This is a genomic window from Vagococcus fluvialis (assembly GCF_003337315.1).
GTDB classification, from domain to species: Bacteria; Bacillota; Bacilli; order Lactobacillales; family Vagococcaceae; genus Vagococcus; species Vagococcus fluvialis.
Genome location: NZ_QPJV01000003.1, coordinates 1 through 112,878, shown reverse-complemented (window position 1 = coordinate 112,878; position 112,878 = coordinate 1). Strand labels below are relative to the sequence as shown.

The 112,878-nt window shown below is 33.2% G+C and carries 135 protein-coding genes, 1 tRNA gene and 2 pseudogenes (1 of these 138 only partly in view); 29 read left to right on the top strand and 109 right to left on the bottom strand.

The genetic code is table 11. The annotated features are described in order from the left end of the window. Positions 1-95, bottom strand: the 5' end (the start) of a protein-coding gene (locus DFR54_RS04250; RefSeq protein WP_114289054.1) for a GNAT family N-acetyltransferase. 409 nt of this gene lie to the left of the window's left edge; the window shows 95 of its 504 coding nt (coding positions 1-95); it begins with the start codon at positions 93-95; its stop codon lies beyond the left edge, outside the window. 147 nt (positions 96-242) lie between these two features. Here DFR54_RS04250 and DFR54_RS04245 point away from each other — a divergent pair, with 147 nt between their 5' ends. Further along, positions 243-461 (top strand): hypothetical protein, encoded by a 219-nt coding sequence (locus DFR54_RS04245; RefSeq protein WP_114289053.1) that lies wholly within the window; start codon positions 243-245, stop codon positions 459-461. A gap of 5 nt (positions 462-466) precedes the next feature. Here DFR54_RS04245 and DFR54_RS04240 read toward each other — a convergent pair whose 3' ends face one another. From DFR54_RS04240 to DFR54_RS04215, 6 genes are all read right to left on the bottom strand, one after another. After that, on the bottom strand, positions 467-1,594 hold the full coding sequence (locus DFR54_RS04240; RefSeq protein WP_114289052.1) for a VanZ family protein: 1,128 nt from the start codon (positions 1,592-1,594) through the stop codon (positions 467-469). A 134-nt stretch (positions 1,595-1,728) separates the two neighbouring features. Next, the gene (locus tag DFR54_RS04235; protein WP_126809013.1) at positions 1,729-1,917 is read right to left on the bottom strand and encodes a hypothetical protein; all 189 of its coding nucleotides are present in this window, start codon (positions 1,915-1,917) and stop codon (positions 1,729-1,731) included. Positions 1,918-2,054: 137 nt separating this feature from the next. Beyond that, positions 2,055-2,777 carry a LytR/AlgR family response regulator transcription factor gene (locus DFR54_RS04230; protein WP_114289050.1) on the bottom strand — a complete coding sequence of 241 codons (723 nt, stop codon included), beginning with the start codon at positions 2,775-2,777 and terminating at the stop codon, positions 2,055-2,057. Further along, a complete protein-coding gene (locus tag DFR54_RS04225; RefSeq protein WP_114289049.1) occupies positions 2,774-4,030 on the bottom strand; it encodes a GHKL domain-containing protein in 1,257 nt (418 codons plus the stop codon). The genes DFR54_RS04230 and DFR54_RS04225 overlap by 4 nt, the downstream gene beginning before the upstream one ends. Positions 4,031-4,169: 139 nt before the next feature. Further along, on the bottom strand, positions 4,170-5,816 hold the full coding sequence (locus DFR54_RS04220; RefSeq protein WP_227258997.1) for a peptide ABC transporter substrate-binding protein: 1,647 nt from the start codon (positions 5,814-5,816) through the stop codon (positions 4,170-4,172). Positions 5,817-6,060: 244 nt separating this feature from the next. Further along, the gene (locus DFR54_RS04215) at positions 6,061-6,597 is read right to left on the bottom strand and encodes a shikimate kinase (RefSeq protein WP_114289048.1); all 537 of its coding nucleotides are present in this window, start codon (positions 6,595-6,597) and stop codon (positions 6,061-6,063) included. 83 nt (positions 6,598-6,680) lie between these two features. Between DFR54_RS04215 and DFR54_RS04210 the strand changes: the two genes are divergently transcribed. Next, complete coding sequence (locus tag DFR54_RS04210) at positions 6,681-7,184, top strand: GNAT family N-acetyltransferase (protein ID WP_114289047.1); 504 nt, start codon at positions 6,681-6,683, stop codon at positions 7,182-7,184. A gap of 110 nt (positions 7,185-7,294) precedes the next feature. Beyond that, positions 7,295-8,107, top strand: a complete 813-nt coding sequence (locus DFR54_RS04205; RefSeq protein WP_114289046.1) for a TraX family protein — start codon at positions 7,295-7,297, stop codon at positions 8,105-8,107. Positions 8,108-8,154: 47 nt separating this feature from the next. On the opposite strand, the gene DFR54_RS04200 is transcribed toward DFR54_RS04205, so the two are convergent. The 6 genes from DFR54_RS04200 to DFR54_RS04175 all read right to left on the bottom strand — a co-directional run bounded on the left by DFR54_RS04200 (position 8,155) and on the right by DFR54_RS04175 (position 14,175). Next, positions 8,155-8,775, bottom strand: a complete 621-nt coding sequence (locus tag DFR54_RS04200; RefSeq protein ID WP_114289045.1) for a sugar O-acetyltransferase — start codon at positions 8,773-8,775, stop codon at positions 8,155-8,157. A gap of 3 nt (positions 8,776-8,778) precedes the next feature. Next, positions 8,779-9,798, bottom strand: a complete 1,020-nt coding sequence (locus DFR54_RS04195; protein ID WP_114289044.1) for an ROK family transcriptional regulator — start codon at positions 9,796-9,798, stop codon at positions 8,779-8,781. Between the two features lie 178 nt (positions 9,799-9,976). Beyond that, positions 9,977-11,269, bottom strand: coding sequence for an acetyl-CoA hydrolase/transferase family protein (locus tag DFR54_RS04190; protein WP_114289043.1), 1,293 nt, complete (start codon positions 11,267-11,269; stop codon positions 9,977-9,979). Positions 11,270-11,293: 24 nt separating this feature from the next. Further along, complete coding sequence (locus DFR54_RS04185) at positions 11,294-12,079, bottom strand: enoyl-CoA hydratase-related protein (protein WP_114289042.1); 786 nt, start codon at positions 12,077-12,079, stop codon at positions 11,294-11,296. 22 nt (positions 12,080-12,101) lie between these two features. Then, the gene (locus DFR54_RS04180; RefSeq protein WP_114289041.1) at positions 12,102-12,953 is read right to left on the bottom strand and encodes a 3-hydroxybutyryl-CoA dehydrogenase; all 852 of its coding nucleotides are present in this window, start codon (positions 12,951-12,953) and stop codon (positions 12,102-12,104) included. 37 nt (positions 12,954-12,990) lie between these two features. Next, the gene (locus DFR54_RS04175) at positions 12,991-14,175 is read right to left on the bottom strand and encodes an acetyl-CoA C-acetyltransferase (RefSeq protein WP_114289040.1); all 1,185 of its coding nucleotides are present in this window, start codon (positions 14,173-14,175) and stop codon (positions 12,991-12,993) included. Positions 14,176-14,276: 101 nt separating this feature from the next. Between DFR54_RS04175 and DFR54_RS04170 the strand changes: the two genes are divergently transcribed. Further along, entirely contained in the window at positions 14,277-15,206 is a 930-nt protein-coding gene (locus tag DFR54_RS04170) for a LysR family transcriptional regulator (RefSeq protein ID WP_086340908.1), read from the top strand. A gap of 124 nt (positions 15,207-15,330) precedes the next feature. Here the strand turns inward: DFR54_RS04170 and DFR54_RS04165 are convergent, their stop codons facing one another. Next, positions 15,331-16,530: an acyl-CoA dehydrogenase family protein gene (locus tag DFR54_RS04165; protein WP_086340907.1), complete on the bottom strand. Its 1,200-nt coding sequence runs from the start codon at positions 16,528-16,530 to the stop codon at positions 15,331-15,333. Positions 16,531-16,899: 369 nt separating this feature from the next. Between DFR54_RS04165 and DFR54_RS04160 the strand changes: the two genes are divergently transcribed. Continuing rightward, positions 16,900-17,829, top strand: a complete 930-nt coding sequence (locus DFR54_RS04160; RefSeq protein ID WP_114289039.1) for a nitronate monooxygenase — start codon at positions 16,900-16,902, stop codon at positions 17,827-17,829. A 48-nt stretch (positions 17,830-17,877) separates the two neighbouring features. Here DFR54_RS04160 and DFR54_RS04155 read toward each other — a convergent pair whose 3' ends face one another. The 3 genes from DFR54_RS04155 to mtnN form a co-directional block, all read right to left on the bottom strand. Continuing rightward, positions 17,878-18,261: a YccF domain-containing protein gene (locus DFR54_RS04155; RefSeq protein WP_114289038.1), complete on the bottom strand. Its 384-nt coding sequence runs from the start codon at positions 18,259-18,261 to the stop codon at positions 17,878-17,880. Positions 18,262-18,348: 87 nt separating this feature from the next. Then, positions 18,349-19,365, bottom strand: coding sequence for an adenosine deaminase (gene add, locus DFR54_RS04150; protein WP_114289037.1), 1,017 nt, complete (start codon positions 19,363-19,365; stop codon positions 18,349-18,351). A gap of 96 nt (positions 19,366-19,461) precedes the next feature. After that, the gene (gene mtnN / locus DFR54_RS04145; protein ID WP_126809016.1) at positions 19,462-20,136 is read right to left on the bottom strand and encodes a 5'-methylthioadenosine/S-adenosylhomocysteine nucleosidase; all 675 of its coding nucleotides are present in this window, start codon (positions 20,134-20,136) and stop codon (positions 19,462-19,464) included. A 120-nt stretch (positions 20,137-20,256) separates the two neighbouring features. Here mtnN and DFR54_RS04140 point away from each other — a divergent pair, with 120 nt between their 5' ends. Continuing rightward, the gene (locus tag DFR54_RS04140) at positions 20,257-20,697 is read left to right on the top strand and encodes a MepB family protein (RefSeq protein WP_211315043.1); all 441 of its coding nucleotides are present in this window, start codon (positions 20,257-20,259) and stop codon (positions 20,695-20,697) included. On the opposite strand, the gene DFR54_RS04135 is transcribed toward DFR54_RS04140, so the two are convergent. The 3 genes from DFR54_RS04135 to DFR54_RS04125 form a co-directional block, all read right to left on the bottom strand. After that, positions 20,688-21,317, bottom strand: coding sequence for a DUF421 domain-containing protein (locus tag DFR54_RS04135; RefSeq protein ID WP_114289034.1), 630 nt, complete (start codon positions 21,315-21,317; stop codon positions 20,688-20,690). The genes DFR54_RS04140 and DFR54_RS04135 overlap by 10 nt on opposite strands. Positions 21,318-21,321: 4 nt before the next feature. Continuing rightward, positions 21,322-21,771, bottom strand: coding sequence for a DUF3290 domain-containing protein (locus DFR54_RS04130; RefSeq protein WP_114289033.1), 450 nt, complete (start codon positions 21,769-21,771; stop codon positions 21,322-21,324). A gap of 98 nt (positions 21,772-21,869) precedes the next feature. After that, on the bottom strand, positions 21,870-23,303 hold the full coding sequence (locus DFR54_RS04125) for a glycoside hydrolase family 1 protein (protein WP_114289032.1): 1,434 nt from the start codon (positions 23,301-23,303) through the stop codon (positions 21,870-21,872). 81 nt (positions 23,304-23,384) lie between these two features. On the opposite strand from DFR54_RS04125, the gene DFR54_RS04120 reads away from it, so the two are divergent. Next, positions 23,385-24,170 carry a MurR/RpiR family transcriptional regulator gene (locus DFR54_RS04120; RefSeq protein ID WP_170126915.1) on the top strand — a complete coding sequence of 262 codons (786 nt, stop codon included), beginning with the start codon at positions 23,385-23,387 and terminating at the stop codon, positions 24,168-24,170. A 287-nt stretch (positions 24,171-24,457) separates the two neighbouring features. Further along, the gene (locus DFR54_RS04115; protein WP_114289030.1) at positions 24,458-25,273 is read left to right on the top strand and encodes a hypothetical protein; all 816 of its coding nucleotides are present in this window, start codon (positions 24,458-24,460) and stop codon (positions 25,271-25,273) included. A 215-nt stretch (positions 25,274-25,488) separates the two neighbouring features. Here DFR54_RS04115 and DFR54_RS04110 read toward each other — a convergent pair whose 3' ends face one another. After that, on the bottom strand, positions 25,489-25,893 hold the full coding sequence (locus DFR54_RS04110; protein ID WP_114289029.1) for a DUF4809 family protein: 405 nt from the start codon (positions 25,891-25,893) through the stop codon (positions 25,489-25,491). Between the two features lie 117 nt (positions 25,894-26,010). Here DFR54_RS04110 and DFR54_RS04105 point away from each other — a divergent pair, with 117 nt between their 5' ends. Continuing rightward, complete coding sequence (locus tag DFR54_RS04105) at positions 26,011-26,469, top strand: ASCH domain-containing protein (protein ID WP_206172091.1); 459 nt, start codon at positions 26,011-26,013, stop codon at positions 26,467-26,469. Between the two features lie 151 nt (positions 26,470-26,620). Here DFR54_RS04105 and DFR54_RS04100 read toward each other — a convergent pair whose 3' ends face one another. The 10 genes and pseudogenes from DFR54_RS04100 to DFR54_RS04055 all read right to left on the bottom strand — a co-directional run bounded on the left by DFR54_RS04100 (position 26,621) and on the right by DFR54_RS04055 (position 34,981). Continuing rightward, positions 26,621-27,211 (bottom strand): alpha/beta hydrolase, encoded by a 591-nt coding sequence (locus DFR54_RS04100; protein WP_114289027.1) that lies wholly within the window; start codon positions 27,209-27,211, stop codon positions 26,621-26,623. Positions 27,212-27,224: 13 nt separating this feature from the next. Beyond that, complete coding sequence (locus DFR54_RS04095) at positions 27,225-27,833, bottom strand: flavin reductase family protein (RefSeq protein ID WP_114289026.1); 609 nt, start codon at positions 27,831-27,833, stop codon at positions 27,225-27,227. A gap of 11 nt (positions 27,834-27,844) precedes the next feature. Next, positions 27,845-28,735: pseudogene (locus DFR54_RS04090) on the bottom strand (VOC family protein). A 34-nt stretch (positions 28,736-28,769) separates the two neighbouring features. Then, on the bottom strand, positions 28,770-29,738 hold the full coding sequence (locus tag DFR54_RS04085; protein WP_211315042.1) for a ring-cleaving dioxygenase: 969 nt from the start codon (positions 29,736-29,738) through the stop codon (positions 28,770-28,772). Positions 29,739-29,755: 17 nt separating this feature from the next. Beyond that, entirely contained in the window at positions 29,756-30,193 is a 438-nt protein-coding gene (locus DFR54_RS04080; protein WP_114289025.1) for a MarR family winged helix-turn-helix transcriptional regulator, read from the bottom strand. A 157-nt stretch (positions 30,194-30,350) separates the two neighbouring features. Further along, positions 30,351-31,017, bottom strand: a pseudogene (locus DFR54_RS04075) (ankyrin repeat domain-containing protein). An 88-nt stretch (positions 31,018-31,105) separates the two neighbouring features. Next, the gene (locus tag DFR54_RS04070; protein ID WP_114289024.1) at positions 31,106-31,627 is read right to left on the bottom strand and encodes an NADPH-dependent FMN reductase; all 522 of its coding nucleotides are present in this window, start codon (positions 31,625-31,627) and stop codon (positions 31,106-31,108) included. A 210-nt stretch (positions 31,628-31,837) separates the two neighbouring features. Beyond that, positions 31,838-33,052, bottom strand: a complete 1,215-nt coding sequence (locus DFR54_RS04065; protein ID WP_114289023.1) for a hypothetical protein — start codon at positions 33,050-33,052, stop codon at positions 31,838-31,840. Between the two features lie 275 nt (positions 33,053-33,327). Then, complete coding sequence (locus tag DFR54_RS04060; protein WP_114289022.1) at positions 33,328-34,254, bottom strand: nitronate monooxygenase; 927 nt, start codon at positions 34,252-34,254, stop codon at positions 33,328-33,330. Positions 34,255-34,399: 145 nt separating this feature from the next. After that, positions 34,400-34,981 (bottom strand): alpha/beta hydrolase, encoded by a 582-nt coding sequence (locus tag DFR54_RS04055; RefSeq protein ID WP_114289021.1) that lies wholly within the window; start codon positions 34,979-34,981, stop codon positions 34,400-34,402. A gap of 42 nt (positions 34,982-35,023) precedes the next feature. On the opposite strand from DFR54_RS04055, the gene DFR54_RS04050 reads away from it, so the two are divergent. Continuing rightward, on the top strand, positions 35,024-35,938 hold the full coding sequence (locus tag DFR54_RS04050; RefSeq protein ID WP_114289020.1) for a VOC family protein: 915 nt from the start codon (positions 35,024-35,026) through the stop codon (positions 35,936-35,938). Between the two features lie 128 nt (positions 35,939-36,066). Here DFR54_RS04050 and DFR54_RS04045 read toward each other — a convergent pair whose 3' ends face one another. From DFR54_RS04045 to DFR54_RS04005, 9 genes are all read right to left on the bottom strand, one after another. Beyond that, positions 36,067-36,558, bottom strand: a complete 492-nt coding sequence (locus DFR54_RS04045; RefSeq protein WP_114289019.1) for a PTS sugar transporter subunit IIA — start codon at positions 36,556-36,558, stop codon at positions 36,067-36,069. Between the two features lie 15 nt (positions 36,559-36,573). Beyond that, a complete protein-coding gene (locus DFR54_RS04040) occupies positions 36,574-37,989 on the bottom strand; it encodes a gluconokinase (RefSeq protein WP_114289018.1) in 1,416 nt (471 codons plus the stop codon). Then, positions 37,989-38,900, bottom strand: a complete 912-nt coding sequence (gene gnd, locus DFR54_RS04035; protein ID WP_114289017.1) for a phosphogluconate dehydrogenase (NAD(+)-dependent, decarboxylating) — start codon at positions 38,898-38,900, stop codon at positions 37,989-37,991. The genes DFR54_RS04040 and gnd overlap by 1 nt, the downstream gene beginning before the upstream one ends. A gap of 69 nt (positions 38,901-38,969) precedes the next feature. Further along, on the bottom strand, positions 38,970-40,295 hold the full coding sequence (locus DFR54_RS04030; protein WP_114289016.1) for a 6-phospho-alpha-glucosidase: 1,326 nt from the start codon (positions 40,293-40,295) through the stop codon (positions 38,970-38,972). Positions 40,296-40,305: 10 nt separating this feature from the next. Further along, a complete protein-coding gene (locus DFR54_RS04025; RefSeq protein ID WP_114289015.1) occupies positions 40,306-41,868 on the bottom strand; it encodes a PTS transporter subunit EIIC in 1,563 nt (520 codons plus the stop codon). Positions 41,869-42,068: 200 nt separating this feature from the next. Next, positions 42,069-42,803, bottom strand: a complete 735-nt coding sequence (locus tag DFR54_RS04020; protein WP_114289014.1) for a MurR/RpiR family transcriptional regulator — start codon at positions 42,801-42,803, stop codon at positions 42,069-42,071. Positions 42,804-43,022: 219 nt separating this feature from the next. After that, positions 43,023-43,283 (bottom strand): hypothetical protein, encoded by a 261-nt coding sequence (locus tag DFR54_RS04015; RefSeq protein ID WP_114289013.1) that lies wholly within the window; start codon positions 43,281-43,283, stop codon positions 43,023-43,025. 118 nt (positions 43,284-43,401) lie between these two features. Next, positions 43,402-44,373, bottom strand: a complete 972-nt coding sequence (locus DFR54_RS04010; RefSeq protein WP_114289012.1) for a tRNA dihydrouridine synthase — start codon at positions 44,371-44,373, stop codon at positions 43,402-43,404. Positions 44,374-44,464: 91 nt separating this feature from the next. Continuing rightward, the gene (locus tag DFR54_RS04005; protein ID WP_114289011.1) at positions 44,465-45,478 is read right to left on the bottom strand and encodes a DUF6933 domain-containing protein; all 1,014 of its coding nucleotides are present in this window, start codon (positions 45,476-45,478) and stop codon (positions 44,465-44,467) included. Between the two features lie 234 nt (positions 45,479-45,712). On the opposite strand from DFR54_RS04005, the gene DFR54_RS04000 reads away from it, so the two are divergent. Next, on the top strand, positions 45,713-47,257 hold the full coding sequence (locus DFR54_RS04000; protein WP_114289010.1) for a ClC family H(+)/Cl(-) exchange transporter: 1,545 nt from the start codon (positions 45,713-45,715) through the stop codon (positions 47,255-47,257). A 46-nt stretch (positions 47,258-47,303) separates the two neighbouring features. On the opposite strand, the gene DFR54_RS03995 is transcribed toward DFR54_RS04000, so the two are convergent. The 3 genes from DFR54_RS03995 to DFR54_RS03985 are packed head-to-tail and all read right to left on the bottom strand — an operon-like array spanning position 47,304 to position 49,558. Then, the gene (locus DFR54_RS03995; RefSeq protein WP_114289009.1) at positions 47,304-48,413 is read right to left on the bottom strand and encodes a lactate oxidase; all 1,110 of its coding nucleotides are present in this window, start codon (positions 48,411-48,413) and stop codon (positions 47,304-47,306) included. A 28-nt stretch (positions 48,414-48,441) separates the two neighbouring features. Beyond that, the gene (locus tag DFR54_RS03990) at positions 48,442-49,149 is read right to left on the bottom strand and encodes an LrgB family protein (protein WP_086340861.1); all 708 of its coding nucleotides are present in this window, start codon (positions 49,147-49,149) and stop codon (positions 48,442-48,444) included. Then, a complete protein-coding gene (locus DFR54_RS03985) occupies positions 49,139-49,558 on the bottom strand; it encodes a CidA/LrgA family protein (RefSeq protein ID WP_114289008.1) in 420 nt (139 codons plus the stop codon). The genes DFR54_RS03990 and DFR54_RS03985 overlap by 11 nt, the downstream gene beginning before the upstream one ends. Positions 49,559-49,728: 170 nt before the next feature. On the opposite strand from DFR54_RS03985, the gene DFR54_RS03980 reads away from it, so the two are divergent. After that, positions 49,729-50,613, top strand: coding sequence for a LysR family transcriptional regulator (locus DFR54_RS03980; RefSeq protein ID WP_114289007.1), 885 nt, complete (start codon positions 49,729-49,731; stop codon positions 50,611-50,613). Positions 50,614-50,663: 50 nt separating this feature from the next. On the opposite strand, the gene DFR54_RS03975 is transcribed toward DFR54_RS03980, so the two are convergent. The 3 genes from DFR54_RS03975 to DFR54_RS03965 form a co-directional block, all read right to left on the bottom strand. Further along, positions 50,664-51,194 (bottom strand): ferredoxin reductase domain-containing protein, encoded by a 531-nt coding sequence (locus tag DFR54_RS03975; protein ID WP_240913521.1) that lies wholly within the window; start codon positions 51,192-51,194, stop codon positions 50,664-50,666. Between the two features lie 350 nt (positions 51,195-51,544). After that, positions 51,545-51,841 (bottom strand): rhodanese-like domain-containing protein, encoded by a 297-nt coding sequence (locus tag DFR54_RS03970; RefSeq protein ID WP_086340856.1) that lies wholly within the window; start codon positions 51,839-51,841, stop codon positions 51,545-51,547. A 16-nt stretch (positions 51,842-51,857) separates the two neighbouring features. After that, positions 51,858-52,169, bottom strand: coding sequence for a rhodanese-like domain-containing protein (locus tag DFR54_RS03965; RefSeq protein WP_086340855.1), 312 nt, complete (start codon positions 52,167-52,169; stop codon positions 51,858-51,860). A 104-nt stretch (positions 52,170-52,273) separates the two neighbouring features. Between DFR54_RS03965 and DFR54_RS03960 the strand changes: the two genes are divergently transcribed. Next, positions 52,274-54,724: a DsrE/DsrF/DrsH-like family protein gene (locus DFR54_RS03960; RefSeq protein WP_114289006.1), complete on the top strand. Its 2,451-nt coding sequence runs from the start codon at positions 52,274-52,276 to the stop codon at positions 54,722-54,724. Positions 54,725-54,798: 74 nt separating this feature from the next. Next, on the top strand, positions 54,799-55,761 hold the full coding sequence (locus DFR54_RS03955) for an NADPH:quinone reductase (protein WP_114289005.1): 963 nt from the start codon (positions 54,799-54,801) through the stop codon (positions 55,759-55,761). 25 nt (positions 55,762-55,786) lie between these two features. Here the strand turns inward: DFR54_RS03955 and DFR54_RS13450 are convergent, their stop codons facing one another. Beyond that, on the bottom strand, positions 55,787-55,915 hold the full coding sequence (locus tag DFR54_RS13450) for a hypothetical protein (protein ID WP_282957094.1): 129 nt from the start codon (positions 55,913-55,915) through the stop codon (positions 55,787-55,789). A gap of 406 nt (positions 55,916-56,321) precedes the next feature. Here DFR54_RS13450 and DFR54_RS03950 point away from each other — a divergent pair, with 406 nt between their 5' ends. The 7 genes from DFR54_RS03950 to DFR54_RS03920 all read left to right on the top strand — a co-directional run bounded on the left by DFR54_RS03950 (position 56,322) and on the right by DFR54_RS03920 (position 63,531). Next, the gene (locus DFR54_RS03950) at positions 56,322-57,146 is read left to right on the top strand and encodes an aldo/keto reductase (protein ID WP_114289004.1); all 825 of its coding nucleotides are present in this window, start codon (positions 56,322-56,324) and stop codon (positions 57,144-57,146) included. 198 nt (positions 57,147-57,344) lie between these two features. Next, complete coding sequence (locus tag DFR54_RS03945; RefSeq protein ID WP_114289003.1) at positions 57,345-57,953, top strand: GNAT family N-acetyltransferase; 609 nt, start codon at positions 57,345-57,347, stop codon at positions 57,951-57,953. 144 nt (positions 57,954-58,097) lie between these two features. Next, the gene (locus DFR54_RS03940) at positions 58,098-58,304 is read left to right on the top strand and encodes a helix-turn-helix domain-containing protein (RefSeq protein WP_114289002.1); all 207 of its coding nucleotides are present in this window, start codon (positions 58,098-58,100) and stop codon (positions 58,302-58,304) included. A 1-nt stretch (position 58,305) separates the two neighbouring features. Beyond that, entirely contained in the window at positions 58,306-59,367 is a 1,062-nt protein-coding gene (locus tag DFR54_RS03935) for a DNA cytosine methyltransferase (RefSeq protein WP_114289001.1), read from the top strand. A 27-nt stretch (positions 59,368-59,394) separates the two neighbouring features. Next, positions 59,395-60,438, top strand: a complete 1,044-nt coding sequence (locus DFR54_RS03930; protein ID WP_114289000.1) for a DNA cytosine methyltransferase — start codon at positions 59,395-59,397, stop codon at positions 60,436-60,438. Between the two features lie 94 nt (positions 60,439-60,532). Further along, entirely contained in the window at positions 60,533-62,068 is a 1,536-nt protein-coding gene (locus DFR54_RS03925; protein WP_114288999.1) for an AAA family ATPase, read from the top strand. Between the two features lie 11 nt (positions 62,069-62,079). After that, positions 62,080-63,531, top strand: coding sequence for an LlaJI family restriction endonuclease (locus DFR54_RS03920; protein ID WP_114288998.1), 1,452 nt, complete (start codon positions 62,080-62,082; stop codon positions 63,529-63,531). Between the two features lie 210 nt (positions 63,532-63,741). Here the strand turns inward: DFR54_RS03920 and DFR54_RS13205 are convergent, their stop codons facing one another. Beyond that, entirely contained in the window at positions 63,742-63,912 is a 171-nt protein-coding gene (locus tag DFR54_RS13205; protein WP_170126914.1) for a hypothetical protein, read from the bottom strand. 267 nt (positions 63,913-64,179) lie between these two features. Between DFR54_RS13205 and DFR54_RS03915 the strand changes: the two genes are divergently transcribed. From DFR54_RS03915 to DFR54_RS03905, 3 genes are all read left to right on the top strand, one after another. Next, complete coding sequence (locus DFR54_RS03915) at positions 64,180-65,262, top strand: DUF4172 domain-containing protein (protein ID WP_114288997.1); 1,083 nt, start codon at positions 64,180-64,182, stop codon at positions 65,260-65,262. A 30-nt stretch (positions 65,263-65,292) separates the two neighbouring features. Then, positions 65,293-66,444 carry a cation:proton antiporter gene (locus tag DFR54_RS03910; protein ID WP_114288996.1) on the top strand — a complete coding sequence of 384 codons (1,152 nt, stop codon included), beginning with the start codon at positions 65,293-65,295 and terminating at the stop codon, positions 66,442-66,444. Positions 66,445-66,649: 205 nt separating this feature from the next. Beyond that, positions 66,650-67,159 carry an SDR family NAD(P)-dependent oxidoreductase gene (locus DFR54_RS03905; protein WP_170126913.1) on the top strand — a complete coding sequence of 170 codons (510 nt, stop codon included), beginning with the start codon at positions 66,650-66,652 and terminating at the stop codon, positions 67,157-67,159. A 282-nt stretch (positions 67,160-67,441) separates the two neighbouring features. Here DFR54_RS03905 and DFR54_RS03900 read toward each other — a convergent pair whose 3' ends face one another. The 11 genes from DFR54_RS03900 to DFR54_RS03860 all read right to left on the bottom strand — a co-directional run bounded on the left by DFR54_RS03900 (position 67,442) and on the right by DFR54_RS03860 (position 74,251). Beyond that, positions 67,442-68,068, bottom strand: a complete 627-nt coding sequence (locus tag DFR54_RS03900; protein ID WP_114288994.1) for a hypothetical protein — start codon at positions 68,066-68,068, stop codon at positions 67,442-67,444. A 78-nt stretch (positions 68,069-68,146) separates the two neighbouring features. Continuing rightward, on the bottom strand, positions 68,147-68,413 hold the full coding sequence (locus DFR54_RS03895) for a hypothetical protein (RefSeq protein ID WP_114288993.1): 267 nt from the start codon (positions 68,411-68,413) through the stop codon (positions 68,147-68,149). A 22-nt stretch (positions 68,414-68,435) separates the two neighbouring features. Then, positions 68,436-68,597, bottom strand: coding sequence for a hypothetical protein (locus DFR54_RS13200; RefSeq protein ID WP_167800465.1), 162 nt, complete (start codon positions 68,595-68,597; stop codon positions 68,436-68,438). Between the two features lie 19 nt (positions 68,598-68,616). Beyond that, a complete protein-coding gene (locus tag DFR54_RS03890) occupies positions 68,617-68,877 on the bottom strand; it encodes a GlsB/YeaQ/YmgE family stress response membrane protein (RefSeq protein ID WP_086340838.1) in 261 nt (86 codons plus the stop codon). 424 nt (positions 68,878-69,301) lie between these two features. Continuing rightward, positions 69,302-69,667, bottom strand: a complete 366-nt coding sequence (locus DFR54_RS03885) for a DUF1304 domain-containing protein (RefSeq protein ID WP_114288992.1) — start codon at positions 69,665-69,667, stop codon at positions 69,302-69,304. A 16-nt stretch (positions 69,668-69,683) separates the two neighbouring features. Beyond that, complete coding sequence (locus DFR54_RS03880; RefSeq protein ID WP_114288991.1) at positions 69,684-70,322, bottom strand: nitroreductase family protein; 639 nt, start codon at positions 70,320-70,322, stop codon at positions 69,684-69,686. Positions 70,323-70,335: 13 nt separating this feature from the next. Then, a complete protein-coding gene (locus DFR54_RS03875) occupies positions 70,336-70,740 on the bottom strand; it encodes a MarR family winged helix-turn-helix transcriptional regulator (RefSeq protein WP_114288990.1) in 405 nt (134 codons plus the stop codon). A 102-nt stretch (positions 70,741-70,842) separates the two neighbouring features. Beyond that, a complete protein-coding gene (locus tag DFR54_RS03870; protein ID WP_114288989.1) occupies positions 70,843-71,361 on the bottom strand; it encodes a dihydrofolate reductase family protein in 519 nt (172 codons plus the stop codon). 27 nt (positions 71,362-71,388) lie between these two features. After that, on the bottom strand, positions 71,389-71,517 hold the full coding sequence (locus DFR54_RS13445) for a hypothetical protein (RefSeq protein ID WP_264477929.1): 129 nt from the start codon (positions 71,515-71,517) through the stop codon (positions 71,389-71,391). A gap of 74 nt (positions 71,518-71,591) precedes the next feature. Further along, positions 71,592-73,172 (bottom strand): amidohydrolase, encoded by a 1,581-nt coding sequence (locus DFR54_RS03865; protein WP_114288988.1) that lies wholly within the window; start codon positions 73,170-73,172, stop codon positions 71,592-71,594. Beyond that, a complete protein-coding gene (locus tag DFR54_RS03860) occupies positions 73,172-74,251 on the bottom strand; it encodes an ABC transporter substrate-binding protein (protein ID WP_114288987.1) in 1,080 nt (359 codons plus the stop codon). The genes DFR54_RS03865 and DFR54_RS03860 overlap by 1 nt, the downstream gene beginning before the upstream one ends. A 159-nt stretch (positions 74,252-74,410) precedes the next feature. Between DFR54_RS03860 and DFR54_RS03855 the strand changes: the two genes are divergently transcribed. Further along, positions 74,411-74,845, top strand: a complete 435-nt coding sequence (locus tag DFR54_RS03855) for a GNAT family N-acetyltransferase (protein ID WP_114288986.1) — start codon at positions 74,411-74,413, stop codon at positions 74,843-74,845. A gap of 63 nt (positions 74,846-74,908) precedes the next feature. On the opposite strand, the gene DFR54_RS03850 is transcribed toward DFR54_RS03855, so the two are convergent. Continuing rightward, positions 74,909-75,931: an NAD(P)H-dependent amine dehydrogenase family protein gene (locus DFR54_RS03850; protein WP_114288985.1), complete on the bottom strand. Its 1,023-nt coding sequence runs from the start codon at positions 75,929-75,931 to the stop codon at positions 74,909-74,911. Between the two features lie 102 nt (positions 75,932-76,033). On the opposite strand from DFR54_RS03850, the gene DFR54_RS03845 reads away from it, so the two are divergent. Next, the gene (locus tag DFR54_RS03845; protein WP_114288984.1) at positions 76,034-76,903 is read left to right on the top strand and encodes a MerR family transcriptional regulator; all 870 of its coding nucleotides are present in this window, start codon (positions 76,034-76,036) and stop codon (positions 76,901-76,903) included. 21 nt (positions 76,904-76,924) lie between these two features. On the opposite strand, the gene DFR54_RS03840 is transcribed toward DFR54_RS03845, so the two are convergent. The 3 genes from DFR54_RS03840 to DFR54_RS03830 form a co-directional block, all read right to left on the bottom strand. Then, entirely contained in the window at positions 76,925-77,461 is a 537-nt protein-coding gene (locus tag DFR54_RS03840; RefSeq protein WP_114288983.1) for a GNAT family N-acetyltransferase, read from the bottom strand. Between the two features lie 11 nt (positions 77,462-77,472). After that, positions 77,473-78,069, bottom strand: a complete 597-nt coding sequence (locus tag DFR54_RS03835; protein ID WP_114288982.1) for a TetR/AcrR family transcriptional regulator — start codon at positions 78,067-78,069, stop codon at positions 77,473-77,475. Between the two features lie 123 nt (positions 78,070-78,192). Then, a complete protein-coding gene (locus DFR54_RS03830; protein WP_114288981.1) occupies positions 78,193-78,531 on the bottom strand; it encodes a RidA family protein in 339 nt (112 codons plus the stop codon). Between the two features lie 64 nt (positions 78,532-78,595). On the opposite strand from DFR54_RS03830, the gene fosX reads away from it, so the two are divergent. After that, positions 78,596-79,003, top strand: coding sequence for a FosX/FosE/FosI family fosfomycin resistance hydrolase (fosX, locus tag DFR54_RS03825; protein ID WP_114288980.1), 408 nt, complete (start codon positions 78,596-78,598; stop codon positions 79,001-79,003). A 344-nt stretch (positions 79,004-79,347) separates the two neighbouring features. On the opposite strand, the gene DFR54_RS03820 is transcribed toward fosX, so the two are convergent. From DFR54_RS03820 to rpsL, 44 genes are all read right to left on the bottom strand, one after another. Beyond that, positions 79,348-83,895: an NACHT domain-containing protein gene (locus tag DFR54_RS03820; protein WP_114288979.1), complete on the bottom strand. Its 4,548-nt coding sequence runs from the start codon at positions 83,893-83,895 to the stop codon at positions 79,348-79,350. A gap of 170 nt (positions 83,896-84,065) precedes the next feature. Next, positions 84,066-84,290 carry a hypothetical protein gene (locus DFR54_RS03815; RefSeq protein WP_114288978.1) on the bottom strand — a complete coding sequence of 75 codons (225 nt, stop codon included), beginning with the start codon at positions 84,288-84,290 and terminating at the stop codon, positions 84,066-84,068. A gap of 71 nt (positions 84,291-84,361) precedes the next feature. Then, a complete protein-coding gene (locus DFR54_RS03810; RefSeq protein ID WP_114288977.1) occupies positions 84,362-84,562 on the bottom strand; it encodes a hypothetical protein in 201 nt (66 codons plus the stop codon). A gap of 291 nt (positions 84,563-84,853) precedes the next feature. After that, complete coding sequence (locus tag DFR54_RS03805; RefSeq protein ID WP_114288976.1) at positions 84,854-85,597, bottom strand: hypothetical protein; 744 nt, start codon at positions 85,595-85,597, stop codon at positions 84,854-84,856. Between the two features lie 131 nt (positions 85,598-85,728). Then, positions 85,729-86,121: a 30S ribosomal protein S9 gene (rpsI, locus tag DFR54_RS03800; protein ID WP_086340814.1), complete on the bottom strand. Its 393-nt coding sequence runs from the start codon at positions 86,119-86,121 to the stop codon at positions 85,729-85,731. A 13-nt stretch (positions 86,122-86,134) separates the two neighbouring features. Next, on the bottom strand, positions 86,135-86,578 hold the full coding sequence (gene rplM / locus DFR54_RS03795; protein WP_086340813.1) for a 50S ribosomal protein L13: 444 nt from the start codon (positions 86,576-86,578) through the stop codon (positions 86,135-86,137). Positions 86,579-86,729: 151 nt separating this feature from the next. Then, positions 86,730-87,476 carry a tRNA pseudouridine(38-40) synthase TruA gene (gene truA / locus DFR54_RS03790; RefSeq protein WP_114288975.1) on the bottom strand — a complete coding sequence of 249 codons (747 nt, stop codon included), beginning with the start codon at positions 87,474-87,476 and terminating at the stop codon, positions 86,730-86,732. Positions 87,477-87,540: 64 nt separating this feature from the next. Further along, positions 87,541-88,338: an energy-coupling factor transporter transmembrane component T family protein gene (locus DFR54_RS03785; protein WP_086340811.1), complete on the bottom strand. Its 798-nt coding sequence runs from the start codon at positions 88,336-88,338 to the stop codon at positions 87,541-87,543. After that, positions 88,328-89,200 (bottom strand): energy-coupling factor ABC transporter ATP-binding protein, encoded by an 873-nt coding sequence (locus DFR54_RS03780; RefSeq protein WP_170126912.1) that lies wholly within the window; start codon positions 89,198-89,200, stop codon positions 88,328-88,330. The genes DFR54_RS03785 and DFR54_RS03780 overlap by 11 nt, the downstream gene beginning before the upstream one ends. Next, positions 89,176-90,018 (bottom strand): energy-coupling factor ABC transporter ATP-binding protein, encoded by an 843-nt coding sequence (locus tag DFR54_RS03775; RefSeq protein WP_114288973.1) that lies wholly within the window; start codon positions 90,016-90,018, stop codon positions 89,176-89,178. Before DFR54_RS03775 ends, DFR54_RS03780 begins: the two co-directional genes overlap by 25 nt. Positions 90,019-90,331: 313 nt before the next feature. After that, positions 90,332-90,718, bottom strand: coding sequence for a 50S ribosomal protein L17 (rplQ, locus tag DFR54_RS03770; protein WP_086340808.1), 387 nt, complete (start codon positions 90,716-90,718; stop codon positions 90,332-90,334). A gap of 29 nt (positions 90,719-90,747) precedes the next feature. After that, entirely contained in the window at positions 90,748-91,686 is a 939-nt protein-coding gene (locus DFR54_RS03765) for a DNA-directed RNA polymerase subunit alpha (RefSeq protein ID WP_086340807.1), read from the bottom strand. Between the two features lie 81 nt (positions 91,687-91,767). Next, positions 91,768-92,157: a 30S ribosomal protein S11 gene (gene rpsK / locus DFR54_RS03760; protein ID WP_086340806.1), complete on the bottom strand. Its 390-nt coding sequence runs from the start codon at positions 92,155-92,157 to the stop codon at positions 91,768-91,770. A gap of 30 nt (positions 92,158-92,187) precedes the next feature. Continuing rightward, positions 92,188-92,553, bottom strand: coding sequence for a 30S ribosomal protein S13 (gene rpsM / locus DFR54_RS03755; RefSeq protein ID WP_086340805.1), 366 nt, complete (start codon positions 92,551-92,553; stop codon positions 92,188-92,190). Positions 92,554-92,570: 17 nt separating this feature from the next. Beyond that, positions 92,571-92,684, bottom strand: a complete 114-nt coding sequence (gene rpmJ / locus DFR54_RS03750; RefSeq protein WP_071457744.1) for a 50S ribosomal protein L36 — start codon at positions 92,682-92,684, stop codon at positions 92,571-92,573. A gap of 32 nt (positions 92,685-92,716) precedes the next feature. Beyond that, positions 92,717-92,935, bottom strand: coding sequence for a translation initiation factor IF-1 (gene infA / locus DFR54_RS03745; RefSeq protein ID WP_071457745.1), 219 nt, complete (start codon positions 92,933-92,935; stop codon positions 92,717-92,719). A gap of 205 nt (positions 92,936-93,140) precedes the next feature. Next, positions 93,141-93,794, bottom strand: a complete 654-nt coding sequence (locus DFR54_RS03740; RefSeq protein ID WP_086340804.1) for an adenylate kinase — start codon at positions 93,792-93,794, stop codon at positions 93,141-93,143. Positions 93,795-93,853: 59 nt separating this feature from the next. Continuing rightward, entirely contained in the window at positions 93,854-95,152 is a 1,299-nt protein-coding gene (secY, locus tag DFR54_RS03735; RefSeq protein WP_114288972.1) for a preprotein translocase subunit SecY, read from the bottom strand. Continuing rightward, entirely contained in the window at positions 95,152-95,592 is a 441-nt protein-coding gene (gene rplO / locus DFR54_RS03730) for a 50S ribosomal protein L15 (protein WP_086340802.1), read from the bottom strand. Before rplO ends, secY begins: the two co-directional genes overlap by 1 nt. 41 nt (positions 95,593-95,633) lie before the next feature. Beyond that, positions 95,634-95,813 (bottom strand): 50S ribosomal protein L30, encoded by a 180-nt coding sequence (gene rpmD / locus DFR54_RS03725; RefSeq protein ID WP_086340801.1) that lies wholly within the window; start codon positions 95,811-95,813, stop codon positions 95,634-95,636. A gap of 11 nt (positions 95,814-95,824) precedes the next feature. After that, positions 95,825-96,325, bottom strand: coding sequence for a 30S ribosomal protein S5 (gene rpsE, locus DFR54_RS03720; protein ID WP_086340800.1), 501 nt, complete (start codon positions 96,323-96,325; stop codon positions 95,825-95,827). 20 nt (positions 96,326-96,345) lie between these two features. After that, positions 96,346-96,702: a 50S ribosomal protein L18 gene (gene rplR / locus DFR54_RS03715; protein WP_086340799.1), complete on the bottom strand. Its 357-nt coding sequence runs from the start codon at positions 96,700-96,702 to the stop codon at positions 96,346-96,348. A gap of 25 nt (positions 96,703-96,727) precedes the next feature. Continuing rightward, the gene (gene rplF / locus DFR54_RS03710) at positions 96,728-97,264 is read right to left on the bottom strand and encodes a 50S ribosomal protein L6 (RefSeq protein WP_086340798.1); all 537 of its coding nucleotides are present in this window, start codon (positions 97,262-97,264) and stop codon (positions 96,728-96,730) included. Positions 97,265-97,295: 31 nt separating this feature from the next. Continuing rightward, on the bottom strand, positions 97,296-97,694 hold the full coding sequence (gene rpsH / locus DFR54_RS03705) for a 30S ribosomal protein S8 (protein ID WP_086340797.1): 399 nt from the start codon (positions 97,692-97,694) through the stop codon (positions 97,296-97,298). Positions 97,695-97,727: 33 nt separating this feature from the next. Continuing rightward, positions 97,728-97,913 carry a type Z 30S ribosomal protein S14 gene (locus DFR54_RS03700; RefSeq protein WP_077275924.1) on the bottom strand — a complete coding sequence of 62 codons (186 nt, stop codon included), beginning with the start codon at positions 97,911-97,913 and terminating at the stop codon, positions 97,728-97,730. Positions 97,914-97,931: 18 nt separating this feature from the next. Beyond that, positions 97,932-98,471, bottom strand: coding sequence for a 50S ribosomal protein L5 (gene rplE / locus DFR54_RS03695; protein ID WP_086340796.1), 540 nt, complete (start codon positions 98,469-98,471; stop codon positions 97,932-97,934). A gap of 26 nt (positions 98,472-98,497) precedes the next feature. Beyond that, a complete protein-coding gene (gene rplX, locus DFR54_RS03690; protein ID WP_086340795.1) occupies positions 98,498-98,809 on the bottom strand; it encodes a 50S ribosomal protein L24 in 312 nt (103 codons plus the stop codon). A 34-nt stretch (positions 98,810-98,843) separates the two neighbouring features. After that, positions 98,844-99,212: a 50S ribosomal protein L14 gene (rplN, locus tag DFR54_RS03685; protein ID WP_086340794.1), complete on the bottom strand. Its 369-nt coding sequence runs from the start codon at positions 99,210-99,212 to the stop codon at positions 98,844-98,846. Positions 99,213-99,260: 48 nt separating this feature from the next. Further along, the gene (gene rpsQ / locus DFR54_RS03680; protein ID WP_086340793.1) at positions 99,261-99,527 is read right to left on the bottom strand and encodes a 30S ribosomal protein S17; all 267 of its coding nucleotides are present in this window, start codon (positions 99,525-99,527) and stop codon (positions 99,261-99,263) included. Between the two features lie 23 nt (positions 99,528-99,550). Continuing rightward, the gene (rpmC, locus tag DFR54_RS03675) at positions 99,551-99,742 is read right to left on the bottom strand and encodes a 50S ribosomal protein L29 (RefSeq protein ID WP_086340792.1); all 192 of its coding nucleotides are present in this window, start codon (positions 99,740-99,742) and stop codon (positions 99,551-99,553) included. After that, positions 99,732-100,166: a 50S ribosomal protein L16 gene (gene rplP / locus DFR54_RS03670; RefSeq protein ID WP_086340791.1), complete on the bottom strand. Its 435-nt coding sequence runs from the start codon at positions 100,164-100,166 to the stop codon at positions 99,732-99,734. Before rplP ends, rpmC begins: the two co-directional genes overlap by 11 nt. 2 nt (positions 100,167-100,168) lie before the next feature. Beyond that, positions 100,169-100,825: a 30S ribosomal protein S3 gene (gene rpsC, locus DFR54_RS03665; RefSeq protein WP_086340790.1), complete on the bottom strand. Its 657-nt coding sequence runs from the start codon at positions 100,823-100,825 to the stop codon at positions 100,169-100,171. A 13-nt stretch (positions 100,826-100,838) separates the two neighbouring features. Continuing rightward, positions 100,839-101,186 carry a 50S ribosomal protein L22 gene (gene rplV, locus DFR54_RS03660; protein ID WP_086340789.1) on the bottom strand — a complete coding sequence of 116 codons (348 nt, stop codon included), beginning with the start codon at positions 101,184-101,186 and terminating at the stop codon, positions 100,839-100,841. A gap of 18 nt (positions 101,187-101,204) precedes the next feature. After that, complete coding sequence (rpsS, locus tag DFR54_RS03655) at positions 101,205-101,483, bottom strand: 30S ribosomal protein S19 (protein WP_086340788.1); 279 nt, start codon at positions 101,481-101,483, stop codon at positions 101,205-101,207. 48 nt (positions 101,484-101,531) lie between these two features. After that, complete coding sequence (rplB, locus tag DFR54_RS03650) at positions 101,532-102,365, bottom strand: 50S ribosomal protein L2 (protein ID WP_086340787.1); 834 nt, start codon at positions 102,363-102,365, stop codon at positions 101,532-101,534. A gap of 32 nt (positions 102,366-102,397) precedes the next feature. Beyond that, positions 102,398-102,685 carry a 50S ribosomal protein L23 gene (gene rplW, locus DFR54_RS03645; RefSeq protein ID WP_114288971.1) on the bottom strand — a complete coding sequence of 96 codons (288 nt, stop codon included), beginning with the start codon at positions 102,683-102,685 and terminating at the stop codon, positions 102,398-102,400. Then, the gene (rplD, locus tag DFR54_RS03640) at positions 102,685-103,308 is read right to left on the bottom strand and encodes a 50S ribosomal protein L4 (RefSeq protein WP_086340785.1); all 624 of its coding nucleotides are present in this window, start codon (positions 103,306-103,308) and stop codon (positions 102,685-102,687) included. Before rplD ends, rplW begins: the two co-directional genes overlap by 1 nt. Before the next feature lie 24 nt (positions 103,309-103,332). Next, a complete protein-coding gene (rplC, locus tag DFR54_RS03635) occupies positions 103,333-103,968 on the bottom strand; it encodes a 50S ribosomal protein L3 (protein ID WP_086340784.1) in 636 nt (211 codons plus the stop codon). Positions 103,969-103,989: 21 nt separating this feature from the next. Continuing rightward, positions 103,990-104,298, bottom strand: a complete 309-nt coding sequence (gene rpsJ / locus DFR54_RS03630) for a 30S ribosomal protein S10 (RefSeq protein WP_071457767.1) — start codon at positions 104,296-104,298, stop codon at positions 103,990-103,992. 216 nt (positions 104,299-104,514) lie between these two features. Continuing rightward, positions 104,515-104,967, bottom strand: coding sequence for a hypothetical protein (locus tag DFR54_RS03625; protein ID WP_114288970.1), 453 nt, complete (start codon positions 104,965-104,967; stop codon positions 104,515-104,517). A 142-nt stretch (positions 104,968-105,109) separates the two neighbouring features. Then, positions 105,110-106,297: an elongation factor Tu gene (gene tuf, locus DFR54_RS03620; protein WP_114288969.1), complete on the bottom strand. Its 1,188-nt coding sequence runs from the start codon at positions 106,295-106,297 to the stop codon at positions 105,110-105,112. A gap of 129 nt (positions 106,298-106,426) precedes the next feature. Then, positions 106,427-108,514 carry an elongation factor G gene (gene fusA, locus DFR54_RS03615; RefSeq protein ID WP_114288968.1) on the bottom strand — a complete coding sequence of 696 codons (2,088 nt, stop codon included), beginning with the start codon at positions 108,512-108,514 and terminating at the stop codon, positions 106,427-106,429. 89 nt (positions 108,515-108,603) lie between these two features. Then, on the bottom strand, positions 108,604-109,074 hold the full coding sequence (gene rpsG, locus DFR54_RS03610) for a 30S ribosomal protein S7 (protein ID WP_086340779.1): 471 nt from the start codon (positions 109,072-109,074) through the stop codon (positions 108,604-108,606). A gap of 43 nt (positions 109,075-109,117) precedes the next feature. Further along, the gene (gene rpsL, locus DFR54_RS03605; protein WP_086340778.1) at positions 109,118-109,531 is read right to left on the bottom strand and encodes a 30S ribosomal protein S12; all 414 of its coding nucleotides are present in this window, start codon (positions 109,529-109,531) and stop codon (positions 109,118-109,120) included. 275 nt (positions 109,532-109,806) lie between these two features. Here rpsL and rpiA point away from each other — a divergent pair, with 275 nt between their 5' ends. Continuing rightward, the gene (gene rpiA / locus DFR54_RS03600) at positions 109,807-110,484 is read left to right on the top strand and encodes a ribose-5-phosphate isomerase RpiA (protein ID WP_114288967.1); all 678 of its coding nucleotides are present in this window, start codon (positions 109,807-109,809) and stop codon (positions 110,482-110,484) included. A gap of 19 nt (positions 110,485-110,503) precedes the next feature. After that, positions 110,504-111,190, top strand: coding sequence for a 2,3-diphosphoglycerate-dependent phosphoglycerate mutase (gene gpmA, locus DFR54_RS03595; RefSeq protein WP_114288966.1), 687 nt, complete (start codon positions 110,504-110,506; stop codon positions 111,188-111,190). 186 nt (positions 111,191-111,376) lie between these two features. On the opposite strand, the gene brnQ is transcribed toward gpmA, so the two are convergent. Together brnQ and DFR54_RS03585 are read right to left on the bottom strand one after the other, a co-directional pair. Then, positions 111,377-112,720, bottom strand: coding sequence for a branched-chain amino acid transport system II carrier protein (gene brnQ / locus DFR54_RS03590; RefSeq protein WP_114288965.1), 1,344 nt, complete (start codon positions 112,718-112,720; stop codon positions 111,377-111,379). 66 nt (positions 112,721-112,786) lie between these two features. Continuing rightward, positions 112,787-112,858: transfer RNA gene (locus DFR54_RS03585), tRNA-Glu, on the bottom strand. Between the last annotated feature and the right edge of the window lie 20 nt (positions 112,859-112,878).

The window sequence follows — 112,878 nt, the reverse complement described above, 5'->3', positions numbered from 1 at the left end:
GCCATTGTTTTTTTATTTAATAAAAACTCTGCTGCATCATCCATATCTTTTGTTTCATAGTTTCTAATTAATAAACGACTTGTTTCAATCTTCATTTTTTGTCCTCTTCTTTTTCATTATTACTTCCCTAGTTTAACATAGTTTTAAAGACAATATTCTGATAAATGTTGTGGTAGATGGGATTATCTACCTATGATAAAATAAAGATGATGAATCTTGAAATAATGAATAGAGGTGACTTTATGGAACAGTTAAAAAAATATACATTAGAAGTATCCTTAGTAACTTTAGGCCTAGCCTTATTTGTCATTGGTTTATTCTTTGGCGCTCAAGTAATCGTATTTAATTTAGACGGTTTTTACTTCTTTATTGCTGGACTGCTCTTAATGATTTACGGTGTTGGGACTATCATCTCTAAAGTAAGAGAAGAAAAAAAGACAAACAAAAAGGAGTCTGACTAAATGAGTCAGGCTCCTTTTTTGTAACGTATCATATCAGCTGAAATCATACGATTAAAGAATGGTTCATTTTTTTTCTTAGCCCAGTCCCTAATAAGAACAAACCAGAATCCACACCAGATTACACTCATTAATAAAAAGAACATAATTTGACTAGATAACAGATAAACATTTTCTGATGACATTTCATTTAACTTTTGAGTGATATAGGAAATAACAGAAGGTAAGTTAATCAAGGTAAATCGATAGATTAATGGCCACAGGAGGGTTTTTTCTCCTGTAGCAAATTTTATTTTCACAACCTTACCACCAATTGTTTTACCTTTAAACATAACTGGGAAAATGACTATAAAAATGAAAATCCATAGTAAATTACTCATAAATAAATAGTGACTTTTTAAAAAAATCATCGAAAAAATAGAACCTACGAAACGGGCAATCATTAAACTAACAAAAACCTCTATCAATTGCGCACCGTAAGAAGCTTGATGATCCACATCATATTGTCGATCCTTTTCCTTTAAGTCATCTCGAGTTGGAATTAAGTGTAATAAAATTGGCGCAATAAAGAAACCAATCATACCACCTAATGTGTTAGTAATTAAATCATCCACATCAAATAAACGATAAGGATTAGCATAATACCCAAAAAGGGCCGTTCTTTGAGAAACTTCAAAAAATAAAGTTGTTGAAAATACTAAGAGTAACGCAATCCACCATTTTTTTGAACTTTTAAGAAAATATCTCAAATAAACACCAAGTGGTAATAATAACGCAATATTAAAAAAGACTTCTAAAAAAGTAAATGATTTAAATAAAGTTGGATAAGTTCTTAAATGACTCGGCACAAATCCTTTTACCTCTTTAAAATTATGAAACATATTAAAGGGTTTTAGTTGCATTAAAACATCTGGACTATACACAGCTGGATTGTTTCTTTCTGCTGGAAGTGGCAAACTGACTAAGAAAAAAGCTGTTAAACAATAATAAATAAAACTAAAAATAATGACATTTCGCCAAAAACTAAAGTAGCCGTGTTTTCGGTACTGATAAACTGTCCATGGTACTGTTCCTAAAAAGGCAATCACCGCAAATACAAAAAAGGCTGACATTAATGGAATAGCATATAAAGACATGAAGACACTCCCTTTCTATTCCATTATATGACAAAAAAAGCAGATTAAAAAATAAATTTCCTAACACTTTTGTCACATAAAAATAAAGAGAGACTGACATTTAAGCCAATCTCTCCCTTGATTCTTATCATTTTTTAGATGTACATACCAACATAAGAACCATCGTCTAATTTTTGAGCGTATCGTAAAGTAAGTCCTTTGTAAGTCTTAGGTGGATATTTATCAAACCTATATTTGAAGTACATAGCTGCTCTTGGTGCGATAGTTTCTTCATTATCTAATTCAACTACCTCATCATTTGCTGAAACCACATTTGTTGCCATAAAACATCCAAAAACTAATAGTAAAGATAACATACGTTTATAATTCGTATTGAGTCCCCCTTTTAAGAAGGAGTATAGCCAATAATTATTTCAGTTAGGAGAAAACATCCTAGAATGCCCAAATGAGGTCATAAGTGTTAAATAATCTTCTTTATTCCTCTAACTGACAGAATACATGACTCACCATTCGTCATAACTGCTACTTTATTTTTCTTATCAATATAATCAATATTATTTTTATTCACAATAACTGAATTGTGAACTCTCACAAAAAATGGAGATAGTTTTTCAATTTCGGATAAGGTTTCATACAATTCAAAAGACCCATTTTTCAAATGGATATTTAATTTATGAGGTGTTCCAGTTGTTTCAATAAACATAATATCATCAAGAGAAAGTAACTTAACTGTATTTCCGATTTTAAATTTCACTTTATCCATATCCTCATTTTTATCAGACGTATAATATGAATAAGCATTTTCTAAGCAATCAAAAATTTTCTGCTGAATAAGAGTCACATTATCTTTCATAATATAGTCTAGAGCTTCCACTTTGTACTCAAAAGTTAATTGTAATAGCTCGCTATGTGTTGTAATAAAGATTATTTTGGCATTTATATCCTTTTTTCTTATGTAACTAGCTAACTGAATCCCATTAATGTCTGTATTAAAATCAATATCTAAAAAATAGACTCCACCAATAGAATCTCTACTATCAATGTATTTTTTTAGCTCATAAGGGTCTGCAGTTGATAGCTCGATTTTCATATCGTATTCTTCAATCAGAATTTTTTTATAAATGATAGACTCTATTACACTTTTTTGTAATGAGTCATCCTCACAAATAAATATAGGAATCATATCTTTTCTCCTTCTTTTAATAATAACTCTTGAATAAAAAAGTCAGAAGTAATATTAGTTGATAACATCATTTCTGCCTCATTACTGACTAACTCACTAAGATTACTTAGTCCTAGGCCTCGATTTTCACCTTTTGTAGAGAAGCCTTCTCCCTTTAATATATGCAGAGGTTCTATTCCTTCTCTAATGGAATTTCTAACAACGATATGTAAAAACTCTTCATCTGAAAATATAGCAATCTGAACTTCTCCCTGCTCTAATGATGCAATTTCTTCTATGGCATTGTCTATAATGATACCTAAAATTCTGATTAATACAGTGTCTTTAATTTGTGTTAATTGAGGAATATCATCCACTAGTTCCACACTAACAGGCACATTATATTTTTTAGCTTTAACGAGCTTCATTGTCAAAATACTTTTTAAGCTTTCCCATTTTATTTTATCTAAGGAATCGATTTTTAAATAATCAATTTGTAGGTTGCTTTTAGTTGGCTGCACATTTTCAAGGTAGAAGGTTTCTATTTTTTCTACATCTTTCTGAGCAATGAAATATTCTAAAGATGACAAAATATTGATATAGTCATGTTTAAATTTTTTAATATTTTTAGATTCTTCATTAACATAATCAATATAATTTTTTAAGTACTCTTCTTCCATTTTCTTTTTCTCTAACTCAAAAGCTAAAGATTTTTCATTACTATAGCTTTTAAATACAAAAAACAAAGAGCTAATAATTATTAAAAATAAGAAGATTAAACCTATTTTTTGTCCACTTTTATGAGAAAAAGCTGTAATTAAATAGAACTGATAAGATAGTAATATAAGTGAGCTGATAATGGAAATAGGTAAGGTAAGATCATATTTTTTAATAACTGGGATAACATATTTGGCCGATAAAAAACTAATTAATATAATAAAAACATACATAATGATTTCAAAGACTAAAAAATCAGGCTTTCCAATTGTGGTCTTCATTTCAATTGGTTTCAAAAAAGCGCCTAGTAAAATATTAATCCAAATAGCAAAATTTATTTCTAATACTGACATCACTAAATTACTCTTTTTATAAATAGATGATAAGATTAATAACGCAAATAAAAGCAAATAACTAACAATCGAATAATTAATTGAAACAAAACTAACGATAATAAATGAAATCAGAAACAGATAATTTTTTTTATCTGAAGCAATACAGAAAAAAGATAAAATAATTTTAAGAATACTGGAAATATTTAAATAAATGAATATCATAAAAAGAGCTCCTAACACACTAATTTAAAAACTACGTTACTATAATAGCACAGTTTCTCCCTCTTTATTGAAGTAATATAACTAAAGTGTTTAATAAAAAAGAGGCCGTGACATAAGTACGTCACAACCTCCTCATATTTTAATCTAATGACACATTTTTGTAGTAAGGACTTCCTAATGAACGGTAAACTAAGCCCTTAACTTTTGGCTTCACTAAGAAACTCTCACTTGATTGATAAACTGGTGTATATGGTAATTCTTCCATCATACGTTTGTGAGCAGCAATTAAAGTTTCCCAACGTTTTTCACTATCATTAGCATAAGTAGTAGATGATTCTTGTAGTAAATCACTAAATTCTTTATCTTCCCACTTACCATAGTTTTGAACTGTTCCAATATTAGCTAATTGCAAGAAATCATATGGATCAGCAAATGTTGCTGCCCAACCGGCTAATACAATATCAAAGTCACCTTTAGACATTTTATCTAAACGGTTTGCAAATGGAACTGTTGAAACATTAACTTTAAGACCAGGTAAAGCTTCTTCTAATGTTCCTTGAATATACTCTGCTAATTTCTTAGCTGAATCAGTGTCTGATGCTAGTAATGTAAATTCTAATTTGTCACTACCTAATTCTTTTTTAGCTTTTTCCCATGACGCTTTTGATTTTTCAGCACTTGTAATCTTCAAGTTCCCTGAATCTTTTGCAAAGTCGCCTCCTGTTTTGGGATTAACAATTCCTGTAGGGACAAATCCATTAATTTCTTTAGAACCATCACCTAAAATTGTATCGACAATTTGTTTTGAATCAATAGCAAAAGTAATCGCTTCTCTAAAGCTCTTATTAGCTGCTAATTTATTGTCAAAGTTATATTGCATATAGTAACTTGATGGGTATTCACGAATGACTAAATCTTCGTTGCCAGCTTGTTGCTGAGCAAACTCACCTTTTACTTGAATCACATCAACCTCATCAGCTTGGAACATGTTTAAACTTGTTCCATTTTCTTTAACTACCTCAATTTTAACTTCATCAATATTGACGTTTTTAGCATCACGGAAGTTTTCATTTTTCTCATATTTCCAAGAAATATTTGTTCCATCCCAATCAGCTAATTTGAAAGCACCGTTATAAACTAAGTTGTCACTATTAGTTGCATAACTGTCCCCTTTTTCTTCAACTGTTTTTTGATGTTGCGGATAGAATGTTGGTTTAGCAAGTAATGAGTCTAGATATGGAATTGGATAATCTAATTCAATTTCTAAAGTATAATCCCCAACTGCTTTAACACCTAATTCAGTAGCAGGTTTTGCCCCTGTTTTAATTTCTTCATAGTTTTTAAATCCTTCAAATAAATGAGAGTACTCTGAAGCCGTTTTTGGATCTGCTGAACGTTGCCATGAATACACAAAATCATGAGCCGTCACAGGATCTCCGTTACTCCATTTACCATCTTCTTTTAATTCAATTGTATATTTTTTCCCATCATCTGTTGGGACAGCCACTTCTTTAGCTAAAGCTGGTTGACTTGTACTATCATCTGCAAACTCATATAACCCTTCCATTACCTGACTAATTGCAGAAAAACTTACTACGTCTGTTGCTTTTGAAATATCCATTGTTGGTAATTCAGATGATTCCACAACAGTTAAGACTTTCTTTTCAGTTTTTGTCTCTTTTTTAGCATCAGCTTTTCCCTTTTCGCTGTTGTTATTATTCCCGCAAGCCACTAACAAGGTTAATGATGCGACCATCATCCCCTGAACAATTCGTTTCATTTTCATACTCACAACTCCCTCTTCGTTAAACATTAAAATTAAATTAAAAAGATTAAAATTTAATAACAATAGTATAGTTAATTTTACCTAAAGTCAAGAGAATAATTTAAACATCTTATAAATTCATACTTACTACTAAGCTTAAAAATATTAATTATTTCATTGGCAATAGCTAGTTAACTAAGTGTATTTAACAATTCGGAAAAAGTAAAAAAAATAAGGAACTGTGTCTTAATTTTGTCCTAGTTCCTTATTTTTTATTATAATGACATCTTTTTTCTGGATAATTTTTAGTTCTCTCAATAAATGTGTGATAGCCTGTTTTTTCAAAAGAATAATTCCACTTAAACATATTAAAATACATTTTAAGAGATGGCTTGTAGTTAGCTTCTTCTATATGCAGTAACTGCTTTAAAAATCTTTTACTAAACCGGAAAATCCTCACTAAATAAGGTATATCTAGAAAAATAATAATCTGACTATTGTTAAAAATAGGCTGCACAATATCTCTTAAACAAGTTCCTTCAATAAGCCAAGTATCTTCTTCTAGAATATGTCCTACTAAATTATTAACTTCCTCATCACTTCTTTTTCTATCACCTGATGGCAGTCGCTCAAAAATAATATTATCCATTTCATAGAAATTTAGACTAAGTTTAGTAGCTAACACTTTTCCTAAAGTTGTTTTCCCACTACCTACTGATCCAACTAAATAAATCTTTTTTATTTTTTTTGATTGGAGTACTTCTATTAACGCGTCTTCACTTTGTTTGTTAGTTAAATACATTTTATCTCCTTTCAATCAAAACAATTGCTAAACAAAATCACTTATTGGTATAATACCAAAAATATGAAGACGAGGTGTTATTTTTGGAACCACTATTTAGATTTGCAAAATTTGAAGATTTACCACGAATCGTTGAAATTTATAATGATACTATTCCAAGTTATATGGTGACAGCTGATTTAACAGCTGTTTCTGTTGAGTCTAGACATGAATGGTTTAATCAGCATACACCAGAGAAATATCCACTTTGGGTCATTGAAATAAATGAGGAAATAGCTGGTTGGATTTCTTTAAGCCCATTTAAAGAGCGTCCTGCTTATAGTAAATCAGCAGAAATTAGTATTTATATTGATAAAAAATTCAGAGGACAAGGATTGGGACATAAATCACTTTCCTTTGTAGAAGAACAAATAACTAACTACCCATTTGAAACAATCGTTGCTCTTGTTTTTGGACATAACTTGGCTAGCCAAAGTTTATTTACTCGAAATGGTTTTGTTTTGTGGGGACATTTACCAAATGTGGCGATTTTAGATGATACTCATCGTGATTTGCTATTTTTAGGTAAACGATATAAAAAAATATAACTGACTAGATAATGTTACAACCGAAGTCTTATATAAATTGATTTTTTTCTTTGTTACACTTGCTAAGGCTAAATGATACAAGCTTAGGAGTTAAAAGGAGAGATTTATTTATGACACAATCAGAACACAAAGTTGGTTTATCTAGTTTTACGTTAAAAATCATTGCTATCATTTTTATGGTCATTGATCACGTGAATTCTTATTTAGGAGAATTTTTACATTTGCCTGCATGGACATCCCTTTTAGGACGTTTTGTAGCACCTTTATTTGTATTCTTCTTAATTGAAGGTTATTTTTACACTAAAAATAAAACAAAATATTTCAGTCGGTTATTGGTTGGTGGAATACTTATGTACGCCATTAATATTGGCCATAACATACTCACAAAAGACACTTTCAATCACCCAATCACAGGTGAATTTGACGTCTTTCAATTAATTCAAGGGCAAAATATTTTTATGACACTAGCCTTTATTATGCTATTTATTTGGTTAATTGACTCAATGAGAGTGAAACAATTAGACTTAAAACAAAAATTATTTTGCTCAATAGCTATTGTTTTGTTAATTCCCTTTATTCTCATGAGTGAAGGTGGGATGTACGAAATAGTTGTCGCTTTAATCTTCTATTTCTTTAGAGGTAATTTCAAAAAGATTGCTATTAGTATGTCTATTTTCTGTGGTTTGTTACTAGGAAAAACCTTATTTACTTATTTTACAGTCACAGGAATTGGTACACTTTATCAGCTGCTAACTTTCAGTAACGAATTTATGATGATTAGTGTGCTACCTTTTATTTATCTTTACAATGGCCAAAGAGGTGGCTCAAATAAAGTATGGCAAAAAGAGTTGTTCTACTATTTTTATCCAGTGCATTTAATTATTATTTACTTACTGAGAGACTATTTATCAGGAGTGTTTTAAATAGAAAAACCGTTCTTTCTTAGAACGGTTTTTCTATTATCTATTGTTTAATTGGCGTTAACTTCTATCCAATATTTTTGCTGTTCTTCTTCCCAATAAATTTTATCCTCTTTTGTAATCTCACGAATAATTTTACATGGATTTCCAGCTGCAATCACATTATCTGGAATATCTTTTGTCACCACTGAACCAGAACCAATAATCGTGTTATTTCCGATTGTCACACCTGGATTCACAACGGCATTTCCACCAATCCACACATTATCTCCAATTGTAATTTTTTTACCGAACTCTAAACCAGAATTTCTAATCACCGCATCAATTGGATGACCTGGCGTTAGTAAATTAACTTTTGGTCCGAACATGACATTCTCACCAATAACGATTGGCGCGACATCCAAGAAAACACAGTCAAAGTTAGCATAAAAATTATTGCCAATTTTTGTGTTCGTTCCATAATCGCATCTAAATGGTGGTTCAATATAAATATTTTCTCCTGTTGCTTTAAACATCTCTTTTAATAAAGTTTTACGATATGCTTGCTGTTCTTCAGTTGTTTCATTGAATAAACGTGTTAATTGACGGCTTTTTCTAGCATCCTCTCTTAATTCTGGGCTTGACGCTCGATATAAATCTTCTGCTAACATTTTTTCTTTTTCAGTTCTCATTCATTACTCTCCTATTTCAATTTCATTTTTTAATACTTGATTTAAGGCTTCCAAACCTAATGACTCTAATCCTAAAAAGTAATCGTGATTAAACTCTTCACTAATGACGATTTTAGGTAGTTTTAACAGTGGAAATGCTACTTCTAACGCTTGGTTAATGTCTGCAAGCTGTTGTTTAGTTAGTCTTGATTTTGATAGATATACAACAATTTGATGTGGATCATACAAACTAATAAAGGTTTTCGCAATATCTAAGAAATGATTTTTTAAATCCACATGAGGGATATTTTTTTCAGACCAATCTACATTTAAAGGTAGCATTGCCACCTCACCTACAAAATTGTTACATCCCTTTAATAATTTTTGTCCAAGCGACACGCCTCCACCAGGTGGGAAACCAACTGGATAATAAATTCCCGCTATAATTAGATGAGCTTCTTCTTTTTTTGAGAAACCAAGAATTGCTGCATTAACATCATTTTCAACTAACACTGTGCAATCAAAACGTTCTTCTAATTCATCTTTGATATTTTTTCCTTGTAGAACTGGATAATCAGCTAACGTAATCACACCTGATGTTTCTACACCAGGAATCCCTAAAACTATTGCTTTTATTTTAGGATACTCTTTTTTAAAACTTTCAATGAAACTTAAAATATCTAACCATTCTAAATTTTCACCTGAAATTTCTTTTTCTTCGATAATTTCGCCTAATAAATCACACACATAGAAATAAAAAAACATTTCCTTTTCTTTTTCCACCATTTTAATAATCAAAGAATGACATTTATTTTGATTAAATGTATAAGTAATAGCGTACCTACCACCTGTGACAACATCTGTTGAATAAGGTTCTATTAGTTCTTTACTTAATAATTCAGGAATTAATTTATTAATAGTTACAACACTCAAACCACTTTTTTCTGATAATTCCCTTTTAGATAAGGGCCCGTATTCTCGAATCAAAGACATTAGAAAAAATAAATTATCTTTCCTAACTCTTTGAGGATTACTAGCTTTCATGACATCGCCTCTTTTTAAACTATCTTAATTAAGTTCATTAAGTATAATATGAAGAATACTTTTTTTCAATTGTATTTAACTAAACAAAAAGAGATCTAAGCCTAAGCTTAAATCTCTTTTTTTACGATTTAGGAAATAAGTTTCCTTATGTTGTGAACAAAATCGTATTGGTTTTTATTTATTTTGCAATATAGTTCATTTTTTTAGCTTCTTCTCTTAACTCATCTCTGAATTTAGGATGAGCAATTGCGATTAAAGCTTCAACACGTTCGTTGATTGTTTTACCTTTAAGACGAGCTGCCCCGTATTCAGTTACAACGTAGTCTACATCGTTTTTAGATGTTGTTACAGCTGCACCTGTATAAAGTGAAGGCACGATTGTAGAAATCGCATCATCTTTACCAGCAGTTGAGTTAAGTGCAATAATTCCCACACCATGTTCAGTCATACGAACTCCTTTACCAAAGTCAGACTGTCCACCAGTTGATGAATAGTATTTAGTTGGTAATTTTTCAGAGTTACATTGACCTAATAAGTCAACTTGGATTGTTGCGTTAATTGTATATAAGTTGTTTTCTTTAGCAATTTCTTTTACAGAGTTTGATTTATCTACTGGTAAGAAGTAGATGTCTTCGTTTTTATCTAACCATTTGTATAATTCAGTTGTTCCCATAGCAAATGTTGTAACTGTTTTACCAACGTAAGTTTCTTTTTTCGTATTATCTAAAGAACCAGAGTTGTATAATTCCATTGCTTTATCAGGTAACATTTCAGTATGGAAACCTAGGTTTTTCTTAGTTGTTAAGTTGTTCATTACAGCTGATGGAACAGCACCGTAACCAATTTGTAAAGTAGCACCATCTGGAACTAACTCAGCAATTAATTTACCAATTGCAGCTGATTTTTCATCAATAACTGGAGCTGGAATAGTTGGTAGTGGTTCACTACTTTCTACTAAAGCTGTTACGTCATCAATATGAACATGATGGTTTTCACCATATGTATATGGTGCGTTTTCGTTTACTTCAATAATGATTTTAGATGCAACATCTAAAAGACCACCAACATAAGCATTAGCTAAACTTAATGAGAAGTATCCTTTTTCATCCATTGGTGAAGCATTAAACATTAAAACAATTTCTTCTTCACGCATTTTAATTAAATCAACAGTATCACCAAAGTGGTTTGGTAATAATTCAACAACACCATCATTCATTAATTGACGATCGCCACCTAAGAAGATTGATACTTGTTTTAATTTATCTTTTGGTAAATCATATGTTTTAACGTTAGTTAACGTACGGTATAATTTATTATTTTCTAGTCCTTCGTAATTACAAAGAGCTTCATGAAGTAGAGCAGGCTCACCTGGTGCGATTGGATAAACAACAGCGTCCCCTGGTGCTAAAAATTTAATTGCTTCTTCTGGACTCATTTTCTTGTCATTATATTTAGTCTGTAAGTCTTTCATTATGCTTCCTCCAGTAACCATTTATTATTGATTTTTAAATTCTGCTGAACGTTTTTCGACAAAGGCAGTCATACCTTCTGTTTGATCTTCTGTTGAGAACACTAAACCAAATAATTCTGATTCTAGACCAAGTGCTTTATCAAGTGGCATTTCATAACCAACTTTAACTGCTTGTTTAGCAAAGTTAATCGCGATTGGTCCTTTTGTCGTAATTTTTTTAGCGTATTTCATTGTTTCTTCCATTAAAGCTTCTGGTTCAAATACTTGGTTAAATAAACCAATTCTTAAACCTTCTTCTGCTTTAACGTTAACTGCTGCGTATAAAAGTTCTAAAGCTTTTGATACACCAACAATACGTGATAGGCGCTGTGTTCCACCAAACCCAGGAATAACGCCTAAGTTTACTTCTGGTAATCCAGCAACAGCACTAGTTGATGCAAAACGAATGTCACATGCCATAGCAAGTTCTAATCCGCCACCTAATGCGTAACCGTTAATTGCTGCAATAACTGGAATTTCTAATTCATCTACTGCTTTGAAAGCACGGTTCCCAATAATTGAGAACTCGCGTGCTTCTAAAGCATTTTTAGATTGCATTTCTTTAATGTCAGCACCAGCCACAAAAGCTTTTTCCCCAGCTCCTGTAATGACTAATACTCTAATATCTTTATTGCCTTTAATGTCATAAACAGCTGCTTCAATTTCTTCTAGCGTTTTTTGGTTTAAGGCATTTAGATTTTTAGGACGATTGATTGTTAGTGTTGCAATTCCTTCTTCAATAGAAAGTAATACATTTTCATAATTAGACATGAGTAAATCTCCTTAAAAATGATTAGTCGTATTTGTAGAATCCGCGACCTGATTTTTTACCTAAGTAGCCAGCTGCCACATATTTTTTAAGTAATGGACATGGACGGTATTTAGGATCGTTGAATCCTTCATATAATACTTGCATGATTGATAAACAAGTATCTAATCCGATAAAGTCAGCTAATTTTAAAGGTCCCATTGGGTGGTTCATACCTAATTCCATTACTTGGTCAATTGCTTCTGGTGTTGCAACTGATTGGTATAAAGTAAATGCTGCTTCGTTAATCATTGGCATTAACACACGGTTTGATACAAATCCGTAAGAGTCGTTAACTTCAACTGGTACTTTGTTCATTTCTAATGTTAAGTCATGGATTGCTTGGTAAGTTTCATCATTCGTTTGTACCCCGCGGATAATTTCTACTAATTTCATTACTGGAACTGGGTTCATGAAATGCATTCCGATGAAACGTTCTGGTTTAGATACAACTGCTGCTAAGTCAGTGATTGGTAAAGAAGATGTGTTAGTTGAAAGAATAACGTCTTCACCAACGATTTCATCTAATTCTTTAAAGATAGCTTTTTTAATTTCAAAGTTTTCTACAGCTGCTTCAATAACTAATTGAGTGTTAACAGCATCTTTTTTGTCAGTTGATAATGTAATACGGTCTAAAACAGCTTGTTTTTCTTCTTCTGTTTTACGTCCTTTTTCAACGTCACGAGTTAAATTTTTAACGATATTGGCTAAACCTTTTTCAGCAAATTCTTGTTTCATATCGTTTAAATAAACGTCATATCCTGCTTGTGCACAAACTTGTGCAATTCCGTTACCCATTTGTCCTGAACCGATTACCATAATTTTTTCTAATTTCATAATTGACTTCCCCTTAAAGTTTTATAGTTTTTTATTATTAATAGTCACAACGAATTAAAATAGCATCACCTTGGGCTGCTCCACTACAGATAGCCGCAATACCATATTTAGCTTTACGTCTTCTCATTTCATGAACAAGTGTTGCAATAATACGTCCACCTGTTGCACCAATTGGATGACCAAAGGCAATTGCTCCACCATTTACATTGATTTTTTCTGATGGAATATCTAACATTTTTTGAGTGACTAATGTAACAGCAGCAAAAGCTTCGTTAATTTCAAATAAATCAATATCATCTACTGTTAAATCATTTTCTTTTAATACTTTTTCAATAGCATGTCCTGGTGCACTTGCAATTAAACGAGTTTCAACGCCACATTCAGCATGACCTAAGATAGTTGCTAATGGTTTGATGCCTAATTCTTTAGCTTTTTCTTCAGAAGCTACCATAACAGCAGATGCGCCGTCGTTTGTTCCAGGTGCGTTACCTGCAGTTACTGTGTTACCTTCTACAAATAAACCTTTCAAACGTTGTAAGTCTTCAATTGTTGTATTTGGACGAGGTGCTTCATCTTTAGAAATGACTAAAGCGTCACCGCGACGTTGTGGTACTTCGATTGATACGATTTCTTCTTCAAGAACGCCACTTTCAATTGCTTTAGCAGCTAATTGTTGGCTACGTAATGCCCACTCGTCTTGTGCTTGTCGGCTAATTTCAAACTTATCAGCACCGTATCCGCCGTTAACAGCCATATGTTGGTCATAATAAGCATCCCATAAACCATCATTTACCATTAAGTCGATCATTTGAGTATTAAACATTCTGTTACCCCAACGCATATCTTTTGAAGCAAAAGGAGCGTTAGACATAGATTCCATACCGCCGGCTAAAACAATATCCTTGTCTCCTGAGCGAACCATTTGATCAGCTAAAGTTACAGCTCTTAAACTTGATGCACATACTTTGTTAATTGTTTCAGAACAGATTGACCAATCCAGTCCTGCTTTAATAGATGCTTGACGTGAAGGGATTTGACCTGCACCAGCTTGTAAGACTTGACCCATTACAACGTAGTCAATATCTTCTTTTGAAACGCCACTTTTTTCTACAGCTGCTTTCATTACTTCTGCACCTAAATCTACTGCTGGGATTGTTTTGAATGCCCCTCCAAATTTACCAAATGGCGTACGTACCGCACTTAAAATTACACTTTTTGTCATTTTTATTCCTACTTTCTTGATAACGCTTAATTGGTATTTCCATTCAAACCTGTTATGATATAATCACTAACTAAGTTAGTTTCTAACCTAGTACCGAAAGGATGAGCTTGTTGTACTGGAAAAATATCAATTTTCAACATCTTAATTATTTTCTAATTGCCGCCCGTCACTTAAACTTCACCGAAGCAGCGGATGAGTTATATATAAGTTATTCTACTTTGAGTAAAGCGATGACACGATTAGAGTCACAACTTAACGTGAAGTTATTTGAAAAAAGTGGTCGTAATCTAAAACTAACCAAATATGGAAAAATTTTAGCTGGTCATGTTAACTTAGCCATGACTGACCTGAAAAACGGTATGGATGAAATCGAATTACTCTCTCATCAAGAACAAGGTGAGATAAATCTTTCCAGTGTTTTCACTGTTTCATCGTCATACTTACCACAACGCCTGAACCGCTTTAAGGCTGAGTATCCAGATATGGAAATTTACTTAACACAAACGTCTACTCAAACTATTCTGCAAGATATCATCAACGGAGATATTGATGTTGGCTTTTGTGGTGAATTTAATTTTATTGATTACAAAGACGATATTAATAGAGAATTTATTTACGATGACGAAATTGTCCTCATTGTTCCTAAAAGTCATCCTCTAGCTAGTAAGAAAAATGTTTCTTTCCTAGATATTAAAGATGAAGTTTTTATTGGTTACAACGAGTCAGCTGGTATGAGTCATTCGATTCGAACCGCTCTTGACCGTGTTGCTGGTGAAAATTTCAATCTCAATACACTATTTGCAATGAATGAAGAGTCAGGAGTTATCGGCATGGTGAGAGCAAATCATGGTATCGCATTTGTCTCTGTCCGTAATGCCTTAAACTATGACGACATTAAAATAATTGATGTGACTGACTTATCAATTATTTATAATATCTACATGGTTTGGCAACGTTCTGAGTACCTTCCAAGTAGTGTTAATGATTTTAAAAATTTCATCATTGCTGACAACCGTAAATTCGGGGTTTAGTTTTCAATTATAAAATTAGAACAAAAGAGGTTGTGACATAGGTATGTCACAGTCTCTTTTTGTTTTAATTTTTCAGTTGAGTAATGCAAGATATGTTTGACTTTAACATCTGCATGATTGTTTTTTAAACGAATGCACCCATACCTGTTAATGCTCTTGAAAGGATTAATGCGTTAATGTCATGTGATCCTTCGTAAGTGTAAACAGCTTCAGCATCTGCGAAGAATTTACCTACACCGTAATCAACGTTAATTCCGTTACCACCACAGATTTCACGTCCTAAAGCTACAGCTTCACGTAAGTTCATTGCATTATGCATTTTGTGTAATGACGCATTAACTGTATCAAAGTCTCCTCTTTCTTGGTTCTCAGAAAGAATAACTGATAAAGCAATGTTTGCCGCTACTTTTGTTTCCATACGAGCAATTTTTTCTTGTACTAATTGGAATTTAGCAATTGGACGACCAAACTGTTGACGTTCAGTTGCATATTTAAGTGTTGCTGTTAAAGAACCAGCTGCTGTACCTGTTGCAATATGTCCAACGTCTACACGAGAACCTTGGAATACTCGAGTTACATCGTTAAATCCTTTAATTTTTGGTAAGTATTGAGACTCATCAATTGTTGCGTCATTCATCATGATCTTACAGTTTTGAACTGGTCGAAGTGCCATTTTATGTTTGATAACTTCAAATTCAAGACCAGGAGTGTCATGGTGTAAGATGAAACATTTGATTTCGCCATCAGCTTCGTCACGAGCGAAAACTGGAATAACGTCAGCAGTGTTTGCAGCTCCAATCCAATATTTTTCTCCATTTAAGATCCATTTACCGTTTTCTTTACGAGCACTTGTTTTAAGGCCTTTAGCAATATCTGATCCGTTTAATGGTTCAGTTAAAGCGAAACATCCTGTGTATTCAAAGTTTTCTAATTTTGGTAAGTAGTGAGCTTTTTGTTCCTCAGTACCACCTTGTAAGATAACTGTATGTGCCATACGGTGAATTGTGTATGCTGTTGCAATTGATGTATCAGTACGTGCTAATTCGTGGAAAAGGAAAGCATTGTATACTTCACTGTAAGTTTCTTTTCCTTCACGGCCTACAAATAATTTTTCGTCGTTCATGATTTTTGCGTTTCTATATAAATCATAAACGTGAACTGGAAATTCTGCTTTGTCCCAATACTCAGCGATTACTGGTTGGATTTCTTTTTCTAGAGCTTGACGTAATGTGTATAAAACGTCGACTTCCCCTTCAGTTAATTTATTTGAAAGTCCCAATAAGTCTTCTGGATATAATTCCTGAAGTTTCTCTAATTTATTCATGTGCTAATTCCTCCAATTAGTATTTTAAGTTACTAAGCGCTTACAAATATTATCTTAACAAATAAATTTAAACACCGTAGGGAAAGTAATTCTCCTATTCCTCCAGATAATTCACAGTTAGTAAGTCACATGAGTTGTTTTATTTATCTGATTGAAAGCGCATACATTATAGTGATTATCATTCACAGTAGTGTTCTTTTATAAATATATTACCTTTATCATCTCATCAAATTCACAGATTCAGACACTAAAACACTATCCAACTGTGAATTTTATTCAAAAGACTGTGAAAAACTAGGATAACAATAGTTGGAAACGCTTCATAGGTTTCGCTATACTTGATTTATGACATGAGAAGGAGTGACAAGAATGACAAGAATTACTGATTTAGTAGGTATTAAATATCCAATCTTCCAAGGTGGGATGCAACATATTTCCCGTAGTCCATTAGTTATTGCTGTTTCAAACGCGGGTGGGTTAGGTTTATTAACAACTGGAGCCTTAGACGCTGAAGGCCTTCGTAAAGAAATTAATACAGTGAGAGAAAACACTGACAAACCATTTGGTGTTAACTTAAACTTACTACAACCAAACATCGACGAATTAGTTGATATTGTTATAGAAGAAAGAGTCGCCATCGTAACAACTGGAGCTGGTTCTCCTAAAAAATATTTCCCACGCTTTAAAGAAGCTGGTATTATCGTAATTCCAGTCGTGGCTGCTGTTAAACATGCTTTGAAAATGCAAGAATTAGGTGTAGATGCGATTATTGCTGAAGGACAAGAAGCTGGTGGGCACATCGGTAAATCTGGTACGTTGCCTTTAGTTAGACAAATTACAGATGCTGTAGATTTACCTGTTATTGCTGCTGGTGGATTTGCAGATGGGAAAGGATTAGTTGCCGCACTTGCTTTAGGAGCTGAAGGCGTTCAAATGGGAACTGTTTTCCTAGCAACTGAAGAATGTCCAATTCCAGACTCATTTAAAGAATCAGTAGTTAATGCTATTGACACAACAACTATGGTAACTGGTCGAAAAGGTGGACATCCAGTTCGTGCGCTGCAAAACAATATGTTAGTTGAATACTTAACTTTAGAAATGGCGAATGCTCCTGAAGAAGAGTTAGAAAAATTAACAGTCGGTTCACTTTACCGCGCAGTTGTTGAGGGTGATACTGAAACAGGAACAATGATGGCTGGAGAAATCTCTGGTTTAGTCCCTCGCATTCGTCCAGTTAAAGAAGTAATTGATGGTATCATGAAAGAAGCAAAAGAAACAATTGCTAACTTAAGTTTATAAGAAAAAGAGGAAGCTCACAGTAAAGTGGACTTCCTCTTTTTGTAGCTTTTATTCAAAATAATAATTATTTGATGATACAACTCGTGCACCAAATGGCATTAAAGCTAGTTGTGCTAATTTAAAGCTTTGGCGACCAAAAGGAATTCCTATAATTGTGATACAAAGGAGTAAACCACTTATAAAGTGCCCAATCGCTAATGGCAGACCACTAACTATTAACCAAATAATATTAACAAGTAGTGACATACTGCTATTACTATAAACAACTTGTTTGCCAAATGGCCATAGACTTAAGCTAGCAATTTTAAAACATTGCAAGCCAACTGGAATCCCTATAATAGTAACACACCACAAACAGCCTGCTAAAAACCAAGAAATCGCACCTATTAAACCACCAAAAATCAACCAAATTAAATTACCTAAAAAATTCATTTTATCACATCTTTTCCTATCAGATTCTCTTTATACTTCTATTATAAACTTTTTTTATCTAATCAAAAAGGTGCTAAAGTCTGATTTTTATAAAGGAAATTCGGTCATTTCTGTTAAAAGTTGTTTTTTTAATTCTTCTTTGGCAAATGAATAAGTGACTGCATTTTTATTTAGTTGCCTGAATTCCTCAGCTGTTAAATTATGTTCTGACACTAATAAATGATATTCATTACTTAGAGTTGTATTTGAAACTGTTTTGTTATCCGTGTTAATGCAAAATGTAACACCTTTATCTAGCCATTCGCGCACAGGATAATCTTTCAAGGTATCAATGGCTCTTGTTTGAACATTACTTGTTGGACATCCTTCAAGGCACACATTTTTCTCAGCAAAAAAGTTCGTTGCTTCTTGGTTACCGTTAATTGCTATTCCGTGACCTAAACGAGTTGCTCCGGCATCAATAGCATCATACATATTTTGTAAACAGCCACACTCACCTGCATGAAGAGTCAAAGCAACATTTCCGTGATCTGTGACAACTTGAATGGCTTCCTCGTAATCTCTAACAAATAAATCAACTTCAGCTCCGGCAAGATCTAGTCCGACAATTTTTTCATGGTTCGTTCCTAAAGCTTTTTTAAAGGTTCCGGCAATCTCTTTTGAGTCTCTTGAGCGCATACCAATCACTAAAATATTGCCGTAAACTGGATATTTTTCTTCAGCTTTTGCAATTCCTAAAGCAACCGCATGAACTGTCTTTTCCACTGTTAAACCATTTCGCATAGATAAAGTTGGAGCAAACCTGATTTCAATATAGCGAATACCATCCTCTGCAGCTTGTTCCATGACATCATAAGCAGCCATCTCTAAAGCTTTTTCTGTTTGTAAGAAAGGCAAAACATAATCAAAGCAGGTTAAATAATCCACTAAACTTTGACATGTTTTAGGTGCTTGCATGTTTCTAGCTACTTCCTCAACATCATCGCTAATAGCTAATCCTTGATAGCTAGCAATTTTTTGTAAGGTTTTTGGTCTAATAGATCCGTCTAAATGACAATGCAACTCTGCTTTTGGAAACAACTTAATTTCTGAACTTTTTAACACCTGTATCCCTCCAAATTTTTGTATATTGTTGACCATTATAGAGGGTTCTTTAGGTCTTGTATACCTTTATTAATAATATTCTCATAATTTAAAGGCTTAAAACAAAAAGTTTTCTTTTTCTAACACACTAAGTAATAATTTCCCTACTTGATCAGCAGCTTGTTTTTCATTCACTTCATAAGTTTCATCTGAAGATTCATCGGCTAAATCTGATACGCTACGTAAAGAAATAAAAGGCATATCGTTAATATAACAACAATGAGCAATACTACTTGTTTCCATATCAACAAGTAAAGGTTGGTGTTTTTTAATGATAGCTTCTTTGACTGCTGAGTCCGAAATAAAAACTTCGCCTGACACAATTTTCCCTTGTTTAGTTTCATCAATATAAGTAGAAAATTTAGTGACTAACCTTGAATCAGCAAAAAATACAGATTGATTTGGGAATAAATTCTCCATTTGCTCTTGATTAACATCATGATGACTAAAGCTTTCTCCAAGTACAACTGATAGAGGACTTATAACCTCTGACAAACTTCCTCCAATACCAATATTAATTACAGCTGTTGGTTCAAAATAATCAATTAGCATTTGTGTATAGACACTAGCATTCGTTTTTCCAACACCACTAGCAACGATGACTAAATCATAATCACCATACTCACATTGATAAAAACTATTTTTCTTTAATTTAATTTCATTCACTATTTCACAGTGAGTTAGTAAGTAGTTGATTTCACTTCTCATAGCTGCAACAATTCCAATCTTCACACCTAACACCAGACTTTCTATCTATTTTTTCTATTATACTATTAATCATTTGTTTTACTGCCCTGTTTCAGATATTCTTTTATTAACAACTATAAAGGATTTGATGACATAACAATTTCTATTGATTTTATTAAATCACAACAAGCTTTTCAGGAACTAACTAAGCTAACACCAGAAATTCAAAATGAAGAATATGAAGGTTATACATTTAATATAGGAGAAACAGCTTACAGAAGTCGATTAGCAAAGCTAACACCTAAAAAGAAAGGTTATTTTGTTGCTTTTTGGGAGAAAGACGACACGATTCAAAATCAAGCTTATAGCTTTAAAAACAGCCCTGATTATTTAATTATTGTTGTTCTTGATGATACTAAAAAAGGACTCTTTATTTTTCCAAAAGAAGTCCTTCATCAACAAAAGATATTAAAGACTGACACGCAAAAAGGAAAAATGGCGATTCGCGTTTATCCAAATTGGGAAACAGACTTGAATCCGACTGCTACTAAAACTCAAAAATGGCAACAAGTTTATTTTACAGATCTATCTACTCATCACTTATAAAGACTAAGATGTAGATTGCCATTATGATATTCACCTAAGTAAACATTTGAAAGCTCTACTTTTTGTTTAGCTAGCTCTTTATCCAACCACTCACGATCTTTATCAAAGGTTTCTAATACATCCTCATCGACAAACCCATTTGTAATAACTGGGAAACGTACCTGCTCATCTCCGTAAAGAATAATAGTGAGTTGTCCATTTTGTTCTTGGACAGCTCTTTTTACTTGTTTAGTATTGTAAATATTAGATTGACGTAATTTAAACATTAAGTCATTTGCTGAAATACCTTTTTTAGCACAATTTTCAACTAATACTTCCCCGTTTTTTATAACAACAGTTGGTTTGCCATCAATTAATTTTTTAACAAAACCAACATTCTCTTTGAGATATTTAAAAAGAGTAACTAAAAAAGTCCACATAATTAAGATTAAGAAAAATTGCAAAATCGAAATTTGATTATTGTAAATCATTCCACCGATAATACCACCTAGAACAAAGTTTTGGAGTTGGTCTAAGCTTGAAGTTGGTGCTAAATTGCCCTTACCTAATAAATTCATCTGAAAAATAAGTGCCACTAAACCTATAGCTAACTTGATACCTATTTCTAAATACTCTTTCATCCTCTCACTCCTCTACTAACTTAATATCTTTTGCGTTTAAAAGGTAAGTTTCTTCTAATTTGAATGAAGATAAATCAGCATTCATATTGATCTGATAGTAATCCTCACCTATCTTCACAAGCATCTCATCTTTAACATATTTCGAATTAACAGATAGATCACTAGCAGGAACTTGTTGATTGTCACTAATATTCTCTAAAAAATTAATCATTCTAGATGAATTATTACGATTGGTTTTCCCCACTTCGTATTCATTAATTTGAATTCCCACCATAAAAATAATTCCTAGAGACACTAAAATAATTAAATCTCGGTATTTCATCTTATCTCTACTGTGAAACTTTTTGAGAATAATAATTAATAGTAGAGCTAGTAAGCTAATAAAAACCAAATATTTCATCAAATTAGTATTAGATGATTGGTTAATAAAAAATTGATAGGTATAAAATTCCATACTCACACCTCTTATAAATTGTTTTTGTTATTTAAAGTATACTACTTTTCAAAATAAAAAAAGAAGAATCCTAGTTTTTCTAGAATTCTTCTTTGTCATTAATTAATCTCTGCACCATTTGTTGCAATAACTTCTTTATACCAATCAAATGATTTTTTCTTGTAGCGACTCAGACTTCCGTTACCTTCATCATCTAAATCAACGTAGATAAATCCGTAACGCTTAGACATCTCACCTGTTGAAGCACTAACTAAGTCAATACAACCCCAAGGAGTATAAGCCATTAAATCAACACCATCTAAAACAACAGCTTTTTTCATTTCAGCCATATGTTTTTCTAAATAATCAATACGATAATCGTCATTAATCACAAAATCTGCATCTGGTACGTCAATGGCACCTAATCCATTTTCTGAAATGTATAATGGCACACCATATCTACCATATAAATCACATAACGCAATACGTAAACCAACTGGGTCGATTTCCCAGCCCCATTCACTTGCTTTTAGGAATGGATTTTTCACGCCACCAAAGAAGTTTCCTTGGCTTTTATCATCTTGATGTTCCGCTTTAATTGAAACTGTAGCTGACATATAGTAACTAAATGATAAATAGTTTACTGTATGAGCTTTAATGATTGCTAACTCTTCCTCTGTTCGGTCAAGTTCAATACCATTATTTTCAAAATAAGCTAAAGCATAAGTTGGGTATTCTCCGCGAACTTGTAAATCATTACAGAAGTAGTTAAACATTCTACTTTTCTCTTGCGTTGCTTGAACATTTGCTGGATCTGAATCATAAGCATACATAGTTGCATAAATACTCATACATCCCATTTGGATATTTGGGTTAATTTCTTTTGCGATTTTAGTGGCTATTGAACTTGCTACAAATTGGTTATGTAGGGCTTGGAAGTTTTCAGTCTCAGTAGCATTTTGCATAGCTGTTGAAAAGAATGAGCCCATAATTCCTGTATTAATTTCATTAAAAGTCATCCAATAAGTTACTTTTTTACCAAAACGCTCTAAAATAGTACGGGCATATTTTTCAAAGAAACCAATTAATTCTTTGTTTTTCCAGCCACCATATTCTTTTACTAAGTGAAGTGGTGTTTCGTAGTGAGAAATAGTAATTGTTGGTTCAATATTATGTTTTAATAATTCATCAATCACATTTTCGTAAAACTGTAAACCAGCTTCATTTGGCGTTTCATCGTTTCCATTTGGGAAGATACGTGCCCAAGAAATAGACATACGGAATGTTTTAAATCCCATCTCTGCAAACAAAGCAATGTCTTCTTTGTAACGGTGATAGTAATCAATTCCTTTGTGGTTTGGATAAGTGTACTTAGACTCATCAATTTCTAAAGGCATATCACCTGAGAACATTAATGGCATTCTTAATTTACCACCTGGTGAAATATCAGCAATTGTTAATCCTTTACCATCTTCATTGTAAGCTCCTTCTAATTGGTTAGCAGCAGTCGCCCCACCCCATAAAAAGTCTGAACGAAATCCTTTGTTTGTCATAAAAAATACTTCCCTTCATATTTATTAACTTTCCCTTTTCCTATCTCTCAAGTAAAATAGAAGAAAAAGGAGATGACTAACTTGTTTGATATAGAAAAATTGCGCCAAGGCACTGAAACAGATATTCAAATTGCTCATTATATTTCTAATAATGAAGAATCCGTTGCCTTTATGCGAGTTCGTGAACTAGCTGAAGAAACACATGTCTCTCCCGCAACGATTGTCCGTTTTACCCAAAAAATGGGTTACGAAAGTTTTCCTGAGCTTCGTTTAGCAATTAAACAAAATTTAGAAAAACGACATATCATGATCAACCAAAACGCTAATGAATTCTACTTAGAAAATACGCACTTCCCAATTGATTTTAAAGAAAATATTGATTTTTTAGTAGAGAAATTAAATGAAGTAGATGTGATTCACTGCCTAGGTACTGGCTCATCTAGTTCCATGGCTCAATACGCCCAGCAGCGACTATCTTCACTTGGTTACCAAAGTTTTGCTTCGGTTTCCACATTCATTCCTTATCTAGCTTCTAAAAAAGATAAAACCAATGAGAAAATCAATGAGGTTTGTTTGTTATTTTCAGTTTCAGGTGAAACACCAGATTTAATCCATATTGCGAAAGCTTTGGTTGGCACATCTATTTACTCTATTAGTGTGACTAATAAAAGTGCCAATACACTTGCCACATTATGTGATTTTTCTCTGTCCTACGACACCCCTTTAAACAGACGCTCTTACAGTGTTGATATGTCTAGCCAGTTACCTGTTGTCTATATTATCGAAACACTATCAAAAGAACTTTACAATAAAAAGTTTCCATTTAAAGAAGATAATGTGACAAAAGCGTCTAGCTTCAATAAATAAGAAAGAATTAACGAAAATTATGTTTTAAATTTTTGTTGATTCATGATTATTTAGCAGAAGTTGCTTTTTGAACACCATTTATAGATAATAAAGCGACTATGACATGAATGATTTATTTTATGTTCTAGTCTCTTTTTTCATTATATCCACTTCTTTAAAACAATAGAATACTTTTGGTCAAAGTTGGTTCATATTACTATCATGAAACACCTTGTTTCAAATAATTCAATTAATTGTCAGAAGAAATAAATATCGCTACACTAGTAAAAAATAAAAGGAGTTTTTTTATGACTTATTTCAAACGAATACTTCTTATACTCTTATCCTTATTAATCGTTGGTGGCATTATTTTTTTAGTTATTCTAAATAGTCCAACATTATCTGAATCTATACTTCGTTTAAATGAATATCAAGAAGTTGCACTGCAAAATAAATTAACCACTAAAATGCCTTATGTTTGGCTTACTTTAGTTATTATTAGTTCCCTTATTTTACTTAGAGTAGGCATTAAAACTAAACGCAAATGGTGGTTTTATCTGTTAACACTCCCTCTACCTTTCATGATCATTTTTATAATGGGAACTGTTACATCAACACTTCCTCTAGATCACTATTTACTAGTAAACGGGGAATCATTAGAAAAAGAATTTGATACATTGCAACAAAAAAACACACTAAAATCTGAGGATTTAAAAATTTATGATTTAAGTATTCATTTTAAAAATATTCCTCTTCAATCAGGTACTTACATGGTAGCTCGTGTGGCAAACCCCACAACTAAATTACAAGATGAATACTGGTTTCATCCTTTAAATCCAATCAACAAATGGAAAAAAGATAAAAACGCTGTGATTACAAGAGACAACAAACCTATCTCTAGTAAAGAAATTGATTGGCAAGTTGTTCCCAATATTATTAAGGAAACTGAGGAGCGCTTAGAAGTTAAAGAAGTCTATTACCCAGGTATTAATATGATTCTACTTACTCCAAGTGGTGATAATTCATTTGAATGGCGCGTTAGTGTTCATGATGTGCGTAGTCGTAGTGCAGGAACAATGACTTATGATTTAGATGGTAATTTCTTAGATGATGAAGTGATTTAGGCTATTTCTAACAAATTCCAAAAACAGCTAAGTAAGTTTTAAGCTTACCTAGCTGTTTTTATTTTATTCTAAATCATTTAATTCATATTCATTTTGCATATTTTTAAATGTTTTAATTATTAATAGCTCTGTTTTCGATACTACTGTCCAACCATTTGTTAATTCCATATCATTAACCCCTTTCCCTCTATTCTAGTATCAATAATCAATATCTTTTATAATTCATTCTCTATTATAAAATTAATACTTTCCAGATCAAAATATTGTGTTAATAAATTATTGGCTACAGAAAATAATTCTGAGGGTTCTTTATAATGATTCGCTACTTTTTGTTTCAGATTACCTTTTTTAAAGATTAATTTATCATATTCAGGAATGACCGCAACTTCATTGCCCTCTTTTTTATAAACATCGTAATCATCAGATATGTCATAAACTTGATGTAATTTATATCCATTAGCCACCACAATAGCCATCATTAATGAGTTTAAGTCTAACTCATCTAAAGCATGCTCTTTATCCTTTAATTCCATCACATAAATATCTTCTTTAAAAGTCGGACAGGCATTGCACCCTCCATTAACAAACTCTAAGCCACGTTTTATTTTTATTTCTTGCATTACTTTCACCTCGTCTTTGATAAGCTCATTTTATCACAAAAAGTGAAAAAGAAACTTCCAAAATGCTTATTCCATTATTTTTTTGTTATACTAATGAAAACTAAGGAGATTAAAGAGATGATTAATACTTTTTGGCAAGAATTTTGTCAGGCAAAACAACTTGATTTACCTCAACCAGAAGCGTGGATGTTTGGAGATGGGACAAAAGAAATGGGAGATGAGTTAGGACAACTCGTTTTAGATGGAAAAAAATCAGCTGCGTGCTCTGCCTATGAGCTCTATGATATTCGGAAAGAGCAGCTACCTCAAATCGGTCAGTACGATATTATTTTAAATGGTGATAATCAGCCGATTGCTATTACACGCGTCAAACAAATCACATTATCTAAAATGACTGATGTGACACCTAAATTTTCTAAAAAAGAAGGCGAAGGTGATTTAAGTCATGATTACTGGTTTAAAGGACATGAAGACTTCTTTACTAAAGAATATGCTAGTTTAGGTTTAGTTTTTTCCACTGATAAAGAACTAATTTGTGAGGAGTTTGAAGTAGTTTTTTTTAAAGAAATAAACTAAATGAGTACGTTTCAGGTTTCACTTTTACAAAATAAACGGTGTCACAGAAGTAACTTCTTTAAGAAATAAGCCGAAAATCACAAAAATTTGAAAAGCAATTTTCGTGATTTCCTTCTTATTTCTTGAAGCTAAACACTTCTGTCACAACCTACTACGCCAACCATTCTTTAGCTTTTAAAATTTCTGGATAAGTTAGTTGGTGTCCTTGTGTCCATTCTTCTGTAATTTCGGCTTTGCGCTCTTTAAAGAGTTGTAACACATGTTCACTTTGCTCTATAGTAACAATCGGATCCATTTTTCCCATAGTTGTAAATATCTTAGTTTGAGATAGGTCCTGTGTATCTGCAATTTTAACTGGATACATTGGATGGAACAAAATCCCTTTTCGATAAGTAGTTGGATAGTCTAAAAATAACTTAATCCCAATATTAGCACCATTTGAGTACCCAATTAAAACTATTTTTTCTGAGTTTAAATCATATCTTTCAACAAGAGTTTGAATAAATTCATGAAGCTCAATTGTTCTATTGTTTAGATCTTCGACATCAAAAATACCTTCTTCTAAACGTTTAAAGTATCTTGGATAACCACCTTCTAAAATATTTCCGCGAATACCGATTAACGTTGCTTCTTCATCTAATACTTTTCCTACATCAAGTAATGACTCTTCTGTCCCACCTGTTCCATGAAGTAGGATAAAGACTGGCGCATCTTCAACGCCTTTTTTAATAATATATTCCATCTTAATCCTCCTTTTAGTCTGGTCTCACAATAGTTCTTCTTGTTCCTAGCGCCGCATAATCATGACCAGCTAAACGACCCATTGGTTTCAACCCATCTGGATCAATTCTTCCTTCATGATAAATTTCATCAGGAATATGATATTTTTCTATTTTTAACAATAATAAATCTGCTGATACTTGCGTTTTATTTTTAATTTCCACATGTTCATAAAAAGAAACTTCCATTTTTATTTTAATTTCATTTATTTGTGGCACTTTTACAATATCACTTGCTTTAGTTGTAAATGTTGTTTTAGTTAGTTCACTTTCAGTTGCTAATAAATTAGCTGCTGTTTGATTAATATCCTCAATATTTTCCTCATCAGCAATATGAATCACAGCTTCTTTTAAAGCAAGGATATTTCTAACTGTGTCTTTCATCTCACCTGATTTTCTTTGAATAGAAATCGAAACAATTGGTGGATTCGAAGTAACTATATTGAAATAACTAAAGGGTGCAATATTTAATATGCCTATTTCAGAAAGACTAGTTACAACAGCAATTGGTCTTGGAATAATGGAACCAATTAAAAATTTATAGTTATCTCTTTCTGCCATATCTTCTGGTCTAATAGATGTCATTTTTCTTCTCCTTATCTTAAAGGAATTAATGTTTTTTCTAGATGCTCTCTCATGTGTTCATACTGAGGTGGTAGCATTAACCGTGTCCCTAATTCTTCAAATGTTTCATTAATTGTAAAGCCAGGACCATCTGTAGCAAATTCAAAAATCACATGCCCTTTTTCCGCTAGATAGATCGCTTTAAAGTATTATCTATCCTTGATTTCAGTTACATTATAACCTTCCTCAAACATATAATTTTGCCACTCTCTATGTTCTTCATCTGTCGGCACTGACCAAGCAATATGGCGAACTGTCCCAACACCGAAACGTCCTCTAGGTAATTTTTCTTTTGGAACAATAATATGATGTTTTTCTTCTCCAACAGTGATTAAATGAGCTGCTGTTTCATCTTCTTTTTCAAGAACTAAGCCTAAATCATCTCTTAAAGTTTCAATAGTTTGTTTTGGCTGACTAGATAAAAGAGCCGCTCCATGAAAACCTAAAATTGCTGGACTGTCTGCTTCCATATCAGATTCGACTAAAGCAATGGCTAAATTATGTGGATCTTCCAATTCAATTGTTGGCGCTAAAAACAAACGACTAACTGTAAAGTTCACATTAAATCCTGTTAAGCGTTCGTTCCAGTAGGCCATACTCCCTTTAGGAATACGAAAAGCAATTCTTCCTACTTGGCCACTTCCTACTCTTCCGCGCACTTCATTATCCCAGTTAAAGAAAGTCATTGTCGTACCAACGTCTGCTGTTTCATTACCATAATATAGATGGTATGTTTCAGGGTCATCAAAGTTAACTGTCTGTTTAATAAATTTTAACTGTAAAACGCCTTCGTAGAAATCAATATTCTCTCTTGGATCTCCTACAATTGCTGAAATGTGATGTATTCTTTTAATAGCTTCCATAGTCATTACTCCTTTTCATATTTGTAATTAGTTTTTATGACCTTTTAGTGTTAAATGGTTTAATAACACTTTCAATGTATTCACGTTTTTCTTCTAAGAATGGTGCTAGAGATAAGCTCTCACCTAATGTTTCATAAGGCTCGTCTCCCATAAATCCTGGCTCATCAGTTGCTAACTCAACTAAGATATGACCAATTCGGACATAAAGTGACTCAAAGTAGTAACGATCCACATGACCTGAGTTACCTAATCCTAAACGGTCAAAAATATCTTTCCAAACAAATAAAGCTTCTCTTGAACTAACTCTAAAGGCAATATGGTGAACTTCACCATAACCTTGCATTGCTTCTTGGCTAGTTGTGTCATCTACTAAAACCATTTGAGCACCGTTTCCACCCTCACCGATTTCCATTAAGTAACGATTTCCCTCTTTAGCAATTTCTTTAAAATTAAAAACTTGCTCCATTAATGATTTAAAGTTTGCTAAATAACTAATTGTTACTTCAATACGCCCTAATCCGTAAATAGCAAATTCTTCTGGAACAGGTCCTTTTTTCCAAGGAATACCAGGTTTCATACCTTGATTGGTTTCATCAGAAATAAGTTGATACGTTTGCTCGTCTTCATCCCAAAATTTAAGCACTTTTGTTCCAAAGTCTTCTTTTATATCTTCATGTTTCACATTAAATTCTTCAAAACGATTTTTGTAATACTCTAAAGCTTTGTCATTTGGTACTCTAAAACCTGAGATACTAACTGTGTTTGTTCCTTTTCTTCCTTTAGGATTATTAGGGAAATCAAAGAAAGTCATTGTAGTTCCTGGTGTTCCATGATCATCAGCAAAGTAAGTATGATAGGTATAAATATCATCTTGATTGACTGTTTTTTTTACTAACCTCATGCCTAATACTTCTGTAAAAAAGCGATAATTTTTTTCAGCGTCACTTGTCATAGCAGTAATATGGTGCAATCCTAAAATTTGGTCTTTTGCTTCAATTTTCATTATAAATTCCCTCTTTTCTATAGTCGTTTATCTAATTTTCGATTTATTTTGGCTAATGTTTTAACAAATTGAGTTAGCTCCTCTTCTTCTAAAGAAGAAAAGCAATCTGAAATGGTATTTACATGGAGTGGGAAAATCTCCTCCATGAGTGTTCGGCCTTTTTCTGATAGTTCCACATAAGTAATTCGTTTATCAGCTGGATTAGTTATACGAGTCACACACTCTTTTTTCTCAAGTTGGTCAATGACATAAGTTGTACTACTACTAGCAATTAGAATTTTATCTTTAATGGTTTGTGTTGTTTGTCTTCCCTGATGAAAAAGTAATTCCATTACCGAAAACTCAGTAATATTTAATTTATATAAAGATACGTCTCTTTTAACAATTCTTTCTAATTTACTGCTTCCACGCATCATTCCGATAAAAGCTCCTAGTTCCTTATTTTCACGTTTCATCTGCCACACTCCTTTCTTATTCAATTATCTCTAATTCGAGATAATTAATTAAAAATAAAAAGTTAAATACCCTTAATTTGATTTAAGTATATAACATCACTTACAAAAAGTAGATAAAAACGACTTACTTTTTGTAATAAGTCGTTTTTTAGCGTCACTACTTGTTTTCCAGCATCTTTAAAATATTGCCATAACCTAATTCTCTAGCATAATCAGTAGCCGTTTTACCATAATTATCTTTTAAATTTTTATCCGCACCGTATTTTAATAACTCAGCAACAATATCTTGATAGACTTTTGAACCATCTGTTAAAGCAATTGCTTCTATTAAAGCAGTGTAACCATAATTGTTTTGATGATTAATATCTACGGTTCCATCTTCTAGTAAAAGTTTCACTGTATCTAAATGGCTTTTTTTCAGCAGCGGGGATAATCGTATTACCACCAAAACGATTATAAATTTGTTGATTAGGTTGACTGTTTTTTAGCATATAAGCTAAAATTTCAGTCTTTCCTTGAGCTCCTGCGTAAAGATATGGAATATCTTGAATATTATTTTGTTGATTCACTTCATTAATATTATATGTTTTATCTTCAAGAATTCTTTTTGTGAACTCAATATCATTATTCATAACAGCTTGAATTAAACTTCTCGCTTCAAATACTTCCATCTCTTTTATTTCCTCCTTTGATGTACTTGTTTCACTAGTTGATGAAAATTGAGTTACTGAGGACTCTTTAGTTTCATCTTTTATTTTACTTGGAGCTTTTTCACATCCTGTTAGAAACAGTCCAAGACTTAAAACTAGTACTATTTTTTTCATCTGTAAGCTCCTTTCTTTATCTATACCTTAATTGTACACGAAGATTAAAAAAAGACCGAAAATAAAGCTTAATCGGTCTTTCAATGTCTTATCTAATTGTTTTAAATGCTTCTGACCATAAAATTAATTCATCTAACATATCATTAATTCCTGGTTCCATATGCTCACCTGGTTTGAAATCAGCAAAGTTTTCAAAGTCTGTAAATAAGTTAAAGGCTGGGTTTGTTCTAACTGTTGCTACTTTTTGTTCAGCCATAATCACACGTAATTGTTCAGCTGCACGAACCCCACCAGCTGATCCGTAACTTACAATACCAGCTGCTTTATTGAAGAACTCTGGACGAGCACTATCAATAGCGTTTTTAAGTGGTGCTGTTAAACCATGGTTGTATTCTTGAGTAATAAAGATATAACCATCTAATTCATCAATTTTAGCATTCCATGCTGGATTTCCTTCAGCAGTACCCATAAATGGTAAGTTAAATTCTTTAATATCAACGATTTCAAAATCGTGATCAGCGCGTTTACTTGCGATTTCTTTAATATAATCTCCTACTTGTGGGCTAACGCGTCCTTCTCTTGTACTTCCTAAAATAATTCCAAATTTCATAATTGTTTCCTCCGCATAATAATTTTTTTATTTTCAAATTTTACTAAAGTATCTTGTGAATACTTTGTTATTTCTTTGATGTTATTAGCATACTACACTTACTTTTTATAAGTCAAAACAAAAGACTTACTTTTTATAAGTTTTTTTAAAGTAAACTAAAAAAGACACGAGAAAGCCTTACGAATCAAGGGTTTCTCATGTCTAATTTTTTTATTTTTCTTTTACTCTTTTAGCCATTGGCCATTTATCAAAGAATGTATTCATAAATACCATTGGTAACATGTAAACAAATTGTCCACCTAAAATACCTAACATTGGATGACCTAAACCTAAATCATTAGCTCCAAATGGCCAAATATGTAAATATTTAATCCAAAGAATTCCTAAAACAGATCCAACTACAATCACCACTGCAAATTGTAATAAAATACGTTTTAGTGCTGAAGGCATCACTTCTTGATTTGGATAGTCATCAAAGTGATGATGCCAAGCTAACATCACATTAATGATTGTTAAAGCAAATGATGCTACTGCTAAGTCAGCTGGAATTCCTACTGATTCAGCTAAAGGTGTTAAAAGGTTTCTTAAAATTGGTAACATCGTGAAAGCTCCTGCTAAAGCAATTCCTAAACCAATTAATCCTGACCATGGTTGTTTAGTAGTAATTAGCTTTTGCGGGTAACCTTCTCCACCTTCTGCTGGAATTAAAAAGAAGAAAATGAATAATTGACACCATGCAAGAGCTGTACTCCAATCACCAAATGGTTGTTTTGTAATAGTTACTCCGTCTACTTGTAACGTGAAAAAACTTGGTAAAATAAAGAACACCCAAACTAATAAAGCAACAAACAAACCTAAGAATAAAGTCCCAAAGCCTACTGACCAATCTTCTTTTGAATATTTGCTAAATGGATATCTACCAAATAAACTTGTAATTGGAATTTGAGCTAGAATAACTGCTAAAGTAAAGAAGTTAATAGCTGCCCAACCTTTAATCGCTAATAAAGCTTGCGTGTCATCTACTGGGCGGAAAAGCACTTGCCAACTAAACGGCTCCCACCAAATACCTAACAGAGAAACAAAGATAGCAAAAGCCACTGCTCCTGTTACTAAAGCCATTCCTGTATAACGTAAACCTGTAATAGGTTGCTTCGTTGATTCTTTATTTTTACCGAAATTACCTAAACTAAGTGTAAACCAAACCCAAGTTGAAATGACCATCCAAAAGAAAGTTCCTTCAACTGATTCTTTAAGAAAATGACCTTGAACTTCTGGGCTTAGTCCTGCAACAGAGCTACCCCCAATTAATAGAATGACCATCTTCCAAACATTTGACCACACTACCCAAAATACTGAAGCAATAACAACTAAAAGTGCCACTGTCGCTAACCCACTTAAAACAGGATGCTTTATTCTTTTCTCCATTATAAATTTCTCCATAATCGTCTCCCTTTAAAAAACTAATAACTGTCATTTTGATTATTTTTATATGTTAGTTGTGTAAGCAGTAACTATAAAATAAATTATTTCAATTCGAATTTGCGCAAATTACAAGTTTACTTTATCTTGTAGGGTAAGCGATTACAACTTAGTTATTTTAAGAGAGGGTATTATTAAAATTAATAGATTTCTCTAAATAGCTGATAGGCATGAAAAAAACCTCACTACTTGTAATAGCAAGGCTTGACTTATCTTTTAATTTAGATTTTCGGTAATGTGATAGCTCGATATTCTTTTAGTATGTCTTCATGAATTTGGGCAACTGGTCTAATACTTGTGATATTTCCTAAAATCTGACCTGCCATAAGTGAGCCATTTTCAACATCACCTTCTACAACTGCTTTGGCTAGAGAACCCATCGTTAATTTTTCTAATTCTTCACGAGGAACATCTTGATTTTCTAACTCAATATAATGAGTTGTCATCGCATTTCTAATCGTTCTAACAGGAGCTCCGTTTCTACGACCTGTTACCACTGTTGATGTTTCAATAGATTCAATTACTTTTTCTTTAAAGCTATCTGGAATTGGACATTCTTTTGAGGCTAGGTAAACAGTTCCCATCTGAACTCCTTCTGAACCTAATGAAAAGGCTGCTGCTAAACCTCTACCATCTGAAATTCCCCCTGCAGCTACAACTGGAATCGAAATGGCTTTTGTCACCGCTGCAATTAAAGGCATTGTGGCCACTTCACCAATATGTCCACCGGCTTCTGTTCCTTCTGCCACAACAGCATCAGCACCTAAATCTTCCATTTTTTTAGCTAATTTGGCACTTGGGACAACTGGAACAACGATCACACCAGCTTCTTTTAATTTGGGCATGTATTTCTTAGGTGTTCCTGCCCCTGTTGTGATTATTTTCACATTGGATTCTAAAATAACATCAACAATCTCATCACAATTTTCCATCATTAACATCACATTTACTGCGAATGGTTTATTTGTAATAGCTCTTGTTTTTTGAATTTCCTCTCTTAATTGATCTGCACTCATCCCACCTGAAGCAATAATTCCTAATCCACCAGCTTCTGATACAGCTCCAGCTAATTGTGAGGTTGAAATTTGAGCCATTGCTCCTTGAAAAATTGGGTACTCAATCCCTAAAAGTTCTGTTATTTTTGTCATGATGATTCCTCTTTTCTTTTATTGAAGAGATAAATAATTGCTATTGTCTACTTAATTGTAGTCCTTTTATCACTGTTTAGCTACTTACTTTAAATAGAAAAAACCATGTTTATCAAAGTAATGATTACTTGATAAACATAGTTTTTTAGTTTGCTTTATACCATTTTCTTATAGCTGCTACTTCCTCATCATCTACACCATGTCCACCATCTGTAATTTCTAAAGAAACATCTGAGAAAACTCTTTGTAACTCTTGTTTTAGTCTCACAATATCTCCTGGAATAATCATCGTATCATTAGCACCTGTTGTTAGTAAAATACGTTTAATATTTCCTTTTTCTTCAAACTTAAAATCAAAATTTTGCGGGTGCATTAAAATGATCTCATCAGCAATGTCAGGATTTTCTTTTATGATTCCTTGAATAAAATTAGCTCCATTTGAGTAACCAATAAATGTTACTTTATCATAAGAAATCTCCATTTCTTGCCATTCTTTTAAGAATCGATTAACATGATTATCATAATCATCTTTATCTAATTGATGATCATTTAAAGGTGCGAAAAAGCGGCGTTCTACACCAGTCCCAACATCACCTAAAAAGCTAATAATATTAGCATGTGGATCTAATTCACCTGTTAAAAATAATAAACTAAATTCATTTCCAGCTGTTCCATGAAATAAAACAAATGCTTCTTTTGATGTGGTTGTTTCAATAAATGACTCCATCATTAGCACCTCCAAAAATAATAAAGATTGGACTGACATCACATGAAAAATCTAGGTATTCATCACGTATCATCTCTTGTTTCAGATATTCATCAGTCTTATGATTTTTATCATAACACACTAGGTTTAAAACTATTAATAAAAACAGTTAACCAAGATGAAAAGACTATGTACCACTTGTTCTTCTCAGATACAACTGGTCGAGGTGGTACGGAATTTACTCTGTTCCAAATCAATACCTTTAAAGAAAATACTTTTGGAACAAACTCCATTGAACGAATTATTTTTGCTGTGCCAAATGTTGATGCTCTAACTTATTGGGAAAATCGATTAAATCAATTTAATATTGAGCATTACGGAATTGAAACATATGGTGAAGATTTAATGCTTCGTTTTGAAGATCCTGATGGTTTAAAAATTGGCTTTGCTGTTGTTGCTAATCCTGATGAAACCTATTACCCAAATCCAGATAGTGACGTCCCTACTGATTTTGCGATTTTAGGTATTCATTCTGTTCATCTTCGGATTCGCTATAAAAAGGCAACTGAATTCATTTTAACTAACTGGTTTGATTTCCATGAAACAAGTCAATTTCCTGAAGAAAGATTTCCAATTACTGTACTTCAAAATACTAATGGTGTCTTTAAACACAAAATTTATTTGATTGAAGACAAGCTAAATCCTCTTGAAGATCAAGGGATTGGTGGTATTCATCACTTAGCACTTTATGCTGAGGACAAAGAACGCTTAGAAGAAATTCAAGCTTTAATTGAAGAACGTCATTTTACTAACTCTGGTATTGTGCCTCGCGAATTTATTTTTGCCACTTATTTTAAAGAGCCAAATGGCTTATTATTTGAAGTTGCATCTAAAACAGTTGGCTTACCTGAATTTCCTCAGACAAATAATATCGACGAAGTGCCACTTTATTTACCAGTATTTTTAGAAGATAAATGAGCATTGATTGAAGCTGAGTTGAAGCAAATAGATGGATTTAGGGAGTAGAAACTTATTATTACATACTAAAAAGTATCCAAATAGCTAATAATACGGCTATCTGAATACTTTTTTATTTCTCTTAATCACTACTTGATTAGTAAATTTCCAATAACATTATTTTCATCTACTAATCCATACTGATTTATAATCAATTCTTTGTAATTTTCACTAGTAATTATTACTAATACATCATTTGATTTTTCTTTTTCTGCTAACAGTTCCAAATTGACAGTGGATAAAAGTGTTCCCTTATCTATTCGGTCGCCTTCTTTTACATAAGTTTCAAAAGGGATTCCTTTTAAATCAACAGTATCAATTCCAATATGAACTAAAATCTCTATTTCTGAGTCACTTTTTATTCCAATAGCATGTTTTGTTGGAAATATCGACGTAACTTCCCCTTTTATAGGTGAATATATTTTTCCATCTACTGGTTGTATCGCATACCCATCACCTAACATCTTTTTAGAAAACACATCATCCTGAACTTCTGTAATTGAAATTAAATTACCTTTAGCAACGCTGTAAAGAGATAATTCATTCTCTTGTTTCTTTCGTTTTTTTAATAAATCAAACATTCATTTCCCTCCTTGTCACAACATTTTTTCTAGATAATTTATAAACAATTCATATCTTTTTTCGTAGTATTGTTGTTTCTGATGGTTTAGTGTTGGAACTACCAATAATTTGTCTTCATTTACTAATTGACCATCACAACTCAAAAAGAATAATCCATCTATCGGTTCCGTAGTTTCACTTAAGCAAGCATTCATGTTAAATATATCGGCTACGGCTTGGATTAATTCAGGTGTTTTAAAAAAACCGCCACTTAATAGTAAAGTCTTTTCTTTTTGCTTAAATTCTAATGTGTCGTATATTTTTTTTAAGTTAAATAAAATTCCTTCAGCAACTGAAAGAATGATATCACTTTGAGTGTTGTTTATAGATAATTCTACTAGTTCACCTGTAGCTTCACTGTTCCAAATTGGAGCCCGCTCTCCTTGTAAATACGGTAGAAAAACAGGAATTTTTTTCTTGTAATCCATATTAGTTAAACTTTTAGCTAAACTAGAATAAGTATCTACCTGATTATCATAAAATGAATACTGTAGCCACTCTAATACCTTGCCACCATTATTTGTAGCCCCACCAATTACCCAAAGATTTTCTGACACATAATAGCAAAATTGATTACTTTTAAAATTTAATTCTCGTTGTTTAGTCAGTTTTCTGATAGCTCCACTTGTTCCTAGAGTCAATGTAAGTTTTCCACCTGTTTTTTTATAAGCTGCTAAAGCTGCTAAACACCCATCACTTGCTCCTAAAATAATTTCAACTTCAGGAGAAATTTCTAATTCTTCTGCTTGATATCCAAGTATTTTAAAGCTTTCTTTTGGACTCAAACATCTAGGTAAAGATTCTTTTTTTAGCTCTAAATAAGCAAGAATTTCTTTATCCCACTCAAAATTCAAACTATCAAAAATACCTGTCGCTGAGGCATTACTATAATCAGTCACATTATTCCCTGTTAGTTCACTGAAAATATAAGATTTTAAATCTTGCCAATGACTTATTTTTTGAAAAAAATCTGGTTGAGATTGTTTAAAAAATATTATTTTTGAAAAAGGAGTCATAGCATGAATTGGAGTTCCTGTTTTATAATAAAATGGTTCAGCTAATTTTGTTTGCTTAAATTCCTTTACGACCTCGCTAGCTTGATTGTCTGACCAAATATACATTCTTAACTCTTCATTCTGATTTACTCTTGGAATTATCGTATGCATGGCAGTACTAAATGCTATTTTGTTAATAGTGTTTACTTGTTGAATAACTATTTTTATACCTTCTTTTACTGATTCTAATATTTCTTTTGGATTTTGATAAACAGCATTTTCCTCGTAATAAGTCATAACAGGTAAACTAAAATTTATTTTAGCTTCCATAGTGTCGTATACTTTAAACTTAATTGCCGTTGTGCCAATATCTATTCCTAAAAAAATAGTCATCATTAGTCAACCTTCTTAGTTGTAGGAATTTCATGTCCGCCAAATTGATTTCTTAAGGCAGCTATTAATTTTTCCCCATATTTTTCTTGATCCATTGAACTATATCTTGTTAATAAAGACTGAGTGATGACTGGAGCTGATTGTTGTAACTCAAGCATTTCTTCAATGGTCCATTTCCCTTCACCCGATGAAGGGATTTCTCCACTAATACCACTTAACTTAGGGTTTTCTTTCAAAGCATTTTCTGTTAATTCCATCAACCAACTTCTGATAACAGAACCATGATTAAAGACCTTCGCCACTTTCTCTAAATTATAGTCATAACTCGAATGGTGTAATAAATTAAATCCCTCACCGATGGCTTGCATCATACCGTATTCAATTCCATTATGAACCATTTTTAGGTAATGACCACTACCTGCCGCACCACAATATAGATAACCATCTACCACACAAATCGAAGAAAAAATTGTTTCTACTACTAGAAACGCTTCTTTATCGCCACCAATCATCATGCAAGCTCCATTTTTAGCTCCACCAATTCCTCCAGAAGTTCCAACATCTAAGAAATGAATATTATTTTCTTTAAACTTATAGTAATGAGCCACACTATCAGCATATCTTGAGTTACCACCATCAATAACAATATCTCCTGAAGCTAATTTTCTTTGACATAAGTCAAGAGTATCATTAGTGATTTTCCCTGAAGGCAACATTAACCAATAAACACTTGGTGATTTGTCAGCACCACCAAATAAATCCTCAATTTTGGAAACTGCTTTTGCTCCCATTTTACTTGCTTCTTTTAAAGCTTCTTCATTTATATCAAAACAAGTGACTTCATGATTTTCTTTTAAAAGATTACTTACTAAGTTTAAACCCATCTTTCCTAAACCAATGACATTTACTTTCATCTTTATCCTCCATAAATAAAAGAGGCTAACTTCATAAGCCAGCCTCTTTATTATTCTTTCAGCTGAGTTTTAGTTTAACTCTGGCCAAAAGTCTTTATTCGCTACAATTAACTCATCTAAAATATCTTTAGCAACTTTTGCGCTTGGCACAGTTTTTGATAACGTTAAGGCTTGCCATAGTTTTTGGTAACTACCTTCTATATAGGCTTCAACAACTAATTTTTCTACAGCTACTTGTTGTTCCATTAAGCCTTTTTGGAAAGTTGGAATTTCTCCCATTGATAATGGTTCAGGACCATTTTTACCAACTAAACATGGAACTTCTACCATAGCATCTTTAGGGAAGTTAGCAATTGCTCCATTGTTAGGAACAATCAATAGCATTCTCTCCATTGTATTAAAAGCAATCGCACTAGCTAAATCAACAATAAACGTAGCATGGGCACCGGCATGAAACTCAGTTCCAACAGCTGTTCCTGCTTCTACAATTTTTCTTGCAGTTTCAAAAACTTCTTTTTCACGTGATTCCATTACTTCATTAGCTCTTGTAAAGTTAGGATCAGAATGTTCTACTTCGTAATCTGGGTAGAAATAATATTTTAAATAAGTATTTGGCATTGTTTCTGGATCCAAAGCATATAAATCTTTCGCTTTTTTAAATGTTGCTTGCCAACTTGGATGTTTATGTTGGAAGTCTTCTGTTTCTAAAGCATAACCATTTTCTGAAACAAATTCTTTTAACTTCGGCATTAAATCATTACCTTGTTTGTCAGTAATATCTGTCCACCAACCAAAATGGTTTAAACCGTAATATCTAACATTCATATCTTTTCGTGAATCTAATTTTAAAATTTCAGCAAAAATAGTTTCGATTGCAATTGGCATATCACAAATATTAATGATTTTTGAGTTAGGTCTTAATCTTCTTGTTGCTTCAGCTACGATAGCAGCTGGATTTGAATAGTTAAGCATCCAAGCATCTGGTGAATATTTTTCCATGTAATCAACTAATTCAATGACTCCTGGTATAGATCTTAAACCATAAGCTAATCCACCAGGTCCACAAGTTTCTTGACCAACTACTCCATATTTTAATGGAATTTTTTCATCTTGTTCACGCATTGCGTATAAACCTACACGAATATGGGCCATACAAAAATCAATGTTAGTAAATGCTTCTTTAGGATCAGTTGTATATGAAAATTTGATGTCTGGATTTTTTTCTTGTAACATAATTTTACAAGCTTCTCCAATTGGTTCTTGTCTTTCAGCTAAATCATCGTATAATTTAATTTCACCAATTGGAAATTGGTCATTATGATCGGCTAACATTGCTACTATCCCTGGTGTATATGTACTTCCTCCACCTGCAATTAATATGTTAAATTTTTTCATTTTTATCATCCTATTCTTCAATATTTAAAGTTTGATCGACTAAATCTCTAATTTCATTAATTTTCATTCCATAAACAACTTGGACATGATTTGGTTTTCTTACTATTCCTTGAGAACCAGTTGTGATAAGTGCTTCTTCATTAATAATTGTGTCATCTTTCAAGTCCACTCTTAAACGAGAGAAGCAGTTTTCAACGGTCACAATATTTTCAGCTCCACCTAAAGCATCCACAATCGTTTGGCCTAAGTCATTGGTTGTATCTATTGAACTTGCTTCTGCTTCCACTACAGAAGTTGTACTATCTACTGCATCAATTGCTAATTCTCTGCCAGGTGTTTTCAGATTCATTTTCTCAATCATAAATTTAAACACAAAGTACATAACCGCAATTTCCAATAAGCCAAGTAGAACAAAAATTGGCCAGTTTGTTCTTTCAACACCTGCTGGTATATTGAATACTAAAAAGTCAATAATCCCATTAGTTGCACTAACATGTACATTTAACATATAAGATAGCATTTGGAAAAATCCATCTATAACAGAATAAACTAACCATAATAATGGTGCTGTAAAGATAAACATAAATTCTAAAGGCTCTGTTATTCCGACTAAAAATGAAGTTAAAGCATTTGGAAAAATAGTCGTTTTAACTTTTGCTTTATTTTGAGGATACGCAGTCTTATAAAAGGCTAAAGCAACACCTAAAATACCAAACATTTTAACCATTCCGTATACTAAGAAACGAGCAGAATCTGTCAAAGTCGTAATAGATGGATCTGCAATCTGAGCTAAGAAAATAGGTTTAGCTCCAACAAATAGTTCGCCATTTATTAACTCTTGCCCACCCATACCTGAAAATACAAAAGGTGACCAGATAAGGTGATGAAGACCTGTTGGAATTAAGAAACGATTTAAAAAACCGTATAAGAATACACCAAAAGCTCCTGCACTTGCCATTAACTGAGTTAAGAATGTAATTCCAGCTTGAACAAATGGCCACAAATAAGTAATTCCTAAAGCAAAGCCACCAATAATTGGAATTAAAACAATTAAAACTAATTTACTATTACCATAAATTGCAAAAGCACCTTTAAAGTTAGTATCAATGAACTTGTTATGAATATAAGCAACTAAACAACCTAAAATAATTCCTAAGAAAACACCCATATCTGTTACTTGATAGCCTAATACAAAGGTTTGACCACTGCCAAATAATTCTGAATTATTAGCTCCTTCTGCGAGTCTTTGCGTTAAATTCAGCCAAGTTGTATTAGCATTTAAAAACATCAAGAAACTCATAACAGCAATAATTGCAGCTTCAGCTTTTTTCTTTCTTGCCATACCATAAGCAATTCCCACACAGAAAATTAAACTTAAATTATTCATGATTGCCCATAATATACTGGAAACAAATTTTCCAATCATATATACAGTTGATGTATCACTAAAGAATGCTGTGTTTGTAAAAATACTACTAAAAGCAATTCCTAATCCTACAATTGGTAAAAATAGAACTGGTCCAATCATTGCTTTTGAAAATTGCTGCATCTTATTAACAATTTTATTTTTCATTCTCTTTTTCCTCTCCCATTTGGTTCAACCTTATTTGCGCAAATCTGTGATTGACAAACAAATCATAGCACGATTTTTTTTAAAAAAAAGTGCTTTCACTTATTTGAAAAAGTATTTACTTAATAGTAAACATGTTATCCATTTTTTCAGAAAACAGAAAAAGCTTCAACAAATAACAATAACATGTTATCTATTGAAGCTTAATTAGTTGCTCTAGAATTTAGATATTCAAAGAAAAATAAGCAAGCAGAATAAAAATAATTCTGATTTTTATTTTGATCATTAAGCAAATAATCGTTTTTTATTATAAAAGAAACGTCTGCCAAATCAGTTAAGGTTGTCTCTTTTTCACCTGTGAAAAGAACAATGGTATGATTATTTTTCTTAGCCCTTTGAGCTATTTTTATAATATTTCCAGTTTCCCCTGATTGAGATATTAAGACAACTATTGCCTCACGATCACTTTCTTGTTCATAAACAGCAAATAAATCAGTGAATATACAATCAAAGCCATTTACTAATAATTTCATGCAAATATATTCCGCAATTGGCTTCGAGAACCCACTTCCTGTTAAGTAAATACGTAGATTTTGTTTCTTAGCTACTGCTAACAAATCAACAAATGTTTCGACAGATATTTCCGAAATTTCTGAGAACAAATCGCTATTAAAAATCGAAGATAAAGAATTCTCATCTTTGTTATTCAGGTTTTTTTGTATAAAATATAATCGGTAAACCATATCAGTGTAACCTGTATAGCCCATTTTTTTAGCTAATTTAACAACAGTAGCTGGTGACGAATAATTTTCACTCGCTATCTCTCTAACACTCATTTCAAGACTTTTTTCTGGATCTATCAATATCTTTTTTAAAATAGATGTTTCTGTATCTGTTAACTGATAACGATTAACTAACTTATAAATATCTATTTCCATAAGACATCCCCTTTTAGTAAACTATTTAATTTATTATAGCATATACTGAATAGGTGGTTTTTTGAGTTATTTAGAAATGCCTATTACAATTTTTTTCTAGAATTCAGCAAACAAAGAAGATACCTATAAAAATTAAGATTCTTCTTTGTTTTTTTATATGTATGATTTACTATTTACCAACCTAGCTATCTATAGCTACGGATAATACTAACGCTTAGTTTATAAGATAATACTCAACACCACTCCGAATATAATCGGTATCATCACTTCAATAGTTACTTCTAACCACCTTAATTTATTATCTAAAAACGTATTTCCTACTTTATATTCTTTCGGTAATGTTTCTCCTAAAGCTCCAGCACAAATAATTGTCAATATAGTAATTACAAATCCTACATCTCGATTCCACATAAAATAAAAAAAGAGTGTTAATAATATCGTTCTGACAATTTTTATTGTTTTAACCTGTTTTATAGACACTGAAGTCCTCCTTAACAAAAGAACTTAATATTTTTCATTATATCATGACTCAGTATAATCAAACTTCTGTTAAATAAAAAAAGAGACTAACTTTTAAAGTTGATCTCCTTTTCATTCTTTACGGTATAAACTCCCCACGTTTAAAAGCAGCCAATATTTCTCTTACTTCATCTGTTGACTTTGTTCCCATTAATTTCACACGTAAATCACTTGCTCCTGGGAAACCTTTAACATAAATCTTAAAGAAACGATGTAAGCCAACGATTGAACGTGGGACTAATTCACCGTATTTATCTTGTAAATCAATTTGTAAATTCAGTAAACCAAGTAACTCTTCTGAAGTATGCTCTTTAGGTTCTTTTTCAAAGCAATAAGGATTCTTAAAGACACCGCGGCCAATCATAATCCCATCTACTCCGTATTTCTCAACCAGTTCTAGTCCCATTTGACGGTCTAAAATATCTCCATTAATCGTGATTAAAGTATTTGGTGCTACCTCATCACGAATTTTCATAATCGCTGGAATCATATCAAAATGAGCATCTACTTTACTCATCTCTTCTCTTGTTCTTAAATGAATAGACAGATTAGCAATGTCTTGTTTTAACAAATGTGTAATCCAAGCTTCCATCTCTGATAATTCTTTAAAACCAAGTCGAGTTTTCACGCTAACTGGGAGGCCTCCAACTTTAGCTGCTTCGATTAATTCTGCTGCTGTTTCAGGACGAAGTATTAAACCACTTCCCTTACCTCTATCGGCTACGTTTGGCACAGGACATCCCATGTTAATATCGATTCCTTTAAAGCCCATCTCTGCCATTCCAATACTCATTTCACGGAAAAATTCAGGTTTATCTCCCCAAATATGGGCAACAATTGGCTGTTCATCCTCAGTAAAAACTAAACGTCCACGTACACTGTCACGACCATCTGGATGACAATAGCTGTCTGAGTTAGTAAATTCTGTAAAGAATACATCTGGTGCTCCTGCTGTTTTTACAACATGGCGAAACACAACATCAGTCACATCTTCCATTGGTGCTAAAATAAAAAAAGGCTTTGGTAATTCTGCCCAAAAATTGGTTGTCATTATATATACTCCGTTTCTCTTAAGACTAATTTTCTTTGCTTATTATACTAAGAAAAACAAGAAGAATCAAAAAGGAGCTATCAAGCTCATATCAAATTAATAAGTCAAATATAATCTCTTTACTGTCTCTAATATTTTCTTTTCTCTCTTTCAATTCCTGAGCATCAATTTCATTTACATAGTATAAAAACTGATAGAATTTTTTTAGTGCTGCTATTTGTCCGTTAAAACCATAATCAGACATAACAATTCCCTTATCAATTAACCAATAGAAATAAATCGTTAAATCCGTTCCATCCCCTAAAGGTGTGTAAAGAACTGAAAACATTAAAAAATCCATAAAAACACTAGCATTATCTGCATGTCTTCTCACCACTTTGTTAGATAAATTTTCTTCCTTCTCAAGATACGTTATAAATCCATTCACTAAGTTTTCAGAATGACGTATATAATCTTGTTCTAACGTCATAGGATCTAGTTCTTCACACTCAACTTTGTTGCTTTTTTCTTGCCATACAGAAAAATCGTCCCAAGTTTTATCAATTTTGACTTTTCCATTAACAAGTAACCCTTCGTTCGAAATCGGCTTTTCTTCCCCGCTTAACCAAGCTTTTAATTCCCTGAAAGGATAAACATGTTTAAGAGAAGATACGGGTACTTCATTTAGCCAAGAAGCTAATTTGGTAGGTGACAAAGCTTTACGTTCTTCAAAAATATAATTTTCTAGCATTAAAATAAAATGATTAGAAGTACTTGTCACTTTTCTGTTATAACCAGTCGCGACTTCAATTTCCCCTAGCTGCTCTAAATAAGGATCTGTTAAAGATGTTAGAAAGTCATCTGTTTTTAACTGTATTTTTAGAGCCTCACTAATAAGTTTATCTAATTCTTTTTTTCTAGTAGCGTTGACATCGGGGATCAGAATCGTATAAAGAGAAGCATCATTCACTAACAATAACATTTTCTTTCGATTCACATTAAAGTAATTAGCATGCCAACTGTTTAATGGATTTTGATTGGAGTGTATTTTAGCTTCATCTACATCTTTTGACGGTGTTAAGTAACTAAATAATGGTAATGCTTTTTTAGTAGCATGAATAATCATATTTACCTCTCCTTTTTAAATGACTGAATTAACAACAACAAATGTATTTTTAATTTTTACACTTTTATAGTAACATAGATAATAGAATCACAGAGAAAGAAGTTGACACTGTTGAAAAAAATAAGCCAAATCAGAGACAGACTAGTCTTTAATCATTTAATTAAAGCTTGTTATGGATTTAGCTAGCTCCTTTTATCACATACCTTAACTAACATAAATTAAAAGGAGTTTATGATGAAGTATTACGATGATATTCGCAAATTAGATGGCACAAAGATTTTGTTTATTGGTAAGGGTGTTTTGATTGGACTAGCCGTTGGTTTAGTTGTCAGCTTATTTAGACTCGCTATCGGTTTTGTCTCACACCATTTAGATACTATTTATTATTACTTAAAGCAACACCCTATCGCTATTTTAGGCTGGATCCTGATCAGTTTGATGGTGGCTTATATTCTTGGCAGATTAATCAAAAGTGATCCTAATATTAAAGGGAGCGGGATTCCACAAGTCGAAGGACAATTAAGAGGCCAGCTGAGTATTAATTGGTGGTCCGTTTTGTGGAAAAAATTTGTTGGAGGCATTCTCGCACTTGGTATGGGACTATTTCTTGGACGTGAAGGCCCATCAATTCAACTAGGTGCGGTTGTTGCTCAAGGTATTGGAGAACACACAAAGACAACTAATGCTGAGAAAAAAATACTTATTTCTAGTGGTGCTAGCGCTGGTTTATCGGCTGCTTTTAACGCACCTATTGCTGGCTTGTTATTCATCTTAGAAGAAGTTCACCACTCTTTCTCACCTCTTGTTTTATTAACAGCTTTTTCAGCGACTATTACAAGTAATTTTGTTTCGATGCACTTTTTTGGCCTACAACCCACTCTCTACATTGGAGAACTGGAAACATTACCTTTAAAATATTACTGGACGTTAATCATTTTAGGGATTTTAATCGGTACCCTAGCAATAGGCTATCAACAGGTTCTTTTATATTCGTCAAAAATATTTCAAAAGATTCCGAAATTACCTTCCTATTTTTATGGTGTCATACCTATTTTATTGGTTATTCCCATTGGGTTATTTCTTCCTAGTTTACTGGGAGGAGGACATGACATCATTATTCAATTAACTACTAATAACTTCAGCATTTTAATACTGATAACGTTATTTATCTTTCGTTTTTTATTTTCCATGATTTCTTACGGATCTGGCCTTCCAGGTGGTATTTTCTTACCTATACTAAGTTTAGGGGCCATTATCGGCGTCTTATTTGGTACTATTTTAACCCAGACTATAGGCATTGATAGTATATATATTAAAAGCTTTCTCATTTTAGCTATGGCTGGCTATTTTTCAGCTATTAGTAAAGCTCCTTTGACCGGTATGATTCTAATCACTGAAATGGTTGGTAGTTTTTCTCATTTAATGTCTATAGGAGTGGTCGTACTTATTAGTTATATCACCGTTGACTTCTTAAAAGGTAAACCTATTTACGAATCATTATTAGAAAACTTAGTTACTTCAGATGAGGAGGATATTAAAGGTTCGAAAACAATTATTGAGTTCCCAATTATCGTGGAGAGTCTATTTGATGAGCAGATGGTTCGAGATATTAACTGGCCAAGCCATATGCTTCTAACCTCTATAAGACGCGGAGAAAGTGAATTTATCCCTCATGGAGATACTCTGATTCACTGTGGTGACGTCCTTATTATTCTAACTGATGAAGGGCTAGCTGAAAGTTTGAAACAAGATTTAATCATGAGAAGCCATTCTTCATAAAAAAGCTTTTCCATCGGAATATGATTCCTTTGGAAAAGCTTTTTTATTATTCCATATCAAACAACTGAGTGTTTTTCACGTCTTCAATAGTTTGTGTCCCTGCTAATTGCATCACACGTTTTAAGTCAGTTTCAAAGTATTCTAAAACTGATTTAACACCTTTGTAGCCACCTAAAGCAAGTCCAAACAATACTGGACGACCGACAGCAATAATATCTGCGCCACTAGCTAAAGCTTTAAAGATATGTTCCCCACGTCGCACACCACTATCAAATACGATTGGTACTTGACCAGCAACAGCTTTAGAAATTGCTTCAAGGGTTTCAAATGAGCCTGGTGCTTGGTCTAATTGACGTCCACCATGGTTTGATACCCAAATACCTGAAGCTCCTGCTCCAATGGCAAGTAACGCATCTTCTGGTGTTTGAATGCCTTTAACAAAAACAGGTAAACCAGAATATTCAGCGATGAATTTCACATCTGCTGGCTCAATTTTTTGTTTTGATTGAGCGTAAATATTATTTAATGACATGTTCTTACCAGAACCTGTTAAGTAACGAGAAACAATTGGCATACCAAATGGGTAAACAAATTTATTCGTAATATCACGCTCACGATTACCACTTAAAGTTGCATCAGCCGTTAAAATAATCGCTGTTGCACCATCTTGTTTAGCTTCATCTAAGATGTTTTTATTCATTTCTTCATCTTTACTCATATAAATTTGGAACCAACGTGGATTACCATTTAAGCCTTTATCAATCTCTTCAAAAGTTGCTCCTGAGTAAGCACTGATTGACATAATTGTGCCTCCAAATTCAGAAATACCACGCGCTGTTCCAGCTTCTTTAGTCGCATGAGCTAAGCCGTGCGCTGCGATTGGCGCCATAATAAATGGTACTTTTAAATCATGTTCAAAAATTGATGTCGATGTATCTGGATTTTCTACATTGGCTAAAACACGAGGTAAGATACCTTTTTTATTCCATGCTGAGTCATTACGTTTTAAAGTAAATTCTTTTCCAGATCCACCTGCCATATAATCAAATCCACCCTTAGGTACAACGTGACTTGCCGCTTCTTCTAAGTGATAGGTACTGATTACTTCGATTTCTTGTTCGATTGTTGGTGCATCATATGTGATTTGTTCTGTCATTTGAAACCCGCCTTATCATTTTTTTATTTTAAAAGAATAAATTGGTAATCGGTCCAGTTAATGGCGCAAGGATAACAACAGTGATACCTGTAATTACAATCGATAAGCCTGACATAGCTCCTTGGATTTCACCAAGTTCAATCGCTTTTGAGGTTCCTACTGCATGGGCTGAGCTACCAAAAGCCACACCTTGTGCAACAGGGTCTGTAATATTAAATACCTTCATAATCCATGGGCCAACTAGGGAACCAACAACACCTGTAAAAACGACTACAGCAACGGTTAAGGAAACAATGCCTCCTAATGCGCTTGAAACATCAACTGCAATAGCAGTAGTAATAGATTTTGGTATTAAAGTCATGACTAGATTTTTATCAAGTTTCAGTAAAATTGAGAAGAAATAAATCATCGCTGTATGGAAAATAACCCCTGTTAAAATTCCCACTAAAATCGCTGGATAATATTTTTTAAAGTACTCAAAATTTTGTTCCAACTTAATTGCAAGTGCTACTGTAGCTGGGGTAATCAGTAAACTAAATAATTGCCCACCTTGCTCGTAAGTTTCTAATGGAATATTGAATAACATCAAAATACCAATAATAATCGTAATTGAGAATACTAATGGATTAAACAATGGGTTTAGAGGCCATTTCGCTTTTAGTTTTCCACCTAATAAATAAAGACCAGCAGTTAATGAAATCCACAAGAAGGGGCTCGTTGCTAACTTACTTAACATGAGTGTCTCCTCCTTTTCTTTCTTCTAAATGATGTTCCATACTTAGTAAGGTCTTTTTATCAAACTTACGCTTCATTGTTTGAACCACTTTCCCTACAAAAGCCATCATTAAAGCAGTAGTTACAACAATCACTAGAAGTAATTGCCACCAAGTATCAGCTAGTGTGTCGAAATTAGCCATCAAACCAACTCCTGCAGGAACAAAAAAGATTCCCATATTATTGGTTAGCCATGTTCCTACCTCTTCAACTGACTTCATTGGTACTACTTTATAATGAAGAGCTAAAAAGAGTAACACCATTCCTATCACACTACCAGGCACTACCATGACATTTAATAAAAGAAGAGAAATCATTTCTCCTAAAAATGCGAATAGCATAATGATAAATATTTCCTTGATCAACTTCACAAAAATCCGTCCTTCCATTACCTGTAAACGTTTTAACGAACTCAATATATCATGCATTTCTATCTTTGGATAATACCGATTAATTATGTTATCATAAGTAAAATTTATGTTAACAGAAGAATGATATGTTTTACTTATGATACAAAAATCACAAGCAAAGGAAGATTCAGATGAATATCAAAGATTTAACTTACTTTAATCATTTGGCTAAAACTCTTAGCTTCACTGAGACAGCATCCTACTTCTACATCTCACAGCCATCGATTTCCATGGCAATTAAACGCTTAGAAGAAGAGTTAGATACTCTTTTAATAGATAGAAAAAATAATCACAAAAAACTCGCTTTGACCGAAACAGGTCTTATATTATTAAAATACTCAGAGCAAATTATCACATCAATTGAACAAGCACATGAAGAAATTCATGACTTTAATCATCAAATTGTTTATTTTGGACTTTTGCCAACAATTGGCGGTCACTTTATGCCTCAGCTTTTACCAAAACTTGGTAAATACGCTGATTCACTCAAACTTATTGAAGAAGAAAGTTCTGATGCGATGATGGAACTTGTTAGAGATGGAGAAGTTCCTTTAGCAATTATTGCCAGCGATTTTTCACCAGTGGATCCGTACCACATTATGCAAATTCCTCTTCAGCAAGAAGAGATGTCTGCTTGGGTTTCGGTAAATAATCCTTTAGCTAAAAAGAAACGTTTATTAATTAGCGACATTAAAAACACTTCCTGTATCTCTCTAGAGAAAGGATACCTTCACGAGCGCGTCTTTCAAAAATGGTTGGATGATAATCACATGAAAAAGCCCCAAGTTCTTTATACTAAAGAAATTCGGACTGCCGTATCGGTAGCTTCTTCAACTAATATGGTTGCTTTTATGAGTGATATTATTGTCCCAAAACATGCGCCACTTGTCAAAGTCCCAATTGAAAATGCTCCAAATATTTTAATCAGCTTAATTGTTAATCAAAGTCGTAATTTTAATCAATTTCAAAAAAGCTTCAATGATGCCGTCGTTGATTTGACAAAAGGAATAGGATAAAAAGACTATGAGATAGGTAACTAAACTTATCTCATAGTCTTTTATTAGTATTATTTCAAAAATTTCTCTAACTGGAAATCATGTTTATCTAAGACAATACGTTCATTCCAAATACCAGCCTTTTGTAGTACTGTAATGTTTTCTGTTAAGAAATCATCACTTCCGACAATATAAAAAAAGGCTGTTTTATCTAATGCCAATAATGATAAGGCATCATAATAAGCTTTGCGACTTGTCACTGACTCAACACTGATTCCTTTGGCTTTATCAGATTGAAAAATATCACCAAATAAAAAGTCTCCAGTTGAATCCACATTTAGTGAATGGATACTCGCTACCCCTGAATCATCTTTTAAATAATCCAGTAATAGTGGTCTAAATGTAGCAATTCCTACTCCTGATGATAATAAGTAAATCGGACGGTGTTCTCTTTTTAATGGCATATTTGTTGATGTTTTAAAAAGAGCTACTTTTTTACCAATACCTTCACTTCTTAAAATCGACTTAAACTCAGAACATTCTTCTTTAACTCTTGTTGTAATACCAATCGCTTCTTCTTCGGGTAAAGTTGAAATCGACATATGTCTGACTAAACTTCTATTTGATTTCTCCCCTATATTAAATCCTTCTAAAGCAAAATGCGTATGAGCACCAGCTTTCTAAGTAAACTCTTTTGGGCATTCTAAGATGTATGTATTTATTTCAGATGTTTCTTTTATAATATCTTTAACTTTTGTCCAAAAAATTTCCATTTGTGACCCTCTTTTCTTTTAAAAGTCTTCGCTATTAAATATGCACCAACTGATAACGATTCTCAATATCAACAAAAAGAAAAGAAGCTATGAAAGATATAAAACCATCCACATAACTTCTGAAAATAGGTTTAAAGAAAAACAAGCCAAAAGTTTTCTCTAAACTAACTATTCTAAATTTATTCCATGTCTCCTGGCCATGAACCCATACCACCTAAAATATTGGTCACATCATAACCTTGGTTACCTAAAAATTCACCTGCCATTGCTGATCTTGAACCTGATTGGCAAATTAAGAAATACGGTGTTTCTTTTTCTAACGTTTCAAAGGTATCTCCAATCTCACTTAAAGGTAAATTAATAGCCCCTGGAATGTGTCCCATTTCGTATTCAAATACTTCTCTCACATCAATAATAGCTAATTGACTTCTTTTTGCCTCTTGATAAAATTCTGGCATTCCCATTGATTTAAACATCTTTTTTCCTCTTTTCTTATTTTCCTCGAACAACTGATCCGCGCCATTGACTCATACCACCGCGAACATTTACTACATTATAGCCTTTATTTTTTAATGTTTTTGCTGCCTTTTTACTACGCATTCCTGACTGACAAATGACATAAACATCTTTTTCTTTACCATTGTAGGTATTCATTTTGTCTAGAGGCTTACTAATAGCTTGATGAATGTGCCCACCTTTAAATTCTGCTTGCGTTCGTACATCTAATAATACTATTTTTTCAGATAACTTGTCTTCTAATTCTTTTGTTGAAATGGATGGAATCTTGTTGAATAAACTAAACATAATAATTATCTCCTTGTCTTCTATATACCTTATAGGGTATATTAAACAGGTAACAACTTATTTTGTCAACAAATTAAACTTACACATATTAAAGGAGAATTATGATGAAACAAAAAATATTAATTATTGGCGGTGTTGCAGGGGGAGCTACTGCTGCAACACGTTTAAGAAGGCTTAGTGAAGAAACAGAGATTATTCTTTTTGAAAAAGGAGAGTTCATTTCTTTCGCTAATTGTGGTTTACCTTATCATGTTGGTGGTGTTATTAAAGACAGAGATGACTTACTTTTACAAACCGTAGAGGGTATGAAAGATCAATACAACATTGATATCCGAAATTATTCCGAAGTCACTTCCATTAATTATGAGAAAAAAGAACTAACTATTCATCACTACCCAACTAATAAAATCTATCAAGAAACATTTGATAAATTAATTATTTCAACAGGAGCAAAAGCCTTTATTCCTCCAATTAAGGGCATTGATTCAGCTTTAAATGTATTTAGCTTAAGAAATATTCCTGATATGGATCAAATCAAACATTATATCGAGACTCAAAATGTTCAAACAGCTACTGTTATTGGTGGTGGTTTTATTGGTTTAGAAATGATGGAGAATTTAAAAGAACTTGGCATTCACGTCCAATTAGTTGAAATGGCTCCCCAAGTTATGCCCAATATTGATATAGAAATGGCACAACAACTTCATACTCAAATTAATTTACATGGTGTTGATTTATTCTTAAATGACGGTCTAAAAGAATTTCAAGAGAATGGTAAGCAATTACTACTTACTAGTGGAAAAGTCCTTCAAACAGATATGACTATCCTTTCAATTGGTGTTATTCCAGAAAACACTTTAGCTAAAGAAGCTGGAATTGAACTTGGATTTAAGCAAGCCATTAAAGTTTCCGAAAATTTCGAAACCAATCTAGCTGATATTTATGCGATTGGTGATGTGATTGAAGTGCCCGATTTTGTTGATCAATCACCGACTAATATTCCACTTGCTTGGCCTGCTAATCGTCAAGGCCGTCTTGTTGCTGATATTATTAATGGTTTATCTATTGATTATTCAGGAACTCAAGGAACATCTGTTGCTAAAGTATTTGAATTAACAGTTGCTTCAACTGGTAATAGTGAGCGTCTATTAAAAAATAAAGGAATCGACTTCACAGCTATTCACATACACCCTAATTCACACGCTGGGTATTATCCTAATGCCAGTCCCATCCATTTGAAATTATTGTACGGAACAGATGGAAAAATTTTAGGAGCTCAAGGAATTGGAACAGATGGTGTTGAAAAAAGAATAGACGTGATTGCAACTGCTATGAAGTTAGGGGCAACTGCTGATAAATTAGCTGATTTAGAGTTAGCGTACGCTCCGCCTTATTCAAGTGCTAAAGATCCTGTTAATATGCTAGGATATACAGCCGATAATATTCTTCACCAAAAAGTTAATACCTTTCAATGGTATGAAGTTGATAACTTAATAGAAAAAAATAGTTATTTCTTAGATGTGAGAGAAGACTTTGAATTAGCTACTGGTGAAATAAATGGCAGCCACTTGATTCCTTTAAATCAACTTCGAAACCGTTTAGATGAGTTACCTAAAGACGAAACTATTTATATCTATTGCCAAGTCGGACAACGAGGTTATAATGCTGCTAGAGTGTTAATGCATCATGGTTTTACAGTAAAAAACCTAGATGGTGGATACAAAACATATAAAATAGCTAACTATCAGTTAACAGACCGACATATACCGGAATCAAAAAAAGAAACTCTAAAACAACAAACAACATCTACTAAACAACCAGCTTTTGAAACAATTGAAGTAGATGCATGTGGATTACAATGTCCTGGACCTATTTTAAAAGTAAAAGAACAGATGGATAAGATGGCACAAGGCCAACAAATGATTGTTCAAGCAAGTGATTTTGGATTTCATGCAGATATCGAGGCATGGGCTAAAAATACTGGCAACACGATTATCGATAATCAGATCAAAGACGGTAAAGTAGTTGCTACTGTTGCAAAAGGTAACTTAAATCTAGACCTATTACCAGAAGAAGGAAAACTGATTGAAGGGAAAAATGGGGCGACTATGGTAGTCTTTAGTGGTGATTTAGATAAAGCTTTAGCCTCCATGATTATTGCCTCAGGAGCTGCTGCTATGGGAAAAGATGTTACTCTATTCTTCACTTTTTGGGGATTAAGTATTTTAAAACAACAAAAAGTGAAGAAAAAAGGATTAGGAAAAATGTTTGATATAATGTTACCAAATAGTGCCAACAAACTTCCTATTTCTAAGATGAACATGGCTGGCCTAGGTTCAAAAATGATTAAAACAGTTATGAAACAAAAAAATGTTGAATCCTTACCAACAATGATTAAAAAAGCTAACGAACTTGGTGTGAAATTTGTCGCTTGTACGATGAGCATGGATATCATGGGGATTGAACGTGACGAATTATTTGATTTTGTAGAGTTTGGTGGCGTTGCAACTTATTTAGGTGACAGTGAGCAAGCGAATTTAAATCTCTTTATTTAATCAACTTATTTTTCCATTTCCTGATTAATAGACTATACTTGTAATAAGTTAGATTATTTTTAGGAGGTAATCACATGAAAGCTATTGAGATGACTGAGTTTGGAGACGTAGGTGTTTTAAAATATGTGACTAAAGAAATTGCCCCACTTGGAAAAGAACAAGTTAAAATAAAGTTGTACTACGCAGGTGTGAATCCTGCTGAAGCTTATATTAGACAAGGTGGATATGCCTTTTTTAATCCACCACTACCTTATACACCAGGTTTTGATGGAGCGGGGGTCATTGAAGAGGTTGGAGAAGGCGTTACTAATTATAAAATAGGCGACCGGGTATTTATTGCTTCGGCTTTAGGAGAATTTTTCACAGGTACTTATGCTCAGTGGATGATTACCTCAACTGACTCGATTAGACATTTAGGTGAAACCACTAGTTTTGAAACTGGCGCTGCACTTGGTATTCCAGCAACGGCTGCTTACCGTGCGCTATTTCAAAGAGGGCAGCTTAAAAAAGGTGAACGTGTGTTAATTCACGGTGCTTCAGGTGGCGTGGGCATACTGGCTCTTCAAATGGCTAAAGATGCTGGAGCTTATGTTATTGGAACTGCTGGTAACAAAGAAAACATGGAGAAAGTTAGAGCTAATGGTGCTGACTTAGTTCTAAATCACAACGAAGAGGGTTATCTAGACAAGATAGACGGTGTGGATTTAGTTATTGAGATGCTAGCAAATGTGAATCTAGAAAAAGATTTAGAAGTCTTAAATACTCGTGGACGTGTGATGATTATTGGTAATCGCGGTTCACTTGATTTTAATCCCAGATTAACTATGGCTAAAGAAGCGGATATTCGTGGAATTGCCATTTGGAATGCTACTCAAGTAGAGCGAGCTGAAAGTTTAGATGCCATTGAAGAGTATCTTACTAAAAAGGTTTTAAAGCCTGAGATTGGACCTATTTATGCACTAGAAAAAGCCTCTCAAGCACAACATGATATTATTCATGAAGCCTCAAAAGGAAAAATACTATTGAAATGTAATTAAAAAGAACTCTTGATTGAGTTCTTTTTTAGTGAATAAATGGAATTAATTTTTTCTGACTTAAAATTTTATCTGCTTCATCAGGATAATTTTTCTTAATGTAGGTCACTTGGCGTGGAATTTGTACGAATGAAAAATCTAACACTTGTTGAGCCATAATCACAACAAAAATTTAGAGATGATAAAGAATTCCGCCACACAGTACGCTCTATTTGGGCTAATTTTGTTAATTCAATTCACTAATTAAAGCTGAGATTAAAGTTGCCACGTTTGTTATACCTGTATCATCAATTCCTTGACCAAAAATAAAAGCTGTTATCAAATTCTTTTTCTAAAAAAAGTTCTCTAGCTGCTACTTGGATTTTTTCTTGTAATTCTTTCTTTTTTTGCTCTCTTAGACTCATTGGTTTACTCTTTCTCAAAATTATGAATAGGTTCATGAATATAGTATAAAAATATTTTTTCGTCAACTTTAGCGACTTTTTCCACTTACAAAACCTTTTAAAAGATTGCTAGTCCAATCTGTGGTACTCTTAAGCTATCAAGATAACGGAGGAGATCACATGTCAAAAACAATTACATTAAATAATGGTGTAAAAATGCCTTTTATCGGATTAGGTACTTGGCAAGTAAAAGACCCAGAAGAAGGAATCAACGCTGTTAAATGGGCGATTGAAGCTGGTTATAAAGCGATAGATACAGCGGTTGTTTATCAAAATGAGGCAGCTGTTGGAGAAGGAATTAAACAGTCTGGTATTAATAGAGAAGATTTATTTGTTACAACAAAAGTTTACAATGATATGCAAGGTTATGATGAAACTCATGCTTCTTTCAATGAAAGTTTAGAACGTCTACAACTTGATTATGTGGATTTATATTTAATTCACTGGCCAATTACTGAAAAATATCACGAAACTTGGCGTGCGATGGAGGAAATTTATGAATCTGGTCGTGCTAAAGCGATTGGGATTTCAAATTTCCACCCACAACACATTGAAGATTTAATGACCACGGCTAAAATCAAACCAATGATTAACCAAATTGAGCTCCATCCAGGTTTAAATCAAAAAGATTTAGTAGCTTATTGCAAGGAAAGAGATATTGCGATTACTGCTTATTCACCACTTGGTCACGGTAGCTTACTAGAAAATTCAGTGATTAAAGAGATTGGAGAAACTCATAATAAATCGGTTGCTCAAGTTATTTTACGCTGGGATATTCAAAACGGCATTACAGCAATTCCAAAATCAATTAATAAAGACCGTATTGCTGCGAATTTAGATGTTTTTGACTTTGAATTGTCAGATGACGAAATGGCAAAAATTGACGAGCTTCACACTGGTGAGCGTGTTAATAAAAATCCAGATATTTTTGTGATTGAGAAATAAATCTAATCAAGATATTCGGTGATTGGAGAAAAGGCTAAATCAAAGTCAAAACACTCAAAAAGAATTACAAAATTTCAATTGCTGTGAATATGAATAAAAGTAAAAAGGCTAGGCAATCAGATTTGCCTAACCTTTTTCTTGACTGTGTGGTGACTTCACACCTTATACTCTCTTTATTACTTAATAGGAGTGATTGACATGAACCTTTTAATTCAATCAGGAACCAACTATTCAAAAGAAAAATTAATCGAACCATTAACAGAACTAATATTAGCGGGTTTTGAAGCCAAATTTACCCACCACTTTTTTACACAAGAAGAAGCACGAAACATTGCCACTGCACTTAGTACCTTTCTGTCATCAGAAAAGTCAGAAAACTTAATCATTGCAGAAAAAAATCAAAAAATCTGCGGCTGCTTGTATGTTATTACTAAACATGAAAGCTCAAAATTATTAACACATTACTTGAAACAAAATTTCTCAAAAGCTAAACAGGCAAAAGTCTGGCTTTTACTTGGCTTTTTATCGCACCAACCAAAAGAAAATGAATTACATATTGATTTCATTGCCGTCTCACCTGTTTTTAGAGGATTAGGCATTGGCCGAAAGCTGATTAATTATTGTAAAACTCATTGTGAGGAGGATTTTTTAACACTTCACGTAGCTAAAAACAACGCTAATGCAGTTCATTTGTACCATTCAGAAGGCTTTGAGATTGATAAGGATTTAAGTAGCTTGATTGGAAGTTCCATGACAGGAATTAAAGAATGGTGGTTTATGAGGTGTGGGGATGAAACTCTTTTATAACCTTATATTAAGAACGTATGTTTGACTTTTAAAAAATGATAGCATATAATAATTAAGTCTTCTTATGGTTCAAAAAAATCAAAAAGAGATCTATAAGTCTTTTAAAAGAGTTATAGATGTCATTTTTTTAGGTGGATATATATAATGAAAATTAGTTATAAACCTTTATGGAAACTCATGATAGATAGAGATATCAAGCAAAAAGACTTAAAAAGAGAAGCAAAACTTAGTTCTAGTACTATCCAAAAGTTAAGAACAAATCAAAATGTAACAACTGATGCTTTACTAAGAATTTGCATATTTTTAAATTGTAATATTTCAGAAATAGTAGAGTGTATAGAGGAGAATTAATATGACAAATGTATTAGATTTATTTTGTGGTGCCGGAGGATTGAGCTTAGGCTTCAGAAATGCAGGATTCAATATTTATGGCGGTGTTGAATTTGATGATGCTGCTATTGAAACGCATACATATAATTTTGAAACAAAATTTCATTTTCATGGAGATATATCTTCTATTACTAACGAAGATATATCAAAACATTTAGTAGGGAATATTGATGGAATAATTGGAGGGCCACCCTGTCAAGGTTTTAGTGCGGCTAATCGATATTTAAAAGATGAAGATGATCCAAGAAATCATCTGTTTTTCGAATATTTACGTTTTGTACGTATAATTAAACCTCAGTTTTTTGTTATAGAAAACGTCCCCCAAATCCTAACACGTGATAATGGATTCGCAAAAGACAGAATATTGAGCATAACTAAAAAACTAGGATATGACGTTCAAGTGAAAGTCTTATCCTCTGCAGATTATGGTGTACCTCAAATCAGACGACGAGCATTTTTCGTTGGTTTAAAAGAAGATTTAAATAAGTCATTTGATTTCAATAATTTAAAACCTATATTTAAAAATACTACAGTATCAGATGCTATAATTGATTTAGAAGAATTAGAATCGGGTAAAAGTGGTAATACTCTAATGGGAAGTAACCTAAGTGAAATTCAAAATTATTATTTTGATCCTAATTCCCTTACCATAGAAAACCATGATATTTCTGTTCACAATGATAAAGTTGTCGAAAGAATAAAACATGTCCCTCAAGGAGGTAATTGGAAGGATGTTCCTGAGTACCTTTGGGATACAACTAGAGACAATCGTCATTCATCTGCATATAGAAGATTAAACTATAATGAACCCTCTATCACGATAGACACAGGGCATATGAATTATTTCCATCCAAAATTTAATAGAGTTCCAACAGTTCGTGAGTCTGCACGAATTCAATCTTTTCAGGATTCTTTTATTTTCAAAGGCACTAAAACTCAACAATTTAGGCAGGTCGGAAATGCAGTGCCTCCTTTATTGGCTCAAGTAATTGCGGAAGAAATTAAAAAAATTTTAGAAATATAATAATAGATACGTACTAGGAGTGTAATAATGAAAATTATAGATTTATTTTCAGGTGCTGGTGGCCTTAGTTTAGGATTTGAACAAGCTGGTTTTGAATCTGTACTGGCTATTGATAAATGGAGTGACGCGATTGATACCTACAATTTTAATCATAAAAAACCAGTAGGAACGACAACTGATATTCATGAATTTACTAATGAACAATTAATAGAATATAAAAACATAGGAGTAAAAGGAATCATCGGAGGGCCTCCTTGTCAAGGTTTCAGTATGGTTGGGACTCGAAGTACTAATGACCCAAGAAATTCATTATACATTGAATACGTAAGATTTGTTGATATAATTCAACCTGAATTTTTTGTTTTAGAAAATGTTAGTGGACTTCTTAGTTTAAATAATGGAACTTACAGGGAAGATATTATTCAACAATTTGAATCTATAGGCTATAATGTATCGTTTAGGCTACTAACAGCTTCTAATTATGGAGTTCCACAATCTAGAAAGAGAGTATTTTTCGTTGGCCTCAAGAAAGATATATTTCCATCGGAATTTTTTAATTTTGATGAAATGATTACAAAAAATATTGTTACTACTAGTGATGCAATTAGCGACTTACCTGTTCCTGCACAAGATAGAGAACCAATTGATTATATTCACGATCCAGTTAACGATTATCAAAAGTTTATTCGCAATAATTCTGAGAAAATACATAATCATGAAATAACTAGACATACTCAAAAAACTATTGATATTATTAAAATGGTTCCAGATGGTGGCTCCATAAAAGACTTACCAGAAGAATATTATAAAGTTAGAAATTATAACAATGCCTTTAGACGTATGAATAGTTCATTACCTAGTAACACGATTGATTGCGGACATAGAAATTATTTTCACTATAAAGAAAACCGTGTTCCTACTGTTAGAGAATCTGCTAGAATACAGAGTTTTCCAGATAGTTTTATCTTCCAAGGTTCTAAAACTAGTCAATACACGCAAGTAGGGAATGCTGTTCCTCCTTTATTAGCATTTTCAATTGCCAATCAAATTATGAATATGTTAATAAAATAATATACAAAAAAATAAAGTGTCTATTTGAGATACTTTATTTTTTTATTTTTGATATAATTAAATAATAAAATTGAAGGGTAGGTAATTAATCAACATGAATATAACAGACTCGATTTCTTTAGGTAACAGTTTTTCAAAAAATAAATTAGACATTAAAGGATATATTATTGAAAACTCTCCAACAACCGGAGGAGGTCAAGGTAGTTATAATATCCCACAAGAATTTTTTGATAACGCATTAAATCACAATGTTTTTGAAAATACTAATCTCACTCAATCTGATCTAAGGAATATTGATCCTGATAGTCACTTAGATAAATTTTTTATATTGTCTTCTAACTATTCTCTAGAGTTGGGTAATCACATTCTTACAATTTTAGATACAGATAACTCTGTTCCAAGAAATTTATTAATTGTTGCTGGCCCTAATTCAAAATTGCAAGTTAGGCGAAAACATTCAAATAAAATCCCTACTCTTCCAGATGAACGCGATTTTTCTTGGTTTAAGAAGCTCTATGACTTAACTTCACGTCCAGGAGAAATTAATCTGATTATTGATACACAACTACATACTCTAAAAATTGAATATACTCCTCTTCCTGAATTTGAGAATATAAATTTAGTCAGAGAAGATACTGAAGAAATCCTAACAACATTAGATCAACCGCACCAACAGATTTTCTCAGGTGCACCTGGCACAGGAAAAAGTTTCCAACTAAAAGAATTAGCTAACACCCATTTTATTTATGGTAATGATATAGCTTTTGAAAGAGTGACCTTTCATCCAAGTATGAGTTACGGACAATTTGTAGGCGTTTTTAAACCTTTCCCTACAGACGGAGATAAAGATTATCCTATAACATATAGATATATACCTGGACCGTTATTAAAACAATTAGAAAAAGCCTATATGAATCCTGATAAAAGGTTTCTACTTTTAATTGAGGAAATTAATAGAGCTAACGTTGCTGCAGTATTTGGTGATACTTTCCAATTACTAGATAGAGAAGATGGGGAAAGTGTGTACCCTATCTTTATATCTGAAGATTTGCAAACTCATCTAAAGAATAAAGATACAGGTATATTAAAACAAGATTCTACTATACGTGATGATATACGAGATAAATTAGAAAATGAAGGATTATATTTTCCTAATAACTTCTATATTTGGGCCTCTATGAACGGGGCAGACCAAGGGGTTATGCCTATAGATACTGCTTTTAAACGTCGTTGGGATTTTGTTAAATTTGATGTCAACCATTTAAGTTCTGATGAAGAAGTATATTTTAGTAACAAGACTATTTATTACAAAAATATTCAAGAGCCTTTGCTATGGAATGAACTTAGAAAAAAAATTAATCACAAAATGCTACAAGAAAGAATTTCTGAAGACAAGTTAATGGGACCTTACTTTATATCAAAAAATATCATGGATAAAGGTGAGAAAGAACTAACTAAGGCCTTCGAAACAAAAGTTTTAATGTATCTCTTTGAAGATGCAATTAAAATGAGAAAAAGAGAATTTTTTAATCCTGACTACATTACAGACAATGAAATGTATTATTCAAACATCTGTACTCAGTTTAGAGAACATGGTCCAAATATCTTTAATGATATTCATTTTGAATAGGAGGCACCTCTATGTCTCTAGTAATACTAAAAGAATTAGAAGCATATACAGTTGGGACTAATACTGAACAAGACTTAATTGCTAAATTAGGCCTTGTTCATGATCCAGAAAAATTCGACTCCATTTTAAATGAACTAACTAGAACTACATATATTAAGCATAGATTCCCCCACTTAGGTATAAAAGATTTAACAATGATTGACCAAGAAGATGATAATGAGGGTATCGATGAAAAACTAAAAAATGAAGAGACTTATCAGTTTACCTACGTTGGGATTATTGTTATAAGAAATATTACTATCGTTATTTATCCAAAATATATTGATAATATTATAGAGGATAAAAATAATAGTTTTTCTAAATTCAGACAAATCATTAAAGTTATTTCTAAATATAAACATAGAAGAATTCAGGAATTATTACTCACAGAGGGATCCGCTCCAGAAGATGGCAACAAGTTGGCAATTGCCATTCAATTAATTGAACATTTTCATCATTATGGCTTATACCAAACTAATTTGTCCTTAATAGAGACGGATGGAGAAGGCCCCATACTTTGGGAGAAAACAATTAACGAGTTACCTGTAATCCTCTCTGGAAAATTTCCTATCTATCCAAATATTTATACAGAAAATATTCATTTAGATGAGCTGAATATTGTAAGACAAATACAACTAGCTATTCTTTTCAATATCTCTCAAGAATTCGAAGATACACTAGGGATTTTAGGACTCTATTTAGATGTTGAAGAAAGTTCTATCATATCTGATTTAAATGATTATACATTTCTTATGGACTCTCTCGATAAAGAGTTTAACCAACAATTTGTCACTCATCAAATTGAACTTTTACATTTATTAAAAATGTATCTTGCTATAGAAAACAAAGAAAATAGCATAACCAAAGTTGAATTATATGGAGTTCCAAAATTTGATAAAGTATGGGAGGATGTTTGTCAATTAGTCTATCGAAATGATCTAGATGAAACATTAGCTTCATTAAAAGATAAAGGTGTTATCATTCCTGATAAATATGCTAATGAATTAGATACAAAATTGAAGAATGCAGTAGAAAAACCTAAATGGATAGTAGATAACAGAGATTACGAGGGTAGTCCATTGAGATTAGATGTTCTTTCAATCACGAAAGATGAATTCCATATATATGACGCAAAATATTATTTAATTGATATCATCGATGGTAAATTAGTACATAATCCTGGGGTTAATGATGTTATTAAACAATATCTATACCAACAATTATTTGCAGAATTTATTACAAAAAACGATTATAAAGAAAATATAAAAAATACTTTTATTATGCCTGGAGAGCTAGGTGATCTAGATGAAATTCATTTCGGATCAGTTAAAATGGATTTATTCCCTTCAAGCACATATGCCACTCTCGATGTTATAAAAAAAGACTGTCAAAAAATATTTTCAGAATACTTAAGAAAAAACTAATACTCTTCTAGATACAATATTTACCACCATATGACAACAAAAACAACGATCTCCTATTCCAAGATATGAGGATCGTTGTTTTTTTACTATTACTTTTTGTTTTCTGATAAATAAAAAACTTTTGAAGTATATTTATTAGTAATATTCATAACGTTATAAATAAAGTTATTCTACTTCAATGTTTATTTCTGATTAATTCTTTTTACATCCCTACTCATAATAAGCATCCTCCCGCTTAGCTTCTTCAATCTCCCAATCATCTAATATATGATCCCAATCTTCAACATTACCTTCAGTAATAATCACATCTTTTGGTTCTATTTTAGGAGCTTCTGATGATTTGATAACTTCCTCAACTACACTACTACTTTCTATTGTCACCTCAGGCTCTTCATAAATATCATTAGCAGAAAGACAAAAACAATTCCTATACCAATCCCTAAAAAAAACTTCTTCATAAAATTCATTAATAAACTCCTAAATAATATATTTTATCTAATTAAATATAACATTTGTTTTATTAGTTCTTAAAACTTCTTTCTGAAATCATTATCTTTCTAATTAATCGTTAATTAAAGAAGCTTACATTTGACTAAATAACACTCTATCGTTAAAATTATATATATATTTAACGATAGGAGGTAGAGAATGACTTATAATAAACTAGAAAAAATGATATTGTCACCTGATTCTATGAAGGCCGAATATAACAAGAGATTTAATTCTCCATGTACGATTCGTAGCGATTCATTACCACAAACAATAACTCATCTAGACTTACCTTTATTTATCTACAATTTACCTAGGCTTACCTTTTTGATTAGTCAGGTCTACAAAAATTCAAATCAACTAATACACCACTATTCAAAATTAGATCTAATAGAACAAGAAGAATTAATTGATTATCTATTAACTGAAGAACTGGTAGCTACTAGCGAATTAGAAAATACTACGCTAAAAAGAAAAAAAATTAGTCAATTTCTGCAACAACTTAAAGAAAAACGCACTAAGCAGCCAGAAAATTCACTCGTCTCATTATATTTTTCACTAACAACAGAAAATCAAAATCATATAAAATCTTTTATTTCTGACAACCTAGATAGCTCAACTAAAAATCTCTATTCATTTTTAGAAAAAGATGACGATAATTTCCCTAAGATTTTAAGAATTTTTATATTTCATTACCTATTTATAAAATCATTACCCAATCAGCAAGATACAGCCCGTTTTATTTATTCTTTTGAACTTTCAAAAGAGTTAGACATATTATCAGCTCTTCTAGTTTCACAAGGCATTGTAAGTAATCAAAAGCAATATTTATTATCTTTTTCTACACTAGATAATCCTGAAAATTTTAATGAAGCAACTTTTTATGTAATCGATCAGCTGACTCTTCTCATTAGTCAACAACAAAAATTAATTGAGAAACTCGAAATAAACCATTATTTACGATCTAAAGTAACAGAACAACTTCAGAGTGAGCTGCAAAAAATACCTTTTGCTTTTGATGTATTTGAGGTTTACTTTGACCATGCTCTTTACTATCCAAAGGAACTTCTTTCTAGAAAAAGTATTCTCTCTTTTGCTCATAAAAATATATCCCCTTATATGATGAGAAAAATTGAAGCTTTATTACTAGAAAAAAATTTAATTGAAAAACGAGGAGAAAAACCTGTTACTTATCGCTTAAATCCAAAAGTTATCGAAGCAATCACGCTTATCAAAAAGTAAATAATTTAAACAATAAAAAAGGAGAATTAGATGGAAATATTATTTTTAATTGTATTGATTTTATTTAGCACTAAACTGGCAGGTCACTTAGCAACCAAAATAGGGCAACCTGCTGTACTCGGAAAACTATTAGTTAGTATTTTAATTGGCCCTGCTATTTTAGGTTGGGTTCAAGACTCTACCATTATTCAACAATTTTCAAATATCGGTGTCCTATTATTAATGTTTTTAGCAGGACTAGAAACAGATGCAGAACAACTAAAGAAAAATTGGAAACCATCACTTGCAGTCGCTGTGCTTGGAATCATCCTTCCATTTGCTAGTGCTTTTGGAGTAGGTAAAATATTTGATTTTTCAACAGCTGAGTCACTCTTTTTTGGTGTTTTATTCTCAGCCACTTCTGTCAGCATCACTGTTCAAGTCCTAAAAGAAATGGATGTTATGACAACAAGAGAGTCAACAACGATTCTTGGAGCAGCTGTTGTTGATGATATTTTAGTTGTAACACTATTGGCATTTATTATGTCATTCTTAGGAAACGACACATCTAGCGTTTCAGTACCTATGTTACTTCTTAAAAAGACCATTTTCTTTGTAGTAGCCATTATTTTAGGAATTTACGTCGTTCCGTTCTTCTTAAAACTATTTTCAAAATTTAACGTAACTGTACCTACAACAGCTGGTGCCTTAATTATCGCTTTTGGCTTTGCCTATTTTGGTGAAAAACTTGGTATGGCAGGTATTATTGGAACTTTCTTAGCGGGTCTATTCATTTCAACAACAGAGTTCCAACATGAAGTTGAACATTCTGTTGAACCAATTGCTAATGGCTTTTTTGTTCCTTTCTTCTATATTAGTGTTGGGTTAAGTGTGTCATTTGATGGCGTACTGTCACAGCTTTGGTTCTTAGTAATTTGTACAGTGGTCGCTGTTTTATCTAAACTATTCGGTGGTTACCTAGGTGCTAAGGCTACAGGGTTTGATAACAATCAATCATTTGCTATCGGTTCTGGTATGGTTTCACGTGGTGAGGTTGCTTTGATTATCGCAGCGACAGGACTTAGTTCTCAACTTCTTTCTGAAGAGTACTATACCACTGTTATCATTTCTGTCATTCTAACAACTCTGATTGCACCTCCTATGCTCAAATACTTCTTTACAAAAGTTAAGAATAACGCCTAAAAAATAAAGTTTAGCTTATATAAGCTAAACTTTATTTCATTTCTAACATATTTTATTTTCAAACCTTTTATAGTAATACTAAAGAAAATAAATCATTTAAATTGATTATACCAATTTACTTTTATATAATAAAAAAAAGACGAACGTTTGTTATTTAAAATGAATTATCGTCTTACTATATTATTATATAAAAGGAGCTAGTTATTTGAAAAAAACTGTCTTAATTACTAAAAGTAGTCAAGGTCTTGGCCCCAAGATAGCTGAAACTCTTGTCAGTAAAGGCCGTAATGTTATTATTCAGTATAATTATAAACAAGAACAAGCAAATGCATTGGTTGAAAAATTAGGGAATCACAAGGCAATTGCTGTTCAGGCTAATCCTGAAAAATCAAAAGATGTAGATATTTTAATTAAATTAGCCACTAAACACTTTGGGCAAATAGATGCGGTTATCACTAATAATTTAATAACAAGCGAGAACAAAATTTTGTTATCTGAAGATTTAATAGCTATCGATCTTGTTACCAAGCAATTGATGAAACAATTCATTCAACAACAAGGAATCAGAGCAAACAGTATTTCAAGTAACTTGACAGAGGAATGTTTAATCAAATCTACAACTACTAGGCAAAACATTACAGATATTGTTGCATTTCTTATTTCTGATCACGCTATTAATATCACTGGTAAAAATATCAATATAAAGGAGTCATAGAAATGGAAATATGCAATCTCTTTTGAAAATTATTCAGAGATTGCATATTTTTGTTTATAAGTCAGAAAGAACAAAAAAAGCCACTAGCTCATAGCTAGTGGCTTAAAAAGGAGTTGTTTTATCTACTTTGGAGGAGTAAATAAAATGAAAAAGTTTGTTAGGGTTGTTTTGTTGGTATACATATATAATAGCTACTAAATAAGAAGAAAAAAATAACCAAGTGTCTCTTTTCTATGAAGAAACCTTTAAGATAATATTAAGAGAGATAAAATAACGCTAAACTCACAACACGTAAGACTCGATTCTTTTATTAGAAGTCATAAACGTTGAAAGAAAAACAAAAATTAAAGAAAATATCAGAACAAAAATCAATAGTAGCGTATCACCGTGAAAAGTATTAACATCTTCTGACACAATACCAATTTGAATCGTTTTAATAACAGCTTCATAGAATATTTTAGTTCCTATTAAACTGCCAATGGCTAATGAGAAAATTGAAAAAAGTAATACTTGGCACGCATTAAATAACCTTAAAAACAGAAGTGATTCTCCTAGTAAAAACATGATTTTAAACTCATTTTTTTGCGCAACAAAAAACTGGGAGAAACTTCTTTTTATGTTGGCTATTGTTAATAAAAGTAATGCTATAAAAAGCAACAGTGCTGCAAATTTAAATATAGTCATTGCCATCAGAGGGGCAGCATTCATCTGGATTTCAATTAAATCCGTTTCTTTATCAATAGATTCTGCCATATTTTTCTGTAGGTGACTAAAAAATGCATACACATTAAAACTAAAAAAAGCTATTGCCGAGATTAAAATAGACAATAAAAAAGTAGATAATATCCCTTTAGTACGAATAACGTTTTTAAAACTATTAATAAGTAAATAATAACCTTTGATTAGCATAATTTTTTCCTTCCAAGTTAAATAGATTGCCTATCATTATAGATAAGCAACCTATAGGTGATTAACTAAACGATTAAATTAGTCGTTCTTATGATTGTCTCCACTTCTGTCCTTTGCATTAGGCTCTGTTAAAGGTGACAATGGTTTTTCAGGATCATCGTTAACCAATGGAACTTCTGGATCTTTTATTTCTGGGTCAACTAATGGTGAAATAGAGCCTTCCTTTTCATCTGGTTCTTCTTTATCCGGACTCTGAAATTCTTTAAATTTTCCACCATCTAAATTTGAGCCAATAGTATTTCTAAACTCTTTATTTTCTATTTTTTTATCGTCTTTTTTACTCATCTCTCATTGTCCTTTCTACTTTTTAACTAAATAATTCCAATAATTGTTCCTTTTTACGTTTTAAGGTGCTGTCCTGTTTAACTTCCTTAACGTCTTCTTTGTCATCACCCATTAACCATTTTTTCAGAAAATGAGTAGCTGTTGCTAGAATCAACACATTAACTAATGTATTTTTATTCTTCATTACTTCCATCTCCTATCTATTAATATTGTCTTTTTGTACTATTATTCATGATTAGTGAAGTCACTACGACTAACAAAATTGCTCCAATAATGGATGGAAAAATGGCGATATCTGCAAATTTTGGTCCCCATTCTCCAAATAGTGATTGACCTATCCATGAACCTACTAGACCAGCAATTAGATTTCCAATCCATCCACCTACTGGAAAATCTCTTGAGGTAAACGCTCCTGCAATTGCCCCAATAATAATACCTACTATAATAGTTGCGATTAAATGCATGTTCTGTTTCCCCTTTCTATTAAAAACAGCACTGACAAGTCATATCATGTAGTGGCGTTTTTATTTATATATAAATCATAAGTTATTTTATTTTTATTAACAAGCGTTTACAGAATATGTAATAAATCGTTATTTTTATAAATTATTTTTGAAATATAGTTATTTAAGTGTTACAAAAATTACAGTGGTCTAGTTGTGATTTTATTTAGTTATCTTATATTTTTAAGTTTTTGTTTATTTTAAATGCTCATAACACCTTAGCTTTTAGGCTCTTATCAGGTATTCTATTTTCTATTTTTCTGTTATAAAACATAATTATTTACGTTATTAAATTCCAATAAAAAAGAACCATAATGAATTACGGTTCTTTTTAATATTACAATTCGTTTGATTAAAGTAGGTTTTTAGGTTGGTTAAATTTTCTTTATCCCATCACAAAAGTAGATATCAGCGCCAAAATAGCTAATCCACCTTGAGTGACTATTATTTTCTTATCACTTGTTAAACTGCCATAAAGAGCAACCAAAATAATATACACTAATAACAACCTACTGATTTCTAAAGTCGCAGTTGAAAAAAATACACTGTATAACAATCCGATTCCCAGTAACCCATTATAGATTCCCTGATTTTTGAAAAGTGTTTTAACAGAATTTCTATTTAATTCATCGGTACTCATATTAAAAATTCGACTAGTTGTACTTGAAGTTGTTGCGAAAGTTTCTAAATACATAATGTAAAAAAATTCAACAGCAACTAAAACAATTAAACCTATTGATATGGTAGACATTTGATTTCTCCTTTAATTACTTAAATTCTGTAATTTTATCAGCAGAAAGTCTAACTGATTCATAGCCAGCTTCTTTTCCTTTACCAATCGAAACAATCATCACTGGAACATAACGCTCTTTATCTAAACCAAATGCTTCGGCTAATTGATCCTCTTCAAATCCTCCAATTGGATTCGTTTCATAACCATGAGCTCGTGCCACTAACATAAATTGCATAGCTACTAGACTCGTATCAATTTTTATTACATCATTCATTTTTGATTCAGAAAAGCTTTCATAATAAGGGATGATGGCAGCAAGTTGTTCATCTCTAACTTCTTTAGGCATTTTACCTTCAGCCACAGCTTGATCATAGATTTCTTCGCCTAATTCATAACATTTCATGTCACCAAAGAATAATACCATAGCTGATGATGTGTCATTTTGTAGTTGATTAAAACGAATCAATGGTTTCAATTTGCTTTTTTCTTCTTCGCTCTCAACAACAATAAAACGCCATGGTTGTAGATTAACTGATGATGGTGCTGTTGTTGCTTCTTGAATCATCTCTAACATTTCTTCATGAGATATTTTGTAAGTTTCATCATAATGACGGACTGATTTTCTCCCAAAAGTAATATCTGAAAAATCATTGTTGGTAAATTTTTTTGACATATTTATTCCTCTTTCATTTAACTAATTTTGTTAATAATTCTAATAGTGTTTGCTCTTCTTTTTCTGTTAAGGAAAACTCTAACTTTTTTTCTTCTTTATGTTTAACTTCACAGGAATTCAAATCCTCTAAGGCATTTTTTGTGATATTAACAATAACTTCCCGATTGTTTTCTTTATTTCGCTCACGTATCACATAAGCTTTTTCTTCTAATACTTTTAAATGCCTAGTGACAGCTGCACTATCAATCTTTAGCTTTTCTTGAATGAGCGACTGAGAACAAGGTGCATTTTCTTTTAAAATTTGCATTAATTCATAACGCGTAATACTAAAACCAGTTTTCTCTTCAAATTTAGTAGTCATTTCTTGATTGGCTAACTTCAATTGATACAATAATTTACTCGTCTCTCGTAAGTTCATTTCTTTCTCCTTATAAATTGATTAATCAATAGTTGACTAGTCAACTATAAAACAAAATTAATTTTAAAGGAAGTAATTTGCTCAAAATAAAAAACACCATCTTTAATGATGATGTTTTTCTAAAACAAGTTCTGCAAATTGACCATATTTTTTAACTTCGATTAAATCAAATAATTGTTTGCCTTCTTTTTGAGTAAACAAAGGAATACCTTCGCCAAGTAAAACTGGTGCTAATTGAAGATACATTTTATCAATCAGCTGCTTGTCTAATAATGGTGCAATCAGTGAGTTTCCACTCACAATCCAAATATTTTTCTCTTTTGAAATATTTGATACAAAATCAACTATATCTGCTGAAACAAATTCAAAAAGTGCTGTATTCTCTTTGCTCTTATGAGTAAACACATAATTTTGAGTTTTACCGTAAAATTTTTCTAGATCAGGCATCTCTTTAATATCATCATAGGTTCTACGCCCCATAATCAAGATATCCATCTCACTATAAAATTCATCGTAACTCGTTTCCTCAACAGAACCAATTTCATGCAACCAATCAATCTGATGATTTTTATCAGCTAAAAAACCATCTAAAGTAGTACAACCGTAAAAGAAAATTGCCATTAGAATCACTCCTAGTCAATTAAAATCTTAATTAAAAATCTTCGGTCCTTTTCGCATGTTCTTGCGGTCATTCTTTGGGTCTGCCATTTTTTTAGTCGCTTTGCCACCTGATTGTTTCTTTTTAATGATTTCCATCATTTTTGCTTTGTTATCCATATTTTTCACCCACTTTTAACTTTTTTTATTATACATGATTTTGTGGAAATAAAAAGAGATTGTCTGACAATCTCTTACACCACTTCTCCATTGAATATCGTAGCTACGACTTCTGTTTCTAAAATTTCTTCTTCTGTAACTTCTAACAGATTTTTAGAAATTATCGTAAAATCTGCTTTTTTTCCAACTGCTATTGTTCCTATGTCATCACGACTTAGAGCTTTAGCTGCGCCTTTTGTGTGAGCGTATAAAGCTTCACCTATTGAAATCACTTCTTTTGGCATTAATCGCTCACTTGGCACACCTGATTTTTCTCGTCTTGCTACTGCGTAATAGAGAGATTCAATCGGCGTCACATCTACAACAACAGGTGTATCTGTTCCAAAAGCTAAAGTTCCTCCAACTTTTAAAAAGGAATTAAAAGGAAACATCTCTGCAGCTCGCATGCTCCCAACTTCCTCATCTAAAGTATCATAGCCTACTAACAAATGGCTTGGCTGAACGGAAATCACTAGCTGTTCTTGACTAACTAATGATAAATCCTGACTATCCATGACTTCCAAATGTTCTAAAGTATTGTATTTTCCTTGTGGTAATGGAAATTTAGTTAAACTTTCTTTGTAATAAGTCAGGGCCTCATGAATCGCTCTATCACCAATCGTGTGAATTCTAATTGGCCAACCTTCAGCATTAGCTTTTAAAATAAACTCCCGCATCGTTTCACTTGGAATCAAAGGACTGCCAACATCTCCCTCAAAATAAGGTGTTTCATATTCTTCTTTTAAAAAGGCTGTATGAATACTTGTCACACCATCAAAAAATTGTTTCACACCACCCATTTGAAGTTTATCTGAATTGTAAGTTGCATAAGTTTCACTTAATTTAGAAATGTCTTCTCGCATAGCCGGATAGAAACTTGTTCTAACAGTAGCTTCATCCTCAACAGCTTCATAAAGCTCTGGATACACTAAATCATCCTCACACTCGCCAGTTAAAGCCACATCCCCAACACTTGTGATACCCATTTTATTTAAGTGTTTCATATAATCTAAGTAATAATCATTACTTTTTTCCTTAAAACTTTCTAGAACTTGAGACAAACAATTAATAGCAATCGCCTCTAAAAAACAACCTGTTAATTCACCAGACTCATCAACCATTGCTTCACCACTTAAGTCAGTAGGAATATTATCAGATGTTATTCCAAGTTCTGCCAAACCTTTTGAATTAAGCCAAATACTGTGTGCATCTCCAGAAATCAGCAACACCGGTACATCTTTATACTCAACATCTAAAGAGTGCTTACTCGGATAAACATTTTGACCAAAATCACTACTAAACCAGCCAATGCCTATTTTCCAACCATTTGTTGTTGGCACATCTTTCACACCAGCTACAAATTCAGCTTCCGTAACGCCTGTCAGATGAGTTAGGCACCCACTATGGATTAAAGCTGATAAATAAAAATGAACGTGGGCATCAATAAAGCCCGGTATAATCATCTGCTCCGAATAATCCAAAATAGACATATTTTCAGGTATTTCTGACAACTTACCAATGCTTTCAATCATGCCATTATTGATTTGAATAAAACCTGGATAAGTTGTTTTAGTTTCTGTATCAAATATATGATTTGAACGTAAAATGACTGACATTATAATCCCATCTTCCATGCAAGGAAAAGATCATTGTACATCTCAACAGTTTCTTTTCCTAAGTATTCGTAATGCTCCATCCCTTCAATCATCTCAAGACTTGGGTAGAATGACTGATCCTCAGTTAATTCCTTAGGTAGCATCTCTTTTGCCTTTTCATTAGGTGTGGCATAACCTACGTATTCAGCGTTTTGCTTCGCATTTTCTGGACGTAACATAAAATTAATAAAGGCATAGGCACCTTCAAAGTTTTGAGCTGTTTTAGGAATAGCAAAGTTATCTGTCCAAATCACACTGCCATCTTCTGGAATCACGTATTTAACATCTGGATTTTCACCCATTACAAAAGCCGCATCTCCAGAATAACCAATGCCAATAGGTGCATCATTATTAATCATTAAAGTCTTGATTTCATCTGTTAAAACAGCCTTCACATTAGATCTTAAACCTTCCATATACGTGACACTCTCACTAACTTTTTCAGAAGATTTTTCATTTAATGATTGATTAGTTGACTGCAAAGCAAGTCCAATACTTTCACGAGCTCCATCAACCATTAAAATATCATTTTCAAATTCTGGCTTCCATAAATCAGACCACTTTGTAATGTGGTTAGCCTGTTCATTTGTTTGATTCACCATGATACCAAAAGTTCCCCAAAAATAAGGTACTGTAAACTGATTACCTGGATCAAATTTATTATCTAATAAATAACTAGAAATATTTTCTAAACCAATAATTTTACTATGATCAAGTGGCAATAGTAGATTCTCTTCTAACATCTTAGGCACTGCACTCTCACTTGGAAATACCAAGTCATAACGCGTCCCACCCTGCATGAGTTTTGACTGCATGGCCTCATTAGAATCAAAAGTACTATAGATAACATGATAGCCCGACTCTTTTTCAAAAGCTTTCATTAATTCCGGATCAATATATTCGCCCCAGTTAAAAATCACTAGTGTGTTATTACTAGACGTGTCCTTATCTGCAGTTTGCGCATTTAGAACAACTTTTACCCCAAAAAGGATTCCTAAAATTAAAACAATCCCCAACAAAAATACCTGTAACCTTTTCAATTCATCAATTCCCTCTTTCCAAAAAACTTATTTTCTCGATAAGAATAATCAATTTTAACGAAAAAGACAAACAAAAAAGATTGAACTTAAAAGAAAATTCAGCTTTTTTTGACACCTAAATTTGAATTCGCTAAAATGAGAAACAAAGGCGGTGTTTCTATGAAATTAGAAGAACTAAAAATGGCTCATGTAGAAGAATGTATTGATTTGTACATCGATACTTTTTCAAAAGAACCTTGGAATGATGTATTTGAGTCAAAAGATAAGGTACGAGCTTACTACCACAATTTTTTAAAAAGCAATCAATGTATTGGATATGTTGGCTTGATTGATAATAAAATAGAAGTTATGAGTATCGGAATGATTAAACCTTGGATTGAGGGCTTAGAGTATTATATTGATGAGTTTTGTGTTTCCTATAATAGTCAAGGCAAAGGCTATGGTTCACAATTTTTAGAGTTAGTGGACGCAGATATTAAATCACGTGGTATGAATGCTATTATTTTAAATACTAGTCAAGATGTTCCAGCCTATGATTTTTACTTAAAGAATGGCTTTACAGTTGATGAAGAATTACGAATTTTGTATAGATAGATTTTTCAAAATACAGAATAACAAAAAAGCAGAAGTGAGTTTTTCACCTCTGCTTTTCCTTATTTAATTCATATGCATTGGATAAGTTAAGTAATTTGGCGTTTCAAGTTGATCTGCCGTTACAAAACCACTTGGTGCACTTAATAGAGTTGGTATACGATTCACAACAGTTGCACAAGTATGGGCTACTGTATCTGGTTTTTCCAGTGAGAATACCATCCCAGGTTCTCCGATAATTTCCCAATCACACATATCACCATCCGACTCACGGTAAACTTTACCAATACACTCTACCTCAAGTTCAATTCCTTGATAGGTTTGAATCGTTGTAACAGCTGACATCCCAATGGCATCCCCTTTTGAAATAGTTCTACCTAAAGTTTCAGAATAGATATCTTCCTCTAAAGTAAAGGGAACACTTTTTTGTGATATTTCTTTAATTGTCCAATTCATTTTATTACAAATACCTTCTGCTGCATTCCACATATAAGAAGGTAAACTTTCAGCTTGAGCAATTTCAGCTTCAAATTTTTTCAAGTCATAGCCAGCACCATGAGCTTCCGCTAAAGCTAAACCATAATCTTCAACATTGTAACTAACAGCACCTTTAATCTTTTTAATATCATTCATACCAGCCATCATTAAGCTAGGCATATTTATCCAATAAATATCTTGCATACCACTACCAGTAATAGATACATCATTAGCTTTTGCTATTTTGTCTAATTTATTGGTTTCAATAGGAGATGTGTTCCATGGATAGATAGCTTCTTCACAAGTAGTAATAACATTCACACCATTTTCTAAAGCTAAAGCAAAAAACTCATACATTTCTGGCATATAACTAAAGATAGTCACAACAGCAACATCTGCATCACAATTTTCAAAAACCTCTTTGGCATTAGCAGATATTTTCACACCAGTCTTATAACCTAAACCTGCAAAATCGCCAATATCTTTGCCAACAACAGCCGGATTTGTATCAATTGCTCCAACAACTTCTGCACCATGACGAACTAAATATTTAATCATTGTCTCCGCCATTTTCCCACAACCAAATTGAATGACTTTTGTTTTTGCTAACATTTAAATCTCTCCATTTCTTATTGTTATGTTTTTCACAATTATAGTATAATGTCTATAGTTGGTATAGAGTTAAGCAAGCATTTTAAAAAGGAGAGAATTTAAATGAATCAATTAATTAAAATCGGTGAGTTTGCGCAACTTAATAATTTAAGTATTCAAACGTTGCGATATTATGAAAAAATCGGATTAATTTATCCAGTTAAAGTTGATAACCTAACGAATTACCGTTATTACGATTTAATGCAATCTTCTGTTTTAGACATGATCCAATTCTTAAAAAGCTTAGACTTTTCTTTAGAAGACATAAAAGAAATTCTTAATCGACATGATAACTTAGAGTTTTTACAACATACATTAATCGAGCAACAAAGAGAGTTAGAACAAAAACAGCTACAAGTTGAAATGAAGATTAGCCAAATTGAAGCCTTCAGAGAAGCCACTCATATTTATGAAAATAGTCGCACCTCCAACGATATTGAACTCATTAAATTACCTAAAAGAAATATTATTAAATTTAGTATTCCTGATAATATTTATGACATCACAGCTGAAAAATATGAATATCACTTAAGACAATTCAAAAAATATTTAGCTACTAATTTTCCTTTTATTCCTTCTTGTAGCAGAATTGGTTCTGTTATGGATCAATATCAAATAAAAACAGGAAAGCTTGTTTCCAAGGAACTTTTTGTTTTCTTTTCCACTAAGCAAAAAGCTTTATTTAAAGAGAGTAAAATATCAGCCTCCTTAGATTCCTTAATCAGCGGTACCTATGCTGTTGACTACTGTGATGATTTTTCAAAAGAAAGTGAAGCTATTAAAAAATTTAAAGAAAAAATTGATACTAAAAACTTAGAAATTATTGGTGACTATGTTTGCGAAATTATTTATGAAGTTCCTCAATTACATCAAACAAAACGTAGCATGTATATCCGCATGCAAGTCCCAGTTAAACAAAAAAGAGGCCTCTAGACCTCTTTTTTTTATATCCAATTATTGAGTATCACTCATATATTCTCGTTTTAAAATTCCCATAAAATGAATATCATGCCACTGGCCAGAACGGTAGAAAGCCTCACGCATAACGCCTTCTTCTTTAAAACCTAGTTTTTTATATAAAGTAATAGCACGTCTGTTAAAAGAAAAAACTCTTAAGGATAAACGGTGAAAATTAAGCTCATTAAAAGCATAATTTAGTAATAACTCAAAAGCATCTCTTCCAATGCCTTGCCCCCACTTTTCTTTCTCACCAATATCAATAATACACTCCGCCGAACGATCTTTATGATTGATGTCGATTAATGAGATAATCCCTACTGTCTGATTGTCTTCTTTTGTTTCAATCATATAGCTTTTGCCATTTGGTGATTCAGTAATAAATTCAATAAATTTCTCTGTTTCACTCAACGTAAATTGATCTAGCTCAGGACTAGTAGAATACATGACTTCTGTGTCATTACGCCATTTATTATAAATCGGTGCATCAGCTATAGTTACTTTTCTTAATCTAATTCTTTCGTTTTCAAACATCGCTTTTTCTCCTAAACTACGTATTTTTTTACCATCTCAATTAAGGTATCCACTTTTTTTTGAAGAATTTCTTTAGAAGATTGATTTTTGGCTTCACTTAGCATTAAACCATCAACCATAGAAATTAATAAATCTGCAAAAATTACGCTATTTAATGTTTTATTTAGCTCTTTTTTCTTAATTCCTTCCTCTAAAAAAGTCACTAAAACTTCTTGTAACTCTTTTCTTCTGTCAGAAATATAAGGAACTTCTTCAGCTGAAAAACGTAAGAAAAATTCAGATCGTGCACGGACTAGATTTTTATTTGGCTCATTGATTTCTTTAAAAACATCTCTTAACCATTCCTCTAGCCTTTCAAAAACTGACTTGTTTTCATTACCTGACAAAAGAAAAACTTTATCTTTCTGATCATCAAACTTCAACGCCTCTAAAAAAAGCATTTCGATATTATCATAATGAGCGTATAACCCACCTCTTGAAATACCAGCTTCTTCAATAACGTCTTTCATTGTTGCTTCTGTAAAACCTTTTTTAGAAAAAATAATTAAAGCTGATTCTAAAATATGTTGCCGTCTTTTTTCTAAATAATCATCACTGACTCTAGGCATCTAAATCCTCCTTCTATCAAAACGAACATCAATGTCTATTTAAAGATAAATGAAAACATAAAAATTGTCAAAGAAAAATGATTCAAAAGAAAATAAAAAACACTTCCTCAATTTGAGAAAATGTTAATTATAGTCAACAGTTGCATCTATTTCGATTTTGAATTTTGGATTAATTAATTCAGAAATAACAACTAAAGTCATTGCAGGTTTAATATTACCTAAAACTTTTGTAAATACTTCTCTGACACTAGCTAAGTAACTAGCATTTGTAATATAAACAGTCATTTTAAGCAGATTTTCTTTCTGATAGTTTTGCTCTGTTATTGTCTCAAGAATTTTATTTAACACAATTTCTACTTGAACCTCTATCTCTTCAGGAACATCACCTTTAATTTCAGGTGTTTGACCAGAAATAATTAATAGTTTATCTTTGGAAATAACACTATTACTATATATTGCCATATTACCAACTCCCTTTTTAACTAGTTTAGCATAAAAAATAACATCAAAGAAAAGAGGACACTTAATGAGTAAATCAACAACTATTAGTCATATGACATTTATTGTTAAAGATATAGAAAAAAGCGCTCAACTTTTCATTCAACTATTAGGTGCTAAAGAAGTTTATGATAGCCATGCCAAAAACTTCTCTCTATCACATGAAAAATTTTTATTAATTGATGATTTGTGGATTGCCTTAATGGAAGGTGATTCTCTATCTGAAAAACCCTATAACCACATTGCTTTTAAAATTGATGAAGCCGATTTTAACACTTATCTTGAAAAAATTGAAGCTCTTGGATTAGAGATAAAAGATGGCAGGTCACGCATTGCGGCAGAATCTAAATCTATTTACTTTTATGATTATGATAATCATTTATTTGAGCTACATACAGGAACTTTGGAGGAACGCTTGAAGGGATATTGTGAATAATAAAAAGACACCTTCCAAACAAATGGAAGATGCCTTGAAAGTCATGATTATTGTAACTGCGCTCAGCAAAGCTTCGCCCAGTACGATTCTCGTAACTCGAAACCTCGAACGATAATCGCAATTAACGTTTTGAGAACTGACTAGCTTTACGAGCTTTTTTAAGACTTGGTTCTAACAACTTTTATTTTCATAAGTTTCAAAAAGCTTTAACATCAAGCTTTTCAATCAAGTAAAATACCTATGTTTTCATCTAATTTCAATCAATTTCATCTGAATGGTGTGAACTTTAGACTAAAAACTATAATTTTGAGCTAGAAATTATCAAAGTTCACACCACTATTTTTCTATCTGTCCATAATTTCTTTACTTAAACTTCTGATAGAGCCAATATTATTTTCAAACATTAAATCCCAAATATCAAGACACTTATCTCCAATTTTTTTTATTTCATCTACAGAGGATTCTGAAGTTTCATCGTACAATCCTACTACTAATTTTGAGATTTCATCATCAATTCCCCAATAATTATCACAACTATCTCTATTCATAATTATTTGATAGCTCATCGCTATAATAATATCACTATAATCAATGATTGATACTGATTCCTGTTCAAGGTACATAACAAAACTATGAACTGTTCTACGACTCATATTTGAATCCATTACTTTAAGTAAAAATTCTTTATCACGATTCAAGTCAATGTAATCACTACGGAATAATTTTGAAATTGGAACTTCAATATCTAATTCACTATTCTTGAATTTTAGAATCACATCTTTTATCTTTTCATTAAATTCATCTTTATCAAAATAATTAATAGCCATATCCAATACTCCGTTGGCTTGATCTTCACTCATATTATCAATATTACTTAATATCTCTATATATTCATCTTTTAGAATATACATCTCACTAAGGCGGTATGCCCCTACCCTTATGAGTCCTTTATCATCAGATTCGTAACATTTTAATATAGTTTGAAGGATTTGCTCACGGTACTTAGGATATAAAAAAAACATTAAAGTTTTACTTTGATACATACCTGCTAATCGAAAGTCTTGTTCATATAACGAGATAATTAATTCTGAAGCCCATTCCTTATTAATATTGTATGATGGAATCAATGCTTCAAAACTTGCTAATTTAACAGCAGCGTTTTCATCTAAAGTCATTCTTTCAATTGTACTTTGAAAATCCTTAAATAATTCACTATTATCCCACAATAACGAACCTATTGTTCTAGCAGCATTACCTCGAACACAATTTAAAGCGTTACTTTGTAACATTTCAAAGCTTTTCATTTCTTGATCTTCAAAATTAGTTACATTCACTTTATCAATTTCTGGGTTTTTATGATTAACTGCTATATCACTTAAACATTGGATAATAGTCATAGTCCATTTTTCATTACTTCTCTTTTCAAGAATATCACATATGTAACTAGCTCTATAAGACTCATAATCATATGAAAATACTACAATCATTTCCTCTATAAGTTTTATAGGTATTTTTTTGATATTCTCACTACTAGCTACCCCACTAAACAGAGCATCAACATACTCACTAAATACCACTTCTTGATTTGAAATTAATAAATTAATCATTTTCTCAGGTTCTTTAGACACTGCGTTTCTAAAACTATCTGAAAAACCTTTAATTGAATCATCTACAAAATCATGAGTCCAATGCCATCTATCTCGATCTTTTATTTTTTTGTTAGTAATAATATTTAGCCACTGTTTAGCATCGAGTTTTTTTCCATATAATTTAGATGTCACAGTGCCAGATTCCACGCCATGATTAATATATCTAGTTACTCCATCGGGAAATTTTCTATTTAAAACTTTCAACAGCTCTAAAACATGAGGACTGATTCGTTTAGTAGGTAGAGCTTCTAATAATTCCTTTTGAAAGTCTCCATAAAAAGACCAGTATACACTCCTTCCTTTATTTTGTTTATTATGTTCTATCCTTCTTTTATACCAGTCTATTGCATACGGATCGATATACTTTATGATGTTGTTTTCTAATTTTCTAAAAATGTTTAAACTACAATACATAGTATGTTTGCCTAATACCTTTTTAGCTAAAGTCAACTCGCTGTTGCTACCATCAGTTATCACAAATAGATTTTTATCAAAATCTTGCATTAAATATTCTATTACTAAATCACTGTAGGATTTTGGAAGATAGTACATAGCATCTAGTATAAGTTCATTAAATAGATAAAAACCTTCTCCCATATATTCTTTATAGTATTCCAGAAACAAGTCTGGATTAGACATAATGATATTAAAATTAGCTTTTTTTAATATATTAATGCACGCTCGTTCCAATCCATTATTATATGTATATTTCTCTGACCATTCAGAAAAAGAATACATTTTCTCAATTTCTTTCGGTATATACGGAATCAATAAGTTAAGAATCTCTACTCCATTATTTATAAATATTTCTTTGTCAATTTCTAAAAACTCTTCCTCAAAACGATAAATAGATTTCCCGTGTTTATTCTTATTATTTTCAAGTAACAAAGCAAGTAATCTTATAATTCTCATTTCACCAGACTTTATCATATTTTTTATATTAAGATACCCGTCTGCCTTTTCGGGATACTTTCCATAAAACATCATTCGCAATTCAAATAGCTCATCTGTATCTTCATTTATATCATAAGGTAAACAATTGATAATCAGATTATCATCTTCTTCTGATTTAAAGGAATAATTTAACATAAAAAGCACATCTTCTTTATCATAATTAGGAGAAATGCTTCCCATTAGTTTAAAAGTAATCTGTTTCTTTTCAGATTCTTTTAACCACTCAGTAAAAATCCCTTCTTTCCTTAATAACCTTACATATTGAGGCTTACCAAAATAGACATTATTTATTAAATAAACTTCATATCGTTTATCCTCGCACTTATCTAGTATAAATTTTTTTATGTTTTCATCTAATAAATCTATTTGATTCAATATTTCTAGAAAAATAAACTTGACAAAATATCTTATTTGATCAGATTCAAACAATTTTTGTCCAATAATTAAAAAATCATTGCTATCCTGCTCCAATAACATTTCTAAAAACATTTGTACTTGATATCTTTTACTTGGTGTCTGATTATCCTTATCTCCTATTATTTCTATAATATCTTCATCTTCGTAATATTTTCTCATTAAATTATTAGCTAGAAAGTAGTCTAATATTGACTGATGCGCAAAAAAAGCTTTATTATCTTGAATAACTAAAAAAGAATTCGATGATAAAAAATTTATGTACGACTCACCTATATCTAACACGTTTATTGGAAAATATATTCTCCCTCTTTTTTCTAACCAATCTACAATTCTATTTTTCACACTATTCAATTCAATTTCATTCAAACCTAATTTAATACATTTTTTAGATAGCTGTTTCCACCACTCTTCAACTAAATGACTAGTTGACGTACACTCTGCATAATTTTTTTTGGGATCTAACTGTTTCCAGATATATAAATTACTCGGTATTCTCAATACTTCTTTTAATTTACTTGTTAAACTGTTAAATCTATCACCAATTATATTAAATATTACTTCATCATTTAATTCGTTAATTTGAACTTTATTCCATTTTCTTGAAATATTTTTATCTATATTTTCTTTAAATAGATTACTTATATTATTATCATTTTCTAAGTCATAAGATCTACATACAAAAACAATTGATATATTTTTTTCTCTCTCATAATTTAGTTGGTTTACTTGGTCTATAATTTGTTGACATACTGACAGCGCTTCGTGAGAATGAGATTGAGTCCAACGTAAAGCATCTAATTGATCTAGAATAAGAACAGCTTGCTTATCCTTCGATATACTGTCTATACAATATGCTATTGATGCTGCTAAACCTAATTCTTGTCCCCATATATCTGCATTTCTTTTTGGAACATGTCTATCCAATTTAACTGCAAGATAGGGTATAACATTTTCTTCACAATGCTCTATAATATCAACGGTACATCCACTTTTTCCTCTTCCTGCTTTACCATGTATTATAATTGATTCTTCATTATCAATCATTTTTCTGCATATTGCGAATTCATTTCTATCAATTAGCTGTCCATCAATTTTAGTAAAAGATTCTTTATATTCTCTATTTAGTTGATTTATTCTAGGTTGTATTCTTACATCAGACACTAAATCTCTTAATTCTATCTCTCTTTCTTCTAAAAAACTATATACAGCTGAAATATCAATACTTTGCCCTAGCATCTCTCCCTCGACTATCCACGATACAAGAGTAGAATATATTCTTTCTCCATCTCCAACTAGTAGATAGCTTATTTTTCCTAAAATCAAGTCTTTTAAATTTGAATCTGGAACTTGATGATAGAAAATTCTTTGCAAATAAGAAATACATTTCATCATATCTGAATCTTCCTCTTTATTTATAGCCATTGCTATACAAAAATTATCAAAGAAATTAATAAATTTTTTACTAGAACCCAGTATTTGTTCTTTATAAAATTCAGAGGGAATACCACTGCTAGTTCTTGCTCTTTCAGTTAGATCTTCCAAAAAAGTAAATGCTAAAGGTGAAACTAAAGACACCGTGTTGGTTAGGTCTCTATCTAAGTGATATTTCCAAGTTTCAAAAATTCCTTTTTCTTTTATGCTGCTATAATCCCAATATTCTTGGCTCGCATTTCTCCCCTTACACTGTTGCCCTTCTTTTTTTCCATCATTCATACCTACCCATATATCTATACCTTTTTCGTCTTCTCCCAACGCTTCCAATGTTATACTCTTTATATTTTCCTCTAAAACTTGTAATATTTGAAACACCGCCCATCTTGTTTCAAATCTATTTCCATTCTTATCTGCTCGTCCACCTTTTTCATATGGCATAATTAGTCACCTCATAATTAATTATTGTTTATATAAAACTTTTAACTGATTTGTCTAATTCAGTATACCATCTCTTTAAATACAATAATTTATATTATTGAAAGCTCATTCACAAAATTCTTATAAAAAAAATAAACTTGTTTTTTTACAAGTTTACTTTTAAATTCATATTATTTACCACTTTGTTTTCTAAATTCTTCTCTCCACGTCGAACTACCTGCCCAAACTTTCTCATACTTCTTACCTTCTTTTGTACTACCTCCATAGAATTTTACTTCTCCTATTTCAATAACACCTTTTTTAAAAGAAAATTTCTCTTTTTCTAGTTCGCTAATATCAATTCCATCAAGTATATCACTAGGATTTAATTCATTGGAATTTTTAGACATTTTCATATTCAGATAATTTTTATCAACAATTTCTAGTATCCCTTCACTTGCAGGAGGATTATATTGTGCTGATTCTGCTACTTTATATTTTTCTTATCATCACTAGATGAAACTATTTCCAACTTATATACTTGTACATCTTCACTAGAGTTTTTTGATGTTGTCATGGGTTTAGTCTGCTCATAATAGTAAACTCCTGATAAATCTTTCTTTCCACAACCTGATAGAACTATCAAACTAACAATGGCTAACAAAACACTTACTTTTACTTTTTTCATAATCCCTACACTCCTTAATTTTCTATAAATAAATATATAAAAGACTGAGTTAAAACTAATATAGTTTTTCCAGTGTTTATATTTAGCTTATTTTTTCGATGTGTTAAATGCTGATATTGTCGAAGATATAGCCGTAACCCTAGCACTTCTTTCTGTTGCTTGTACAGATGCTAAATTTTGAGCTTAAGATAAAAATTTCAAAGATAAAGGAATTTTTAACATGGTATTTTTAATTTATTTTGGGTGGTCTACTTAATACTACAATCAATCTAAAAGAACGTAACAAGAATACTAATCATTATAAATTAAGGAAAAATAGTAACCTCTACTAGGATCTTTTATATTTTTATTAAATAGCTGATTATTTACATCTAATTCAAAAATATCTTTTAATCTTATATTTTGGCTTTGATTATAAATATTATCTTTGATTACCTTTTGATTCTTTAAAGTTGAAATGAAACCTACATTTTTATAAGCTAATTTAATTTTTTTCTGTGCTATTTCATCGTCAGACACATACAAATCTTCAGAAAAACCTACAAGATTCACATCGTCATGAAAAAGTTGATTCCATCTTTTCTTAAATTCAATCAAAGCACACTCGAATAAATCTACTTGAATAACTTCACTAGATCCGCTAAAGCTTTCTCCTAAATAAACTTGTTCTAATGTTACCCATCTATTCATACCTTGGCCTGTCTTAATAATTACTTCATCATGAATTTTAGAGTCATACATATCTTCATACAAAGCTTTCAAAAAAACATAACTTTCAATCGCACGGTCCGAAATGGCATCTACACTATAGGTATAATCTGAATTAAAGTCACCTGTATGCCCAGTAATTATTATAGCTAAAACATCTTCCAGATTAATTAACTCCCCATCTTCGTTTACAATTTTTTCCTGTATATAAAATCTAGCATCAAAATAAAAAATAGGATCTCCCAGTTCTTGAACATAAGGGGATATTCTCGTAGTAACTTCCATATAGCTATAGTCTAATTCATAATCATTATTTAATATTTTCATCATAATACTCCTCTCATTAGTTCTAACTATACAGAACGTACGTTCTCTTTTCAAGCGAACAATCAAATTTTGGATATAAAAAAAGACACCCTCCAAATGGAAGATGCCTTGAAATTCTGTATAAAAACGAATTAACGTTTTGAAAACTGACTAGCTTTACGAGCTTTTTTAAGACCTGGTTTTTTACGTTCAACCATACGAGCGTCACGAGTTAACAATCCTGCACGTTTAAGAGCTGGACGGAAATCTGGATCTACTTGTAAAAGAGCGCGAGAGATACCGTGGCGAGTTGCCCCAGCTTGTCCTGCGTATCCTCCACCGTTAACGTTAACTAATACGTCATATGCGCCTTTAGTTTCTGTTAATACTAGTGGTTGCATGATTACTTCACGTAAATCAGCATGTGGAATATATTCTTCAATGTCTTTGTTGTTCATAACGATTTTTCCTGTACCTGGTACTAAGCGTACGCGAGCTACAGATTTTTTACGACGGCCTGTGCCTAAATATTGTACTTTAGCCAATGAAATTCCCTCCTTAAATTAAGTTAGTGATATCTAATACTTCTGGTTGTTGTGCTGCATGTTTGTGTTCAGCTTCACCGTATACAAATAGTTTTTTAGCTGTTGAGCGTCCTAAACTATTTTTTGGTAACATACCTTTAATTGAGTTCTCAACTAAACGACGTGAGTTTTTGTCACGTAATTCACCAGCAGTGATAGATTTAATTCCACCTGGGTGTTGGCTATGACGGTAGTATACTTTGTCACTTTCTTTGTTTCCTGTTAATTTAACTTTATCAGCGTTAATTACGATTACGTAATCACCAGTATCCACATGAGGTGTGAATGTTGGTTTATTTTTTCCACGTAAAATAGATGCTACTACTGTAGATAGACGACCTAAAGGAACATCTGTTGCGTCTACTACAAACCATTTACGATCGATTTCGCCAGCTTTGGCCATATATGTTGTACGCATGGTTTCTTTCCTCCAATTTATGTTCTTGATGTTTGGCATTACATAATAAGTTTCCGGGGCTCACCATGTTGTGGTCAAACAATACCATCTAACATATTATCGCGAATCCCTTGATATGTCAATAAAATTCGATAGCATTTTGAATATTTTTTTAACTTTCATAGTCGACTTTCATTAAGAAAAGCCCTTCAGGATGAGCTGTTGGTCCAGTCATTTTTTTATCTTGGTTTTCTAAGGCAATTTTTATAGCATCTACTGGTAGTTGACCATTCCCAATTTTAAGAAGTGTTCCCACTAACATTCGCACCATTTTGTATAAAAAACCATTGCCACGAAACTCAAATCTTAACTCTGTGTCACTAAGCTCAACTAAGTTCACTTCATAGACATGACGGGTTTTATCTTCCACTGCACTACCTGTTGCACAAAAAACGCTAAAATCATGCTCTCCTTCAATATACTTAGCTGCTTGCCTAATTCTATCTAAATCGAGTTCATAGCGATAGTGAGCCGAATATAAGCGTTTAAAAGGGTCTCTTGTTTGTCCTAAGTCCACATAATAATGATAAACTTTTTCCTTAGCCAAATATCTAGCATGAAAATCTTCGTGAACTTGCTCCACTGAAATAAAACTAATATCATCTGGAGTTTGTGTGTCTAATGCAAAACGAAATTTCTCACTATCACGCACGTCGGGATAATCAAAATGAATTACCTGACCCTTAGCATGAACACCTGAATCTGTGCGACCAGACGGGTGAATCGTAATTGATTTTCCTTTATTAAAACGTCTCAGTGTATTTTCAATTTCAGCTTGAACTGTATGGGCATTTTGTTGCACTTGAAATCCTGCATAATTAGTCCCATCATAAGCAATCACTGCCTTGTAACGTGGCATAATTTCCCTTCTTTCTATAAAATAAATAAAGACCTATGACAAAGTTAAGTCACAGGCCATGAGTTTAATTTCTAACAAATACTAATAAAGCTGTCAATAAGCCAAATGCAATGACCACAAGTGTATCTGGGAATTCCCAATGTAGAACGCGGTATTTTGTTCGACCGTCTCCACCTTGATAACCTCTTGCTTCCATAGCAATCGCTAAATCTTCCGCACGGTTAAAACTACTTACAAATAGCGGAATTAATAATGGCACAATTGCTTTCATTTTCTGCATTAAGTTACCTTCACCAAAATCCACACCACGAGCGCGTTGAGCATTCATGATTTTTTCTGTTTCATCCATTAAAGTTGGTACAAATCGTAAAGCAATTGATAACATTAATGAAATTTCATGTGCTGGAAATTTTACAACTTTTAAAGGTCTTAAAAGATACTCAATGGCATCAGATAAAGACAATGGCGGTGTTGTTAACGTTAGTAAGGTTGACATAAAAATAATTAACACGAAACGAATAAAAATAAAGGCTCCGTTTTTTATCCCAAATTCACTAATACTAAAGATCCACCACTTAAAGTAAACTTCTCCACCTTGTGAGAACATGACTTGCAGTAACACGGTAAAGAGAATTAACCAAATCAGTGGCTTAACACCATTAATAAAGAAACGTAAGCTAATTTTTGACATTAAAATCGCAAAAATCGTAAAAGCAAACATCACGCCAAAACTTAAAAAGTTATTACATAAGAAAATAATCCCAATAAAATAGAAACTGGCAACTAATTTAGCACGCGGATCTAATTTATGAATAATCGAATCTCCTGGAATGTAGCGACCTAAAATCAGTTTATTCATCATTTTGGCCACCTACTTTCAACGAACCAGTTAATTCATCTGCCAACTCATCAGCAGTTAATGGTAATTGAGAGAACTCATATCCTTTTTTCATCAGCTCAAAAGCAAAATCAGTGGCTGTAGGAACGCCTAATTGTTTTTCTTTCAGCCATTCAACGTCTTCAAAGATTTCACGTGGCGCACCTTTTTTATGGATTTTTCCTTTTTCAAGAACCACCATATAATCAGCATACTCCGCCACATCATCCATTAAGTGAGTCACTAAGATAATATTAATGCCTTTTTCTTTATGAAGACGGTAAAACATTTCCATAATATCTTTACGACCTCTTGGATCAAGTCCAGCTGTCGGCTCGTCTAAGATAACCACTTCAGGCTCCATTGCTAAAACCCCAGCAATTGCCACACGACGCATTTGTCCACCTGATAAATCAAATGGTGAACGGTCCATGTAACTTTCATCTAGGCCAACTAAATCAAGCATTTCACGAGCTAGTTTTTCAGCTTCCTCATCAGACACGCCAAAGTTTTTAGGTCCAAAGGCAATATCTTGTCCCACAGTTTCATCGAATAATTGAGACTCTGGAAATTGGAAAACAATTCCGACTTTTTTACGAATTGGTTTTAAATTTTTATTATCAGTTTCAGGAGTAATTACACGGTCCCCAATTGTTACTTGACCTTTTGTTGGCTTTAAAAGAGCATTTAAATGTTGTAGTAAAGTTGATTTACCACTTCCAGTATGACCTACAATAGCCGTATAGCTATTCGACGGAATCTCTAAGTTAATATCAAAAAGAACTCGTTGCTCAAAAGGACTATGAGGTTGGTAGGTAAAATCTACTTGTTCAAACTTGATGTCCATAACCAATCAACCATCCCTTCCTCTGTTAAGTAATTCTCAGGTACCTCAATACCACGTTCACCTAAAGCTGCTTTAAGTTTTTCAGGGAAAGGTACATCAAGTCCAAGCTCAATTAACTCTTCTCCACGAGAGAAAATATCAGCAGGTGATCCCTCTTGAATAATTTCTCCCTCACGCATAACTAAAACACGATTTGCATGAGCCGCTTCATCAATATCATGAGTAATTGAAATGACTGTTAAATTAGAATCATCTTTTATTTTACGAATTGTTTCAATCACTTCTTGTCTACCTTGAGGGTCTAACATAGAAGTTGCTTCATCTAAAATAATCACATCTGGTCTTAAAGCAATCACACCAGCAATTGCCACACGCTGTTTTTGCCCACCAGAAAGTCTAGCAGGTTCTTTTGTAGAAAAATCTGCCATTCTAACAGTTTCTAAAGCATCTTTAACACGAGTTAACATGTCTTCACGAGGTACGCCTTGATTTTCTAAACCAAATGCCACGTCGTCTTCAACAGTTGAACCAACAAACTGATTATCTGGATTTTGAAACACCATTCCAATCATACGACGAACATCCCAAAGATTGTCCTCAGATACTTTTTCGCCTTTAACTAAAATCTCACCTTCATTAGGCGTAATTAAACCATTAATTGTTTTAGCTAAAGTTGATTTTCCTGAACCATTATGACCGATTAAAGCCACCCATTCGCCAGGATAGATATTCAGAGAGACATCATTTAAAGCACTTTTGGTGTCTTCTCCTTGATATTTAAACGTTATATTTTTAAGTTCTATTAAAGGAGTCTTCATGTAAGCCTCTTCCTTATCCTTTTTATGTTTATTTTAAAAAAATGTTTCATTCTATTCTTAATGTTAATTAAAAATACAAGGAAACATTTTCAGATTCGATAAATACCTATTTATCTTAATCTTTATTCAGATAAATGACAATTAAAGCGCATTAAAACGAACGTATAAAAAAAGCACTTTATATGATGAGCGCGCCTCCTCCGACTAAAAGTCAGAGGATTAGCACCGAGCTAGACTCGGAAAAAATAAATTTTCCAACATCATAACACTCTAAAAGAATCATCTATAAAGTGATCAAAACTTAATTTAATTATTAAACTAATTCAATAATTACCATTGGTGCAGCGTCTCCGCGACGTTGTCCTTTTTTAAGGATACGTGTGTAACCACCTTGGCGATCTTGGTAACGAGGTCCCAAGTCGTTGAATAATTTTTGTAAAGCTGTTTCTTGGATGATGTTCTCTCCAGATTCGTCTAAACGTGCTTCTAATAATTCATTACGAACAAAAGCTGCAGCTTGACGACGAGCATGAAGATCTCCACGTTTGCCTAAAGTAATCATTTTTTCAGTAGTTGAACGGATTTCTTTGGCACGAGCTTCAGTTGTTTCAATGCGTTCGTTGATAATTAAATCAGTTGTTAAATCACGTAACATTGCTTTTCTTTGGCTGCTTGTGCGACCTAATTTACGATAACTCACGTCGTATTCCTCCTTATGTCAATAAATGATTAATCGTCTTGGCGTAGACCTAGTTCTAAATCAGCTAATTTAGCTTTTACTTCTTCAAGTGATTTACGTCCTAAGTTACGAACTTTAATCATTTCTGCTTCAGACTTATTCGTTAATTCTTGTAATGTATTGATACCAGCGCGTTTCAAACAGTTATAAGAACGAACAGATAAATCTAATTCTTCTATTGTTGTTTCCAACATTTTTTCTTTTTGTGTTTCTTCTTTTTCGATCATGATTTCAGCATTTTTAGCTTCGTCTGTTAAGTTAACAAAGATGTCTAAATGCTCAGTCAAGATTTTAGCAGATAAACTGATAGCCTCTTGAGGTGCAATAGAACCGTCTGTCCATACATCTAAAGTTAATTTGTCAAAATCATCACGACGACCAACACGTGTGTTTTCTACTTGGTAGTTAACACGTTTAATCGGTGTGTAGATAGAATCCACTGGTAAAACACCAATTGGCATATCTTCACTTTTATTTTCATCAGCTTTTGAATATCCACGTCCAGGTTTAACAGTTAAACTTGCACGGAATGTTGCACCTTCAGATACGCTACAGATAAATAAATCTTTATTCATGATCTCAACATCACTATCAGTAATAATGTCACCTGCAGTCACATTAGCTGGTCCAGTAATATCGATTTCTAAAGTTTTTTCACCCTCAGCATACATTTTAAGTGCTAAGCCTTTGATATTTAAGATTATTTGAGTGACATCTTCACGCACTCCTTTGACAGTAGAAAACTCATGTAATACACCATCAATTTGAAGATTTGTGATTGCAGCACCTGGAAGAGATGACAATAAAATACGGCGTAATGAGTTACCTAACGTAGTTCCATAGCCTCTTTCAAGTGGCTCGATGACGAACTTGCCATAATCTCTATCTTCATCAATCTTTGTGATTCTTGGTTTCTCAAATTCAATCATTCTTCTCTATACCCCTTTCAAAACGAAAAGTGTCCTGCTCAATGTCGCTAAAAGTTCTAATCATTTGAATGAACTCACTCACTAAACACGACGGCGTTTTGGAGGGCGGCATCCATTATGAGGAACTGGAGTAACGTCACGAATTGCTGTCACTTCTAATCCTGTTGCTTGTAATGAACGAATAGCTGCTTCACGACCAGATCCTGGTCCTTTAACAGTTACGTCAACAGTTTTTAAACCGTGTTCCATTGCTGCTTTAGCTGCAACTTCTGCTGCCATTTGAGCTGCGAATGGTGTTGCTTTTTTACTACCTTTAAAACCTAATGATCCTGCTGATGACCATGCAATAGCGTTACCATGCACATCTGTCAACATTACGATTGTGTTATTGAAAGTAGAATGAATGTGTGCAATACCAGCTTCGATATTCTTTTTCACACGACGTTTTCTAGATACTTTTTTTGCTACCATGAAGCTTTATACCTCCTTCACTGAAAATTCTTATTTTTTCTTACCAGCGATAGAACGTGCTGGACCTTTTCTTGTACGTGCATTATTTTTCGTGTTTTGTCCACGAGTTGGTAATCCACGACGATGACGGATACCTCTGTATGAACCGATTTCCATCAAACGTTTGATGTTTAAGTTTACTTCACGACGTAAATCACCTTCAACTTTTAATTTGTCGATGACTGCACGGATTGAATCTGTTTGTTCGTTTGTTAAGTCGCTAACACGAATTTCTTCAGAAACTCCAGCTTCTTTCAAGATATCTTGAGAAGTTTTCTTTCCGATTCCATAAATGTATGTAAGCGAAATAACTACGCGTTTATTACGGGGAATATCTACACCTGCAATACGAGCCATTATTCGTTAACCTCCTTTTATCCTTGACGTTGTTTATGTTTTGGGTTTTCACAGATAACCATAACTCGACCTTTACGGCGAATTATTTTACATTTTTCACAAATGGGTTTTACTGATGGTCTTACTTTCATGATTATACCTCCTTGAATTTTACGGAGTACAACTATTTAAAGCGGTAAGTAATACGACCACGTGTTAAATCATACGGAGATAATTCAACAGTTACTTTATCTCCTGGTAGAATACGAATGTAATGCATTCTTATTTTTCCAGAAACATGTGCTAAAATAACATGGCCATTTTCTAATTCAACTTTAAACATTGCATTCGGCAAAGTTTCGACGACTGTACCTTCAATTTCAATCATATCTTCTTTCGCCACAACTAGTACCTCCTTATACATTGTTTGCATCTGACATATGCGACAAATTGACAAAAAATAGAACTTTAGCCTATTTCTTTCCAACTTTAGTATTATAGCATAACTACAACACAAAATAAAGTTGATAGGTAAAATTACCTGTCATCAACTTCTTTTCCAGAAACAGCTTTGATTCTCATAGAATAATAGATAGCTAGATAAATGACTAGTTTTTATTTGCGATAATTTTTTCAATATCAACAAAAACTTCTTGAATATCACGATCACCATCGATAGTGTGCATGACACCTTGTGCTTCATAATACTCTAGAATAGGTTCAGAATTTTTGATGTTAACTTCTAAACGATTTTTAACCGTTTCAGGTTTGTCATCTTCTCTTTGATAGAAGTTATGGCCTCCACATCGATCACAAGTTCCTTCCACTTTTGGTGGGTTGAACATTTTGTGATAAGTAGCACCACAATCTTTACAAATGAAGCGACCAGCTAAGCGATCAATTAAAACTTCTGAAGCGACATGAATGTTTAAGACATTGTCTACTTTTTTACCTAATTCCTTTAAAATTTTATCTAATTCTTCTGCTTGAGCAAGCGTCCGTGGGAAACCGTCTAATAGGAATCCTTTTTCTGTATCGTCTTGAGACAAACGATCTTTTACTATTCCGTTTGTTACTTCATCAGGTACTAACTCACCTTTATCAATAAATGATTTAGCAAGTAAACCTAATTCTGTTTCATTCTTCATAGCATCACGGAACATATCTCCAGTAGAGATATGAGGAATTCCATAAGCATCGATGATTTTCTCTGCTTGTGTTCCCTTACCGGCCCCTGGCAATCCCATTAGGATGAGATTCATTTGTTTTCCTCCTTAAGTTCGAGAAAAGTGCTGAGGAATTAAGCCTCAACACACTACTCTTACTCTCTGATAAAACCAGTATACTGACGTTTCAATAGTAACCCTTCAAGCTGTTTATTCGTTTCAAGAGCAACACTAATGACAATCAGTAAACTTGTCCCACCTAAACCGATTGATTGGGGTAGGTTCCAAACATTTTGAGCAATGATTGGTAAGATCGCCACTAACCCTAAGAACAATGAGCCCACAGTACTTAGTTTCATTAAGAGACTAGATACATAGTTTTCAGTTTCTTTACCAGGGCGTACACTTGGAATATAGCTCCCTTGCTTCTGCAAGTTCTCAGCCATTTTCTCAGGATTAACCTGAACAAAGGCATAGAAGAACGTAAAAGCAATAATCAGGATTGTATATACTATCCCGCCAGGAATAGTTGAATAGTTAAAGATTTGTTCTAAGAACTGGAACCAAGGTTTACCACCTTGAGATACTTGAAATGCACTTAGAAAAGCTTGTGGCGTTGCAATGAATGAACTCGCAAAGATTACTGGAATAACTCCGGCTGCATTTACTTTTAATGGTAAATAACTACTTTGCGGTGCACCAGCAACACGTTTTGTATATTGAATTGGAATCTTTCTTTCTGCTTGTTGTACATAAGTAACCATAGTTACGATGAATAACACAGCAACAATTAAGATAGCAATAAAGATGAATGACTTAGCCAAATCAGCTTTATCAATATTAACAAAATAAGCTTGGTATATTTCTTTGATGCTTCCAGGAAGTTTTGCAATAATACCTGCAAAGATAATCATTGAAACCCCATTACCAATACCTTTTTCTGAAATTTGCTCACCCATCCAAGTTACTAACATCGTACCAGCTGTTAGGATTAAACCTATCGTAAAGTACGTGTAAACACTTGGTGAAGTCACAAGTCCTGCATTTGTGTAGTAGTTAAAACCTGCTGTAATCGCAACGGATTGAACAAAACCTAACACAAGTGTTAAGTAGCGAGTTGCTTGGTTTAACTTACGTCTACCAACCTCACCTTGTTTCGACCATTCTACAAATTTAGGAACAATATCCATTTGAAGTAATTGGATAATAATGGAAGAAGTAATATATGGCGAAACTCCCATTGCGAACAATGAGAATCTTTCCATAGCATTACCACTCACTTGATTAAACATAGCTACTAATGCTAAATCATTAAGATCTAATAACGCTTTAGCATTAACACCTGGAACTGTAATATGGGCACCAACTCTAAACGCGAAGAGAATGAATAGCGTAAAAAATATTTTACTACGAATATTTTTTACCTTAAACGAATCCTTCAACAGTTTAAACATTAGATCACCTCTACTGATCCACCAGCTGCTTCAATTGCAGTTGTAGCAGATTTTGAGAATTTAGCTGCTTTAACTGATAATTTTTTAGTTAACTCACCGTTACCTAAAATTTTAATTCCAGATTTAGCATCTTTAACAATTCCTGCTTCAATTAAAGTAGTTGGTGTTACTTCGGCACCATCTTCGAATCGGTTCAATACGTCTAAGTTGACGATTGCATAATCTTTACGATTAATGTTAGTGAATCCACGTTTTGGTAAACGCATGAATAATGGAGTTTGTCCACCTTCAAATCCTAAACGTACGCCACCACCTGAACGTGATTTTTGACCTTTTTGTCCACGACCAGATGTTTTACCGTTACCAGATGATGATCCACGTCCTACACGATTGCGTACATGTCTTGATCCTTCTGCCGGATGTAATTCATGAAGTTTCATTAGCTCGGCACCTCCTTGTACTAGTTTCTAAAGAATACTTCTTATATTTCTTCTACGTCCACTAAATGTGAAACAGTATTAACCATACCTTTGATTGCTTCGTTGTTAGGTTTTACTACAGTTGAATGCATTTTTCCTAAACCTAAAGCTTTAACTGTATCACGTTGGTTTTGAGGACGTCCAATGATACTACGTTTTAAAGTAATTTTTAATTCGCTCATTTTTGGTCCTCCTATCCGATTAGTTTCTCTACAGAAATGCCACGTAATTCAGCAACATCTTCTGCACGTTTTAATCTGTTTAATCCTTCAACAGTTGCGCGAACAACGTTTACAGGTGTGTTAGATCCTAAAGATTTTGATGTGATATCTGAGATACCAGCTAATTCAAGGACGGCACGAACCGGTCCACCAGCTGCAACTCCAGAACCCGCTAAAGCAGGTTTCATTAAGATACGTCCACCACAGAAAGATCCGATAACTTCATGAGGAATTGTTGAACCTACCATAGGAACTTCAATAACGTTCTTTTTAGCATCTTCAATAGCTTTACGAATAGCTTCTGGTACTTCTTGAGCTTTACCAGTTCCAAATCCAACATGTCCGTTTCTATCTCCAACTACTACAAGAGCAGAGAAGCGCATACGGCGTCCACCTTTAACAACTTTAGAAACGCGGTTAATCGCAACAACGCGGTCTTCTAATTCAAATTGTTTATGATCAATATTAGCCATGAATAGTTTTCCTCCCTTTCCTAAAATTCTAATCCATTTTCGCGAGCTGCTTCAGCTAAAGCTGCTACACGGCCATGGTAAAGGTATCCACCACGGTCAAAGACTACTTCTTTAATACCTTTTTCTGTTGCTTTTTTAGCAATTGAAGCACCTACAGCTTTAGCTGCTTCAGTTTTGTTTTCTGCTGTAATATCTTTATCTACAGTAGAGGCACTTGTAAGTGTCACACCCGCTACGTCATCAATTAATTGAGCGTAGATGTTTTTGTTAGAACGGAATACGTTCAAGCGTGGGCACTCGGCAGTACCAGAGATTTTACTACGTACGCGAGCATGACGCTTTTGACGTACTTTATTTTTATCTGGTTTTGAAATCACACTTGTCACCTCGTTAATTTATTTGTTATTTACCTGTTTTACCTTCTTTACGTCTTACGTGTTCACCAACATAGCGAACTCCTTTACCTTTATAAGGCTCTGGTGGACGTGTTCCACGAATATTAGCTGCTAATTCTCCAACAACTTCTTTGTTAGATCCTTTAACAATAATAGATGTGTTTGAAGGAACTTCGATTTCGATACCTTCTGGCGTTTCGAATTCGATTGGATGAGAGTACCCAACGTTTAATACAAGTTTTTTACCTTGTAATTGCGCACGGTATCCAACCCCAATTAATTCTAAAGCTTTAGCGAAACCTTCACTAACACCAACAACCATGTTGTTTAGGTTAGCACGCATAGTTCCATGCATTGTTTTGTTTTCTTTGCTATCGTCAGGACGAGTTAAAGTAACTACGCCTTCTTCAATATTTAAAGTAATATTTGGTGAAAACTCACGAGTTAATTCACCTTTAGGTCCTTTTACAGTTACAGTTGTTCCGTTTTGTGTAATAGTTACACCTGCAGGAATAACGACTGGTTTATTTCCAATACGACTCACTCTAGGACACCTCCTCGTTTTAAGTTTTTGATTACCAAACGTATGCTAATACTTCTCCACCAACATTACGCTCTCTAGCTTCTTTATCAGTTAAGATACCTTCTGAAGTTGAGATAATTGCAATACCTAAACCGTTTAATACTTTAGGTACTTCATTTGCTTTTACATAAGCACGTAAACCTGGTTTTGAGATACGTTTTAAGTTAGTAATAACGCGCTCGTCGTTTTTACCATATTTTAAGAAAACACGGATGATGTTTTGTTTGTCATCTTCAATGTATTCTACGTCGCGGATGAAACCTTCACGTTGTAAGATTTTAGCGACTTCTAGTTTGATAGTTGATGCAGGTACTTCTAATGATTCGTGTCTTACGATATTCGCATTACGAATACGAGTTAGAAAATCTGCGATTGGATCTGTCATAACCATTGATTTGTTTACCTCCTTTAGCGGTTTACTATTTTACCAGCTTGCTTTCTTCACGCCGGGAATTTGTCCTTTATAGGCAAGTTCACGGAAGCAAATACGGCAAAGTTTGAATTTACGATATACTGAATGTGGACGTCCACAACGTTCACAACGAGTGTACTCTTGTACTGCAAATTTTGCTGGACGCTTGTTTTTAGCGATCATTGATTTTTTAGCCACGTAGTTCGCCTCCTTAAATTATTTTTGGAATGGCATTCCAAGTTGAGTTAATAACTCACGACCTTCTTCGTCAGTGTTAGCAGTTGTAACAATAACAATGTCCATTCCTCGAACTTTATCTACTAAATCGTAGTCAACTTCAGGGAAGATTAATTGTTCTTTAACACCTAAAGTGTAGTTTCCACGACCGTCAAATGATTTGTTGCTGATACCATGGAAGTCACGTACACGAGGTAAAGAGACAGATACTAATTTATCTAAAAATTCGTACATTCTTTCGCCACGTAATGTTACTTTACAGCCAATAGGCATACCTTCACGTAAACGGAAACCAGCGATTGATTTCTTAGCTTTTGTGATAATTGGTTTTTGTCCTGAGATTAAAGCTAGTTCTTCAACAGCTTTATCTAGGTTTTTACTATTTGAAACAGCATCACCAACACCCATGTTAATAACGATTTTATCAACTTTTGGTGTTTGCATTACTGAAGTGTAGTTAAATTTTTCCATTAATGAAGGTGTTACTTCACTAATATACTTTGTTTTTAAGCGGTTCATTCAGATTTGTCCTCCTTCCTCACGACTTATTTATCTAAAACTTCGCCAGTTTTCTTAGAAATACGTACTTTTTTACCATCTACCTCTTTATATCCTACACGTGTTGGTTCACCGTTTGACGGATCAATCACCATTACATTAGAAACGTGAATAGATGCTTCCATTTCGATAATTCCTCCTTGAGGAGCAGCCGCGCTAGGTTTTTGGTGTTTTTTCATAACGTTAACACCTTCAACGATGACGCGATCTTTCTTAGGAAATGCTTGGAGTACGATTCCCTCTTTGTTTTTATCTTTACCTGAGATTACTTTTACTTTATCGCCTTTTTTAACGAACATCTTGTTTCGCACCTCCTTTAAACATAGGTTTATATTATAATACTTCTGGTGCTAGTGAGACAATCTTCATGAAGTTGCTGTCGCGTAATTCACGAGCAACTGGTCCAAAGATACGAGTTCCACGTGGACTCTTATCATCACGAATAATCACACATGCATTTTCATCAAATTTGATATATGAACCGTCAGGACGACGAGCTCCAGATTTAGTACGAACGATAACGGCTTTCACCACTTCGCCTTTTTTGACAACCCCACCTGGTGTTGCTTGTTTAACCGTACAAGTTACGATATCACCAATGTTAGCTGTTTTACGGCCTGAACCACCTAGTACTTTGATCGTTAATACTTCACGAGCACCTGAGTTGTCAGCCACTTTCATACGACTTTCTTGTTGGATCACTTGAGTATCCTCCTTTCAAACTTTCAGTCTCTTATAGGAAAATTCGAATTAAATAATTACTGCTTCTTCAACAACTTCTACTAAACGGAAGCGTTTCTTCGCAGACAATGGACGAGTTTCCATAATTTTAACGATGTCTCCCATTTTTGCAACGTTGTTTTCATCATGTGCGTAATATTTTTTAGAATATTTAACACGTTTACCATAAATTTTATGAGTTTTTCTAGTTTCTACGACAACAACGATAGTTTTATCCATTTTGTCTGAAACCACACGTCCAGTATAAACTTTACGTTCATTTCTTTCTTGAGTCATCTAGTAATGGCCTCCTTCCACTATTACTTAGCAGCTTCTTCACGCAAAACTGTTTTAATGCGTGCAATCGATTTACGAACTTCAGAAATTCGCGCTGTATTTTCTAATTGACCTGTTGCTAATTGGAATCGTAAGTTGAATAATTCTTCTTTAAATTCTTTTTCTTTAGCGATCATTTCGGTAGTGGTTAATTCTCTGATATCTTTAACCTTCATTCGATTCACCACCCATTTCTTCACGTTTTACAATTTTTGTTTTTACAGGTAATTTGTGAGAAGCAAGTCTTAATGCTTCACGTGCTACATCTTCAGGTACGCCTGCAACTTCAAACATGATTTTTCCACGTTTAACTGGTGCAACCCATCCTTCAGGAGCTCCTTTACCTTTACCCATACGAACACCAATTGCTTTTGATGTATATGATTTATGAGGGAAAATTTTAATCCATACTTTCCCACCACGTTTCATGTAACGAGTCATCGCGATACGAGAAGCTTCGATTTGACGGTTAGTAATCCATGAAGATTCAACAGCTTGTAAGCCGTATTCACCAAATGCTACTTCTTTTCCACCTTTAGCTTCACCACGCATTTTACCTCTAAATTCACGACGGTATTTTACACGTTTAGGTACTAACATGACTATTTCCCTCCTTTCTCAGTGTTTTTCTTTTCTGGAAGAATTTCTCCACGGCAAATCCACACTTTAACTCCTAGTTTTCCGTATGTTGTGTCTGCTTCTTCCCAAGCATAATCGATGTCTGCTCTTAAAGTATGTAAAGGAACAGTTCCTTCAGAATAACCTTCAGAACGAGCCATATCTGCACCATTTAAACGACCAGAAACTTGAGTTTTGATCCCTTGAGCTCCTGCTCTCATAGTACGTTGGATAGCTTGTTTTTGTGCACGACGGAATGCTACACGGTTTTCTAATTGACGTGCAATTCCTTCACCCACTAATTTAGCATCTAAATCTGGTTTTTTGATTTCAACGATGTTGATGTGAACTCTTTTACCAGTTAATTTGTTTAATTCTTTTCTTAAAGCTTCAACTTCAGATCCACCTTTACCAATAACCATACCTGGTTTAGCAGTGTGAATAGAAACATTTACGCGGTTAGCCGCACGTTCGATATCAATGGTAGATACAGAAGCGTCAGCCAATCTAGTCGCAATGTACTTACGAATTTTTAAATCTTCATGTAGGTATTCTGCATACTCTTTTTCTGCATACCATTTTGCGTTCCAGTCACGAATAACTCCGACACGCATTCCAATTGGATGTACTTTTTGACCCACTGGTTGTCCCTCCTTATCTTTCTGATACTACTACTGTAATATGACTTGTACGTTTGTTGATTGGTGATGCAGAACCTTTCGCACGTGGACGGAAACGTTTCATCGTTGGTCCTTCGTTAATAAAAGCTTCTGATACTACTAAATCTTCAACGTCTAAGTCAAAGTTGTTTTCTGCATTTGCAATTGCTGACATTAATACTTTTTCAATAACGCCTGCCGCTTTGTTTGGTGAGAATTTCAAGATAGAAATTGCTTCCCCAACACTCTTACCTCTAATTAAGTCAATCACTAATCTTGATTTACGAGGTGAAACGCGAACTGTTTTAGCAGTTGCTTTTGCTGAAGTAATTCTTTCTGACATGTTCGTTGCCTCCCTCAATTAGCGTTTAGTTTTCTTATCGTCAGCTGCATGTCCGCGATAAGTTCTTGTTGGTGCAAATTCACCTAATTTATGTCCTACCATATCCTCTTGGATGTAAACAGGTACATGTTTTCTTCCGTCATATACTGCGATAGTATATCCGATAAAGTTAGGGAAAATTGTTGAGCGTCTAGACCAAGTTTTGATCACTTTTTTCTTTGGTAGATCTTTTTGAGCTTCCACTTTTTTCATTAAGTGGTCGTCGACAAAAGGTCCTTTTTTCAAGCTACGACCCATGGTGAGCCTCCTCTCAAGATTTGGAACTCTTGAATCAAGAGTTTAATTTTATTTATTTTTACGACGACGAACAATAAGTTTGTCTGATTTAGCTTTTTTGCTACGAGTTTTGTATCCAAGAGTTGGTTTACCCCATGGAGACATTGGTGATGGACGTCCGATTGGAGCTTTACCTTCACCACCACCGTGTGGGTGATCGTTAGGGTTCATTACGCTACCACGTACTGTTGGACGTTTACCCATCCAACGGCTACGGCCGGCTTTACCAATATTGATTAATTCGTGTTGCTCGTTACCAACAGTACCAACTGTTGCACGACAAGTTCCTAAAATCATACGAACTTCTCCAGAGTTTAAACGAACTAAAGTATATTTACCTTCATTACCAAGTACTTGAGCACTTGTACCAGCAGAACGGATTAATTGTCCACCTTTACCAGGTTTTAACTCGATGTTATGAACAACTGTACCAACTGGAATGTTGTTTAATGGTAATGCATTACCAATTTTGATATCTGCGTTTTCGCCTGACTCAATACGGTCACCAACTTTAAGTCCTTTTGGTGCTAAGATGTAAGCTTTAACTCCATCTGTATAATGAATCAATGCAATGTTAGCAGATCTATTTGGATCATATTCAACTGTTTTAACAGTTCCGACCACATTGTCTTTGTTACGTTTGAAATCGATCAAACGGTATTGGCGTTTGTGTCCACCAGCTTGATGACGTACAGTAATTTTACCTTGGTTGTTACGTCCAGCGTTTTTCTTTAATGGTTGTAATAATGATTTTTCTGGAGTAGATGTTGTGATTTCAGCAAAATCTGAACCAGTCATATTACGACGACCATTTGTGGTAGGTTTGTACTTTTTAATCGCCACGTGATTCCCTCCTACTTTAGTTAATGCTTTAATTATTCAGCATCAAAAATTTGAATTTCTTTTGAGTCTTGTGTTAATTTAACGATTGCTTTACGACGTTTGTTAGTATATCCACCGTATTTACCCATTCTTTTGAACTTAGGTTTTACGTTCATGATATTTACTTTTTCAACTTTAACGCCAAAAGCTGCTTCTACAGCTTGCTTAACTAATGTTTTGTTAGCTCTAGTATCCACTTCAAAAGTGTATTTTTTTTCATCCATTGCTGTTACAGATGCTTCTGTAATAACTGGACGTTTGATTACATCAGTAAATTCCATTATGCAAGTACCTCCTCTACGTGAGTCAGAGCTGCTTTAGTAATCAACATTTTATCAGCTGCTACTACATCAAGAACACTTACGTTATTTGATTCAACGATTGAAACGTTTGGTAAGTTACGTCCTGATAAAGCTGCAAAATCATTGCCACTTTCTAAAACAACTAATACTTTTGTGTCTACACTCAAGTTAGCTAAAACTTGTTTGAATTCTTTTGTTTTTGGTGCATCAAATGATAAACCTTCAACAACAACTAATTTGTTCTCGATAACTTTTTCAGATAAAACTGATTTGATTGCTAAACGACGAACTTTTTTAGGTAATTTGTAGCTGTATGAACGTGGTGTTGGTCCAAATACAACTCCACCTCCACGCCATTGTGGTGAGCGGATTGATCCTTGACGTGCACGACCAGTTCCTTTTTGACGCCATGGTTTACGTCCACCACCGCGAACAGCACTACGATTTTTAACAGCATGTGTTCCTTGTCTTAATGAAGCACGTTGCATGATAATTGCATCGTAGACTACATTTTCGTTAGGCTCAATACCAAAAATTGCTTCATTTAAAGTAATTTCGCCATTTTGAGTTCCATCTTGTTTAAATAATGCTACAGATGTCATTCTTTAGTTCCTCCTCTCCCACGATTATTTAGCAGCTTTAACTGCTGTTTTAATTTCGATTAATGATTTTTTAGCTCCAGGTACATTACCTTTAACTAAGATTACATTTTTATCTGCATCAACTCTTACGATTTCTAAGTTTTGAATCGTTACACGATCGCCACCCATACGTCCTGCAAGTTTTTTACCTTTAAATACACGGGCTGGATAAGATGCAGCACCCATTGACCCAGGACGACGATGGAAACGAGAACCGTGAGTCATTGGCCCACGAGATTGGTTATGGCGTTTGATAACACCTTGGAAACCTTTCCCTTTCGTTGTACCTGTAACATCAACAACGTCTCCTGCTTGGAAGACATCAACCTTGATTTCTTGTCCTACTTCGTATTCTCCAAGCTCTACATTATTGAATTCTTTAATGAAGCGCTTAGGAGCAGTATTTGCTTTTGCAACATGACCTTTAGCAGGTTTGTTTGATAAAACTTCACGTTTATCATCAAATCCAACTTGAACAGCTTCATAGCCATCAGTTTCAACTGTTTTTACTTGTAAAACAACGTTTGGTGTTGCTTCGATAACAGTAACTGGTACTAATTCACCATTTTCAGTAAAGACTTGTGTCATACCTACTTTTTTTCCTAAGATTCCTTTAGTCATGAGTACACCTCCATGATTTTATTATAATTTGATTTCGATGTTCACACCACTTGGTAAGTCAAGCTTCATTAAAGCATCAACTGTTTTTGGTGTTGGGCTCACGATGTCGATAAGACGTTTGTGAGTACGCATTTCGAATTGTTCGCGTGAATCTTTGTATTTATGAGTAGCGCGGATAACTGTATAAACTGAACGGTCTGTTGGTAATGGGATTGGACCCGATACTTCAGCACCTGTTCTTTTTGCTGTTTCTACAATTTTCTCTGCAGATTGATCTAATACACGGTGTTCATACGCTTTTAATCTGATACGAATTTTTTGTTTTGCCATTATGTTCCCTCCTTCGCCTATTTTGTTTAGTAGACATAGCTCCACGAAAATCTCCAACTCACCACCATGGCAAAGCTCCCTGGTGTGTCGCAACCTCTCGCTTCAAAGCCCGGTATTTCTCTTCGAGATACCATCATACTTTTTTATCAGCACTTTAAAGAGTATACTAAAAAAAAAGCTTGGTGACAAGCTTTTTTTACAGTTTTTTTTATTCTTTTAATAAGCAATTCCCATATTGGTTAAAGCTGTCTCAATTTGAGTGATTTTTTCACTTAATTCAGTCTTTTTAGAACTACTTGGAAGGTTGTCTACCGCTAACTTAGCCGATTTATAATCATCTAGAGTAAAGTTAGATCCTACTTGGCCATCTACAATGATAACACTAATTAAATTTTCAGCATTAGTGACTGCGGTAGAATCTGCTTCAGTAAGATTAGAATCTTCCTCTGAGTTTTTTGTTTTTGTTTTTGATTCTTCTGTTTTGGATGTTTTACCTTTTTCTTCTATATCATTATTAGTTTCTTCTAGTTTAATAGAAGAAGTTGTTTTAACCGTTTGAATTTCTAAATTCTTTTTCCTCTTACCGTCATAGATAGTCCCTGCGGTAATCGATCCTACTGCAAATAGAATAGATAAAAGTAACCAAAAAATTTTTCCACTTTTGTTCATTAGTATAACTCCTTGATAAATTATTAGATACTTAATGTTACCCTATAAGATTAGTTTACACAACAAAAAAAGGTTGAAAACATTAGTTTTCAACCTTACGTCCGGACACATGTAGCTTTTAATTTATCTTAATTTAATATAATTATCCTAAGATACTTGTTACAACGCCAGAACCAACTGTACGTCCACCTTCACGAATTGAGAAACGAGTTCCTTCTTCGATAGCGATTGGGTGAATTAATTCAACTTCCATAGCAACATTGTCACCAGGCATTACCATTTCAGTACCTTCTGGTAATTGACAAACACCAGTTACATCAGTAGTACGGAAATAGAATTGTGGGCGGTAGTTAGTGAAGAATGGAGTATGACGTCCACCTTCTTCTTTAGATAAAACATAAACTTCTGCTGTAAATTTTGTATGTGGAGTAATTGTTCCAGGAGCTGCTAATACTTGTCCACGTTGGATATCTTCACGAGCTACCCCACGTAATAAAGCACCAATGTTGTCTCCTGCTTCTGCGTAATCTAATAATTTACGGAACATTTCAACACCTGTTACAGTTGTTTTAGAAGTTTCTTCAGCAATACCTACTAATTCAACTTCATCACCAACACGAACTTGTCCACGTTCAACACGTCCTGTAGCAACAGTTCCACGTCCAGTGATTGAGAATACGTCCTCAACTGGCATCATGAACGGTTTGTCAGTTTGACGTTCTGGAGTTGGGATGTAAGCATCAACTTCAGCCATTAATTCCATGATTTTTTCTTCGTAAGCTTCTTCACCTTCTAAAGCTTTAAGTGCTGAACCAGCAACAACAGGAGTGTCATCACCAGGGAAATCGTATTCTGATAATAAGTCACGAACTTCCATTTCAACTAATTCTAATAATTCTTCGTCGTCAACCATATCCATTTTGTTTAAGAAAACAACGATGTATGGAACACCAACGTTACGAGATAAAAGAATGTGCTCGCGAGTTTGTGGCATTGGACCATCAGCTGCAGATACTACTAAGATAGCGCCGTCCATTTGAGCAGCACCAGTGATCATGTTTTTAACGTAGTCCGCGTGTCCTGGGCAGTCCACGTGAGCGTAGTGACGAGTTTCAGTTTCATATTCGATATGAGAAGTGTTGATTGTGATTCCACGTTCTTTTTCTTCTGGAGCGTTATCGATTTCAGCGTAGTTACGAGCTTCTCCACCTAATTTTTTAGCTAAAACAGTTGCAATAGCTGCTGATAAAGTAGTTTTACCGTGGTCAACGTGTCCGATTGTTCCGATGTTTACATGGGATTTCGAGCGGTCAAATTTTTCTTTTGCCATTTTGAATAATTCCTCCTAAAATATAAAAGTTAATTTTATTTTTATAATATATTGAAGAAGGAATAAAATCAATATTTATTCCTTCAACTATTCATTTTACATGAAAACTAAGCAAATGCCTAGCGAATTCTATTCAGCGTTTCCACCATTTTTCTTAATGATTTCTTCTTGAATAGATTTTGGTACGTCTTCATAGTGGTCAAATACCATCATAAATGTACCACGTCCTTGAGTTGCAGAACGTAATGTAGTTGCGTATCCAAACATTTCAGCAAGTGGAACCATCGCGTTAACGATTTGTGAGTTACCATGTGCTTCCATACCTTCAACACGTCCACGACGACTTGTTACGTGTCCCATAATGTCCCCTAAGTATTCTTCAGGAACTGTTACAGTAACTTTCATCATAGGTTCTAAGATTGCAGGTTGTGCTTTCTTAGCTGCGGCACGTAATGCCATAGATGCTGCCACACGGAATGCTGTCTCGTTCGAGTCAACATCATGGTATGAACCATCATAAAGTTTAGCTTTAATATCTACTAAAGGATATCCAGCAAGTACACCATTGTTCATAGAGTCTGCTAATCCTTTTTCAACTGCAGGGATGTATTCACGAGGAACCACACCACCAACGATTGCGTTTTCGAATTCAAAGCCTTTTCCTTCTTCGTTAGGAGTAAATTCAACCCATACGTGACCGTATTGTCCTTTACCACCTGATTGACGTACGAACTTACCTTCAGCTTGAGTAAGTGGAGCTCTAAATGTTTCACGGTAAGAAACTTGAGGAGCACCAACGTTAGCTTCAACTCTGAATTCACGTCTCATACGGTCTACTAAAACGTCTAAGTGTAACTCACCCATACCAGAGATAACAGTTTCTCCAGTTTCAACGTTTGTTTCAACTCGGAATGAAGGATCTTCTTCAGCAAGTTTTTGTAAAGCAACACCCATTTTATCTTGGTCAGCTTTAGATTTAGGCTCAACAGCTACTTGAATAACTGGTTCTGGGAACTCAATTGATTCTAAGATAACTGGTGCATCCATATCACATAAAGTATCCCCAGTAGTTGTATCTTTAAGACCAACTGCTGCTGCAATATCACCTGAATAAACTGTATTAATTTCTTCACGGCTGTTTGCATGCATTTGTAGGATACGTCCGATACGCTCTTTTTTACCTTTAGAAGCATTCAATACGTATGAACCACTTTCTAAAGTACCAGAGTATACACGGAAGAATGTTAAACGACCTACGAATGGGTCAGTCATAACTTTAAATGCTAATGATGAGAATGGAGCGGAATCGTCTGAAGGACGTACTGTTTCTTCATCAGTTTTAGTATCAATACCTTTGATAGCCTCAACATCAGTTGGAGCTGGTAAGTAATCTAAAACAGCGTCAAGCATTAACTGAACACCTTTGTTTTTAAACGCTGATCCAGCCATTACTGGGAAGAATTCAACGTTGATTGTAGCGCGACGAATACCTGCTTTTAATTCTTCGATAGAGATTTCTTCTCCGTCTAAGTATTTCATCATTAAGTCTTCATCAGTTTCAGCTACTGCCTCCACTAATTTTTCACGCCATTCAATAGCTTGTTCCATATACTCTTCAGGGATTTCTTCCTCGCGGATGTCTGTTCCTAAGTCGTTAGTATAGATTTCAGCTTTCATTGTAATTAAATCAATGATTCCAGTGAAGTTATCTTCTGAACCGATTGGCAATTGGATTGGATGAGCGTTAGCTTGTAAGCGGTCATGCAATGTTTTTACTGAGTATAAGAAATCAGCACCAATTTTATCCATTTTATTACAGAATACAACACGTGGAACTTTATAATCAGTTGCTTGGCGCCAAACTGTTTCTGTTTGAGGCTCAACACCAGATTGTGAGTCAAGTACTGTAACCGCACCGTCTAATACACGTAGAGAACGTTGTACTTCAATTGTGAAGTCCACGTGTCCAGGAGTATCGATGATGTTTACACGGTAACCTTTCCACTGTGCAGTTGTAGCTGCAGAAGTGATTGTGATACCACGTTCTTGCTCTTGTTCCATCCAGTCCATTTGTGAAGCTCCTTCGTGAGTTTCACCAAGTTTATGGATTTTACCAGTGTAATACAAGATACGCTCTGTTGTTGTTGTTTTTCCAGCATCAACGTGAGCCATGATCCCAATATTACGAGTGTTTTCTAATGAAAATTCTCTTGCCATCTTAAAATATTTCTCCTCTCTTATTGTAATTATTCGTTGTATAGACACTTAAATAATAATTAAAGTTTTTAATTACTATAAAGAGGATTTTACCAACGATAGTGAGCGAATGCTCTGTTGGCTTCAGCCATTTTATGTACATCTTCACGTTTCTTAACAGAAGCGCCAGAATTGTTAGCTGCATCCATGATTTCTTTAGCTAAACGTTGATCCATAGTGTGCTCTCCACGTAAACGTGCATAGTTAACTAACCAACGTAAGCCTAAAGTTGAACGACGCTCTGGGCGAACTTCAACTGGTACTTGATAGTTAGAACCACCAACACGGCGAGCTTTAACTTCAAGAACAGGCATAATGTTTTCCATTGCTTGTTCGAAAACTTCTAATGGATCATTCCCTGTAGATTCTTTAATAATATCAAATGCATCATAAATAATGCTTGAAGCAACACCACGCTTACCATCAATCATTACGCGGTTGATTAAACGAGTAACTAATTTAGAATTATAAATCGGATCTGGTAAAACTTCACGTTTTGTAACAGGACCTTTTCGAGGCATGTGTAACTCCTCCTTCCAAGAATTTTTAATTTTTTAAATAGATTTATTTTTTAGGTTTTTTAGTTCCGTATTTAGAACGGCTTTGTTTACGATCTGTAACACCAGCTGTATCTAAAGCTCCACGAACGATGTGATAACGTACCCCAGGTAAATCTTTCACACGTCCACCACGGATTAAAACAACACTATGCTCTTGCAAGTTATGTCCAATACCAGGAATGTAAGCTGTCACTTCAATTAAGTTTGACAAACGAACACGGGCATATTTACGTAACGCCGAGTTAGGTTTTTTAGGTGTCATCGTACCAACACGTGTACAAACTCCACGTTTTTGAGGAGAGTTCACATCTGTTTGAGATTTTTTAAAGCTGTTGTAACTTTTTCCTAAAGCTGGAGATCCAGATTTAGTCATTTTTGATTTACGAGACTTACGTACCAATTGATTAATAGTAGGCATGATAGTTCCTCCTTCCTTATTGCTTTCTATAGACCCACACATCCAGGTGGTTCTTTTTAAAAGTTAAAAAAATTAATGCAAGATTTCCTGCATCACACTGTGCTTTTTTCAGTCAGCACGTCTCAAGAGACCCGTCTGAAGCACCTTTGTAACTATATCACACGCAAACAAAATTAGTCAATACTTTTTCTAAAAAAATAATGTTCATGCTTTCTTTTTTTATCAATTAATCTTACAATTACTGTATTGAATAAATAAAATCTGGGAGGATATGCATGAACTTAAAGCAAATGGTTGGTATTGAATCAGCAAAATACGTTAAAGACGGTATGACAGTAGGTCTAGGGACAGGATCCACTGCCTACTTTATGGTAGAAGAAATTGGACGTCGTATTAAAGAAGAAGGCTTAACTATTACAGGAGTCACTACCTCTAAAGCCACTGAAAAACAAGCTCTGGGATTAGGCATTCCATTAAAAAGCATTGATGAAGTTGATTATGTAGATATAACAATCGACGGTGCTGATGAAATTTCTAATGATTTCCAAGGCACTAAAGGTGGCGGAGCTGCTCTTTTATTTGAAAAAATTGTTGCTACAAATTCAAAAGAAAATATTTGGATTGTAGATGAGTCTAAAATGGTAACTCACTTAGGAGCTTTTCCCCTCCCCGTTGAAGTTATTCCTTATGGTAGTGAACAAATCTTCAAAAAAATGAAAGAAAACAACTTAAATCCAAGTTTTAGATTAACCGAAACTGGAAAAAAGTTATTAACAGATAGCAATAATTATATTATTGACCTTCATTTAGAAAAAATCGAAGCGCCAAAAGAATTAGCTACTTGGCTGGATACGCAAGTTGGAGTTGTGGAGCATGGTTTATTCCTAGATATTACAAATCGTGTTATTATTGGTACAAGTGAGGGAGTCAAAACAATCGAAGTCAATCGTTAATAAAGAGAGGATGATAGCAATGAAACAATTAGTATTTGTGCGTCACGGATTAAGCGAATGGAATGCTCTTAACTTGTTCACAGGTTGGGAAGATGTTGATTTAAGCGAAAAAGGTGTTGCCGAAGCTAAGGAAGCCGGTAAAAAAATTAAAGAGGCTAACATTAACTTTGACATTGCCTATACATCATATTTAAAACGAGCAATTAAAACATGCCACTTTGTTTTAGAAGAGTCAGATCAGTTATGGATTCAAGAAATTAAATCTTGGCGTTTAAACGAACGGCACTACGGAGCTCTTCAAGGACTTAACAAACAAGAAACAGCAGATAAATATGGAGCTGACCAAGTTCAACTTTGGCGTCGTTCTTATGACACACTGCCACCACTATTAGAAGAAGATGATCCTAAATCAGCAGTAAATGATCCTAAATATGCGGCACTTGATAAACGAGTTGTACCTGGTGGAGAAAACTTAAAAGTTACTCTAAAACGAGTTGTTCCGTTTTGGGATGACAATATTGCCCCAGCCTTAAAAGATAATAAAACAATTTTAGTAGCAGCTCACGGAAACTCACTACGAGCTTTAGCAAAACATATTGAAAATATTTCAGATGAAGATATTATGGGACTAGAAATTCCAACTGGACAACCACTTGTCTATGAATTAAATGATGATTTATCATTTAATAAAAAATATTACCTATAAGACAAAAAGAGAACAACGTCATTATAAAATGTACCCTATGTCAAGGACATAATAAAAAAGAGTTTGTCTGTCATCAAGATGATTTCCTAAAGAGGAAGTCATCTTTTTATGTGCTTAACGATTCATAGTAGTTCTGCGGCGTCATTCTGTTTAGTGTCCACTGACCACGGTAAAGGGTACATTTTATTAGGCGTGTTCTCTTTTTTTATTTAATAACCAACCGAAAATGAAGCCAACTACAGCAAAAACTATCCAAGACATCCCAATATTAAATAAAGGTAGATAGTCTGTAGCAAAATTTAGCAGTACTTTAATCAAGCTAGTATCCTTAATATGCGAAGGTAAGCTATTTAATCCATCAAAAACACTTACAATCATCGTGAAATACGTTGTAAAACGATAGACTTCAGGTTTATCTTTAATAATTGGATCTAGAATACCTAAAATAATCAAGGTCATCGCAAGAGGATAGATAAACATTAGGATTGGAATTGATAATGCAATAATTTGATTTAAACCAACATTTGCAATCACACCTGCTATAGAAATACATCCGATAGTAAAAACTTGATACGAAATATTCGGATACAACTCACTAAAAGTTCTCCCAAAAGCAGTAGCTAAACCGATCGCTGTTTTTAAACACGCAACAATTACAATAACTGCCAGTATCACGCTACCAATTGGACCTAAATAATAATCAGCGACTTGTGCTAAAGTAATACCGCCATTTTTATTTAAAGAAAAAGTACCCAATGACATTGCACCTAAAAATGCTAGTAACGTGTAAATAATTCCCATTAAAACAATACCAACAAAACCTGATTTCATCGTTTCTTTAGCTATCAACTTAGATTCTTTAATTTCAAAATTTTGAATGTTCTCGATAATTAACATCCCAAAAGCTAATGCAGCTAAAGCATCCAGCGTATTATAACCATCTTGGAATCCTTTGAAAAATGCTCCTTGCACATAAGAATCCTGAGGTAAGCTACCAGTTAAATCACCTAAAGGATTTAAAAAGGAAAGCAATAAAATAAAAAATAAAAGTATTAAAAATAATGGCGTTAAAAATTTACCAATATAATCTAAAATCCTACTAGGTTTTCTAGAAAAGTACCAAACACATAAAAAGAAAATAATACTAAACAATAATAAAAATAAGTTTTGATATTCATTTTTTATAAATGGAGACAAACCGATTTCAAAAGAAGTACTTGCTAAGCGAGGCATAGCAAACATCGGTCCAATAATCAGATATAAAATCGTTGTAAACCATAACCCGTATTTCTTTCCTACTTTACTTGCCAATGAATATAAATCCGAGCTTCTAGATAAGCCAAATGAAATTAATCCTAAAAAAGGTAAGCCAATCCCTGTTACTAAAAAACCTAAATTTGCTTGAAAAACATTACTCCCAGCTTCTTGACCAATTTGGATAGGAAAAATTAAGTTTCCTGCTCCAAAAAACAAACCGAATATTAACGAACCAATGAACAATCTCTCTTTTCTTGAAAGTTTTTCTTTCATTTACTTGTCTCCTTCCATTTTTTATAAAAAAAAAGCTTAGAATATATATTCTAAGCTTAACTATAATGACCCGTACGGGACTCGAACCCGTGTTACCGCCGTGAAAGGGCGGTGTCTTAACCGCTTGACCAACGGGCCAGTTTTAGAAAAATACTACT

Excerpts from the sequence above, each read along its gene's own strand:
- DFR54_RS03890 (WP_086340838.1), bottom strand. The coding sequence starts at position 68,877 with ATGCATTTAATCGCAACTATTATAGTAGGTATTATTATTGGGGCAATT.
- DFR54_RS04010 (WP_114289012.1), bottom strand. The coding sequence starts at position 44,373 with ATGACAACCAATTTTTGGGCAGAATTACCAAAGCCTTTTTTTATTTTA.
- DFR54_RS03765 (WP_086340807.1), bottom strand. The coding sequence starts at position 91,686 with ATGATTGAATTTGAGAAACCAAGAATCACAAAGATTGATGAAGATAGA.
- DFR54_RS03625 (WP_114288970.1), bottom strand. The coding sequence starts at position 104,967 with ATGAACAAAAGTGGAAAAATTTTTTGGTTACTTTTATCTATTCTATTT.
- DFR54_RS04195 (WP_114289044.1), bottom strand. The coding sequence starts at position 9,798 with ATGAAAGCTAGTAATCCTCAAAGAGTTAGGAAAGATAATTTATTTTTT.
- DFR54_RS03960 (WP_114289006.1), top strand. The coding sequence starts at position 52,274 with ATGAAACAAAAAATATTAATTATTGGCGGTGTTGCAGGGGGAGCTACT.
- DFR54_RS04125 (WP_114289032.1), bottom strand. The coding sequence starts at position 23,303 with ATGACAAACAAAGGATTTCGTTCAGACTTTTTATGGGGTGGGGCGACT.
- rpiA (WP_114288967.1), top strand. The coding sequence starts at position 109,807 with ATGAACTTAAAGCAAATGGTTGGTATTGAATCAGCAAAATACGTTAAA.
- DFR54_RS13200 (WP_167800465.1), bottom strand. The coding sequence starts at position 68,597 with ATGAAGAATAAAAATACATTAGTTAATGTGTTGATTCTAGCAACAGCT.
- tuf (WP_114288969.1), bottom strand. The coding sequence starts at position 106,297 with ATGGCAAAAGAAAAATTTGACCGCTCGAAATCCCATGTAAACATCGGA.
- fosX (WP_114288980.1), top strand. The coding sequence starts at position 78,596 with ATGAGTAAATCAACAACTATTAGTCATATGACATTTATTGTTAAAGAT.
- rplX (WP_086340795.1), bottom strand. The coding sequence starts at position 98,809 with ATGTTCGTTAAAAAAGGCGATAAAGTAAAAGTAATCTCAGGTAAAGAT.
- DFR54_RS04245 (WP_114289053.1), top strand. The coding sequence starts at position 243 with ATGGAACAGTTAAAAAAATATACATTAGAAGTATCCTTAGTAACTTTA.
- DFR54_RS03870 (WP_114288989.1), bottom strand. The coding sequence starts at position 71,361 with ATGGCAATTTTCTTTTACGGTTGTACTACTTTAGATGGTTTTTTAGCT.
- DFR54_RS03785 (WP_086340811.1), bottom strand. The coding sequence starts at position 88,338 with ATGATGAATAAACTGATTTTAGGTCGCTACATTCCAGGAGATTCGATT.
- rplM (WP_086340813.1), bottom strand. The coding sequence starts at position 86,578 with ATGCGTACAACATATATGGCCAAAGCTGGCGAAATCGATCGTAAATGG.
- DFR54_RS03950 (WP_114289004.1), top strand. The coding sequence starts at position 56,322 with ATGTCAAAAACAATTACATTAAATAATGGTGTAAAAATGCCTTTTATC.
- DFR54_RS03840 (WP_114288983.1), bottom strand. The coding sequence starts at position 77,461 with ATGTTTGAAAACGAAAGAATTAGATTAAGAAAAGTAACTATAGCTGAT.
- rpsQ (WP_086340793.1), bottom strand. The coding sequence starts at position 99,527 with ATGACTCAAGAAAGAAATGAACGTAAAGTTTATACTGGACGTGTGGTT.
- rpsK (WP_086340806.1), bottom strand. The coding sequence starts at position 92,157 with ATGGTAGCAAAAAAAGTATCTAGAAAACGTCGTGTGAAAAAGAATATC.
- DFR54_RS03915 (WP_114288997.1), top strand. The coding sequence starts at position 64,180 with ATGACTTATAATAAACTAGAAAAAATGATATTGTCACCTGATTCTATG.
- DFR54_RS04240 (WP_114289052.1), bottom strand. The coding sequence starts at position 1,594 with ATGTCTTTATATGCTATTCCATTAATGTCAGCCTTTTTTGTATTTGCG.
- DFR54_RS03895 (WP_114288993.1), bottom strand. The coding sequence starts at position 68,413 with ATGAGTAAAAAAGACGATAAAAAAATAGAAAATAAAGAGTTTAGAAAT.
- DFR54_RS03965 (WP_086340855.1), bottom strand. The coding sequence starts at position 52,169 with ATGTTTAGTTTATTCAACAAGATTCCATCCATTTCAACAAAAGAATTA.
- DFR54_RS04190 (WP_114289043.1), bottom strand. The coding sequence starts at position 11,269 with ATGAAAGACTTACAGACTAAATATAATGACAAGAAAATGAGTCCAGAA.
- DFR54_RS03740 (WP_086340804.1), bottom strand. The coding sequence starts at position 93,794 with ATGAATCTCATCCTAATGGGATTGCCAGGGGCCGGTAAGGGAACACAA.
- DFR54_RS03970 (WP_086340856.1), bottom strand. The coding sequence starts at position 51,841 with ATGTTTAAATCAATGGGAATGCCAGAATTTTATCAAGAGGCAAAAAGA.
- DFR54_RS03995 (WP_114289009.1), bottom strand. The coding sequence starts at position 48,413 with ATGACAGAACAAATCACATATGATGCACCAACAATCGAACAAGAAATC.
- DFR54_RS04135 (WP_114289034.1), bottom strand. The coding sequence starts at position 21,317 with ATGAAAGAGTATTTAGAAATAGGTATCAAGTTAGCTATAGGTTTAGTG.
- secY (WP_114288972.1), bottom strand. The coding sequence starts at position 95,152 with ATGTTTAAACTGTTGAAGGATTCGTTTAAGGTAAAAAATATTCGTAGT.
- DFR54_RS03815 (WP_114288978.1), bottom strand. The coding sequence starts at position 84,290 with ATGAAAATGTCTAAAAATTCCAATGAATTAAATCCTAGTGATATACTT.
- gnd (WP_114289017.1), bottom strand. The coding sequence starts at position 38,900 with ATGAAAGTAAATGTCATTGGTTTAGGAAAGATGGGTTTAAACTTAGTA.
- DFR54_RS04030 (WP_114289016.1), bottom strand. The coding sequence starts at position 40,295 with ATGAAAAAATTTAACATATTAATTGCAGGTGGAGGAAGTACATATACA.
- DFR54_RS03820 (WP_114288979.1), bottom strand. The coding sequence starts at position 83,895 with ATGCCATATGAAAAAGGTGGACGAGCAGATAAGAATGGAAATAGATTT.
- rpmJ (WP_071457744.1), bottom strand. The coding sequence starts at position 92,684 with ATGAAAGTAAGACCATCAGTAAAACCCATTTGTGAAAAATGTAAAATA.
- DFR54_RS04115 (WP_114289030.1), top strand. The coding sequence starts at position 24,458 with ATGACTTATTTCAAACGAATACTTCTTATACTCTTATCCTTATTAATC.
- DFR54_RS03920 (WP_114288998.1), top strand. The coding sequence starts at position 62,080 with ATGTCTCTAGTAATACTAAAAGAATTAGAAGCATATACAGTTGGGACT.
- DFR54_RS03880 (WP_114288991.1), bottom strand. The coding sequence starts at position 70,322 with ATGTCAAAAAAATTTACCAACAATGATTTTTCAGATATTACTTTTGGG.
- DFR54_RS04005 (WP_114289011.1), bottom strand. The coding sequence starts at position 45,478 with ATGATTATTCATGCTACTAAAAAAGCATTACCATTATTTAGTTACTTA.
- rpsS (WP_086340788.1), bottom strand. The coding sequence starts at position 101,483 with ATGGGTCGTAGCTTGAAAAAAGGACCTTTTGTCGACGACCACTTAATG.
- DFR54_RS03855 (WP_114288986.1), top strand. The coding sequence starts at position 74,411 with ATGAAATTAGAAGAACTAAAAATGGCTCATGTAGAAGAATGTATTGAT.
- DFR54_RS03980 (WP_114289007.1), top strand. The coding sequence starts at position 49,729 with ATGAATATCAAAGATTTAACTTACTTTAATCATTTGGCTAAAACTCTT.
- DFR54_RS04025 (WP_114289015.1), bottom strand. The coding sequence starts at position 41,868 with ATGAAAAATAAAATTGTTAATAAGATGCAGCAATTTTCAAAAGCAATG.
- rpsM (WP_086340805.1), bottom strand. The coding sequence starts at position 92,553 with ATGGCTCGTATTGCAGGTGTAGATATTCCCCGTAATAAACGCGTAGTT.
- rpsE (WP_086340800.1), bottom strand. The coding sequence starts at position 96,325 with ATGGCTAATATTGATCATAAACAATTTGAATTAGAAGACCGCGTTGTT.
- rpsL (WP_086340778.1), bottom strand. The coding sequence starts at position 109,531 with ATGCCTACTATTAATCAATTGGTACGTAAGTCTCGTAAATCAAAAATG.
- DFR54_RS04180 (WP_114289041.1), bottom strand. The coding sequence starts at position 12,953 with ATGAAATTAGAAAAAATTATGGTAATCGGTTCAGGACAAATGGGTAAC.
- rpmD (WP_086340801.1), bottom strand. The coding sequence starts at position 95,813 with ATGAGCGAATTAAAAATTACTTTAAAACGTAGTATCATTGGACGTCCT.
- rpmC (WP_086340792.1), bottom strand. The coding sequence starts at position 99,742 with ATGAAGGTTAAAGATATCAGAGAATTAACCACTACCGAAATGATCGCT.
- DFR54_RS03875 (WP_114288990.1), bottom strand. The coding sequence starts at position 70,740 with ATGAACTTACGAGAGACGAGTAAATTATTGTATCAATTGAAGTTAGCC.
- truA (WP_114288975.1), bottom strand. The coding sequence starts at position 87,476 with ATGCCACGTTACAAGGCAGTGATTGCTTATGATGGGACTAATTATGCA.
- DFR54_RS03990 (WP_086340861.1), bottom strand. The coding sequence starts at position 49,149 with ATGTTAAGTAAGTTAGCAACGAGCCCCTTCTTGTGGATTTCATTAACT.
- rpsJ (WP_071457767.1), bottom strand. The coding sequence starts at position 104,298 with ATGGCAAAACAAAAAATTCGTATCAGATTAAAAGCGTATGAACACCGT.
- rpsH (WP_086340797.1), bottom strand. The coding sequence starts at position 97,694 with ATGGTTATGACAGATCCAATCGCAGATTTTCTAACTCGTATTCGTAAT.
- rplE (WP_086340796.1), bottom strand. The coding sequence starts at position 98,471 with ATGAACCGCTTAAAAACAAAGTATATTAGTGAAGTAACACCTTCATTA.
- DFR54_RS03955 (WP_114289005.1), top strand. The coding sequence starts at position 54,799 with ATGAAAGCTATTGAGATGACTGAGTTTGGAGACGTAGGTGTTTTAAAA.
- DFR54_RS04235 (WP_126809013.1), bottom strand. The coding sequence starts at position 1,917 with ATGGCAACAAATGTGGTTTCAGCAAATGATGAGGTAGTTGAATTAGAT.
- DFR54_RS03805 (WP_114288976.1), bottom strand. The coding sequence starts at position 85,597 with ATGAAAATATTAAATAATGATTATGAATTAGACTATAGCTATATGGAA.
- DFR54_RS03945 (WP_114289003.1), top strand. The coding sequence starts at position 57,345 with ATGAACCTTTTAATTCAATCAGGAACCAACTATTCAAAAGAAAAATTA.
- DFR54_RS03930 (WP_114289000.1), top strand. The coding sequence starts at position 59,395 with ATGAAAATTATAGATTTATTTTCAGGTGCTGGTGGCCTTAGTTTAGGA.
- DFR54_RS04095 (WP_114289026.1), bottom strand. The coding sequence starts at position 27,833 with ATGACATCTATTAGACCAGAAGATATGGCAGAAAGAGATAACTATAAA.
- DFR54_RS04185 (WP_114289042.1), bottom strand. The coding sequence starts at position 12,079 with ATGTCTAATTATGAAAATGTATTACTTTCTATTGAAGAAGGAATTGCA.
- DFR54_RS13445 (WP_264477929.1), bottom strand. The coding sequence starts at position 71,517 with ATGGATAACAAAGCAAAAATGATGGAAATCATTAAAAAGAAACAATCA.
- gpmA (WP_114288966.1), top strand. The coding sequence starts at position 110,504 with ATGAAACAATTAGTATTTGTGCGTCACGGATTAAGCGAATGGAATGCT.
- DFR54_RS04170 (WP_086340908.1), top strand. The coding sequence starts at position 14,277 with ATGAGCTTGTTGTACTGGAAAAATATCAATTTTCAACATCTTAATTAT.
- DFR54_RS03845 (WP_114288984.1), top strand. The coding sequence starts at position 76,034 with ATGAATCAATTAATTAAAATCGGTGAGTTTGCGCAACTTAATAATTTA.
- DFR54_RS03780 (WP_170126912.1), bottom strand. The coding sequence starts at position 89,200 with ATGGACATCAAGTTTGAACAAGTAGATTTTACCTACCAACCTCATAGT.
- DFR54_RS13450 (WP_282957094.1), bottom strand. The coding sequence starts at position 55,915 with ATGGCTCAACAAGTGTTAGATTTTTCATTCGTACAAATTCCACGCCAA.
- DFR54_RS04065 (WP_114289023.1), bottom strand. The coding sequence starts at position 33,052 with ATGGAGAAAAGAATAAAGCATCCTGTTTTAAGTGGGTTAGCGACAGTG.
- DFR54_RS03835 (WP_114288982.1), bottom strand. The coding sequence starts at position 78,069 with ATGCCTAGAGTCAGTGATGATTATTTAGAAAAAAGACGGCAACATATT.
- DFR54_RS03940 (WP_114289002.1), top strand. The coding sequence starts at position 58,098 with ATGAAAATTAGTTATAAACCTTTATGGAAACTCATGATAGATAGAGAT.
- rpsG (WP_086340779.1), bottom strand. The coding sequence starts at position 109,074 with ATGCCTCGAAAAGGTCCTGTTACAAAACGTGAAGTTTTACCAGATCCG.
- DFR54_RS04175 (WP_114289040.1), bottom strand. The coding sequence starts at position 14,175 with ATGACAAAAAGTGTAATTTTAAGTGCGGTACGTACGCCATTTGGTAAA.
- DFR54_RS04040 (WP_114289018.1), bottom strand. The coding sequence starts at position 37,989 with ATGATGACTATTTTTTTAGGAATAGATATTGGCACAACGGCAATTAAG.
- DFR54_RS04110 (WP_114289029.1), bottom strand. The coding sequence starts at position 25,893 with ATGCAAGAAATAAAAATAAAACGTGGCTTAGAGTTTGTTAATGGAGGG.
- DFR54_RS04215 (WP_114289048.1), bottom strand. The coding sequence starts at position 6,597 with ATGTATTTAACTAACAAACAAAGTGAAGACGCGTTAATAGAAGTACTC.
- DFR54_RS04220 (WP_227258997.1), bottom strand. The coding sequence starts at position 5,816 with ATGAAAATGAAACGAATTGTTCAGGGGATGATGGTCGCATCATTAACC.
- DFR54_RS03885 (WP_114288992.1), bottom strand. The coding sequence starts at position 69,667 with ATGTCTACCATATCAATAGGTTTAATTGTTTTAGTTGCTGTTGAATTT.
- DFR54_RS04045 (WP_114289019.1), bottom strand. The coding sequence starts at position 36,558 with ATGTTTGATTTATTAAAAAAACGAAAGAAACAAGAGAATGAATTATCT.
- DFR54_RS04200 (WP_114289045.1), bottom strand. The coding sequence starts at position 8,775 with ATGAGAACTGAAAAAGAAAAAATGTTAGCAGAAGATTTATATCGAGCG.
- rplD (WP_086340785.1), bottom strand. The coding sequence starts at position 103,308 with ATGACATCTGTAGCATTATTTAAACAAGATGGAACTCAAAATGGCGAA.
- DFR54_RS03810 (WP_114288977.1), bottom strand. The coding sequence starts at position 84,562 with ATGAAAAAAGTAAAAGTAAGTGTTTTGTTAGCCATTGTTAGTTTGATA.
- DFR54_RS04100 (WP_114289027.1), bottom strand. The coding sequence starts at position 27,211 with ATGGAATATATTATTAAAAAAGGCGTTGAAGATGCGCCAGTCTTTATC.
- DFR54_RS04060 (WP_114289022.1), bottom strand. The coding sequence starts at position 34,254 with ATGACAAAAATAACAGAACTTTTAGGGATTGAGTACCCAATTTTTCAA.
- DFR54_RS03925 (WP_114288999.1), top strand. The coding sequence starts at position 60,533 with ATGAATATAACAGACTCGATTTCTTTAGGTAACAGTTTTTCAAAAAAT.
- DFR54_RS03865 (WP_114288988.1), bottom strand. The coding sequence starts at position 73,172 with ATGTCAGTCATTTTACGTTCAAATCATATATTTGATACAGAAACTAAA.
- DFR54_RS04070 (WP_114289024.1), bottom strand. The coding sequence starts at position 31,627 with ATGAAATTTGGAATTATTTTAGGAAGTACAAGAGAAGGACGCGTTAGC.
- DFR54_RS04130 (WP_114289033.1), bottom strand. The coding sequence starts at position 21,771 with ATGGAATTTTATACCTATCAATTTTTTATTAACCAATCATCTAATACT.
- DFR54_RS04000 (WP_114289010.1), top strand. The coding sequence starts at position 45,713 with ATGAAGTATTACGATGATATTCGCAAATTAGATGGCACAAAGATTTTG.
- DFR54_RS04230 (WP_114289050.1), bottom strand. The coding sequence starts at position 2,777 with ATGATTCCTATATTTATTTGTGAGGATGACTCATTACAAAAAAGTGTA.
- DFR54_RS04160 (WP_114289039.1), top strand. The coding sequence starts at position 16,900 with ATGACAAGAATTACTGATTTAGTAGGTATTAAATATCCAATCTTCCAA.
- DFR54_RS03975 (WP_240913521.1), bottom strand. The coding sequence starts at position 51,194 with ATGTCGATTTCAACTTTACCCGAAGAAGAAGCGATTGGTATTACAACA.
- rplW (WP_114288971.1), bottom strand. The coding sequence starts at position 102,685 with ATGGAATTTACTGATGTAATCAAACGTCCAGTTATTACAGAAGCATCT.
- DFR54_RS03850 (WP_114288985.1), bottom strand. The coding sequence starts at position 75,931 with ATGTTAGCAAAAACAAAAGTCATTCAATTTGGTTGTGGGAAAATGGCG.
- DFR54_RS03900 (WP_114288994.1), bottom strand. The coding sequence starts at position 68,068 with ATGCTAATCAAAGGTTATTATTTACTTATTAATAGTTTTAAAAACGTT.
- DFR54_RS04080 (WP_114289025.1), bottom strand. The coding sequence starts at position 30,193 with ATGAAACGTGAAAATAAGGAACTAGGAGCTTTTATCGGAATGATGCGT.
- DFR54_RS04020 (WP_114289014.1), bottom strand. The coding sequence starts at position 42,803 with ATGGAAATAGATATTTATAAGTTAGTTAATCGTTATCAGTTAACAGAT.
- rplP (WP_086340791.1), bottom strand. The coding sequence starts at position 100,166 with ATGTTAGTACCTAAACGTGTAAAATACCGTCGTGAATTTAGAGGTAAA.
- rplC (WP_086340784.1), bottom strand. The coding sequence starts at position 103,968 with ATGACTAAAGGAATCTTAGGAAAAAAAGTAGGTATGACACAAGTCTTT.
- DFR54_RS03935 (WP_114289001.1), top strand. The coding sequence starts at position 58,306 with ATGACAAATGTATTAGATTTATTTTGTGGTGCCGGAGGATTGAGCTTA.
- DFR54_RS04085 (WP_211315042.1), bottom strand. The coding sequence starts at position 29,738 with ATGAAAATTGAAGCAAAAGACCAAATTTTAGGATTGCACCATATTACT.
- DFR54_RS04225 (WP_114289049.1), bottom strand. The coding sequence starts at position 4,030 with ATGATATTCATTTATTTAAATATTTCCAGTATTCTTAAAATTATTTTA.
- DFR54_RS04155 (WP_114289038.1), bottom strand. The coding sequence starts at position 18,261 with ATGAATTTTTTAGGTAATTTAATTTGGTTGATTTTTGGTGGTTTAATA.
- DFR54_RS04165 (WP_086340907.1), bottom strand. The coding sequence starts at position 16,530 with ATGAATAAATTAGAGAAACTTCAGGAATTATATCCAGAAGACTTATTG.
- rplV (WP_086340789.1), bottom strand. The coding sequence starts at position 101,186 with ATGTCAGAAAGAATTACTTCAGCAAAAGCAACTGCTAAAACAGTTCGC.
- DFR54_RS04205 (WP_114289046.1), top strand. The coding sequence starts at position 7,295 with ATGACACAATCAGAACACAAAGTTGGTTTATCTAGTTTTACGTTAAAA.
- DFR54_RS03775 (WP_114288973.1), bottom strand. The coding sequence starts at position 90,018 with ATGAAGACTCCTTTAATAGAACTTAAAAATATAACGTTTAAATATCAA.
- DFR54_RS04105 (WP_206172091.1), top strand. The coding sequence starts at position 26,011 with ATGATTAATACTTTTTGGCAAGAATTTTGTCAGGCAAAACAACTTGAT.
- DFR54_RS03830 (WP_114288981.1), bottom strand. The coding sequence starts at position 78,531 with ATGGCAATATATAGTAATAGTGTTATTTCCAAAGATAAACTATTAATT.
- rplO (WP_086340802.1), bottom strand. The coding sequence starts at position 95,592 with ATGAAACTTCATGAATTACATCCGGCAGAAGGATCAAGACATGTACGC.
- DFR54_RS03910 (WP_114288996.1), top strand. The coding sequence starts at position 65,293 with ATGGAAATATTATTTTTAATTGTATTGATTTTATTTAGCACTAAACTG.
- brnQ (WP_114288965.1), bottom strand. The coding sequence starts at position 112,720 with ATGAAAGAAAAACTTTCAAGAAAAGAGAGATTGTTCATTGGTTCGTTA.
- DFR54_RS04055 (WP_114289021.1), bottom strand. The coding sequence starts at position 34,981 with ATGGAGTCATTTATTGAAACAACCACATCAAAAGAAGCATTTGTTTTA.
- DFR54_RS04050 (WP_114289020.1), top strand. The coding sequence starts at position 35,024 with ATGAAAAATCTAGGTATTCATCACGTATCATCTCTTGTTTCAGATATT.
- fusA (WP_114288968.1), bottom strand. The coding sequence starts at position 108,514 with ATGGCAAGAGAATTTTCATTAGAAAACACTCGTAATATTGGGATCATG.